General features: G+C 73.9%; 91 protein-coding genes and 8 pseudogenes (2 of these 99 only partly in view). 41 read left to right on the top strand and 58 right to left on the bottom strand.

Annotation, left to right across the window (positions count from 1 at the left end; all coding sequences use genetic code 11):
- From nirB to ACIRD3_RS03925, 5 genes are all read left to right on the top strand, one after another.
- Positions 1–2,490: the 3' portion of a nitrite reductase large subunit NirB gene (nirB, locus tag ACIRD3_RS03945; RefSeq protein ID WP_402211186.1), read on the top strand. 114 nt of this gene lie to the left of the window's left edge; only the last 2,490 of its 2,604 coding nucleotides appear in the window; the start codon falls outside the window, past its left edge; its stop codon occupies positions 2,488–2,490.
- Positions 2,487–2,849 (top strand): nitrite reductase small subunit NirD, encoded by a 363-nt coding sequence (gene nirD / locus ACIRD3_RS03940; RefSeq protein WP_402211183.1) that lies wholly within the window; start codon positions 2,487–2,489, stop codon positions 2,847–2,849. The genes nirB and nirD overlap by 4 nt, the downstream gene beginning before the upstream one ends.
- Positions 2,846–4,213, top strand: a complete 1,368-nt coding sequence (locus tag ACIRD3_RS03935; protein WP_402211180.1) for a nitrate/nitrite transporter — start codon at positions 2,846–2,848, stop codon at positions 4,211–4,213. The genes nirD and ACIRD3_RS03935 overlap by 4 nt, the downstream gene beginning before the upstream one ends.
- A gap of 99 nt (positions 4,214–4,312) precedes the next feature.
- On the top strand, positions 4,313–4,570 hold the full coding sequence (locus ACIRD3_RS03930) for a hypothetical protein (RefSeq protein WP_402211178.1): 258 nt from the start codon (positions 4,313–4,315) through the stop codon (positions 4,568–4,570).
- 278 nt (positions 4,571–4,848) lie between these two features.
- Complete coding sequence (locus tag ACIRD3_RS03925) at positions 4,849–5,586, top strand: L,D-transpeptidase family protein (protein ID WP_402211175.1); 738 nt, start codon at positions 4,849–4,851, stop codon at positions 5,584–5,586.
- A gap of 42 nt (positions 5,587–5,628) precedes the next feature.
- Here the strand turns inward: ACIRD3_RS03925 and ACIRD3_RS03920 are convergent.
- Positions 5,629–6,261 (bottom strand): annotated as a pseudogene (locus tag ACIRD3_RS03920) (alcohol dehydrogenase catalytic domain-containing protein); the annotation flags it as partial.
- Positions 6,262–6,441: 180 nt separating this feature from the next.
- On the opposite strand from ACIRD3_RS03920, the gene ACIRD3_RS03915 reads away from it, so the two are divergent.
- Positions 6,442–6,969 (top strand): hypothetical protein, encoded by a 528-nt coding sequence (locus ACIRD3_RS03915; protein ID WP_402211172.1) that lies wholly within the window; start codon positions 6,442–6,444, stop codon positions 6,967–6,969.
- Positions 6,970–7,060: 91 nt separating this feature from the next.
- Here ACIRD3_RS03915 and ACIRD3_RS03910 read toward each other — a convergent pair whose 3' ends face one another.
- Both ACIRD3_RS03910 and ACIRD3_RS03905 read right to left on the bottom strand, forming a co-directional pair.
- A complete protein-coding gene (locus ACIRD3_RS03910) occupies positions 7,061–8,764 on the bottom strand; it encodes a phospholipase (protein ID WP_402211169.1) in 1,704 nt (567 codons plus the stop codon).
- Between the two features lie 454 nt (positions 8,765–9,218).
- Positions 9,219–9,911, bottom strand: a pseudogene (locus ACIRD3_RS03905) (ABC transporter ATP-binding protein); the annotation flags it as partial.
- Positions 9,912–10,101: 190 nt separating this feature from the next.
- Here ACIRD3_RS03905 and ACIRD3_RS03900 point away from each other — a divergent pair.
- Entirely contained in the window at positions 10,102–11,202 is a 1,101-nt protein-coding gene (locus ACIRD3_RS03900) for a polyprenyl synthetase family protein (RefSeq protein WP_402211167.1), read from the top strand.
- A 158-nt stretch (positions 11,203–11,360) separates the two neighbouring features.
- Here ACIRD3_RS03900 and ACIRD3_RS03895 read toward each other — a convergent pair whose 3' ends face one another.
- Positions 11,361–11,834, bottom strand: coding sequence for a hypothetical protein (locus ACIRD3_RS03895; protein ID WP_402211164.1), 474 nt, complete (start codon positions 11,832–11,834; stop codon positions 11,361–11,363).
- 237 nt (positions 11,835–12,071) lie between these two features.
- On the opposite strand from ACIRD3_RS03895, the gene ACIRD3_RS03890 reads away from it, so the two are divergent.
- Complete coding sequence (locus tag ACIRD3_RS03890; RefSeq protein WP_402211161.1) at positions 12,072–13,055, top strand: PQQ-binding-like beta-propeller repeat protein; 984 nt, start codon at positions 12,072–12,074, stop codon at positions 13,053–13,055.
- Between the two features lie 92 nt (positions 13,056–13,147).
- Positions 13,148–14,008: a class I SAM-dependent methyltransferase gene (locus tag ACIRD3_RS03885; protein WP_402211158.1), complete on the top strand. Its 861-nt coding sequence runs from the start codon at positions 13,148–13,150 to the stop codon at positions 14,006–14,008.
- A 25-nt stretch (positions 14,009–14,033) separates the two neighbouring features.
- Here ACIRD3_RS03885 and ACIRD3_RS03880 read toward each other — a convergent pair whose 3' ends face one another.
- The 4 genes from ACIRD3_RS03880 to ACIRD3_RS03865 all read right to left on the bottom strand — a co-directional run bounded on the left by ACIRD3_RS03880 (position 14,034) and on the right by ACIRD3_RS03865 (position 17,048).
- Positions 14,034–14,612 (bottom strand): GerMN domain-containing protein, encoded by a 579-nt coding sequence (locus tag ACIRD3_RS03880; RefSeq protein ID WP_402211155.1) that lies wholly within the window; start codon positions 14,610–14,612, stop codon positions 14,034–14,036.
- The gene (locus ACIRD3_RS03875) at positions 14,609–16,081 is read right to left on the bottom strand and encodes a sensor histidine kinase (protein ID WP_402211152.1); all 1,473 of its coding nucleotides are present in this window, start codon (positions 16,079–16,081) and stop codon (positions 14,609–14,611) included. Before ACIRD3_RS03875 ends, ACIRD3_RS03880 begins: the two co-directional genes overlap by 4 nt.
- On the bottom strand, positions 16,078–16,206 hold the full coding sequence (locus ACIRD3_RS03870) for a hypothetical protein (RefSeq protein WP_402211149.1): 129 nt from the start codon (positions 16,204–16,206) through the stop codon (positions 16,078–16,080). Before ACIRD3_RS03870 ends, ACIRD3_RS03875 begins: the two co-directional genes overlap by 4 nt.
- A gap of 224 nt (positions 16,207–16,430) precedes the next feature.
- Positions 16,431–17,048, bottom strand: a complete 618-nt coding sequence (locus ACIRD3_RS03865; RefSeq protein WP_402211146.1) for a TetR/AcrR family transcriptional regulator — start codon at positions 17,046–17,048, stop codon at positions 16,431–16,433.
- A 93-nt stretch (positions 17,049–17,141) separates the two neighbouring features.
- Here ACIRD3_RS03865 and ACIRD3_RS03860 point away from each other — a divergent pair, with 93 nt between their 5' ends.
- Positions 17,142–17,975, top strand: a complete 834-nt coding sequence (locus tag ACIRD3_RS03860) for a class II aldolase/adducin family protein (RefSeq protein WP_402211143.1) — start codon at positions 17,142–17,144, stop codon at positions 17,973–17,975.
- Positions 17,976–18,040: 65 nt separating this feature from the next.
- A complete protein-coding gene (locus ACIRD3_RS03855) occupies positions 18,041–19,057 on the top strand; it encodes a 2-dehydropantoate 2-reductase (RefSeq protein WP_402211140.1) in 1,017 nt (338 codons plus the stop codon).
- Positions 19,058–19,143: 86 nt separating this feature from the next.
- Here the strand turns inward: ACIRD3_RS03855 and ACIRD3_RS03850 are convergent, their stop codons facing one another.
- From ACIRD3_RS03850 to ACIRD3_RS03830, 5 genes are all read right to left on the bottom strand, one after another.
- Positions 19,144–20,184: a helix-turn-helix domain-containing protein gene (locus ACIRD3_RS03850; RefSeq protein ID WP_402211138.1), complete on the bottom strand. Its 1,041-nt coding sequence runs from the start codon at positions 20,182–20,184 to the stop codon at positions 19,144–19,146.
- A 115-nt stretch (positions 20,185–20,299) separates the two neighbouring features.
- Positions 20,300–21,394 carry an alpha/beta hydrolase gene (locus ACIRD3_RS03845; protein WP_402211135.1) on the bottom strand — a complete coding sequence of 365 codons (1,095 nt, stop codon included), beginning with the start codon at positions 21,392–21,394 and terminating at the stop codon, positions 20,300–20,302.
- A 99-nt stretch (positions 21,395–21,493) separates the two neighbouring features.
- Positions 21,494–22,465 carry a helix-turn-helix domain-containing protein gene (locus ACIRD3_RS03840; protein WP_402211132.1) on the bottom strand — a complete coding sequence of 324 codons (972 nt, stop codon included), beginning with the start codon at positions 22,463–22,465 and terminating at the stop codon, positions 21,494–21,496.
- A 214-nt stretch (positions 22,466–22,679) separates the two neighbouring features.
- On the bottom strand, positions 22,680–25,406 hold the full coding sequence (locus tag ACIRD3_RS03835) for a BREX system ATP-binding domain-containing protein (protein WP_402211129.1): 2,727 nt from the start codon (positions 25,404–25,406) through the stop codon (positions 22,680–22,682).
- Positions 25,407–25,595: 189 nt separating this feature from the next.
- Complete coding sequence (locus ACIRD3_RS03830) at positions 25,596–26,807, bottom strand: TIGR03364 family FAD-dependent oxidoreductase (protein WP_402211126.1); 1,212 nt, start codon at positions 26,805–26,807, stop codon at positions 25,596–25,598.
- 162 nt (positions 26,808–26,969) lie between these two features.
- On the opposite strand from ACIRD3_RS03830, the gene ACIRD3_RS03825 reads away from it, so the two are divergent.
- Both ACIRD3_RS03825 and ACIRD3_RS03820 read left to right on the top strand, forming a co-directional pair.
- Positions 26,970–27,731, top strand: a complete 762-nt coding sequence (locus ACIRD3_RS03825) for a GntR family transcriptional regulator (RefSeq protein WP_402211123.1) — start codon at positions 26,970–26,972, stop codon at positions 27,729–27,731.
- Positions 27,732–27,735: 4 nt separating this feature from the next.
- Complete coding sequence (locus ACIRD3_RS03820; protein ID WP_402211120.1) at positions 27,736–28,425, top strand: phosphonatase-like hydrolase; 690 nt, start codon at positions 27,736–27,738, stop codon at positions 28,423–28,425.
- 91 nt (positions 28,426–28,516) lie between these two features.
- Here the strand turns inward: ACIRD3_RS03820 and ACIRD3_RS03815 are convergent, their stop codons facing one another.
- The 5 genes from ACIRD3_RS03815 to ACIRD3_RS03795 all read right to left on the bottom strand — a co-directional run bounded on the left by ACIRD3_RS03815 (position 28,517) and on the right by ACIRD3_RS03795 (position 34,348).
- Positions 28,517–29,284 carry a 3-oxoacyl-ACP reductase gene (locus ACIRD3_RS03815; RefSeq protein ID WP_402211117.1) on the bottom strand — a complete coding sequence of 256 codons (768 nt, stop codon included), beginning with the start codon at positions 29,282–29,284 and terminating at the stop codon, positions 28,517–28,519.
- Positions 29,285–29,289: 5 nt separating this feature from the next.
- Positions 29,290–30,663, bottom strand: coding sequence for an aldehyde dehydrogenase family protein (locus tag ACIRD3_RS03810; protein WP_402211114.1), 1,374 nt, complete (start codon positions 30,661–30,663; stop codon positions 29,290–29,292).
- A gap of 66 nt (positions 30,664–30,729) precedes the next feature.
- The gene (locus ACIRD3_RS03805) at positions 30,730–31,431 is read right to left on the bottom strand and encodes a gamma-glutamyl-gamma-aminobutyrate hydrolase family protein (protein ID WP_402211111.1); all 702 of its coding nucleotides are present in this window, start codon (positions 31,429–31,431) and stop codon (positions 30,730–30,732) included.
- Positions 31,428–32,786: a glutamine synthetase family protein gene (locus tag ACIRD3_RS03800; RefSeq protein WP_402211109.1), complete on the bottom strand. Its 1,359-nt coding sequence runs from the start codon at positions 32,784–32,786 to the stop codon at positions 31,428–31,430. The genes ACIRD3_RS03805 and ACIRD3_RS03800 overlap by 4 nt, the downstream gene beginning before the upstream one ends.
- Positions 32,783–34,348 carry an amino acid permease gene (locus ACIRD3_RS03795; protein WP_402211106.1) on the bottom strand — a complete coding sequence of 522 codons (1,566 nt, stop codon included), beginning with the start codon at positions 34,346–34,348 and terminating at the stop codon, positions 32,783–32,785. The genes ACIRD3_RS03800 and ACIRD3_RS03795 overlap by 4 nt, the downstream gene beginning before the upstream one ends.
- Before the next feature lie 222 nt (positions 34,349–34,570).
- Here ACIRD3_RS03795 and ACIRD3_RS03790 point away from each other — a divergent pair, with 222 nt between their 5' ends.
- Positions 34,571–35,320, top strand: a complete 750-nt coding sequence (locus ACIRD3_RS03790; RefSeq protein ID WP_402211103.1) for a FadR/GntR family transcriptional regulator — start codon at positions 34,571–34,573, stop codon at positions 35,318–35,320.
- 12 nt (positions 35,321–35,332) lie between these two features.
- Here the strand turns inward: ACIRD3_RS03790 and ACIRD3_RS03785 are convergent, their stop codons facing one another.
- Positions 35,333–35,692 (bottom strand): hypothetical protein, encoded by a 360-nt coding sequence (locus tag ACIRD3_RS03785; RefSeq protein ID WP_402211100.1) that lies wholly within the window; start codon positions 35,690–35,692, stop codon positions 35,333–35,335.
- Positions 35,693–35,878: 186 nt separating this feature from the next.
- On the opposite strand from ACIRD3_RS03785, the gene ACIRD3_RS03780 reads away from it, so the two are divergent.
- The gene (locus ACIRD3_RS03780) at positions 35,879–36,472 is read left to right on the top strand and encodes a hypothetical protein (RefSeq protein WP_402211097.1); all 594 of its coding nucleotides are present in this window, start codon (positions 35,879–35,881) and stop codon (positions 36,470–36,472) included.
- Positions 36,473–36,556: 84 nt separating this feature from the next.
- Here ACIRD3_RS03780 and ACIRD3_RS03775 read toward each other — a convergent pair whose 3' ends face one another.
- Both ACIRD3_RS03775 and ACIRD3_RS03770 read right to left on the bottom strand, forming a co-directional pair.
- Positions 36,557–37,636, bottom strand: a complete 1,080-nt coding sequence (locus tag ACIRD3_RS03775) for an inosamine-phosphate amidinotransferase 1 (RefSeq protein WP_402211094.1) — start codon at positions 37,634–37,636, stop codon at positions 36,557–36,559.
- Between the two features lie 427 nt (positions 37,637–38,063).
- The gene (locus ACIRD3_RS03770) at positions 38,064–39,902 is read right to left on the bottom strand and encodes a hypothetical protein (RefSeq protein WP_402211091.1); all 1,839 of its coding nucleotides are present in this window, start codon (positions 39,900–39,902) and stop codon (positions 38,064–38,066) included.
- A 316-nt stretch (positions 39,903–40,218) separates the two neighbouring features.
- Here ACIRD3_RS03770 and ACIRD3_RS03765 point away from each other — a divergent pair, with 316 nt between their 5' ends.
- From ACIRD3_RS03765 to ACIRD3_RS03755, 3 genes are read left to right on the top strand one after another with little or no spacing between them, the layout of a single operon-like run.
- The gene (locus ACIRD3_RS03765) at positions 40,219–41,229 is read left to right on the top strand and encodes an HpcH/HpaI aldolase/citrate lyase family protein (protein WP_402211088.1); all 1,011 of its coding nucleotides are present in this window, start codon (positions 40,219–40,221) and stop codon (positions 41,227–41,229) included.
- Between the two features lie 2 nt (positions 41,230–41,231).
- Positions 41,232–42,467, top strand: coding sequence for an aminotransferase class I/II-fold pyridoxal phosphate-dependent enzyme (locus ACIRD3_RS03760; RefSeq protein WP_402211085.1), 1,236 nt, complete (start codon positions 41,232–41,234; stop codon positions 42,465–42,467).
- 19 nt (positions 42,468–42,486) lie between these two features.
- Entirely contained in the window at positions 42,487–43,017 is a 531-nt protein-coding gene (locus ACIRD3_RS03755) for a MaoC family dehydratase (protein ID WP_402211082.1), read from the top strand.
- A gap of 72 nt (positions 43,018–43,089) precedes the next feature.
- Here the strand turns inward: ACIRD3_RS03755 and ACIRD3_RS03750 are convergent, their stop codons facing one another.
- A complete protein-coding gene (locus tag ACIRD3_RS03750; RefSeq protein ID WP_402211940.1) occupies positions 43,090–44,049 on the bottom strand; it encodes a zinc-binding alcohol dehydrogenase family protein in 960 nt (319 codons plus the stop codon).
- Between the two features lie 23 nt (positions 44,050–44,072).
- Positions 44,073–45,398 (bottom strand): peptide ligase PGM1-related protein, encoded by a 1,326-nt coding sequence (locus ACIRD3_RS03745; RefSeq protein ID WP_402211079.1) that lies wholly within the window; start codon positions 45,396–45,398, stop codon positions 44,073–44,075.
- Between the two features lie 413 nt (positions 45,399–45,811).
- Here ACIRD3_RS03745 and ACIRD3_RS03740 point away from each other — a divergent pair, with 413 nt between their 5' ends.
- From ACIRD3_RS03740 to ACIRD3_RS03715, 6 genes are all read left to right on the top strand, one after another.
- Positions 45,812–46,936 carry a cytochrome P450 gene (locus tag ACIRD3_RS03740; protein WP_402211077.1) on the top strand — a complete coding sequence of 375 codons (1,125 nt, stop codon included), beginning with the start codon at positions 45,812–45,814 and terminating at the stop codon, positions 46,934–46,936.
- Positions 46,937–47,224: 288 nt separating this feature from the next.
- On the top strand, positions 47,225–48,370 hold the full coding sequence (locus ACIRD3_RS03735; protein WP_402211074.1) for a glycine amidinotransferase: 1,146 nt from the start codon (positions 47,225–47,227) through the stop codon (positions 48,368–48,370).
- A gap of 21 nt (positions 48,371–48,391) precedes the next feature.
- Positions 48,392–49,717 carry a hypothetical protein gene (locus tag ACIRD3_RS03730; RefSeq protein ID WP_402211071.1) on the top strand — a complete coding sequence of 442 codons (1,326 nt, stop codon included), beginning with the start codon at positions 48,392–48,394 and terminating at the stop codon, positions 49,715–49,717.
- Positions 49,705–51,081, top strand: coding sequence for an MFS transporter (locus ACIRD3_RS03725; RefSeq protein ID WP_402211068.1), 1,377 nt, complete (start codon positions 49,705–49,707; stop codon positions 51,079–51,081). Before ACIRD3_RS03730 ends, ACIRD3_RS03725 begins: the two co-directional genes overlap by 13 nt.
- 26 nt (positions 51,082–51,107) lie before the next feature.
- A complete protein-coding gene (locus ACIRD3_RS03720; protein ID WP_402211065.1) occupies positions 51,108–52,481 on the top strand; it encodes a hypothetical protein in 1,374 nt (457 codons plus the stop codon).
- On the top strand, positions 52,478–53,476 hold the full coding sequence (locus ACIRD3_RS03715) for a phosphotransferase family protein (RefSeq protein ID WP_402211063.1): 999 nt from the start codon (positions 52,478–52,480) through the stop codon (positions 53,474–53,476). Before ACIRD3_RS03720 ends, ACIRD3_RS03715 begins: the two co-directional genes overlap by 4 nt.
- Positions 53,477–53,639: 163 nt before the next feature.
- Here the strand turns inward: ACIRD3_RS03715 and ACIRD3_RS03710 are convergent.
- Positions 53,640–54,350: pseudogene (locus ACIRD3_RS03710) on the bottom strand (VWA domain-containing protein); the annotation flags it as partial.
- A gap of 137 nt (positions 54,351–54,487) precedes the next feature.
- Between ACIRD3_RS03710 and ACIRD3_RS03705 the strand changes: the two are divergent.
- On the top strand, positions 54,488–54,643 hold the full coding sequence (locus ACIRD3_RS03705) for a hypothetical protein (RefSeq protein WP_402211061.1): 156 nt from the start codon (positions 54,488–54,490) through the stop codon (positions 54,641–54,643).
- 160 nt (positions 54,644–54,803) lie between these two features.
- On the top strand, positions 54,804–55,922 hold the full coding sequence (locus ACIRD3_RS03700) for a helix-turn-helix transcriptional regulator (protein ID WP_402211059.1): 1,119 nt from the start codon (positions 54,804–54,806) through the stop codon (positions 55,920–55,922).
- A gap of 32 nt (positions 55,923–55,954) precedes the next feature.
- On the opposite strand, the gene ACIRD3_RS03695 is transcribed toward ACIRD3_RS03700, so the two are convergent.
- Both ACIRD3_RS03695 and ACIRD3_RS03690 read right to left on the bottom strand, forming a co-directional pair.
- On the bottom strand, positions 55,955–56,872 hold the full coding sequence (locus ACIRD3_RS03695) for an SDR family oxidoreductase (protein WP_402211057.1): 918 nt from the start codon (positions 56,870–56,872) through the stop codon (positions 55,955–55,957).
- A 165-nt stretch (positions 56,873–57,037) separates the two neighbouring features.
- Complete coding sequence (locus tag ACIRD3_RS03690; protein WP_402211054.1) at positions 57,038–57,163, bottom strand: hypothetical protein; 126 nt, start codon at positions 57,161–57,163, stop codon at positions 57,038–57,040.
- A 20-nt stretch (positions 57,164–57,183) separates the two neighbouring features.
- Here ACIRD3_RS03690 and ACIRD3_RS03685 point away from each other — a divergent pair, with 20 nt between their 5' ends.
- The gene (locus ACIRD3_RS03685; protein WP_402211051.1) at positions 57,184–59,172 is read left to right on the top strand and encodes a WD40 repeat domain-containing serine/threonine protein kinase; all 1,989 of its coding nucleotides are present in this window, start codon (positions 57,184–57,186) and stop codon (positions 59,170–59,172) included.
- Positions 59,173–59,645: 473 nt separating this feature from the next.
- Here the strand turns inward: ACIRD3_RS03685 and ACIRD3_RS03680 are convergent.
- Together ACIRD3_RS03680 and ACIRD3_RS03675 are read right to left on the bottom strand one after the other, a co-directional pair.
- Positions 59,646–60,599 (bottom strand): annotated as a pseudogene (locus ACIRD3_RS03680) (chitinase); the annotation flags it as partial.
- A gap of 198 nt (positions 60,600–60,797) precedes the next feature.
- Positions 60,798–61,283, bottom strand: a pseudogene (locus ACIRD3_RS03675) (carbohydrate binding domain-containing protein); the annotation flags it as partial.
- Positions 61,284–61,779: 496 nt separating this feature from the next.
- Here ACIRD3_RS03675 and ACIRD3_RS03670 point away from each other — a divergent pair.
- Positions 61,780–64,188, top strand: coding sequence for a lamin tail domain-containing protein (locus ACIRD3_RS03670; RefSeq protein ID WP_402211048.1), 2,409 nt, complete (start codon positions 61,780–61,782; stop codon positions 64,186–64,188).
- Between the two features lie 121 nt (positions 64,189–64,309).
- Positions 64,310–64,777: a hypothetical protein gene (locus ACIRD3_RS03665; protein WP_402211046.1), complete on the top strand. Its 468-nt coding sequence runs from the start codon at positions 64,310–64,312 to the stop codon at positions 64,775–64,777.
- Here the strand turns inward: ACIRD3_RS03665 and ACIRD3_RS03660 are convergent.
- Positions 64,774–65,127 (bottom strand): annotated as a pseudogene (locus ACIRD3_RS03660) (integrase core domain-containing protein); the annotation flags it as partial. The gene ACIRD3_RS03665 and the pseudogene ACIRD3_RS03660 overlap by 4 nt on opposite strands.
- 600 nt (positions 65,128–65,727) lie before the next feature.
- On the opposite strand from ACIRD3_RS03660, the gene ACIRD3_RS03655 reads away from it, so the two are divergent.
- Positions 65,728–66,624, top strand: a complete 897-nt coding sequence (locus ACIRD3_RS03655) for an alpha/beta fold hydrolase (RefSeq protein ID WP_402211043.1) — start codon at positions 65,728–65,730, stop codon at positions 66,622–66,624.
- A gap of 105 nt (positions 66,625–66,729) precedes the next feature.
- On the opposite strand, the pseudogene ACIRD3_RS03650 reads toward ACIRD3_RS03655, so the two are convergent.
- Both ACIRD3_RS03650 and ACIRD3_RS03645 read right to left on the bottom strand, forming a co-directional pair.
- Positions 66,730–67,078 (bottom strand): annotated as a pseudogene (locus ACIRD3_RS03650) (Tn3 family transposase); the annotation flags it as partial.
- A 450-nt stretch (positions 67,079–67,528) separates the two neighbouring features.
- The gene (locus ACIRD3_RS03645) at positions 67,529–67,954 is read right to left on the bottom strand and encodes a MarR family winged helix-turn-helix transcriptional regulator (RefSeq protein WP_402211040.1); all 426 of its coding nucleotides are present in this window, start codon (positions 67,952–67,954) and stop codon (positions 67,529–67,531) included.
- 61 nt (positions 67,955–68,015) lie between these two features.
- On the opposite strand from ACIRD3_RS03645, the gene ACIRD3_RS03640 reads away from it, so the two are divergent.
- Positions 68,016–68,792 (top strand): alpha/beta fold hydrolase, encoded by a 777-nt coding sequence (locus tag ACIRD3_RS03640; RefSeq protein WP_402211037.1) that lies wholly within the window; start codon positions 68,016–68,018, stop codon positions 68,790–68,792.
- Between the two features lie 123 nt (positions 68,793–68,915).
- Here ACIRD3_RS03640 and ACIRD3_RS03635 read toward each other — a convergent pair whose 3' ends face one another.
- The 7 genes from ACIRD3_RS03635 to ACIRD3_RS03605 all read right to left on the bottom strand — a co-directional run bounded on the left by ACIRD3_RS03635 (position 68,916) and on the right by ACIRD3_RS03605 (position 75,089).
- Positions 68,916–69,518 carry a GNAT family N-acetyltransferase gene (locus ACIRD3_RS03635; protein WP_402211034.1) on the bottom strand — a complete coding sequence of 201 codons (603 nt, stop codon included), beginning with the start codon at positions 69,516–69,518 and terminating at the stop codon, positions 68,916–68,918.
- A 149-nt stretch (positions 69,519–69,667) separates the two neighbouring features.
- Positions 69,668–69,889 (bottom strand): helix-turn-helix domain-containing protein, encoded by a 222-nt coding sequence (locus tag ACIRD3_RS03630; RefSeq protein WP_402211031.1) that lies wholly within the window; start codon positions 69,887–69,889, stop codon positions 69,668–69,670.
- The gene (locus ACIRD3_RS03625; protein ID WP_402211028.1) at positions 69,889–70,380 is read right to left on the bottom strand and encodes a DUF2975 domain-containing protein; all 492 of its coding nucleotides are present in this window, start codon (positions 70,378–70,380) and stop codon (positions 69,889–69,891) included. Before ACIRD3_RS03625 ends, ACIRD3_RS03630 begins: the two co-directional genes overlap by 1 nt.
- A gap of 134 nt (positions 70,381–70,514) precedes the next feature.
- Positions 70,515–71,471, bottom strand: coding sequence for an MBL fold metallo-hydrolase (locus ACIRD3_RS03620; RefSeq protein ID WP_402211025.1), 957 nt, complete (start codon positions 71,469–71,471; stop codon positions 70,515–70,517).
- Positions 71,472–71,533: 62 nt separating this feature from the next.
- Positions 71,534–72,796 carry an MFS transporter gene (locus ACIRD3_RS03615; protein WP_402211022.1) on the bottom strand — a complete coding sequence of 421 codons (1,263 nt, stop codon included), beginning with the start codon at positions 72,794–72,796 and terminating at the stop codon, positions 71,534–71,536.
- Between the two features lie 83 nt (positions 72,797–72,879).
- A complete protein-coding gene (locus ACIRD3_RS03610) occupies positions 72,880–73,458 on the bottom strand; it encodes a TetR/AcrR family transcriptional regulator (RefSeq protein ID WP_402211019.1) in 579 nt (192 codons plus the stop codon).
- A gap of 101 nt (positions 73,459–73,559) precedes the next feature.
- On the bottom strand, positions 73,560–75,089 hold the full coding sequence (locus ACIRD3_RS03605) for an FMN-binding glutamate synthase family protein (RefSeq protein WP_402211016.1): 1,530 nt from the start codon (positions 75,087–75,089) through the stop codon (positions 73,560–73,562).
- Positions 75,090–75,331: 242 nt separating this feature from the next.
- Between ACIRD3_RS03605 and ACIRD3_RS03600 the strand changes: the two genes are divergently transcribed.
- The gene (locus tag ACIRD3_RS03600; protein ID WP_402211013.1) at positions 75,332–77,302 is read left to right on the top strand and encodes a lamin tail domain-containing protein; all 1,971 of its coding nucleotides are present in this window, start codon (positions 75,332–75,334) and stop codon (positions 77,300–77,302) included.
- A gap of 176 nt (positions 77,303–77,478) precedes the next feature.
- Here ACIRD3_RS03600 and ACIRD3_RS03595 read toward each other — a convergent pair whose 3' ends face one another.
- Positions 77,479–78,159 carry a GPP34 family phosphoprotein gene (locus ACIRD3_RS03595; RefSeq protein ID WP_402211011.1) on the bottom strand — a complete coding sequence of 227 codons (681 nt, stop codon included), beginning with the start codon at positions 78,157–78,159 and terminating at the stop codon, positions 77,479–77,481.
- Between the two features lie 286 nt (positions 78,160–78,445).
- Between ACIRD3_RS03595 and ACIRD3_RS03590 the strand changes: the two genes are divergently transcribed.
- Positions 78,446–80,119, top strand: coding sequence for a CocE/NonD family hydrolase (locus ACIRD3_RS03590; protein ID WP_402211008.1), 1,674 nt, complete (start codon positions 78,446–78,448; stop codon positions 80,117–80,119).
- An 82-nt stretch (positions 80,120–80,201) separates the two neighbouring features.
- Positions 80,202–81,416 carry a saccharopine dehydrogenase family protein gene (locus ACIRD3_RS03585; RefSeq protein WP_402211005.1) on the top strand — a complete coding sequence of 405 codons (1,215 nt, stop codon included), beginning with the start codon at positions 80,202–80,204 and terminating at the stop codon, positions 81,414–81,416.
- 103 nt (positions 81,417–81,519) lie between these two features.
- Here ACIRD3_RS03585 and ACIRD3_RS03580 read toward each other — a convergent pair whose 3' ends face one another.
- The 3 genes from ACIRD3_RS03580 to ACIRD3_RS03570 all read right to left on the bottom strand — a co-directional run bounded on the left by ACIRD3_RS03580 (position 81,520) and on the right by ACIRD3_RS03570 (position 85,446).
- Complete coding sequence (locus ACIRD3_RS03580) at positions 81,520–82,656, bottom strand: hypothetical protein (RefSeq protein ID WP_402211003.1); 1,137 nt, start codon at positions 82,654–82,656, stop codon at positions 81,520–81,522.
- A 171-nt stretch (positions 82,657–82,827) separates the two neighbouring features.
- A complete protein-coding gene (locus tag ACIRD3_RS03575; protein ID WP_402211000.1) occupies positions 82,828–83,943 on the bottom strand; it encodes a hypothetical protein in 1,116 nt (371 codons plus the stop codon).
- 102 nt (positions 83,944–84,045) lie between these two features.
- Positions 84,046–85,446, bottom strand: a complete 1,401-nt coding sequence (locus ACIRD3_RS03570) for a cytochrome P450 (protein ID WP_402210997.1) — start codon at positions 85,444–85,446, stop codon at positions 84,046–84,048.
- A 596-nt stretch (positions 85,447–86,042) separates the two neighbouring features.
- On the opposite strand from ACIRD3_RS03570, the gene ACIRD3_RS03565 reads away from it, so the two are divergent.
- The gene (locus ACIRD3_RS03565; RefSeq protein ID WP_402210995.1) at positions 86,043–87,299 is read left to right on the top strand and encodes a hypothetical protein; all 1,257 of its coding nucleotides are present in this window, start codon (positions 86,043–86,045) and stop codon (positions 87,297–87,299) included.
- Positions 87,283–88,053, top strand: coding sequence for an alpha-ketoglutarate-dependent dioxygenase AlkB (locus tag ACIRD3_RS03560; protein ID WP_402210993.1), 771 nt, complete (start codon positions 87,283–87,285; stop codon positions 88,051–88,053). Before ACIRD3_RS03565 ends, ACIRD3_RS03560 begins: the two co-directional genes overlap by 17 nt.
- A gap of 48 nt (positions 88,054–88,101) precedes the next feature.
- Here the strand turns inward: ACIRD3_RS03560 and ACIRD3_RS03555 are convergent, their stop codons facing one another.
- On the bottom strand, positions 88,102–88,941 hold the full coding sequence (locus tag ACIRD3_RS03555; RefSeq protein ID WP_402210990.1) for a siderophore-interacting protein: 840 nt from the start codon (positions 88,939–88,941) through the stop codon (positions 88,102–88,104).
- A gap of 99 nt (positions 88,942–89,040) precedes the next feature.
- Positions 89,041–90,468, bottom strand: coding sequence for an alpha/beta hydrolase family protein (locus tag ACIRD3_RS03550; protein WP_402211937.1), 1,428 nt, complete (start codon positions 90,466–90,468; stop codon positions 89,041–89,043).
- Positions 90,469–90,832: 364 nt separating this feature from the next.
- Between ACIRD3_RS03550 and ACIRD3_RS03545 the strand changes: the two genes are divergently transcribed.
- Together ACIRD3_RS03545 and ACIRD3_RS03540 are read left to right on the top strand one after the other, a co-directional pair.
- Positions 90,833–92,071 carry a sensor histidine kinase gene (locus ACIRD3_RS03545; protein WP_402210987.1) on the top strand — a complete coding sequence of 413 codons (1,239 nt, stop codon included), beginning with the start codon at positions 90,833–90,835 and terminating at the stop codon, positions 92,069–92,071.
- The gene (locus ACIRD3_RS03540) at positions 92,068–92,811 is read left to right on the top strand and encodes a response regulator (protein ID WP_402210984.1); all 744 of its coding nucleotides are present in this window, start codon (positions 92,068–92,070) and stop codon (positions 92,809–92,811) included. The genes ACIRD3_RS03545 and ACIRD3_RS03540 overlap by 4 nt, the downstream gene beginning before the upstream one ends.
- Here the strand turns inward: ACIRD3_RS03540 and ACIRD3_RS03535 are convergent.
- The 10 genes and pseudogenes from ACIRD3_RS03535 to ACIRD3_RS03490 form a co-directional block, all read right to left on the bottom strand.
- Positions 92,781–94,031 carry a glycosyltransferase gene (locus ACIRD3_RS03535; RefSeq protein ID WP_402210981.1) on the bottom strand — a complete coding sequence of 417 codons (1,251 nt, stop codon included), beginning with the start codon at positions 94,029–94,031 and terminating at the stop codon, positions 92,781–92,783. The two genes, ACIRD3_RS03540 and ACIRD3_RS03535, sit on opposite strands and share 31 nt — an antisense overlap.
- A 100-nt stretch (positions 94,032–94,131) precedes the next feature.
- A complete protein-coding gene (locus tag ACIRD3_RS03530) occupies positions 94,132–95,088 on the bottom strand; it encodes an alpha/beta fold hydrolase (RefSeq protein ID WP_402210978.1) in 957 nt (318 codons plus the stop codon).
- On the bottom strand, positions 95,085–95,318 hold the full coding sequence (locus ACIRD3_RS03525; protein ID WP_402210975.1) for an acyl carrier protein: 234 nt from the start codon (positions 95,316–95,318) through the stop codon (positions 95,085–95,087). Before ACIRD3_RS03525 ends, ACIRD3_RS03530 begins: the two co-directional genes overlap by 4 nt.
- 83 nt (positions 95,319–95,401) lie before the next feature.
- Positions 95,402–96,394: a beta-ketoacyl-ACP synthase 3 gene (locus ACIRD3_RS03520; RefSeq protein WP_402210973.1), complete on the bottom strand. Its 993-nt coding sequence runs from the start codon at positions 96,392–96,394 to the stop codon at positions 95,402–95,404.
- Between the two features lie 57 nt (positions 96,395–96,451).
- Positions 96,452–97,369: an alpha/beta fold hydrolase gene (locus ACIRD3_RS03515; RefSeq protein WP_402210971.1), complete on the bottom strand. Its 918-nt coding sequence runs from the start codon at positions 97,367–97,369 to the stop codon at positions 96,452–96,454.
- 47 nt (positions 97,370–97,416) lie between these two features.
- Positions 97,417–97,701 carry an acyl carrier protein gene (locus tag ACIRD3_RS03510; RefSeq protein ID WP_402210968.1) on the bottom strand — a complete coding sequence of 95 codons (285 nt, stop codon included), beginning with the start codon at positions 97,699–97,701 and terminating at the stop codon, positions 97,417–97,419.
- 186 nt (positions 97,702–97,887) lie between these two features.
- Complete coding sequence (locus tag ACIRD3_RS03505) at positions 97,888–98,841, bottom strand: beta-ketoacyl-ACP synthase 3 (RefSeq protein ID WP_402210966.1); 954 nt, start codon at positions 98,839–98,841, stop codon at positions 97,888–97,890.
- Between the two features lie 279 nt (positions 98,842–99,120).
- Positions 99,121–99,408, bottom strand: a complete 288-nt coding sequence (locus tag ACIRD3_RS03500; protein ID WP_402210964.1) for a hypothetical protein — start codon at positions 99,406–99,408, stop codon at positions 99,121–99,123.
- A gap of 210 nt (positions 99,409–99,618) precedes the next feature.
- Positions 99,619–101,280 carry a serine/threonine-protein kinase gene (locus ACIRD3_RS03495; RefSeq protein ID WP_402210961.1) on the bottom strand — a complete coding sequence of 554 codons (1,662 nt, stop codon included), beginning with the start codon at positions 101,278–101,280 and terminating at the stop codon, positions 99,619–99,621.
- 883 nt (positions 101,281–102,163) lie between these two features.
- Positions 102,164–102,649 (bottom strand): annotated as a pseudogene (locus ACIRD3_RS03490) (DNA-binding protein); the annotation flags it as partial.
- A 433-nt stretch (positions 102,650–103,082) separates the two neighbouring features.
- On the opposite strand from ACIRD3_RS03490, the gene dnaE reads away from it, so the two are divergent.
- Positions 103,083–106,637 carry a DNA polymerase III subunit alpha gene (gene dnaE / locus ACIRD3_RS03485; protein ID WP_402210958.1) on the top strand — a complete coding sequence of 1,185 codons (3,555 nt, stop codon included), beginning with the start codon at positions 103,083–103,085 and terminating at the stop codon, positions 106,635–106,637.
- A 36-nt stretch (positions 106,638–106,673) separates the two neighbouring features.
- Here dnaE and ACIRD3_RS03480 read toward each other — a convergent pair whose 3' ends face one another.
- Complete coding sequence (locus ACIRD3_RS03480; protein WP_402210955.1) at positions 106,674–107,132, bottom strand: nitroreductase family deazaflavin-dependent oxidoreductase; 459 nt, start codon at positions 107,130–107,132, stop codon at positions 106,674–106,676.
- 513 nt (positions 107,133–107,645) lie between these two features.
- Between ACIRD3_RS03480 and ACIRD3_RS03475 the strand changes: the two genes are divergently transcribed.
- Positions 107,646–108,635 (top strand): aldo/keto reductase, encoded by a 990-nt coding sequence (locus ACIRD3_RS03475; protein WP_402210952.1) that lies wholly within the window; start codon positions 107,646–107,648, stop codon positions 108,633–108,635.
- Positions 108,636–108,751: 116 nt separating this feature from the next.
- Here the strand turns inward: ACIRD3_RS03475 and ACIRD3_RS03470 are convergent, their stop codons facing one another.
- Both ACIRD3_RS03470 and ACIRD3_RS03465 read right to left on the bottom strand, forming a co-directional pair.
- Positions 108,752–109,195, bottom strand: a complete 444-nt coding sequence (locus tag ACIRD3_RS03470) for an SRPBCC family protein (RefSeq protein ID WP_402210951.1) — start codon at positions 109,193–109,195, stop codon at positions 108,752–108,754.
- A gap of 185 nt (positions 109,196–109,380) precedes the next feature.
- A complete protein-coding gene (locus ACIRD3_RS03465) occupies positions 109,381–111,000 on the bottom strand; it encodes a sulfatase-like hydrolase/transferase (RefSeq protein WP_402210948.1) in 1,620 nt (539 codons plus the stop codon).
- 423 nt (positions 111,001–111,423) lie between these two features.
- Between ACIRD3_RS03465 and ACIRD3_RS03460 the strand changes: the two genes are divergently transcribed.
- Positions 111,424–112,695, top strand: a complete 1,272-nt coding sequence (locus ACIRD3_RS03460; RefSeq protein ID WP_402210946.1) for a cation:proton antiporter — start codon at positions 111,424–111,426, stop codon at positions 112,693–112,695.
- A gap of 88 nt (positions 112,696–112,783) precedes the next feature.
- On the opposite strand, the gene ACIRD3_RS03455 is transcribed toward ACIRD3_RS03460, so the two are convergent.
- Positions 112,784–114,097, bottom strand: partial view of a DEAD/DEAH box helicase gene (locus tag ACIRD3_RS03455; protein ID WP_402210944.1) — the 3' portion only. 222 nt of this gene lie beyond the right edge of the window; 1,314 of the gene's 1,536 nt are visible here — the last part of the coding sequence; its start codon lies off the right edge, out of view; it ends in the stop codon at positions 112,784–112,786.

The following is a 114,097-nucleotide window of genomic DNA, read 5'->3' as shown; positions in this document are numbered from 1 at the left end:
ACCGTGCTCGCCGAGGAACCCCGGCCCGCGTACGACCGGGTGCACCTGAGCGCGCTGTTCGACGGCCGCACCGCCGAGGACCTCTCGCTGTGCCCGCCCGGCTTCCTTTCCGAGCACGGCATCGACCTGCGCCTCGGCGACCCGGTCACCGCGATCGACCGGGCCGGGCGGACCGTCACCACCCGGTCCGGTGCCGAACTCCGCTATGACGCGCTCGTGCTGGCCACCGGCTCGGTCCCGTTCGTCCCGCCGGTACCCGGCAAGGACGCCCCCGGCTGCCACGTCTACCGCACCATCGAGGACGTCGACGCGATCCGCGCAGGAGCGGAGGAAGCCCGCACCGGCGTCGTCGTCGGCGGCGGCCTGCTCGGCCTGGAGGCCGCCGGCGCGCTGCGGGCCGGCGGCCTCACCACCCACGTCGTCGAGTTCGCGCCCCGCCTGATGGCCGTGCAGGTCGACGACGGCGGCGGCGCCGTGCTCCGCCGCAAGATCGAGGACCTCGGCGTGACGGTGCACACCAGCGCCGGCGCGAGCGGCGTCGTCACCGGCGAGGACGGCCGGGTCACCGGGCTCGCTCTCTCGGACGGCCGAGAACTCGCCGCCGACCTCGTGGTGTTCTCGGCCGGCGTGCGCGCCCGCGACCAGCTCGCCCGGGACTGCGACCTGCCGGTCGGCGCCCGCGGCGGCATCGTCGTCGACGAGCACTGCCGCACCGTCGACCCGGCGGTCCTCGCCATCGGCGAGTGCGCCCAGGCCGTCGACGGTCGCGTCTACGGCCTCGTCGCCCCCGGCTACCAGATGGCCGAGACCGCCGCCCGTACCCTCGCGGAACTGCCCGCCGGGGGCTTCACCGGTGCCGACACCTCCACCAAGCTCAAGCTCCTCGGTGTCGACGTCGCCAGCTTCGGCGACCCGCACGGCACCGCCGAGGGCGCGTGCGACGTGCTCTACAGCGACAGCCGCGGCGGCGTCTACCGCAAGCTCGTCATCGGCCCGGACGGCGCCCTGCTCGGCGGCGTCCTGGTCGGCGACACCGACGCCTACGGCACGCTGCGCTCGCTCGCGGTGGCCGGCAAGCCGCTCACCGTCCCAGCCGAACAGCTCGTCCTGCCCGCCGGGTTCGCCGACACCGGGCCGGTCGCGCTGCCCGACGACGCGGTGCTCTGCTCCTGCCACAACGTGACGCAGGGCGCCGTCCGCGCCGCCGTCCGTGACCAGAACTGCGACAGCGTCGCCGCCGTCAAGAAGTGCACCCGGGCCGGCACCGGCTGCGGGAGCTGCGTCAAGATGCTCGGCACCGTCGTCACCGAGGAGCTGGAGGCGGCCGGCGTCAGCACCGACAAGGGCCTGTGCGAGCACTTCGCGCACACCCGCGCCGAGCTGTACGAGATCGTCCGCGTCACCGGCATCACCGCCTTCTCCGACCTGCTAGAGCGGCACGGCAGCGGCGAGGGCTGCGAGGTCTGCAAGCCCACCGTCGCCTCCATCCTGGCCAGCCTCGGCAACGGCCACATCCTCGACGGCGAGCAGGGCGCCCTCCAGGACTCCAACGACCACTTCCTCGCCAATCTCCAGCGCAACGGCTCCTACTCAGTCGTCCCGCGCGTGCCCGGCGGCGAGATCACCCCCGAGGGCCTCATCGCGATCGGCGAGATCGCCCGCGACCACGGCCTCTACACCAAGATCACCGGCGGCCAGCGGATCGACATGTTCGGCGCCACCGTCGACGAACTCCCGGTGATCTGGCGGAAGCTGGTCGACGCGGGGTTCGAGTCCGGGCACGCCTACGGCAAGTCGCTGCGCACCGTGAAGTCCTGCGTCGGCGATGCCTGGTGCCGCTACGGCGTCCAGGACTCCACCACGCTCGCCATCGAACTGGAGCTCCGCTACCGGGGGTTGCGCTCCCCGCACAAACTCAAGGCCGCCGTCTCCGGCTGCGCCCGCGAGTGCGCGGAGGCGCAGAGCAAGGACTTCGGCATCATCGCCACCTCGGCGGGTTGGAACCTCTACGTCGGCGGCAACGGCGGCATGACGCCCCGGCACGCCGACCTGCTCGCCGCCGACCTCGACCGCGAGACGCTCATCCGCACCATCGACCGCTACCTGATGTTCTACATCCGCACCGCCGACCGGCTGGAGCGCACCTCGGTCTGGCTGGAGCGCCTGGAGGGCGGCCTCGACCACCTGCGGGCCGTCGTCCTCGACGACTCGCTCGGCATCGCCGCCGAGCTCGACGACCTGATGGCCCGCCACATCGGCAACTACCGGGACGAATGGGCCGAGACCCTGGCCGACCCCGACCGGATGCGTCGCTTCTCCTCCTTCGTCAACGCCCCCGGAACGCCCGACCCGGCCGTGACCTTCGTCCCCGAACGCGGCCAGATCCGCCCCGCCCGCCCCGGCGAGGAGGGGCGGCCCCTCTCCACCCTCACCGGCCCCACCGCCCCGGTGCTCGTCGCCGGAGCCCGACTGGAGGTGCTCACCCCGTGACCGTTCAGATCCACGACGGCACCCGCTGGCACGCCGTCTGCACCCTCGCCGACCTGCAGCCCGGCCGCGGCGTCACCGCCCTGATCGGTGGGGCCGCCGACGGCCACCAGGTCGCCGTGTTCGTCGACCGCGCCGGGACGCTGTACGCCGTCGACAACCTCGACCCGTTCAGCGGCGCCCAGGTGCTCTCCCGCGGCCTGCTCGGCAGCCGCGGCGACCGGCCGACCCTCGCCTCGCCCATGTACAAGCACGTCTTCGACCTCACCGACGGCCGCTGCCTCGACGAGGACACCGCCCCCGACGGCAGCCCGGCCGTCCTGAAGGTGTGGCCGGTCCGGGTCGCGGGAGGTGCGCGGTGACGACCGCCGTCGGGACCAGACCGGCCGACCTGCGCGGCTGGGACCCGGAGGACGAGGAGTTCTGGCAGCGCTCCGGCGCCCGCATCGCCCGGCGCAACCTCGTCTTCTCCGTCCTGTCCGAGCACATCGGCTTCTCGGTGTGGAGCCTGTGGTCGGTGCTCGTGCTGTTCCTCGGGCCCGAGTACCACATCGACACCGCGGGCAAGTTCACGCTCACTGCGCTCCCCACCGCGCTCGGCGCGCTGCTGCGCCTGCCGTACACCTTCGCCGTCGCGCGGTTCGGCGGGCGGAACTGGACGGTGATCAGCGCTCTGCTGCTGCTCGTGCCGACCACGCTCGCGGCGCTCGCCCTGAAGCCCGGCGTCCCGTACGGGACGCTTCTCGCGGTCGCCTGCGTGGCCGGCGTCGGCGGCGGCAACTTCGCCTCCTCGATGGCCAACATCAACGCCTTCTACCCGCACCGGCTCAAGGGCTGGGCGCTCGGCATCAACGCGGGGGGCGGCAACCTCGGCGTACCGGCGGTGCAGCTGCTCGGGCTGCTCGTCCTCGGCACCGCGGGCGCGGCCCATCCGCGGCTACTGCCACTGATCTACCTGCCGCTGATCGTGCTCGCGGCGGCGGGGGCGTGGTGGAAGATGGACAACCTGGCGGTGCCGCTGTCCGGTTCGAAGGAGGGCCGGGCGCTGCGCGAGGTGGCCCGGGACCCGTACGGCTGGGCCGTGTCGGCGCTGTACATCGGCACCTTCGGCTCGTTCATCGGGTTCGGCTTCGCCTTCGGACAGGTGCTCCAGGTGCAGTTCCACGACCGGTTCGACACCCCGGTCAAGGCCGCCGCGCTCACCTTCCTCGGACCGCTGCTCGGCTCGCTGCTGCGGCCCGTCGGCGGGCGGCTCGCCGACCGCTGGGGCGGGGCGCGCGTCACGCTCGCGACGTTCGCGGCGATGGGCGCCGGGACGGCCGCCGTGCTCGCCGCATCCCGGGCGGGCTCGCTGCCCCTGTTCCTCGCCGGGTTCATCGCGCTGTTCGTGCTCAGCGGGATCGGCAACGGCTCGACGTACAAGATGATCCCCGCGCACTACCAGAGCCGGGCCCGCACCGCCGTCGCCGCGGGCGCCGACCCGGCGATGGCGGAGGCCGACGCCCGGCGGCGCTCCGCCGCGCTCATCGGGCTCGCGGGGGCGATCGGGGCGTTCGGCGGGGTGCTCGTCAACCTCGCCTTCCGACAGTCGTTCCAGGCCAGCCACAACGGGGACGCCGCGTACGTCGGCTTCCTGGCGGCGTACCTGGCGTGCTCGGCGCTCACCTGGCTCGTCTGGCTGCGGCCGGGCGCCGCGCGGGCGGGGCTGGTGCGGCAGTCGGCGTGAGGCCGGTCTCCCGTGCGCCGGGTGACGCACGCCGGGTGGCGTGAGCCAGGCTGACCGGGCCGGCCTTCCCGGCGTTCCCAGCCGCACGAGGAGGACCCGGTGGGGGCGAAGGAAGCCGCGCAGCAGGTCCTGAAGGTCCCGCTCGGCCAGGACCCCCGGCCCGACCCTTACCTGGAGCTGCTGCGCCTGGGCGCCGCGAGCGAGCACATCGAGGCTGAGGCGGTGGTCACCCTGATGACCGTGGTGGCCGAGCCTTCGCGCGACCGGCCGAAGCCCTCGCCGCCCACACCACCTCCGGCGGGCCGACGACGAGGATGCGCCACTGCGCTCGTCCCCGAGATCCGCCCGCCCGGCTGACGCCACAAGCACTGATGGCCGACGAGGCCGCGATCCTCGTCGGCCATCAGCGTTTGAGCTGTTCAGGCCCACGTCGGCGTCGGCCGGAAGCGGAGTGGCGGAAGTGCCGCCATGCTGGGTGTCCGGACACGATCCCGTTGCGGAGGGTGGTGTCACGGCTGCGGGGTGCTGTGCGTCGCCGGTCTGACGGCCTGTCGGTCCGGCGGATGCGGGGCATCGGCCGCCGCACGCGTGCCAACCCCCGTCCGACCCCTCGTCCACACCGGAAAGGACCCTCGATGACCGTCCCCCCGAGACTCCTCGCCACCCGCCCTGGCTCAGCGGCCGGCCGCTGCGCGGCGCTGGCCGTCGCGCTCGGCATCGCCGTCACGGTGGCCGGTGCGGGCCCCGCCCACGGCGCGCAGGCCGCCCGAGGCCCGTTCCCCGTGCCGGTGGCACTCGGCGCGGCCCGTCAGGTCATCACCGTCAAGGCCGAGGGCACCCGTGCCGCGGTGACCCTGTGGGACGGGCGGGACGGCGCCTGGCGGCCCGTCGAATCCACGGCCGAGGCACGGATCGGGTACGGCGGACTCCGCGACGGCCTCACCCGCGTCCAGGGCACCGGCACCACACCCACCGGCACCTACACCCTCACCCAGGCCTTCGGCCTCGCCCCCGACCCGGGCACGAGGATGCCCTACCACCGCGTCACCACGCACGACTGGTGGGTCCAGGACCCCTCCTCCGCCCACTACAACCGCATGCGCACCGACACCGAGGGCGGCTTCCACCTCACCGAAGAGGGTCCCCTGGGCAGCGAGCACCTCGTCGACCACCCGGTCCAGTACGACAACGTCCTGGTCGTCGACTTCAACACCGCCCCCGTCGTGAAGGGCCGCGGTGCCGGGATCTTCCTCCACGACCTCGGCACCCGGGCCGACGCCACCGGCGGCTGCGTCGCCGTCCCCGCCGCCTTCATGACCCGGACGATGCGCTGGATCGACCCCGCCGACCACCCGGTCATCGCCATCGGCTAGGACGACGGTGCGGTGCGGTGGGGGCGGGGAGGCGGGGGGTCAGCGGGCGGTGGCGACGGTGCGGAAGCCCATCGCCCGGGCGAACTGCACACCCAGGTGGCCCAGCCCGCCCAGGCCCAGGACGGCCACGGTGTCACCGGGCCCGGCGGCGGAGCGGCGCAGCGCGTTGAAGACGGTGATCCCGGCGCAGGCCAGCGGCGCGGCCTCGACGGCCGTCAGCTCGTCGGGGATCGCGGCCAGGGCCATCACCGGGACGACGACGCTGTCGGCGTAGCCGCCGGGGAAGGCCGCGCCGGGGACGGCGAGCTCGGGGCAGTGGATGGCGTCACCGGTGCGGCAGGCGTCGCAGCGTCCGCAGCTGCCGCCGTACCAGCCGACGGCCACCCGGTCGCCGGGCTTCCAGCCCTCCACGCCCTCGCCGAGGGCGTCGATCCGGCCGGCGATCTCGTGACCGGGGGTGACCGGGAAGGTGGTGCCGGGCAGGGCTCCGGCGGCGATCAGCAGGTCGGAGTGGCAGACGCCGCACGCCTCGACGGTGATGCGCACGGCACCGGGCCCCGGCTCGCGGAGCGGTATCTCGGCCAGCTCGGACGTGCCGCCCGGGGAGGCGATCAGGACGGCGCGTGACGTGCCGGAGGCCTGGGAGGCGGGGCGGGGGGTGTCGGTGGCAGCCATCGGGGAACCCTTCCGTCCGGGGCGGCGCGAGGGCTGGGCCCGCGCCTGCTGACCCCACCGGCTTGGTGCGGCTCCGGACGGTTCTCCACGCGAGCGGGACGGCTGCGGGCTGCCGCTCCGCCCCCGGGTCCGAAGGCCCTCGGCCTTCCCGATGTCACACCCGTGCTGGAGGATCCGGGTATGACGCAGCATCAGGATGACGAGACAGCCCCGGCCGACCCGGCGACCGCCTACCTGGCGGGGGTCCGAGAGCGCCTGACGGCGGACGGCACGCACCTCACCCGGGCCGGCTGGCAGGGCCACCGGGTGGTGGTCGGCAGCCGGTCGGACCGCAAGGCGCGGTGGCTGGGCACCAAGGTGGAACTGTTCGTGTTCGCCGCCGCCGTGCCCGGGGTCGACGGCGGTTCGCTGGCCGAGTTCACGGGATGGGCGCTGGAGTACGCGAAGGGGATCCGCAGCGGCGTGGCCGGGGCCCGGAACGCGGCGATGGTCCTGCCCGCGCTGATCAGCAGCGGCGTCCACCCGTCCGCGGCGCAGTGGGCCGCCGCGGACGGGCGGGTGCTCGGGACGACGCTGATAGCCCGGCCCGTCGTGGTGGAGCCGGCCGCTCGGGGTACGGCCCGGGTCACCCTGTACCGGGGGCGGGCCGCGTGGGGCGGGATGTTCACCTCGCACGTCCTGGAGAAGGCCGCGCTGTACTTCCCGTGAGCGTCCCGGATCCGGTCCAGGGTGACCCGGGCCGTACCCGCGAGCGCGATGTGTCCGGGGTGCCGGCCCCGGGCGGGGCCGGCGGTCGGTGTCAGCCCTGGCAGAGGCCGCGGGTGTAGTCGTAGGTCGCGGCGGTCTGCGAGTACTGCCACTGCGGGGCGAGCAGCCGCTCGTCGAGCTGCGCCGCGGCGGTGCGGTTCTCGACGACGTAGCCGAAGTCCTGCAGCCAGGCCGGGTAGAGGTTCTTGGAGCCGATGAAGAAGGCGGCTCCGTCGACCGAGACCAGCTTGTGGTGCAGGGCGTACGGGTGGCCGTCGGCCCAGGTCGCGGTGGGCGCGGCGCGGAACGGGGCGAGCTGGAGGTTCTGGCACATGGTCGCCTTGGCCCGGGCCGGGTCGCCCAGGCGGGTGGTGAGGCGGGCGGCGAGGGTGTCGCTGATCTCGTTCACGGACTTGATCTGCGAGTAGCCGCCGCTGCCGACCGTGCCCCGGTTGCCCGGGTCGCTGACCACGATGCGGACCTTCACGCCCTCGGCCATCTTGGCCGCGAGCAGGTCGAACAGGCGCGCGTCGTAGCGGGGCAGCGGCGGGCAGGTGCCGGTCACGTCCTGCTGGGAGATGTCGATGCGGCTGCCGGCGCCGGCGACCAGCGCGCGCAGGGCGTTCTCCTCCGGGTTGACGGTCTCGTAGTCCCGGTCGGCGTTGGTGTTGTCGTGCAGGCCGATCGGGCCGCACGTGAGGTCGTCGGCGGTGGGCACCGGCTCGGGGCGGTAGGCGGAGCTGCGGTCCTTGTCGCGGATGCCGACGCCGAGGCCGCCGACGGCGATGACCTGCTGTCCGCCGGTGGCGGGCACCCGGTCGGCCGTCGGGTTGGCGCGCTTCTCCAGGTCGGGGGTGCAGGCGGCGCCGTTGGTGGAGGCGAACCAGGCGGCCGAGAACACGCCGGTGTTGCGGCAGGTCCAGTCCCAGAGGGTGTCCAGGTAGGCGCCGGCGGAGGCGGCGGCCGGGCCGGTCAGCGCGAGGTCGACGTCGGTGACGGGGTGGGCGGTGTCGAGGTAGTCGTTCTTCCAGTTGTTGATCCCGCCGGTGATGACGCTCTGCCCGTCGACGACCAGCAGCTTGGAGTGGTTCCAGGAGAACGCGGTCTTGGCGGTGGTCATCGAGGCGACCTCGATGGTGACGCGGCCGGCGGCGGAGCCGAGCCTGGCCACCAGGTCGTCCCGGTACTTCGACGGGAGCGCGGTGATGTTGTACAGCGGCGCGGCCCCGGCGAGGACCCGTACGTGCGGGGTGTGCCCGGCGGCCACGGACGCCTTGAGGCCGTCCGCGATGGCGTCCTGGAACGCGCCCTCCGGGAAGGGGGCGAGGGTCGATATGTCCACGGTCCGGGTGGCCCGGGAGATGTTCTCGCGCATCTTGTCGAGCAGTCGGCGGGTGCCGGTGCGCTCGGTGCAGGAGGGGTCGCCCCAGCAGCCGGGGGTCTGCAGCAGCCAGCCGCCCGGGTCGCCGGCCGGCGCGTCGAGCCGGTTGCCCGCCGTGCGCTGCCACACCGTGCCCTCCAGGCCGGGCGACACCTGACGCAGGGTCCGCTCCACCGCGTCCAGGAACGGGGTGGCGTCGGCCTGCGCGGCCGGCGCGGCGGCGGCCGTGGCGCCGACCGCCCCGGTGGCCGGGGCGGGCGCGGGTGCCGGCTCGGCGAACGCGGGGGCGACGGGCAGCGCGCAGACGGCGGTGGCGAGGGCCAGCGCCGTACCGGCGAGTCGGCGGCCGGAACGGCGGGGCTGGTGACGGAGCACGTACGGGTCCTTCATGACAGGCCGGGGGTGTTCACCCGGGCGACACCAATGGATTACTCAAGGGTAACCTGATGTGATGTCAGGATCGCGCCAAGATTGGCTCCGCAGCTCCGGCCCGGGCGCCGTCCGCGGCATGAACGATCTTGTCCCGGAACGGAGTTGGTACCGGTGCGGGGCGTGATCTTGAATTTCCGACGGGACGCTGCCGCCGATCGGCCGGCGGTCAGCCCGCCGATCAGCCGTCGTTCTCCGCGGCGGGCAGGTACGCGCCGGGCACGTCCTTCGGCGCGTGGATCACCGACTCCCCCGGGGACGGAGTGGTCCAGTTGTGCGTCTGGCACCAGACCCAGGTGGTCCATCTGCGCCAGGCTCGCGCGGTCCGGCACCGCGGTCGGGCCGGTCAGCCGCTGCTGCGCCTTCCAGGCCTCCCACTCGGCCGCGACGGCCTGCCGTGCCGCGGGTCCAACTCCCGGCGCCCGTCCGCCAGTCCGCCCAGCGGGCCGGAGTAGCGGACCCGTTCGGTGGCGAGGATCGCCACCTCGTCGCACAGTGATTCGGGGTCGTCCATCCGGTGACCGGACAGCACCACCGTCACCCCGCCGGCCGCGAGCCGGCGCAGCGCGCCGTGCGCGTGCTGCTTGCCCGCCGGGTCCAGCCCGTTGGACGGCTCGTCGAGCACCAGCAGCCGCGGGCCCGTGAGCAGCGCCGCGGCCAGTCCGAGGCGCTGGCGCATGCCCGGCGAGAAGCCGCGCACCCGGTCGTCGGCGACCTCCGACAGCCCGACCTCGGCCAGCACCTCGTCGATCCGCCCGGCTCGCGAGCCCGGGCCGCGCAGTGCCGCCGGAGCGGCCAGGTTCCGGCGCGCGTTCGGCGACGGGTACAGCCCGGGGCCGTCCACGAACCCGGCCACCCCGTCCGGCGCCGACGCCCGCCCGACCGGCCGGCCCAGCACCTCCAGCTCGCCGCCGTCGGCGACGGCCAGTCCCAGCAGCAGCCCGAGCAGCGTCGCCTTCCCGGCGCCGTTCGGCCCGGCCGGCCCGTGGATCCGCCCGGGCGTGACCTCGAACCCGACGCCGTCGAGCGCCGCGACGTCACCGAAGCACTTCGTCAACCCGCGTGCGCGTACGGCCAGTTGCGTGTCGTCCATAGGCCCTTCCCGCCAGTCCCCGAGGGGGGTAGGGCGTTGACGGGGTGCCGTCCGGAGCACGCGGTGGAACGCGGTTGAACACCGGGGGAACCGCAGCCGCCCGGTGCCCGGGCCCCGGTCGGCGTCGGCGGGGACCGGCCACCCGCGTTTCGTCCACGCCGTTCTCCGCGCCCAACCCTATGGTTTGTGCATGGTTATGGCAGCACCCACCGGGATCGAGCACCAACTGGACCGGCTCTACCCGCCCGCCCCCGGCGGACTCGCCACCTGGCTCCCCGGCGGGCACGGCGACGGCCTGTCGGCCGGCACCGCGCAGGCCCTCGACCGCCGCCTGCACCATGCCCTCGCCGAACCCGTACGCCACATGGTGGACGCGGGCGGCAAACGGTGGCGCCCCCGGCTGCTCACCCAGATCGTCGAACTGCTCGGCGGCGACGCCGAGCAGTTCGGTGTCCTCGCGGCCGCCCTCGAACTCGCCCACACCGGCTCGCTGGTCGTCGACGACGTCCAGGACGGCTCGCCGATGCGCCGCGCCAGACCCGCCGCGCACGAGGTGTACGGCCTGCCCGTCGCCCTGACCGCGGGCACCTGCGCCTACTTCGCCTTCGACCGGGCCATCGACCTGTGCGCCCCCGACGACCCGGCGCTGCGGGGCCGGATGCGCGAAGCCCTGCTCGCCGCACTGCGGGCGGCCCACGCCGGCCAGGCCCTCGACATCCAGGGCCACCGTCGCGAGATGGACCACGCCCTCGCCACCGGCGACAACGGCCCGCTGCTGGAACTCGTCCTCGCCACCCACCGGCTGAAGTCCGGTGCCCTGGTGGGCGCGTGCTGCCAGATCGCCGCCCTCGCCGCCGGGGCCTCCCCCGCCCTCTGCCGGGCCCTGCTGGACTGGGGAACAGCGATCGGCACCGCCTACCAGATCAGCGACGACGTCGCCGACCTGCGCGGCGTCACCGACGAGGACGGCACCCTCACCAAGCACCCCGCCGAGGACCTCCGCAACGGCAAGGTCACCCTCCCCCTCGCCCACGCCGTCACCCTGCTCCCCGGCCCCACCGCCCAGGCCCTGTGGACCACCGTCCGCGACGGCGACGCCACCGACGCCGCCATCCACACGGCCCGCCGCACCCTCCTCACCTGCGGCGCCACCACGGCCGCCGAAGACGACGCCGACCACCTCTGCACCACCGCCTGGCAGTCCCTCGAACCCCTCCTCCCCTCGACCCCGGCCACCACCCGCCTCCGCGCCACCGGTCACCACGCGGCGGGCGCGGGCCGGGGCGCGTGAGAGCCGGACGGCGCCAGGGTCGTCGTCAATTCCCCGTCGTCCGCCCGAACAACCAGCGGGCCGGTACGGGGCACCTCCCGCCCGAGAGCTCGGGGAGCGCCGCCCCGCAGGTGGGGCTCGACGGCGGAAAGGCCAGGGCCCGTGGCGTCGGCCGGTGATCAGCGGATGGCGACCGAGTGACCCGTGACGGCGGGGTTGTTCACCGCGTTCGGCGACCCCTGACCGGGCGGCCGGGTGCTGACGTGCGCGTAGTACGTGACACCGTGCGTCAGCGGCATGTCGACGAGGTGGCGGAACTCCTGCGCGCTCGACGTGAAGGTGGCCGTGGGGAACCCGCGCGGGCCCCCGGCCGGGTAGGCGTACACGTCCCCCGCGGTCAGCCCGACGCCGCGCAGCACCTCGGCCGCCACCAGGGCCACCAGCGCGGTGCGGTCGGCGGCCCAGGCCAGCTGCCCGGCCAGCCTCAGGAAGCGGGGCATCTGGCGGGCGACCGTCCCGAAGGTCACCTTGGCGCCCGCGAACTCGTGCCGGGCCCAGCCGTAGTCGTAGCGCATCGGGCCGCCGAACAGCAGCTGTTCGCTCTCGGAGACCGGGGGGTGGTCCGTCGTCGGGCCGGTGCGGGGCGGGGTCATGGCACTCCTGCCGCGGGGGAGGACGGGTGGGGACGGGCAGTGGGTCCGGGCGGTTCTCGGCGAGGTGCCGGGATGCCCAGTGTCCGTGCTGTGGCCGACTGTTGGGCCGGGCGTCGGCCGGATCACCCGAGTGGGTGACGGGTGAGGACGGTCGGGGTGATCGCTCGTCAGGTGTATGCTGACCGGTTCGCCGCTCGGCGGGCGCCGACGAGGAGTCGGCGGGCGGGGAGGGCCGTGGTGGTCGCGGAGTTGTGGGAGCGGGTGCTGCACCAGCGGGGCGCGTACTCGACGGTGGCGGTCGCGGGCGAGCGGGTGCTGGTGCACGAGCGGCGCACCCGGCTGGTGTGCCTGGGCGCGGCGGACGGCGCACTGCGGTGGGACGCCCCGGTGGGCGCCTGGCCGCGGGCGTTGGTCGTGGTGGGGCAGCGGGTGCTGGTGCTGCCCCAGGATCGGCCGGTGCTGTCCTGCCTGAGCCTCGGCACCGGGGAGCTGCTCTGGCGGGCCGAGGTGGCGCATTGGACCGGCCAGGTCGCGGTCGCCGACGGCGTGGTGCTGGTGGGCGGCTGGCGCGGCTACACGCCGCTGCACGCGTTCGACCTGACGGACGGTCGGCCGCTGTGGCGGGCGGCGGCGCGCACGATGACGGAGCGGCCGGTCGCCTGGGCCGGCGGGCTGCTGCTGGGCGACGGCGGGCGGGCGTGGCTGGTCGATCCGCGGGACGGGCGGGAGCTGGAGTCCTGGTGGCTCCCCGCACCCCTGACGGGTGCCGACGGGAACGCGGTGTTCACCGTGGTGGACCCGGACCGCTGCGCGGTGGTCTGTGACGGCGGGACGGTGCTGGTGCTCCGAGCGGCGGGCGGACGGGCCGAGCGGCTGCCGGCCCACGAGGGCGCGCTGCTGGGCGAGGCGCCGCTACCGGTGGACGGACTGCTGTGGCTGCGCGAGGTGCGCTCCGGGGGCGGGTACGTCGCGGTCGATCCGCTGGACGGTGCGCGCCGACGGCGGATCGGCGTGGAAGGGCGCCCCCTGGCGCGCGGGGTGGTCGGTACGACGGGGGGCGCGGCGGTCGCCACCGAGGACGGCGCGCTGGTCCACCTGGACGGCGACGGCGGGGTGGCCGGGCGGGAGCGGCTGGGCGGCCGGATCACGGCCCTGCGGGACCTGGGCGCGGGCCGGCTGCTGGCCGTCACCCGGAACAGCCTGCGCGGATGGCGGCTCTGACGGGGCCGTTCGGGTCGGTTCGGCCGGGCGGGCGTTTGACGATCACCGCGGAGGGGACTGCTGTCGGTTCGCCGACGGCCAGAGGAGTCCCCGTGCCCGAACTTCCCACCGATCCCCCGACCCCGCCGTCCCGGACGCCGTCCGGCTCGGAGGACGGGCGTTACGGAACGGACCTCTTCGCCCCGGACGAGACGGGCGAGGGCGAGCGCATCGACTACGGCGCGTTGGCCTACGACGCGGTGAGCCGCGCCCGGCTGACCGCGCTGGGCGTCGGTCCGGGCTGGCGCTGCCTCGACGTGGGCGCGGGTACCGGGACGATCAGCCGCTGGCTGGCCGAGGAGGCCGGGGTGGACGAGGTCCTGGCGCTCGACCGCGACCCGCGTTTCGTGAACGCCCGCCCGACCGGTCGGCTCCGCACGATGGCCGCCGACCTCACCGACCCGTCGCTGGAGCCCGGCCGGTTCGACCTGGTCCACTGCCGGTTCGTCCTGATGCACCTCCCGCAGCACGCCGAGGTGCTGGCGCGGCTGGCCGACTGGGTGGCGCCCGGCGGCTGGCTGGTGGTCGGCGACGCCGTCGACCTGACCACGGCGGACTCGCCGGAGCCCGTCTACCGGCGGGCCATGGCGGCCATGTGGCAGGTCCTGCGCGAACGGATCGGCACGGACACCGGCTGGGTGACGCGCTACCCGCACCTCCTGCGGGAACTGGGGCTGCGGGAGGTCGGCGCGGAGTTGCACGTGCCGCCGCTGACCCCCGACGCGCCCGTCACCGCGTTCTGGCGCACCACCTGGCTCAGCATGCGCGAAGCCCTGGAGGCCGCCGCCGCACCGGACGGCGGGGCCGCCCTGGCGCCGGGCGGACTCGACCGGGCCCTGGAGTACCTGTCCTCGCCCGAGCTCGCCGAGCTCTCCCCCGGCATGGTCACCGCCTGGGGCCGCCGCCCGGCCTGACCCCGGCACCGCGGAGGGTGCCCGGTCAGCCTTCGCGGTGCAGGTCGCAGGGCTGCTGGATGGCGGACGGCGCGTCACTGCTGACGATGGCGACCTTCGGGATCGACCCGGTCTGCGCGGGGGCGTCCTCGGCGGTGCAGACCAGCTGCTGGATGGCGGGGGCGGACAGCGAGGCCGCGGGCCAGGACAGCCGCAGCGTGATGGTGCCGGGTGAGGCCGTCGCCTGGACCCGGCCGCCCGCGGGCAGCTCGCTGTACAGACCGGAGTGCGCCTCGGACCGGTCGGGCCCGGCGACCAGCGTGTCCAGGGTCTGCTGCAGGCCCTGGCGCTGGGCGCCCGGCCGGATGGTCAGCCGGATGCCGTGCTGGTCGAGGAAGTACAGCCGGGTGCCGGGCTTGACGCCGGTGGCCGGTCGCCCGCTCTTCACCGGGTCGGTGGTCGCGATCGAGCAGCCGGAGGCCGTCAGCAGCACCAGGGCGGCGGCGACGGGGAGCAGGCGGCACCGGGCGGCCGCCTCCGCGCGGGCCGCCTCGGCGCAGGCCACCTCCGCGCCGGCCGCCTCTCCGCCGGCCAGCGCTCCTCTGGCGACTTCTCCTGTGGTCACTTCTCCTCCGTGAGGATGCCGCGCGGGAGGACGAGGGTGAACACCGCGCCGCCGCGCGGGGAGTTGGCGGCCTCGATGAGTCCGCCGTGCAGCCGGGCGTTCTCCTGGGCGATGGCGAGCCCGAGCCCGCTGCCCTCGGAGCGCCGTCGCGCCCTGTCGGCCTTGTAGAACCGGTCGAACAGGTACGGCAGTTCGGCGGGCGGGATGCCCGCCCCGCGGTCGGTGACGGTCAGCAGCAGGTCGCCGTCCGCCGCCTCCCGCAGGGTCAGCCGGACGGGCGGGCGCCCGTGGCGCAGCGCGTTGCCGACGAGGTTGGCGACGATCACGTCGAAGCGGCGCGGGTCGAGCCGTACGGGCAGCGCCGCGGGCAGGTCGAGGTCGACCTGGTCGCTCCAGCCGCGCAGGTCGAGGGTCTCGCGGACGGCGACGGCGGCGTCGATGGACTCGGTGCGCAGCGGGGCGGCGCCGGCGTCGAGGCGGGAGATCTCGATGAGGTCGTTGACGAGGCGGGTGAGCCGGGTGGTCTCGGTGCTGATCATGCGCAGGGCGGTGGCGGTGTCCGGGGGGAGGTGCTCGGCGTCCTCGTCGAGGATGTCGGTGACGGCGAGCATGGCGGCGAGCGGGGTGCGCAGTTCGTGGGAGACGTCGGCGGCGAACTGCCGGCCCTGGGATTCGACGGCGCGCAGTTCCTCGATGGTGCCCTGGAGGGTGCGGGCGGTGTGGTTGAAGGTCTTGGAGAGCTGGGCGAGTTCGTCGTGTCCGGTGACGCTGAGGCGGGTGTCGAGCTCGCCCTGGGCGAGGGCGTGGGCGGCGTCGCCCAGGGCCCGGACCGGCCGCAGGACCTGGCGGGCGGCGAGCAGGGCGAGCCCGGCGGCGAGGACGGCGGCGAACGCCCCGGCCCCGGCGGCGCCGGCCAGGAGGGCGTCGGCGGCGCTCTGCTCGCGGTCGAGCGGGAGGACGGCGTAGACGGTGAGCCCCGAGGGGGCGCCGGGCGCGGCGGCGGAGGTGACGGGGACGCCGGCGGCGAGCCAGGGGTGGCCGCCGGCGCTGAAGCGCTGGAACGCGGCGTGGCCGCCGCGGACGGTGGCCTGCAGGGCGGACGGTACGGCGACGGGCTGGGTCCACTGGGAGTGCTCGGTGCCGTAGGCGGCCATGACGCGCCAGTCGCGGAACCCGCCGGTGCCGGACAACTCGCCTGCCAGGATGTCGAGTTCACCCTGGGTCGGCGGGAACGGCAGGGCCGGGGCGAGCACGTCGATGCGTCGGCGCAGCTCGTCCAGGGTGGTGTCCTGGGTCAGGTCGAGGGTGGAGTTGGTGGCGGCCCGGTAGGTGAGCGCGGCGGTGGCCAGTGCGCTCAGGGCGGCGACGGCGACGAAGGCGACCAGCAGCCGCGGCCGCAGGCCGGCTGCGGCGCGGCGCAGCCGGACCTTGCGCGGGAGGCGGCGCGGGGGCAGGGGTTCCGTGGTCACAGCGCTCCGAACCGGCCGCCGGAGCTGCACCGCCCGGACGGCCGGACGCCCTCCCGCCGGCGCGGGCCCGGTGCCCGCGCCGCGCGTGCGGAGTCGTCGTCCTCGATCAGCTGTACCCGTGCCATGCCAGTCAGTATCCCGCCCCCACCTGCGGAGATGCGCCCGGGGCACGGTTGCGGGCACGGGTCGTGGCGGAACGGCCGCGCGTCCGGCCGGGAGCCCGCCCGCTGGTCGCGAAACGCTCACACGGCGCTCACGGGCCCGCCACGCGGCGGCCGGCGGCGGTGCGGACACGGCCGATCCGCGCGGCCCAGGCGCGCATCCGGCACGGCGCCCGGGGCGGCCCGTCTCAGGGCGTCCGGGCGTCCGTGGTGAGGGCCGTCAGCAGGGGCTCCAGGAAGCGCTGTTCGAGTCGGCCCGGCGGCAGCTGTTCGGGTTCGACGTAGCTCTGGGCCAGGCCGCCCTCGCGGATCGCGATCAGCAGACGGGCGACGTCGTCGGGGTCGGCGGTGAGGGTGCGGCCGGCCCGGGCGAGGTGGTCGGTGAGGGCGCGGGCCAGTTCGGCGCGCAGCCGGGCGTCGTGCCGGGCGAGCACCCAGGCGGCCTGCGGGTCGCGGATGGCGTGCAGGGTGAACTCGGTGGTGACCAGGTACCAGTCGCGTTCGGCGGGTTCGACCTCGCAGAGGACCTCGACCAGGGACTGCACGGTGAGGTCCTCGGTGGCGATCGAGTCGACCAGCTCGGTCATCCGCCGGACGATCCGGTCGCTGTGCGCGTCGAACAGCGCCAGGAACAGCTCCTCCTTGCTGCTGAAGTTGGAGTAGAAGGCGCCCCGGGTGTAGCCGGCCCGCTCGCAGATCTGCTCGATGGCGGCGGCGCGGAAGCCGTGCTCGGCGAAGGTCTCCAGGGCGGCCTGGAGCAGGGCCGCGCGGGTGCGCGGGCGTCGTTTGGTCTCACCCTTGGGCATCGTGGCGTCCCGGTTCGGTCGGAATGTCGCCGGTCGTGAGAACGGCCGATCGGATCCATTGGCGTATCGGATACATCATTGTATCTTCTGGCCATGAGCACCCCACCGCCTTCCGGCGCGGGCACCGCGCTGCCCGCCGCGCTCGCCTCCGCCGTCGGTCCGCTGCCCGCCGGTGTCACCCTGCCGCTGCCGCCGAGCTTCGACTCGCCGGCCGCCGAACGCCGCTACCGCAAGGAACAACTCGCCGCCGGCTTCCGGCTGTTCGGCCGGTTCGGCTTCTCCGAGGGGGTGGCCGGGCACATCACCGTGCGCGACCCCGAGCACCCCGACCGCTTCTGGGTGAACCCCTTCGGGATGCCCTTCAGCATGATCAAGGCCTCGGACCTGGTCCTGGTCGACCACGAGGGCACCCTGCTGCACGGCAGCCGGCCGGTGAACCGGGCCGCGTTCGTGATCCACTCCCAGGTGCACGCGGCCCGCCCGGACGCGATCGCCGCCGCCCACGCGCACTCGCTGCACGGCAAGGCCTTCTCCAGCCTGGGCATCGGGCTCGACCCGCTCACCCAGGACGCCTGCGCCTTCTTCGAGGACCACGGGCTGTACAGCGACTACCGGGGCGTGGTCAACGAGGTCGACGAGGGGAAGCGGATCGCGGCGGCGCTCGGCACGTACAAGGCGGTGATCCTGCAGAACCACGGGCTGCTGACCGTCGGCGGGTCGGTCGCCGAGGCCGTGTGGTGGTTCGTCACGATGGAGCGCTCCTGCCAGGCCCAGCTGCTCGCGATGGCGGCCGGCACCCCCAAGCACATCGACCGGGAGACCGCGCTGATCACCCGCGGGCAGGTCGGCAGCGGGCTGGCCGGCTGGTTCCAGGCCCAGCCGCTGTTCGAGCAGATCGCCGCGAGCGATCCGGACCTGGTGAACTGACTCCCCCGCTCCCACCCGGCGGCCTGCCCGCCTGCCCCCTCGCCCCTCCACGAAGGACGCCACGAGTGCACAAGGAACCCCGGATCGCGGTCTTCGGCGCGGGCAGCATCGGCTGCCACCTCGGGGGCATGCTGGCCGGCCCGGCGGAGGTCACGCTGATCGGGCGGCCCGCGGCGATGGCCGCCGTCGAGCGGGACGGCCTGACGCTCACCGGGCCCGGCCCCGCCCGGCGGGAGGTGCGGGGGCTGGGCGTCGCCGCCGACGCGGCCGCCGCCGCGACGGCCGACTACGTGCTGGTGACCGTCAAGTCCGCCGACACCCGGGCTGCCGCCCGCGAGCTGGCCGGGCGGCTGGCGGCCCACGCGGTCGTGATCAGCTTCCAGAACGGCCTGCACAACCCCGAGGAGCTGCGGGCGGAGCTGCCGGGCCACCGGGTGCTCGCCGGCATGGTCCCGTACAACGTGCTGCGCACCGGGCCGGCCGCCGTCCACCAGGGCAGCGGCGGTGCGCTCATGGTCGAGGAGGACCCGGCCGCCCGCCCGTTCGCCGCGGCGGCCCGGGCCGGCGGGCTCCGGCTGGAGCTCCACCCGGACATGCCCGGGGTACAGGCCGCGAAGCTGCTGATGAACCTGAACAACGCGGTGAACGCCCTCTCCGGACTGCCGCTGCGCGAGCAGCTCGGCGCCCGGGCGTACCGCGCCTGCCTCGCCCGGTGCCAGCGGGAGGCGCTCGCCGTCTTCCGTGCGGCGGGCGTCGCGCCCGCCCGCCTCGGCCCGGTGCCGCCGCGCTGGATGCCGCCGGTCCTCGGACTGCCCGACGCGCTGTTCCGCCGGGTGGCCGCCGCCAGTCTGCGGATCGACGCCCGGGCCCGCTCCTCGATGTGGGAGGACCTGGAGCGCGGCCGGCCGACCGAGATCGACTCGCTCCAGGGCGAGGTGATCGCCCTCGCCGCCCGCCACGGACTGCCCGTACCGGCCAACACCCGGCTGGCCGCCCTGGTCCGCGAGGCCGAGCGGGCCGCCCCGGGCACCGCCCGCCGCTGGTCGGGCCCCGACCTCCTGGCGGCCCTCGGCTCCCCCTGAGCCAGCAGCGCCCTCACATGCTCGCCTGGACGTCACGGCCGGCACCCGCTCGCGCGAACGGCACGGCCGGCCACCCGACGCCGGGCTCAGACCGCGACGCCGTACCGGGACGGGGTGACCGCCAGCGCGGGACCGTCCTCCGGCGGCGCCGGCCGTACCGCGTCCGGGGTGAGGCCGGTGCCCGCCCAGGCCTGCCACTCGCGCGGGGAGACCCCGTAGGCGGCCCGGAACGCCCGGCTGAAGTGACTGGCGCTCACGAAGCCCCAGCGGCCCGCGACGGCGGCCACGGTCGGCCGGCCCGAGGTCGGGCGGGCGAGGTCCCGGCGGCACATGTCCAGCCGCTGGCGCTGGATCCAGCGGGTGACCGTCATCCCCTCGAAGCGGAAGAGCTTGTGCAGGTAGCGCACCGAGACGAAGTGGGCGGCCGCGATCCGCTCCGGTGACAGCTCCGGATCCCCCAGGTGCCGCAGGATGTGGTCCTTCACCCGGGCCAGCGTGGCCAGCGCCGCCTCGGGCGCCTCCGGGACGGACCGGCCGCGGCGCTCGTCGGCGAGCGCCGCGAGCAGGTCCAGCGCGGTGACGGCGAGCCAGGAGGCCAGCTGCGGCTCCATGGTGTCGGCGGAGCGGGACAGGCACTCCAGGTACGCGGCGACCAGCCGGGGGGTGGCCTCGCGGGTGTCGAAGGCCGTGGCGGTGAGCACCCGCAGGTCCTCCTCGGAGACGCCGACCGCCGAGCGCGGCCAGTGGAAGGCCGTGAAGGCGAAGGGATCCGGCAGCTCCTTGGCGAACGGCCGCCCGGCGTCGGAGATCGCGAAGGTGCCCGGCCGCAGCTCCACCCGGTGGCCGTCCTGGACCAGCCGGGCGGTGCCGCGGTGCTGGAGCGCGAGGGTGAGGTGGTCCTCCCCGCCGCGGGCGATCAGCCCGGCGCTGCGCTCGACCCGCTGCGGGCCGGCCTGCACCAGGGAGACCTGGAGGGAGCCCAGGCGGTGGTTGGTGATCGTCGCGGGGGCCGGCTCCGTTTCGAGCAGGGCCACGTCCAGCGGGATGAAGGTGTGGGCGACCGCCTCGTGCCAGTACTCGGCGCGGTCGGCGGACGGCACCCGGGCGGTGTCGAGAACGACGGACATCGGTACTCCTCCGTACTGCTCGGGCCCCGGAACCGGTCATGAGGACGGGGCACGGGAACGGCCACCGGGAACGGTCAGCGGGAACGGTCAGCGGGAACGGTTCAGCGGGAACGGGTCACCAGGCGCGGCTGTGCAGGGCGATGTGCACGGTGTCGACGGCCTGGACCAGCGCGGCGCGGGCGGTGCCGGTGGGGCGGCTCGTGCCGAGCAGCAGGAAGCCGTGCACGGCCCCCTGGTAGCGCATCGCCACCACCGGTACCCCGGCAGCCCGGAGCCTCGCCGCGTAGGCCTCGCCCTCGTCCCGCAGCACGTCGGCCTCGGCGGTGACCACCAGCGCCGGCGGCAGTCCGGCGAGCCGCTCCAGGGAGGCGCGCAGCGGCGCGGCGGTGGCCTCGGCCCGGCGCCGCCGGTCGGGCAGGTAGTCGTCCCAGAAGCGGCGCATGTGGTCGCGGTGCAGGAAGTACCCCGTCGCGAACCGGTGGTAGGACGGCGTGTCGAAGTCGGCGTCGGTCACCGGGCACAGCAGCACCTGGTGGAGCAGCGGCACGCCGCCGCGCTCCCGGGCCACCAGGGTCAGCGCCGCCACCAGGTTGGCCCCGGCGGAGTCGCCGACGGCGGCCATCCGCCGTCCCTCCAGGCCGATCTCGTGGCCGTGCGCGTGGATCCACCGGGCCGCCGCGTAGCACTGCTCGACGGCGACCGGGTAGCGGGCCTCGGGCGACCGGGCGTAGTCCACGTAGACCACGGCGGCGTCGGTACCCAGCGCGAACTCCCGGATCAGCCGGGCGTAGCAGGCGGCGTCGCCGAGCGACCAGCCGAGGCCGGGCAGGAACAGCACCACGGGGCTGGGCTCGACGGCGCCGACGGGTCTGGTCACCTGGACGTGCACCCGCCCGGTCGGTCCGCAGGGCAGGGCGAGCCATTCGCTGGTGGTGCCGTAGGGGTCGCCGTCGTCCGGGTCCGCGCCGAAGGTGTCGTCCGGCAGGCCGGTGGGTCCGTCGGACAGACCGTAGGAAGCGCCGTCGGAAAGGCCGTCCGAAAGGCCGTCGGAGCGCCCGCCAGGACGCCCGTCGGCCGGCTCGTCGGACGACGTGAGGAAGGAGAGGTCCGGCAGTTCCGTCGCGGACCGGCCGGCTCCGGCGTCCAGGAACTCCTGGAGCGCCCGGTCGAGGACCGGTCGCCGGTCGGGCTGGGGGGTGGGGTCGGACAACTCTTCGCTCCTGGCTTCGGTCGACGGGCACGGCGGTTCCGTGTGTGCCCCGGCCGTGGTGGCCTGTTCATGCCCTTCGGCGGGCGGGTCGGCGGCTCGTCAGCCGGCGTCGTCGTGCCGCAGGGCGCGCCACTCGCGCGGCGAGACGCCGTAGGCGGCCCGGAAGGTCCGGCTGAAGTGCGCCGGGTTGACGAAGCCCCACCGCTGGGCGACCACCGACACGGTGGGCACGGCGCGGCCGCGCCGGGCGAGTTCGCGGGCGCAGGCGTCCAGGCGGAGCTGCTGGACGAGGCGGCTCACCGTCACGCCCTCGCCCTCGAAGAGCCGGTGCAGGTAGCGCACCGAGATGTGGTGGGCCTGCGCGATCCGCTCGGGGGTCAGGCCCGGGTCGCCCAGGTGCCGGTCGATGTGCGCCCGGATCCGGCCCACCAGGTGGGCGTTCGGGCCGGCCGGCCGGTCCGCCGTCCGGGCCGAGGCCAGCTGGGCGATGAGCGCGCTGAACAGGTCGGCGACGCTGCCGGCCAGCCGGTCCCCGACCGGGGTGGGATAGGTGGGCGCGGAGGAGGCGAGGACGCCGAGGACGGAGAGCAGCACCGGTCCGCAGCCCTCCGCGGGCCCGACGGCGGTCGCGGAGGCGTGCCGCAGCTCGCTCTCCGGCACTCCCAGGAGGCGGCGCGGCACGTGGAAGAGGTGGGTGCGGAACCGCTCCGGGTAGTCCACGGCGTACGGCCGCGCCGTGTCGTACAGGACCAGCCCGCCCGGCGGCACCTCCGCGCGGCGCCCGTCCTGCTCCAGCACGGCGCGGCCGGAGACCTGGACGCCGACCCCGACCTGCGGCTCGCTCCGCGGCACCCGCGCGATCAGCGCGGCCGTACGGGTGAGCCGGGCGGCGTCCGCCTCCAGGGTGGAGATCCGCACGTACCCGAGCCGGTGCGACTCCAGGAGCCCGTCGAACGGGCGCCCGGTGTGCGGGCGCACCTCCAGGGGCACCAGCGTCCGCGACACCGCCCCGCTCCAGAACGCCGCCTTCTCGCCGTCCGCGACCGCCGCCGTCGTCACCCGCACGCCCATCTCACCCTCCTTCCGCCGGAACTACCGCGCAGTCTCAGCCTGGGGGGTGCGCGCGACGGGTCGGTAGGTCATCTGACTGTCGTGTTCGGGCGGCGGGCGGCGAGGCCCGGTGAGGCGGGCGGCACGGAGCGCCCGGCCGGGTGTTCCGGCAGGTCAGGAGGGTGCGGCGGCAGATGGACCGGCGGGTGGGCTGCCGGGTGCGCCGGAGGGTGGGTCAGCCGCCGTCGAGGGCGTGGGCGAGGGCCGCCCTCGTGGTGATGCCGAGCTTCGGGAAGATCTTGTACAGGTGGGCCCCGACGGTGCGCGGCGACAGCTGCAGCCGGAGGCCGATCTCCTTGTTGGTCAGACCGGTCGCGGCCAGCCGGGCGATCCGCAGTTCCTGGCCGGTCAGCTCGGCGGCCCCCTCGGCCGGTGCGTCCGGCGCCTGGGCCACCGAGTCGCCCGCGGCCCGCAGCTCCTCCTCGCACCACGCCGCCCAGGGGTCGGCCTGGAGGCGGCGGAACACGTGGTGGGCCGCGCGCAGCGCCTCGCGGGCGCCGGGCCGGTGGCGGCGGCGAAGCCAGGACCCGTGCGCCAACCGCACGCGGGCGAGGTCGAAGGCCCACTGCTCGGCGCCCGGCACCGCGCAGGCGGCGCGGTAGGCGGCGTCGGCCTGGTCGTCCTCGGCGGCCAGCGCGGTGGCGGCCGCGAACAGGAAGGCGTGACGGTCGGAGATCTCCGCGGAGCGGGCGGCGGCTCCGGCCGCCAGGTGGGCCCGGGCCTCCTCGCGCCGGCCGGTGTGCACGGCGGCCGTCACCAGGTCGAGGACCAGCGCGTGGTGCCAGGGCGGGCCGCCGATCACGCGGCCGGGCGGGGTGAGCTCGCAGAAGTGGGCGTACGCCTCCTCGTAGCGGCGGTGGGCGAGCGCGGCCAGGCCGCGCAGGTGGGTCAACCGGTCGAGGACGTACCGCATCCGGGCGCGGGTGGCGACCGGTCGGACGGTCCGCTCGACCTCCCGGAGCCCGGCCTCGTCCCCGCGCCCGGCCAGGAAGTGGGCGTAGTACTGGCGGAACATCAGGGCGTTGGTGTGGTAGCCGAGCTCGTCCGCGATCTCGGCCTCGCGCAGGCAGACGGCCGCGCGGTCCCAGTGCCCGAGCAGGTAGTCCTGGTGGCACTTGGCCTTGGCCACCGAGCCCTGGGTGGCGTAGCCGTGCAGCCCGGTGAAGCGCTGCCACAGGTCGCCCACCGGGCAGTCCAGCGCCGAGGCGGTCCACAGCAGCAGCCAGGCGGCGCCGGCCTCCTGTTCCTCCGTCATGCCCTCGGCCACCGTCCGCAGCGCGGCGGCCGCGTCCGGGCCCGGGTCGGTCCAGGCCCGCAGGCACAGCCGGCCCGCCTCCGAGACGTTCTCCCGGTGCCGTTCGAGGGCGCGCCAGGCCCACGGGTCGTCGGTGTAGGTGGCGGCCAGCAGGAGCTTGAAGTAGGCCTGCTCGACCAGCCCGCCGAAGGTGTCGGCGCCCGGCGCGGTCAGGGTGTCGAGGGCCGCGGGCAGCAGCGCGGCGGAGGACTCGAAGTCGACGTGGTGGCTCTGGTCGGCGTAGACCACCGCGTACGAGAACAGCGGGGCGATGTCCGACGGGACGGTGCTGCTCTTCAGCTCCTCCACCAGCGCGGCGGTGTGGCGCAGCTGGCCGCCGCGGGCGGACATGACCGCGGCCCAGGTGAGCCGGCGGACGCGGTCGCAGGAGCTGGGGCTGAGCGCGGCGGCGCGTTCGAGCAGCAGCGCGCCCTCGGCGTCGCCGCCGCGGTCGGCGAGGTCGCGGCCGGCCTCCTGGAGGCGGTGTGCGAGGTCTCCGTCGGGGAGCAGGGCGGCGGACGCCTCGTGGACCAGCCGTCGGGGGTCGTCCGGCGCCAGGGCGTCGGACAGCGCGCGGTGCGCCTCCCGGCGCTCGGTGTCGGAGGCGGCGGAGACGACGGCGGTCCGGACCAGGGGGTGACGGAACACCAGCTGGCCGGCCGGGTCGAGCCGGGCCAGACCGTCCGTCTCGATCCGCTCCAGGATCTCCCGGGCGTCGTCGTCGGCGAGGGCGCGCAGCCACTCGCCGCTGCCGGACTCGGGGCCGGCGGCCAGCGCGCCGAGCAGGAGCAGACGGCCGACCTCGGGCGTCACGGCCTCCAGCCGCTCGGCGAACATCCGCTCCAGCTTGCGCCCCAGCGGCAGCCGTTCGGGCAGCGGGGCGGCCCCCCGCTGCTGGGCGGCCGCCAGCTGGCGCGGCAGCTCGACCAGGGCCAGCGGGTTGCCGGCCGCCTCGGTCAGCACGCGCTCCCGGGCGGGCGGGGCGAGTTCGGGGTAGTTGGTGCCCAGCAGCAGCGCCGCGTCCGCCCGGGGCAGGGCCTGGAGGTCGACGGCCTCGGCCGACCAGGTCTGGGCGGCGGTGCCGTCCGGGCGGGTGGCGCCGACGATGACCACCGGCAGGTCGGCGCAGCGCCGGTGCAGGAAGGCGAAGACGGTCGCGCTCGACGAGTCGAACCAGTGCAGGTCGTCCAGGAGCAGCAGCACGGGTGCGGTCCGCGCCGCCTCCTCCAGCAGCACCAGGGCGGCGGCGCCGACGGCGAAACCGCTCGGCGTGCCGGAGCGGACGCCGAGCGCGCTCTCCAGGGCCTCCCGCTGGTGCGCGGAGAGGGCGCCGGACCGCTGGAGCGGGGACCAGAAGGCCTGGTGGAGGGCGCCGAACGCGAGGTCCGTCTCGGCCTCCGCGCCGACCGCGCGCAGCACGGTGAAGCCGCGCTCGCGCGCCGCGCGCTCCACCCAGCCCAGCAGCGTGCTCTTGCCGACGCCGGCCTCGCCGCGCAGCAGCACGGTGGAACCGCTCCCGCCGTCCACGGCCTGGACCAGCGCGGCGGTCAGCAGCTCCGTCTCGCGCTGCCGTCCGACCAGGCTCGGAAACCGCCTGTCCTGCGCCACTCCTCATCCCCCTCGGGTCCGGTCCGCCCGTTCCCCGGGCACCCAAGGTTACCGCCCGCCGGAGGTCCCCGGTGCCGTGCGTCCCGGCGGGAAGGGGGCTCTGGTCTGCGGTGATGCCCGTACGGTATCGACCTTCCGGGCCGGCTCGCGGCGCGGGCGGTCCCGGGACGGGGGATCGGGGCGGACGGGTCAGGCGGTCGGGGCGAGGGTGTCGTCGAAGGTGGCGGCCGCGAGGCCGAAGGACAGCGTCATGCCGATGCCCGAGGTGACCGAGAGGGCGCGGACGCCGGGTGCCAGGTCGCGCACCAGCAGGGGGCCGCGGGAGCTGCTCGCGTAGACGCCCTGCCAGCGTTCGAGGATCCGCAGGCGCTCCACGCCCAGGACCTTCGCGACCGCGCCGGTCAGCAGTTCGTGGGTGCGCTCGTCGATGAACGGCGGGGTGGTGGCGTCGTAGTGGTGCGAGTCGCCGACCAGCACGGTGCCGTCCGGGAGCCGGGTGAACATCACATTGGCGCCGATCTCCAGCAGTTCGGCGCTGTGCCCCAGGACCTCCTCGCGCAGCCGGGCGGCCGACGGGCGGGCGGTGAAGGCGTCGTAACGGAGCATCGAGGTGGCGGTCAGCACCGCGGAGTCGGTGCGGAAGCCGGCCGGGGCCTCGGCCCGGGCCATGGTGAGCCGGCAGCGCTGGATCCCGTGGTCCTCGGCGAGGTCGGGGAACAGGTAGTCCAGGTCGTGGCCGACGCAGATCAGGATCCGGTCGCCGTGCACCGGGCCGCGCGTGGTGTGGACCGTCCCGGACTCGACGCCGGTGACGGCGGTGCCCCACAGGACGCGGCCGCGCGGCTGCTCGGCCACCCAGCGGGCCAGGCCGGGCGCCGCCTCGCGCGGGTTCACCCGCAGGTCGGCGGGCAGCAGCGCGCCGCCCACCAGGTCGCCGGCCGCGCCGTCGGCCCGGCCGAGCAGTTCGGCGGTCTGCGCGGCGGTGCGCAGCTCGACGGCGTCGCCGCCGCGCTCGGCCCGCAGCTCTTCGAGGACGGCCGCCTCGGTCGCGGACCGGGCCACCACCAGGGTCCCGGCCTCGGCGGCCCAGATGCCGGCGGCCTCGGCGGCGCGCAGCCAGCCGGGGCGGGAACGCTGGGCGAGGGCGAGCAGGTCGCCGTCCTGGGCGCTGATGCAGCAGTGGCCGAAGTTGCGGACCGAGGCGCCGACGGGCTGCCGGTCGCGCTCGACGACGGTGACGGAGAGCCCACGGCTCAGCGCCTCGAAGGCGTGGGCCAGGCCGATGATGCCGGCGCCGACGATCACCACGTCGCTGCGGCCGGGGTCGCCGGCGGACGTACGGGGGGTGGCGGACGTACGGGGGGCGGCGGAGGCGGTCGTGGGTGCGGTGCTGCTGCTCATGGCACCGGATTCGATCACTGTCGACGTTGACGGTCAAGACGTGTCTATACAAGTCACCGTTCGTTCATCTCCCCGAAGACCGCCGGACAGAGCTGGTTGTCCTGGGAAAAGACCAGGTGGACCGGCTTGAGAAGTTCCGTCCGCTGGTGCCATAGTCCACTTGTGAAGACAAGTGAGGACCTCCCTCTCCACCAGCGGCTCGGCGCCGAGTTCCGGCGCCGCATCGAGACCGGCGAGTGGCCCGAGGGCGAGCCGGTACCCAGCGAGTCCCAGCTCTGCGCCGAGTTCGGCACCTCCCGCGGCCCGGTCCGCCAGGCCCTGGCCATGCTGCGCAACGAGGGCAGCCTGACCGGCGGCCGCGGCAAGCCGCCCGTCGCCCGCCGCGCGGCCCCCTCCCAGCCGTTCGGCACCTTCCTGTCCTTCACCCAGTGGGCCCGCACCATCGGCCGCGAGCCCGGGCAGACGACCGTCGAGGTGGCCCGCCGCCGGGCGACCCCGGAGGCGGCGGCCCGGCTCGGCCTCGACGAGGGCGAAGCGGTCGTCGAACTGGTCCGGCTGCGGTTGCTGGACGGCGTTCCGGCCATGCTGGAGCGCTCCACCTTCGTCCACGAGGTCGGGCGCTTCCTGTTCGACTTCGACCCGGACACCGGTTCCGTCTACCGGGAGCTGCTGCGCCGGGAGGTCGACCTGCACCACGCCCGGCACACCATCGACGCCGTCGCCGCCGGGCCGCAGGACGCCGAGCTGCTCCGGGTCGCCGCCGGGGACCCGCTGCTGCGCGTGCGCCGGCTCACCACGTCGAGCCGGGGCGTACCGCTGGAGGACGCCGACGACCGCTACCTGCCGGCCATGGCCACCTTCACCATCGAGAACACCATCGAAGGCCGTACCGTCGTCGGCCGCTACCGCACCGAAGAGGACTGACACCGTGATCGAGCTCGCCGCCCTGGACATGGCCGGTACCACCGTCGACGAGGCCGGTGCCGTCTACCGCGCGCTGCGCACCGCCGTCGAGCGGACCGGCGTCACCGTCGCCGAGACCGACCTGCAGACCTGGATGGGCACCGACAAGCGCGAGGCCATCGCCGCCCTGATCCGCCTCGGCGGCGGCACCCCGACCCCGGAGCTGGTCGAGGAGGGCTACGCGGCCTTCGCCGCGTACCTGCGCGAGGCCTACCGGACCTCTCCCCCGCAGGCCATCGCGGGCGTCGAGGCCGCCCTGGCCGAGCTGCGCCGGCGCGGCATCAAGGTGGCGCTGACCACCGGCTTCAGCGACGACGTGGCGTACCCGCTGCTGGAGTCGCTGGGCTGGTCGGTCGGCGAGGGCGGCAACCTGGACGCGGTCGTCACCTCGGACGAGGTGCCGCGCGGGCGCCCGGCGCCGCACATGATCCACCGGGCGATGGAGAAGACCGGTGTCATCGACACCCGCCGGGTCCTGGTCGCCGGTGACACCGTCGTCGACGCCGAGGCCGGCGCCAACGCCGGAGCCGGGGTCGTCGTCAGCGTGCTGACCGGCGAGCTCTCCCGCGCCGACTTCGAGGGCCACCCGCACACCTACGTGCTGGACAGTGTCGCCGACATCCCGGCGCTCGCCGAGGCCCGGCCCGCGGCCTGAGCCGTACCGACCGTCGAGCCGCCGGGGTGCGGATGTCACCCCGGCGGCTCGCGTCGTCCACCGCCCCCGGCGGCCCGGCCTCAGCCGGCCGTTACTGCGGCGTCACGTAGGCGCCGGAGATGCCGCCGTCCACCAGGAAGGTGTTGGCGGTCATGAAGGAGGAGTCGTCGGAGGCCAGGAAGGCCACCGCGGCGGCGATCTCCTCCGGCTCGGCGAAGCGGCCGAGCGGGATGTGGACCAGGCGGCGGGCGGCCCGCTCCGGGTCCTTGGCGAACAGCTCCTGCAGCAGCGGGGTGTTCACCGGGCCCGGGCACAGGGCGTTGACCCGGATGCCCTCGCGGGCGAACTGCACGCCCAGCTCGCGGGACATCGCCAGCACGCCGCCCTTGGAGGCGCTGTAGGAGATCTGCGAGGTGGCCGCGCCCATCACGGCGACGAAGGAGGCGGTGTTGATGATCGAGCCCTTGCCCTGGCGCTGCATGTGCGGGATGGCGTACTTGCAGCACAGGTAGACGCTGGTCAGGTTGACCTCCTGGACCCGCTTCCAGGCGTCCAGGCCGGTGGTCAGGATGGAGTCGTCGTCCGGCGGGGAGATGCCCGCGTTGTTGAAGGTGATGTCGAGCCGGCCGTACTCGTCGACGGCGCGCTGGAAGAGGTCGCGCACCGCCGTCTCGTCGGTGACGTCGGCCTGGATGAACAGGCCGTCGACCTCGTTGGCGGCCTTGGCGCCGGTCTCGGCGTCGAGGTCGACGCAGACCACCTTCGCCCCCTCGGCGGCGAACCGGCGGGCGGTCGCCAGGCCGATGCCGCTGCCCGCGCCGGTGATGACGGCCACCCGGCCGTCGAGTCGCTGGGTCATGCTGATCACTCCTCCGTGGAGATGAAGACGTTCTTGGTCTGGGTGAAGGCGTCCAGGGCGTCCGGGCCGAGCTCGCGGCCGAGCCCGGACTGCTTGAAGCCGCCGAAGGGCGTGGTGTAGCGCACCGAGGAGTGCGAGTTGACGGACAGGTTGCCGGCCTCGACCCCGCGGGAGACCCGCAGGGCGCGCCCGAGGTCCCTGGTCCAGATGGAGCCGGAGAGCCCGTACTCGGTCGCGTTGGCGATCCGCAGGGCGTCCTCCTCGTCGCGGAACGGGACGACCGCGACGACCGGGCCGAAGATCTCCTCGGTGAAGGCGCGGTCGTCGTGCGCCACCGGCGCGAGGACGGTCGGCGGGTACCAGAAGCCGGGCCCCTCGGGGGCACTGCCGCGGAAGGCGACGGCCGCGCCGTCCGGGACGTACGAGGCGACCCGGGCCCGGTGGGCGGCCGAGATCAGCGGGCCCATCTCGGTCTTCTCGTCGTTCGGGTCGCCGACCCGCACCCCGCGGACGGCCGGCTCCAGCAGCGCCAGGAAGTCCTCGAACACGGAGGCCTCGACCAGGATCCGGGAGCGGGCGCAGCAGTCCTGGCCGGCGTTGTCGAAGACGGCGTACGGCGCGGTGGCGGCGGCCTTGGCGAGGTCGGCGTCGGCGAAGACGATGTTGGCGCTCTTGCCGCCGAGTTCGAGGGTGACCGGCTTCACCTGGGCGGCGCAGCCCGCCATGATCTCCTTGCCGACCCGGGTCGAGCCGGTGAACACCACCTTGCGCACGTCGGGGTGGGTGACGAAGCGCTGTCCGACCACCGGGCCGCGGCCGGGCAGGACCTGCAGCACGCCCTCCGGGACCCCGGCCTGCAGGGCGAGTTCGCCCAGGCGCAGCGCGGTGAGCGGGGTGAGCTCGGCCGGCTTGACGATCACGGTGTTGCCGGCGGCCAGCGCCGGGGCCAGCGCCCAGGCGGCGATCGGCATCGGGAAGTTCCAGGGGACGATCACCCCGACCACGCCGATCGGTTCCTGGAAGGTGACGTCGATGCCGCCGGCCACGGGGATCTGCCGGCCGAACAGCCGCTCGGGGGCGGCCGCGTAGTACTCGATGACGTCGCGGGCGTTGCCGGCCTCCCAGCGGGCGTTGCCGATGGTGTGGCCGGCGTTGGCGACCTCCAGGGCGGCGAGGTGCTCGCGGTCGGCGTCGACGGCGGCGGCGAAGGCGCGCAGCAGCCGGGCCCGGTCCGCGGGCGCCACCCGGCGCCAGCTGTCGAAGGCGGCGCGGGCGCGGGCGACGGCGGCGTCGGTCTCGGCGGGGCCGGCCAGTTCGAGGGTGGTGATCACCTCCTCGGTGGCGGGGTTGACGACCTCGTAGAGGTCCGGTTCGGTCATGGGCGGTTCTCCCGGGGACTGGCGGTGGTCAGGGGGGTGGCGGTGGCTGTCGGGCCACGGTCGCGGTCAGGGCGTGGCGGAGGCGATCAGGGCGTGGAACAGGCGCAGGTCGTCGAGGTCGGTCTCGGGGTGCCACTGGACGCCCAGCGCGAAGCGGTGGCCGGCCAGTTCGAGGGCCTCGACGATGCCGTCGGCGCTGTGGGCGGTGGCCCGCAGCCCGGCGCCGAGCCGGTCGACGGCCTGGTGGTGGTAGCAGGAGACCTCGGTGTCCGGCCCGAGCAGGGCGGCCAGCCGACTGCCGCCCACCAGGTCGATCCGCTGCCGGACGAAGCGGGCCGGGACGACCTGGTGGCTGCCGTCGGGCAGGTGCTGGACGAGGGTGCCGCCGAGTTCGACGTTGAGCAGCTGCATGCCGCGGCAGATGCCGAGCACCGGGAGGTCCCGGGTCAGGGCGCAGTGCAGCAGCATGCTCTCCCAGTCGTCCCGGGCCCGGTGGGGCGGGCCGGTGCGCGGGTCGGCGGCCGCCGCGTAGCGTGCCGGGTCGATGTCCGATCCCCCGGCCAGGACGAGTCCGTCCAGGGCGTCGAGCAGGTGCTCGGCCCCGCCGGGCTGCGGGGGCAGCAGCACCGGGGTGCCGCCCGCGCGGACCACGGCGTCGACGTAGGTCTGCGGCACCAGGGAGGCCCGCTGCCTCCAGACGGACCAGGCGGCCTCGTCCTGGTAGCTGGTGATGCCGATCAGCGGTCGGCGGCGGTCGTCGCGGATCACAGCCGCTCGAATCCGCGGCGCCGCTCCCAGTCGGTCACCGCCCTTTCGTAGGCCGCGAGTTCGGTGCGTCCGGCGTGGGTGTAGTGCCGCACCACGTCCTTGCCGAAGGCCTCGGTGGCGACGGCGCTGCGCTCGAAGGCGTCGACCGCGTCGCGCAGGGTGGCGGGCACCCGGGGCGCGTCGGAGGCGTAGGCGTTGCCGGTGAACTCCGGTTCGAGCTCCAGCTGCTGCTCGACGCCGTGGAGTCCGGCCGCGATCAGCGCGGCCACCGCGAGGTACGGGTTGACGTCACCGCCGGGGACGCGGTTCTCGAAGCGCAGCGACGGGCCGTGGCCGACCACCCGCAGGGCGCAGGTGCGGTTGTCGCGGCCCCAGGCGATGGCGGTGGGCGCGAAGCTGCCGGGCACGTACCGCTTGTAGGAGTTGACGGTGGGGGCGAGCAGCAGGGCGAAGTCGGCCAGGCAGGCGAGCTGCCCGGCGAGGAAGTGCTCCATGGTGCGGGAGAAGCCGTGCGGCCGGTCCCCGGCGAACACCGGCGCGCCCTGCTCGTCGCGCAGGCTGAGGTGGATGTGGCAGGAGTTGCCCTCGCGCTCGTCGTACTTCGCCATGAAGGTGAGGCTGCAGCCCTCCTGGGCGGCGATCTCCTTGGCGCCGGTCTTGTAGACGGTGTGGTCGTCGCAGGTGGTGAGGGCGTCGGCGTACTTGAAGGCGATCTCGTGCTGGCCGAGGTTGCACTCGCCCTTGGCGGACTCGACGGTGAGCCCGGCGCCGGCCATGCCGTTGCGGATCCGGCGCAGCAGCGGCTCGATCCGGCCGGTGCCGAGGACGGAGTAGTCCACGTTGTACTGGTTGGCGGGGGTCAGCTTGGCGTAGTCCTTGTCCCAGGCCTGCTCGTAGCTGTCCCGGAAGACGATGAACTCCAGCTCGGTGGCGGCCTTGGCGTGCCAGCCGTAGCCGGCCAGGCGGTCCAGCTGGCGCTGCAGGACCTGCCGCGGGGAGACGGTGACCGGGGTGCCGTCGTGGTGGACGACGTCGCACTGGACCATGGCGGTGGCGGGGTGCCAGGGCACCGACCGCAGGGTGGCGAGGTCGGGGCGCAGCACGAGGTCGCCGTAGCCGTTCTCCCAGGACGAGACCTCGTACCCGTCGACGGTGTTCATGTCGACGTCGACGGCCAGCAGGTAGCCGCAGCCCTCGGCGGCACCGGGCACCACGTCGGAGAGGAAGTAGTCGGCGGCGAGGCGCTTGCCCTGCAGGCGGCCCTGCATGTCGGTCATGGCGAGCACGACGGTGTCGACGGACCCGTCGGCGACGCGGGCGCGCAGCTCGTCGAGGGTGAGCCGGGGGCTGGTCATCGGATCTCCAGTTCGGTGTCGCGGGCGTCGGGTGCGGCCGGCGGGCCCTGGACGTGCGGCCCGGTGAACCAGTGCCGGGCGGAGGCCAGCCACCACACGCCGGCGAAGCCGACCACCACGGCCACCGCGACGGGGGTGTAGTTGAAGTTCTCGGCGGTGATGGGGTTGGTGGTGGGCAGCATGAACAGGACGGTGATCACCGCCGTCCAGGCGACCGCGAGGACGCCGATCGGCCGGCTCCAGCGCCCGAGGTGCCAGGGGCCGCGGACGAAGTCCTCGCCCTGGCGCAGCCGCAGGTACACCGGGATGACGTAGGAGATGTACAGGCCGATGACGGAGATGGAGGTCACGGCGGTGTAGGCGGTGTTGTTCCAGAGCGCGGGCAGGCCGAGCAGCAGCGCGCCGCCGGTCGCCAGCCAGACCGCGTTCGTGGGGGTCTGGGTGCGGGGGTCGATCCGGTGCCACAGGCGGGAGCCGGGCAGCGCGCCGTCCCGGGAGAAGGCGTAGATCATGCGGGAGTTGGCGGTGACGGAGGCCATGCCGCAGAAGAACTGGGCGCCGATGACGATCAGCAGCAGGACCTGGGCGCCGCCGGAGCCGATCGCGTCGATGAAGATCTGCGCGGGCGGGACCTCGGTGTCGCTGTTGAGCGCGCCGTCGTAGTCGCGGATCGCGAAGGTGATGCCGAGCAGGAGTATCCAGCCCGCGGCGAGCGAGACGGTGATGGCGTTGACGATGCCGCGGGGGCCGGAGCGGGCGGCGTCGTGGGTCTCCTCGGTCATGTGCGCGGAGGCGTCGTAGCCGGTGAGGGTGTACTGGGCCATCAGCAGGCCGAGCATCGCGACGTAGAACTGGTTCTGGAAGCCCGTGCCGTTGACGAACTCGGTGAGGACGAAGGAGGCCGAGGCGTGCTGGTCGGGGAGCACGGCGAGCGCGCCGACGATGACCGCGACGCCCACCAGGTGCCACCACACGGACACGCTGTTGAGGACGGCGACCAGGCGCACCCCCCGGGTGTTGAGCAGGCCGTGCACCAGCAGGATGACGGCGAAGATCTCGATGGTGTGCACCGGGCTGGCCTCGACGCCGAAGCGCAGCGTGAGGAAGGCGTTGGCGAAGAACGCGGCGCCGAAGTCGACGCCGGCGGTCACCGCGACCTGGCCGAGGAAGTTGAACCAACCGGTGAACCAGCTCCACGCGGGGCCGCGGCTGCGGCTCAGCTTGGCGGCCCAGTAGTACAGGCCGCCGGCGGTCGGGTAGGCGGAACAGATCTCGGCCATGGCGAGGCCGACGAAGAGCGTGAACAGGCCGACCACCGGCCAGCCCCAGATGATCAGGGCCGGGCCGCCGGTCTTCATGCCCGTCCCGTAGAGGGTCAGGCAGCCGGAGAGGATCGAGACGATGGAGAAGGAGACGGCGAAGTTGGAGAAGCCCGACATCGAACGGGCCAGTTCCTGGGTGTAGCCCAGTTCGCGGAGCCGTTGTTCGTCGGCGGAAACGGCGGCGGTGTTCTCCGGAAACACGACGGGGGAAGGCTGGTCGGGCGAGCGTGCGTCGGTCATGGGCACCCCTGGGGGTTGAGGGTGTGCCGGAGCGGACACGGCCACGACGGCGTGGCGCGCTCTCCCCGGCGGGTTCGACGGTCGGACGGCTCTTCAATGGTCTGGAATCAGGCCATTGGGTGGGTGAGCAGCATCGTTCCGGCTGGGCCGGGGCCGCGTCAAGAGCGGAGGAGGAACGCGACGGAACGAGTCCGGGCTCCCGCTCGTAGGTACGATTCCGGCGTGGACCTGGACGAAGCACGAGAACGGGCGCGGCTCGACTGGCGGGCCGGCGCGATCTTCCGCCCGGTCCGGACCGGCAACGCCTTCGAGGAGACCGTCGAGCGGCTGCTCCAGGCGATCAAGCTCGGCGTCTTCGGCCACGGCGACCGCCTCCCCGCCGAACGCGAACTCGCCGCCCGGCTCGGCGTCAGCCGCGAGACCCTGCGCGAGGCGCTGCGCACCCTCCAGCAGGCCGGCTGCGTCGAACCCCGCCGCGGCCGCTACGGCGGCACCTTCGTCACGTACCGGATGCCCGCCCCCGACGTCGCCGACCTGCGCCGGGCCGCCCGCGACCTCGGCGGCGCGCTGGAGGACGCCCTGACCTACCGGCAGGTGCTGGAGGTCGGGGCCGCCGAGGCCGCCGCCCGCCGCGAGCTCACCGCCGACCAGCGCGCCCACCTGGAGAGCCGGCTCGCCGACCTGGAGGACGCCCCCTCGGAGCAGTACCGGCAGTTGGACTCCCGGTTCCACCTCGCCATCGGCGAACTCACCGGCTCCCCCACCCTGGCCGCGGCCATCGCCGAGGCCCGGATGCGGCTCAACGACCTGCTCAACGCCATCCCCATGCTCGACCGCAACATCGAGCACGCCGCCGAGCAGCACCGCGCGATGGCCCGGGCCATCCTCACCGGCGACGGCGACGCCGCCCGCCGCGCCACCGAGGAGCACCTCGCCGCGACGGCCGCCCTGCTCCGCGCCTTCCTGGCCTGAGGCCACCCGCGGCTACCCGGCGGACGCCGCCGCCCGGCGGCGGACCCGGTGCTTGGCCAGCGTGGTGAGCGCGAGCACAACCGCCGCCGCCACGCCGACCGCACCCCAGGCCGGCAGCAGCACGGACGCGGGCACCACGGCCCCGAGGACCAGCAGCAGGCTCGGCAGGTACCAGCCGAGGACACTGCCGGCCGGGTCGCCGTAGCGCAGCGAGATGGCGGCGTTGGCGGTGTAGAAGGCGAGCACGCCGGCGCACAGTGCCCGGCGGGCGCCCGGCGGGAGGTGGTGGCCGGGTTCGGCGACGGCCGTGCCGAGCCCGCCCGACAGAGCCCGCCCGGTGCTCCTCGCCGTCCGCCGGCGCCGTCTGCTCACTCACGGGCACACTCTGCCCGCGGCACCCGGCTACTCCCCGGTTTCCGACCGCCCGTGTCGCGCTCAACCGGGTCCCCAACCGGCCGCGACCGCACCACCCTAGAACCGTCGGCAGGCCGCAACCACCCGTGCCGCTAGGGAAGTTCGCGCGCCATGCCCCCTTCCGGCCACCACCTCGGGAGAACCATGCCGACCGCACGCACCCGCCCCGTCCGCCTGCTGCTCGCCGCCCTGGCCGCGCTCGCCCTGCTGCTCTCCGGCGCGGCCGCCGCGACGCCCGCGAGCGCCACCCCCAGCAGCCTCGACGGCGCCTGGGCCTGCACCGTCCCGTCCGGGTACGTCTACGACCAGGTGTCGATGAACCGCACCTGCAGCGGCGGCGGCAGCTGGACCTCGCCGCAGTTCCACCTGCGCACCCCCGTGGACGGCCTGACGGCCTGTCTCAGCGCGCCCGGCTTCGTCTACGACGCCATCACCTGGGGCAGCGCCTGCAGCCAGCAGCCCGGCGTCCCGTCCAACGCCTACCACCTGCGCACGCCCTTCGACGGCCTCACCGCCTGCGTGGGCACCCCGGCCTTCACCTACGACCTGATCACCTGGGGCAGTGCCTGCAGCCTCCAGCCGGGCGTCCCGTCCAACGCCTTCCACCTGCGCAAGCCGGTCAACGGCCTCTGGGCCTGCGAGGTCCCCAAGGGCTTCACGTACGGCATGACCACCCAGAACACGGACTGCAGCCTCTACCAGGGCGTCCCCTCCACCAAGTTCCTGCTGCTCGGCTGAGCCCGGCCCCCACCCGGGGAGCGGCAAGCCCGGCCCGGCCGGCTTCCCGCTCCCCCGCGCCGGAGCCCGACAGGAGGGCAGGGCTCAGGACAGGTAGTCCTCCAGGCCGCCGTCGCGGCGGATGTCCAGGGTGACGCAGTGGAAGCCGCCGCCGAGGACCCGGGAGTGCCGCAGGCGGTGCGGGAGGACGGTGATCCCGGCGTGCTCCAGCAGCTTGATCAGGCTGTCCTGGCCGGATTCGACGATCGCCGTGTCCGGGGAGACCATCAGCAGGTTCATGCTGATCCAGCTCTCGCTGAGCGCGTGCTCGGGGGTGTCGGCGGCGGGCTCGGCCGGCGGGCACCACAGGACGTCCCAGCCGCGCAGCGGCTCCGGGACGGTCTCCGGGCTGATCCGCTCCGGGTTGAGCAGCACCAGCCCCGGTCGCAGCAGGGCGATGGTGCTGTCGATGTGGGTGTAGCCGTAGATGTCGCGCAGCGGGTGCAGCCGCAGGCCGCCGTCGCCCAGCAGTCCGAGGGTGGACTCCAGCCACCGCAGGCCGAGTTCGTTGCCGCTGCGGGAGACCTGGTAGAACACGTCCCGGCCGAGCCGCAGCACGTTCGCGGCGTCGAAGACCGGCTCCGCCTCGCCCAGCAGCGGCAGCCCGTCCTCGTCGAACTCGAAGAGTTCGTCCGCCAGTTGCGGCCGGGGTGCGGCCAGCCAGCGGGCGCCGCGGCGCAGGTAGTCCTGGAAGAGCCCGCGCAGCCCGAAGACCTCGAAGTAGCGCTGCCGCATCGGGCTGGCCACCTCGATCACCGTCTCGCCGACGACCAGGGTGAGGTCGCGCGGGCAGTAGGAGTGGAAACCGCCGTCCGCCGTCCACAGCGGGGAGGCGAACGCGGCCGCGTGGTCGACCGGCCCGGGCTGGTGGACGGTGACGCCCAGGCCGCGCAGGGTGGCCACCAGCGCGTCCAGGTCCTCCTCGGTCTCCTCGACGACCTGCCGCGAGTACGGGCCGACCTCGATCGAGCCGAGGTCGGCGGCGCTGGTCTTCGGGAAGCAGGACAGCCAGGACGACGGCTCGGTCTGCTCGGGCAGCCGGGCACCGACCGCGGTGCCGACCACGACCTCCCGCAGAGTGGTGAACTCGTCCCAGCTGTGGACCGGACGGGCCGAATCGGACATGACTCCCCCTTGACACGGGTTTAGGGAAAAGCGGATACGCCGGCGAACGCGACGACGTCGAACTGCACAGCAATGGCGGCGGGGCCGGGTGAGCGCCGAACGACCGCGCACCGCCGAACGGGGGGCGGGGCGCCCCGACCCCGACCCTGCGGAACCGGCAAAGGAAATCGGTACGGACCATTCGCCGGACCGCCCCCGGGGCGACCACGGCGTACGGGAAATCACCGGCCGGGCAGCCGAATTCGCCTTTCGACGGGCCGGGATCGATCGTCAAGCTACCCGCCCGCCCGACGGCGGCGCAAGGACCGTGATCGGCACCGAATGCGCCGCCGTCGCGAACCGGCGGTCGATCGTCCCGTTGTTCAATTCCCGTGGTCCGGCGCCGATCAATTCCCTTGCCACGCAACCCGGAGAAGGAGACCGGTGCTCACCACCGCCAGGCCCGGCGGATCCGGCTGCCGCCCGCCAGGGCCAGCAGCGCCCCGCCCGCCGCGGCGACCCCGGCCACCGCCAGGTTCTGCCGCTGCGCCCGTCGCCGGTCGGCCGCCGCCGCCCGGGCCGAGGCCGCCAGGAACGCCCGCTCGACCCCGGCCGCGGCCAGCTCGCCGGCCGCCACCTGCCGCATGAGCTGCTCCAGGCGGACGCCCCGGTACAGCAGTTCCGGATCCCGGTCGGCCGCGGCCCAGCCCCGCGCGGCCGCGGTGAGCCGGCGCTGCTCCCCCAGCGTCCCGCGGCCCTCGGCCAGCCATCCGCGCAGCCTGGGCCAGGCCTGCGGGAGCGCGTGGTGGGACAGCTCGACGGTGTCCCGGTCCACCACCACGAGCCGCGCCCGGACCAGCCGTTCCATCACCTCCGCCACCCCGGGGCCGTCGAACTCGGCCCGCCGGACCGGCTTGCGGGCGCCCTCGTCGACCCCCGGCACCAGCTCGCCGCCCGCGACCGGATCGCCGTCGGCGGCCAGCCCGTCGCCCAGCGCCGGCACGCCGGCGGCGGCGCCCTCGCCCGCGCCGAACGGCTCCCCGCCGAGCAACTCCCCGCCGAGCCGCAGGAACACCGCCTGCGCCCGGGCCCGGTCGGCCGCCTCCAGCCCGTTGTACAGCGTCTCCGCCGTCCGGGCCAGCGCGCCCTCGAAGCCTCCGGTGGCCTGGAACCCGGCCAACGTCAGCGCGTTGCCGCTGCGCCGCCGCCAGGTCTCCAGCAGCGCCGCGGACAACAGCGGGAGCGCGCCCGGCTGCTGCGCGACGGTCGAGATGAGCTCGGCCAGCAGGGCGCCCTCGACGGTGCAGCCCGCCCGCAGCGCCGGTTCGGTGATCGCCCGCCGCAGTTCGTCCGGCGCCGGGCGCCCCACCGACAGCACCCCGTGCCGGCCGGCGTCGGCCAGCCCCGGGTGCTCGGCCAGCAGCGGTCCGCTCTGGTCCGAGCGGACCACCAGCACCACCCGGCACCGGGGCGGCGCCGCCACCGGCAACCCGGCCAGGGCTGGCCCGCCCGCAGCGCCCGCGGCCGTCGCCACCAGGGCGTCCAGGAAGCGCGCCCGCTCCGCGGCGTCCCGGCAGCGGGTGCGCAGCTGCTCCCCCTGGTCCACCACCAGCACCGGATCCCCGGCCGTCGGCCCGGACGCGCCGCGCGTCGCCTCCCCGGCTCGCTGCCCGAGCCGGGCGAGCGCGAGCGCGTACGCCTCCATCGGTCGTTCGCCGGGCGTCAGCAGCGCCACCGGCACGCCCGCACCGGCCGGGGCCCGCCCGCTGCCGCCCCTGTCGCCGCTGCGCCCCGTCGCCGTGCCGGCCGCCGTGCCGGTGATGCCGCCGACGCCCGGCCTGCCGGCCACCGCACCGACCGCGGGGACCCCGCCGAGCCGGGCCAGCAGACCGGCTCTGACCAGCGAGGACTTGCCCGCCCCGGACGGCCCGGAGAGGATCACGAGCCGCCGTTCGCCCAGCAGCGCGACCAGCCGGTCCAGCAGCGCCTCGCGGCCGAAGAACCGCTCGGCGTCGACCGCCTCGAAGGCCGCCGCACCCGGGTAGGGCGCCCGTCCGGCGTCCTGCATGCGCCGCCGGGCGGCGGCCTCGGCGGCCAGGTCGGCGGCGAGCAGCTGCCAGCGGTGCCGCCACTCCCGCACGTCCCCGCCGCAGGCCTGGACGTAGGCGAGGGTGACGGAGAGGCTGGGCAGCCGCCGGCCGCCCGCGGCCACCGACAGGCTGGCGGCCGAACAATGGGCCCGGAGCGCGAGTTGGCGGTACGGCGGACTTCCGGCGCGCTCCCGCAAGGCCCGTAAGTCGCCCGCGAACCGCAGCAGCGGTCCGTCCCCGGGTTCCAGCGGACTTTCCCGACGCGGCACAACGGCCCCCCTTCGTCGTTGAAGCGGTGTCCTGACACCCTTGCGTGCCCACGCGCCCCAAGGGTCGCGCGTGTCTCGTGGCCATCCCCCGGTGATTCATCATGCACAGCACAGTTGGCGTCAAACAATGGTGCGTACGGGTCGGTTGTTCCGAGTTGATGTTCAATGTCCAGCCGTACGGCGCCGAACAAAGCCGGTGGGATAGAACCGGGGCCCGCAGCCTTCGCTGACTTCGGAGTCGTCCATGAAGTTCACGCGGTACTGCCGTTCCCTGCTGTCCACACCCGCGATGGCGGTGGAGCGGTACGGCAAGAGCCATCAGTCCGGGGCCGACATCGCCATGGTCGACCTGGAGGATTCGGTCCCACCCGCCCGGAAGGAGGAGGCCCGCCGGCTCGCCGAGGAGTTCTTCACGCTCCCGTCCACCAAGCTCGCGCGCAGCGCGGTGCGCATCAACACCCTGTCCGGACCGGACGGTCTGCGCGACCTGATCGCCATCACCCGGTACCGCGTCAAGCCGGACCTCGTGCTGATCCCGATGGCGGAGTCCCCCCGGGACGTCGAGATCGCGGCCGGCGCGCTCGGCCCGGACTGCCCGGAGACGGAGTTCCTGGCCGTCGTGGAGACCCCGCTGGGCATCGAGCACGCGCCCGCCATCGCGGCCGCCGGGCACCGGCTGCGCGGGCTGGTCTTCGGCTCGGCCGACTACGCCTTCGCGGTCGGCGCCCGGCTCTCCTGGGAGGCCCTGGCCCACGCCCGCGGCCGGGTGGTCAACAGCGCCCGCGCCGCGGGGGTGGAGGCGATGGACGCGCCGTTCTTCGAGGTAGCCGACCTCGCCGGGCTGCGCCTCGAGGCCGGGCTCGCCCGGGACTTCGGGTTCAGCGGCAAGATCGCCGTCCACCCGCGCCAACTCGCGCTGATCAACGAGACCTTCAGCCCGGACGAGGAGCTGCTGGCGCGGGCCCGCCGGGTGGTCGCGGCGGGCCTGGAGAACGGCCGCTCGGTCACCGTGGTGGACGGCGTGATGGTCGGCATGCCGTTCTTCGAGGCCTCGCAGCGCCTGATCGAGCAGTTCGACCCGCCCCGCCCGGACGTCCCCGACGTCCCCGACGCCCCCGACGTCCGGCCCGGGCCGGACGTCCCGCGCCAACGGAACGCCTCACCCCGGCCGGACACCCCGCCCGGGCCGGAGGACCGACCCCACCCGCAGGGCCACGCGCCCGCCGAACCCCCGAACCACGCGACGGAGATGTGACGATGACCGAAGAACCCATCCTGGGCCCGCGCCGGTACCGCAACGCCGAGGCCATGCTGGCCACCGCCGACCCGGTCTGGCAGGCGGCCGCCGCCAACGGCCTGATCGGCATCACGGTGGACTCGGAGTCCAACAACCGGCTGATCGTCCGGGAGACCGGCCACGAGTTCGCCAACATGGTCTCCTGCGCGTACCTGGGCCTGAACAACCACCCCTCGGTCGCGGCCGGCGCGGTGGACGCGCTGGCCGAGTCCCGCAGCACCTGGCTGGTCACCTCCACCACCCGGATCCGGCACAACCTGCTGGTGCGCCTGGAGGAGGAGCTGGGCGAGCTGTTCGGCGCGCACGTCCTGCCCGGGGCGTCCTGCACCTCGCTCACGGCCGGCATCCTCCCGCTGATCGCCTCCGGCCACCTGGACGGCTCCTGCCGGGGCGGCGGCGGTCCCCGGGTGATGGTCTTCGACCGCTTCTGCCACTTCTGCATGGCGTACGTGAAGCCGATCTGCGCGGACGAGTCGCTGGTGCTGACCTGCCCGCACAACGACCTGAACTACCTGGAGGACGTCTGCCGCAGGTACCCGCGGGTCGCCTACGTGGCCGACGGCGCGTACTCGATGGGCGGCGCGGCGGCCCTCGACGGCCTGCTCGAACTCCAGGACCGATACGGGCTGTTCCTCTACATCGACGACTCCCACTCGCTGTCCATCATGGGCGAGCGCGGCGAGGGATTCGTCCGCTCCCGGCTGGAGATGAACCCGCTGACGGTCATCGTCTCCAGCCTCGGCAAGGGCTTCGGCACCGGCGGCGGCGTCGCGATGCTCGGCAACCGCGAGCAGTTCGAGTTCCTGCACCGGCACGCCGGCCCGGTCGGCTGGTCGCAGAACGTCGCGCTGCCGCTGGTGGGCGCCTCGCTGGGCGCCGCCGCCATCCACCGCTCGCCCGAACTAGCCGATCTGCAGGCGAAGTTGAACCGCAACATCGACCTCTTCGACGAACTGCTGCCGACCACCTTCGCGGGCAACGGCCTGCCGGTGCGCCGGGTCGACGTCGGCGACGCCGAGCGGGCGGTCAAGCTCTCCGCCCAGCTCTTCGAGCGCGGCTTCTACAGCTCGGCGGTGTTCTTCCCGATCGTGCCCAAGGGCGAGGCCGGGCTGCGGCTGATGATGCGCGCCGACATGGACGAGCGGCTGATCCGCGAGTTCGCCGGCCACGTCAAGGAACTCACCGCCGGACTCTAGGACGTGGGGGTACGCACCGATGGACGGAACCGAGCCGAACGGCTACCGGCGGATCGGCGAGCGCCGCTACCGCGAGGTGGTCGGGCGCTACTACGAGGAGTTCGAGGTCGGCGAGGTGGTCGAGCACCGCCCGGGGCGGACCGTCACCGAGCTCGACAACGTCCTGATGAGCATGCTGAGCATGAACGACGCCCCGCTGCACATCGACGCCGCCTACAGCGAGCACACGCCCTGGGGGCGGCCGATCGTCTCCAGCCTGGTCACGCTCAGCATCGTCGGCGGGATGACCGCCCGCTCGACGAGCGGGCGCACCATCGCCAACCTGGGCTGGGAGAACATCCGGATGACCCACCCGGTGTTCACCGGCGACACCCTCTACGCGGAGACCGAGACGCTCGCCAAGCGGCTGTCCAAGAGCCGCGAGGGGCAGGGCATCGTGAGCTGCCGCACCACCGGGACGAAGTCCACCGGCGAGGTCGTGGTGGTGTTCGAGCGCAGCTTCCTGGTCCCGCTGCGCGGCCACGGCCTGGACGAGGTCGCCGGGTACTGACACGACTGACGCACCGTCGGGCGCGGCCCCGGGCACCACGGCGGACACCGTCGGGCCCGGGGCGCGCGCCGCTCACGCCTCGCGGCCGACGTCCACCAGCACCTTGCCCATGGTCTCCCGCGCCGCCAGCGCCCGGTGCGCGCCGGCCACCCCGGACAGCGGTACGGTCCGGTCGATCCGCGCCACCAGCTTTCCCGCGGAGGCGAGTGCGAACAGCCGCTCGGCGGTCCCGGCGAACAGCGCCCGGTCCGCCAGGACGTGCTGCAGCCAGAACCCCAGCAGACCCGCCGAGCGGTCCGCCAGCTCGTCCACCGAGAAGCGCTCCTCCGGTCCGCCCCGGGCCCCGACCGACAGCAGCCGCCCGAACGGCGCCAGTGCGGCCAGCCCGGCACGCAGCACCCGCCCGCCGACCAGGTCGACGAACAGGTCCGCCCCGTCCACCCCGCCCGAGCGCGCGAGCCGCCCGGCCAGGTCCGGGTCCTCCGGGTCGAGCGCCGCGTCGGCCCCCAGCGAGCGGGCGAACTCCCGCTTCGCCGGGGTGGAGGCCAGGGCGATCACCCGGCCCGCGCCCAACTCCCGGGCCAGCTGCACCGCCAGGTGACCGACCCCGCCGGCGGCGGAGGTCACCACCACCGTCTCGCCCGGCCGCAGCCGCCCGGCCAGGGTCAGTGCCCCGTAGGCCGTCGCCCCCTGCTCCAGCAGCGCGAGCGCCTGCTCGTCGCCCACGCCGTCCGGCACCTCCACGGTGTGCGCCGCCTCGGCACACGCCACCCGGGCGTACCCGCCGCCGGCGCGCAGCAGCGCCGCGACCCGCCGCCCGTCCCCGCGCCGCCGCCCGACCACGTCGGCGCCGAGCACCGCGGGCAGCGGGTAGCGCGCGTACGCGCCGGTGCGGCAGTGCAGGTCCGCGTAGTTCAGCCCGGCCAGGGTGACGTCGATCAGCACCCGGCCCGGGCCGGCCGCGGGCTCCGGCACCGTCTCGGTGCGGAACTCCTCCGGCCCGCCGTAGCGGTGGATCACCGCCGCCCGCATCCCGCTCACGGCCGCCTCCGGTCTCATCCGGCGAAGAGCGCGAGCAGCCGGGCCTGGAGGGCGCGGGCGGCCTCCGGGGTCTCGGCGACCACGCAGTACATCACCGACCCGTCGGCGGGCGCGAAGTCGCAGCTGTACAGCACACCGGTACCGGTCCGCGGGTCGAAGGCCAGCCCGGCCTCGTGGAGCGCGGCCACGCCCCGCGCGAAGGAGGGCACCTTGAGGCCGGCGAGCTCCAGGACGTACCGCGCGTCGCGGTGCTCCTCGCGCAGCAGACGGCCGAAGTAGGCGTCGTGCAGGTGGCTGGAGCCGGTGAGGCGGCCGTTGGTCTCGTGGAACCGGATCTCGCCCTTCGGGGTCAGCACGGCGTCCGCGCTGACCGTGCCCCGGTAGCCGATCACCCGCAGCGACTCGCACAACCGGGCTCCCAGCGCGACGAGTTCGGCCCGCACCTCGGCGTCCGGGGTGACCGGCGGGGTGATCTCGCCGATCACCACCGGGTCCATCACCATCTCGCCGCAGCCGGAGAGCACCACGGCCGCGTCGTCGATCAGGAACTGCGCGTACAGCGGTGCCGAGCCGGCGAAGTACTGCTCCACCACGACCCGTTGGCCGCGCCCGCCGGTCAGCCAGTCCCACCGCTCGGCCACGTAGCCGGCCACCGCCGCCCGGTCCGGCAGGGTGACGACCCGCTCGGCGCCGGCCGCGTCCACCCGCTCGTCCCGGGCCAGGATCTCGTTGCCGAAGCCACCCGCCTGGTACTCGACCTTCACCATCACGCTCCGGCCCTGCCCCAGCAGGTCCTCGACGGCGGCCTCCACCTCCGCGGGCGAGCCGGCCACCCGCCCGGGCGGGATCGGCACCCCGGCGCCGGCGGCCAGCGCCCGGAACCCGGCCTTGCTGTTGACGAGCGCGTTGCCGCCCTGCGCGGCGAAGGCGTGGCCGGGCATGGCGTGCGCCAGACCGAGCGCGGCGGCCAGGTCGGCCACCGCCCCGTTCGGCGATATCGCCAGCACCTCGTCGACCGTGCGCCCGTCCAGGACGCGGCGCAGCTCCGTACGGAAGGCCGGGTCGAGCAGGCGGTCGGTGGTGAGCACCTGGTCGCCCTGGTCCCCCGGCGGCGGCACCACGAAGGTCAGGCTGTCGGCCCGTACGCCGGTGAGCCCGGTGACGTACGCCAGGTACTCCGGGTCGGGGCCCCAGGGCAGCACCAGGACGTCGCCGTCCTCGGCCCACCAGAGCATCCGCTGCGCCCCGCACCCGGCGAACCGCAGCTCCAGCGGTGTCATCCCGGTGAGGTCACCGACCATCTCCTCGGTGCGGTTGTTCGCGATGCAGAGCGTCGTCATCCGGTGAACTCTCCCGCCGTTCGGCACTGTTGCGGCCCTCGCGCACGGCACGGGTGTGGCGTGCGCTACTGGTGTAGCGCACCGGGGTTGTTCTGGTTCGGCTCTCGGTCATTGAACAAAACGCCGAACAACCGGGCGGCGCGCGACCACCGCCCGTCCCGACCCCGGAAGCGACTCGGACATGTACGGACATACCGACTGTCATCTGGTCAGATCAAAGGAGTTTCCGGAGGACTCTTGCCAGGGCCATGCCGCATTGATAAATTCGCCCACAGCGCAAAAACTGGTCCGGCGGCAGCGCCCATTTCCTGTCGCATCCCATTAGCCGACCAAGTCATCACCAACTCCTTGCAAACAGGCAACCGTTGGGGAATTGTGCTGTGACGCCGAATTACGATCCGCTGGATCCGGCCATGCTCCGGGATCCCTACGCGCATTACGCCCATCTACGCGAGAACCACCCCGTCTTCTGGCACGACGGAATGAAGTCCTGGGTGCTGACGCGCTACGAGGACTGCCGGAACGTCCTGCGCAACCACGAGGTGTTCGCCCGTGACCGGCGCCGGACGGGCGAGGAGATCCCGGAGTTCCGGCAGAGCCTGCAGACCCTCGACCCGCCGGCCCAGGCACCGCTGCGCTCGCTCATCATGAACGCCTTCCACGCGCAGGACCTCGAACAGGTCGGATCGCGCGCCCGGCACCGCGTCGGGGAAATCCTCCGGGAACTCGCCGAACGGGATTCCTTCGACTGGATGCGGGAAGTCGCCGCACCGCTCGCGCTTTCCATCACGGCCGACCTGCTGGGCGTGCCGGAACCGGATCCCGAAGATTACGTTCGGATATCCGAGGCCATCGCCGAACGCATGGACGCCGGCCTCAAACCCGGGAACATCGCCCGTGGGGACGAGGCCCGCACCCGGCTGAACGCGCTGGCCGAGGAGTGGTTCGCCGCGGCGGACGACCGACCCGGCGTGCTGCGGGACATCAAGCAGCGGGCGGCCAAGGCCGAGATGCCCCCGCACTACGTCTCCAACAGCACCGGCATGATGTTCAACGCCAGCTACGGCACGGTCTACGCCACCGCCGGCAACGTGATGCTGACGCTGCTGCAGCACCCCGACGCGCTGGAGCGGCTGCGCGACGAGCGGCTGCTGACCTCCGGCGTCAACGAGCTGATCCGCTACGACGGTCCCGCCCAGGGCACCAGCCGGGTGGCCACCCGGGCCGTGCGGATCCACGACACCACCGTGGAGCCCGGGCAGATCGTGCTGACCCTGATGGCGGCCGCCAACCGCGACCCGCGTGAATTCCCCGACCCCGACCGGCTCGTGCTCGACCGCACCCCCAACCGGCACCTGGGGTTCGGCTGGGGGACGCACGCCTGCGTCGGGGCCCTGTTCGGCCAGGTGGCGATACGGGAGCTGATCGTCTGTCTGCTCACCGCGCCCGGGCGGCTGCGGCCGGCGGGCACGCCGACGCGTCGGCCGACGGCGACCGTACGCAGCCTGGACGTGCTCCCGGTCGCCTTCGACCGCTGAGCAGTTTCGGGAAGGTCCGTGATCCGGCCCGGAAGGAGGGTGTGCCATGAGCTACGACCACTGAACCGTCCGGAACAGCAGCTGAGTCGACGTGGGGCCGGCGGTCGTCCGGCACGACCGCCGGCCCCACCCGCCAGGCCGCCGCCGCGACCTGCCATCTCCGGGACCCGCCACCGCCGCGACCCGCCGACGGCAGCGCCCGACCGACGGCAACGGCCGGCCGACGGCAGCGATCAGCCAACGGCCTCCCTCGACGTCAGTGATCAGTCCCTCGCGAAAGAGTGGTCCATGCAGCTGAACAGCCATGACGAGTGGTCACCGCTGAAGGAGATCATCGTCGGATCCGCCGCCAACTACACCTCGCACGACCGGGAGCTCTCCTTCGACCTGTTCTTCCACGAGAACCTGTTCCGCTCCGACTGGGCCTACCCGCGCCTGCAGCAGGCCGAGCGCGCCACCGTCGGCGACCGGTCGTGGCGGATCAAGCAGCAGTACGTCGAGGAGCTCCACGAGGACGTGGAGGGCCTGGCGGACACCCTCGCCGGACTCGGCGTCACCGTGCACCGGCCGGTACCGCTGCCGCCCGACGCCAAGCCGATCGCCGGCTTCGGCTGGAGCGCCGCCCCGGTGCCGCCGCTCAACCTCCGCGACAACACCCTGATCCTCGGCGACGAGATCATCGAGACCCCGCCCGCGATCCGCTCCCGGTACCTGGAGACACGGCTGCTCGCCCCCGTCTTCACCGACTACTTCCGGCGCGGGGCGCGCTGGACCACCATGCCGCGGCCGATCCTCACCGACGCCTCCTTCGACCTGTCCTACGCCCGCGACACCGAGACCACCCTCGGCGGACCGACCGAGCCGATCGAGGACCCGCAACCCTCCCCGTACGACGTCGGGTTCGAGATGATGCTCGACGGCGCGCAGTGCCTGCGCCTCGGCCGCGACCTCATCGTCAACATCGCGAACGCCAACCACGCCGCGGCCTGCGACTGGCTGGAACGGCACCTGCGCGGGACGCACCGGATCCACCGGGTGCACCGGATGAGCGACAACCACATCGACAGCATGCTGCTGGCGCTGCGGCCCGGCGTCTTCCTGGCCCGGCACGAGGGCATCCGCGACCTGCTGCCGGAGCCGTTCCGCCGCTGGAAGCTGATCGTGCCGCCCCAACCGAGCGAGGACCACTTCCCCGCGTACGACGACGGCGACCTCCTCCTCACCACGCCCTACATCGACCTCAACGTGCTGTCGGTCGGGCCCGACCAGGTGCTGGTGAACGAGGCCTGCGTGGAGCTGGTCAAGGTCCTCGAACACGAGGGCTTCACGGTCGTCCCGGTCCGCCACCGGCACCGGCGGCTGTTCGGCGGCGGGTTCCACTGCTTCACCCTGGACACCGTCCGCACCGGCGGGCTCGACGACCACACGGCCTGAGCCGACGGAACGGGGAGAGACGTGCGCCTGCTGATCGCCAACGAGGTCGACCCGATGCTGTCCTGGGTCGACTTCCGGTCCTACTCGCAGCGGCTGCTGTGGTTCGCCGAGGACGGCGACGTCCTGGTGCTGCCCGGCCCGCCCGGTGCCGACTTCCTACGGCACGTGGCCTCGCTCACCGGGGTGGACCCGCGGTCCCTGACCTTCCTCGTCCCACCGCCCGGCCGCTACCAGGGCAAGGTGATCGACCCCTACGCCCTGCTCGACCAGGACTTCCTGGCCGCCGCGGCGAAGGCGGTCGCGGCCGCGCCCACGCCGGCCACCGGTCTGCTGTCGTGCTGGCCGAGCCCGGTGGTGCCGCGCTTCGCCGCGGCGCTGGGGCTGGGCGGGCTCGTCCCCGGCGCCGCGTTCATCGACCAGGGCGGCGGTGAACTCGCCAACAGCAAGGCCGAGTTCCGTGCCCTCGCGGCCGCCGCCGGAGTGCCGATCGCGCCCGGCGCGGTCTGCCGCAGCGGCTACGAGGCCGAACAGGAGATCCCCCGGCTGCTGGCCGGCACCGGAGCCGTCCTGGTCAAGCAGGCGCACAACGGCGCCGGGGCCGGCAACCAGCTGGTGGTGCTCGGCCACGGCCACCGGACGGACCACGTCGGCGCCAAGTTCCTGCACCACCTGGAGCCGGGCCCCGGGGCCGTCGCCGCCTACGTCGCCGAGCAGTGGGCGTGGGCCTCCCGGGACGGCCGCTACCCGGTGGTGGTCGAGGAGTTCCAGCCCGCCTCGCGGACCGTGTACGCCGAGTTCCTGGCCGAGGACGACGGCGTCCGGTTCACCGCGACCGGCGAACTCGACTACCGGGAAAGGCGGCTGGTCCGCGAGTCGACCCCCGCCCGGGGCCTGACGGCCGAGGTGGAGGGCCGCCTGACGGCCGGCGCCGCCCGGCTCGCCGAGGCGTACCGCTCCCTCGGCTACCGGGGCTACCTCAGCGCGGACGCCATCGTCGACGACTCCGGCCGGCTGGTCTTCACCGAGCTCAACGCCCGCGTCACCGGCTCGCTCCACCTGTACGGCCCGATCGGCGGCCGGGTCGTCGACACCGCCCGCCACCCCCGCCGCAGCGTCACGCAGCACCGGACCCCCGCGCACTGGCCGGCCCTGGAGCTGGACGAGTTCCTCGAAATCGCCGCGACCGCCGGACTCGGCTACGACCCGGTGGAGCGGCGCGGCGTGCTGGTCTCCATCCCGCCCGTGCCGGGCGTCCGCGGCGGGTTCGACTACTGCGTGGTCCACGACGGCGCCGACGAGGAGGAGGACCTCCTGCGGCGGCTGGACGGAGCGGTGTGCCCGACCTGACCACGCGCCCGGGGACGGCCACCCGACTGCGGACGGCCTCCCGGCTGTTGCTGAGCACCGGGGTGCGGCCCTCGCGGCTGCTGCTGGACGTCACCCCGCTGCGCGACTCGCCCGCGTTCCGCCGGCTGTGGCTGGGCCAGGGGCTGTCCCAGATCGGCGGGCAGATGACGGTGTTCGCCGTGGCGCTGCAGGTCTACCAGCTGACCGGGAGCTCCGCCGCGGTGGGCCTGCTCGGCCTGGCGGTGGCCGGACCGGTCGTCCTGTTCGCCGCCGTCGGCGGCAGCCTCGGCGACACCCTCGACCGCCGCCGCCTGGTCCTGGTGACCAGCAGTCTGCAGACCGGCGTCTCCGTGCTGTTCGCCGTCCAGGCCTTCGCCGGCCTGCGCTCCCCCGGCGTGCTGTACCTGCTGGTCGCGCTGCAGTCGCTGGTCGGCAGCGTCAACGCCCCGGCCCGGCGGGCCTTCACGCCGCGGCTGCTGCCGCGCGACCGGCTCGCCGCCGCGGCGGCGCTGAACGCCCTGACCATGCAGGTCGGCGCCGTGGCCGGGCCGGCCTGCGCCGGGCTGGTCGCCGCCGCCTGGGGCCTCAAGGCCTGCTACCTGCTCGACGCGCTCAGCTTCGGCGCGGCGCTGTACGGCGTCGCCCGGCTCCCCGCCATGCCGCCCCAGGGGGGCGCGGCTGCCCGGAAGCTCGCCGGCGTCGGCGAGGCGGTGGCCCTGGTCCGCAGCCGGGGCGAGCTCGCCGGGGCGTTCCTCGCGGACCTGTGCATCGCCCTGGTCGCCTCGCCCGCGGCCCTGCTGCCCGCGATCTGCGCGGAGCGCTTCGGCGGGCGCCCGCAGGAGCTCGGGCTGCTGGTCGCCGCCGGCGCGGTCGGCGGGGTCCTCGCCTCCGCCTGCTCCGGCCCCGCCGGGCGGGTCGGTCGTCCCGGCCGGGCGGCGCTGATCTGCTGCGCGGCGTACGGTGTGGCGGTCGCGGCCTTCGCCCTCACCGACGGCCTCACCGCCGCGCTGCTGTGCCTCGCCGTGGCCGGGGCCGCCGACACCCTGGCGGTCGTCTTCCACTCCACCGTCGTCCAGCTCAGCACCCCGGACCGGCTGCGCGGCCGGATCGGCGCGGTCGAGTTCGTGGTCGGCATCGGCGGCACCCAACTGGGCCGGCTGCGCGGCGGAACGCTCGGCGCCCTGCTCGGGACGAGCACCGCCGTCCTCGGTGGCGGCCTGGCCGCGGTGGCCGCCACCGCACTGGTCGCGGCCGCGGCACCGGCGTTCACCCGGTACCGGGCCGAGCCGGCCGAGCGGGCTGACACGGCTGAGACCACTCAGACCGCTCAGACCGCTGGGCCAACGAGGGCGGCCGGGACATGAACCGTGCAGCGACCAGGAGGGATGCCATGCACGTGGTGTTGATCGGGGCCCGGTCGGAGGCGATCGAGGCCCTGCTCGCCGACGGCCACACGATCACCCTGCTCTACGAGGGCGGCGAGCACCGCCGGGTCGAGGCCCATCGGGCGCGGCTCGCCCGCTGGTGCGCCGTCGACTCCTACCTGGTGGTGGAGTCGCTGTGGTCGGCCCTGCACCACGTCGGCGCGCTCGCGCCCGACGGGCCCTCGGGCGGCGTGGTGGACGCGGTGGTCTCCGTCCAGGAGCACGGCATGGTGCCGGCCGCCCTGCTCGGCCGTCTGCTCGGCGCCCGGGCGATCGACCCGGAGGTGGCGCTGCGCTGCCGCGACAAGGCGCTGCAGAAGGAAGCCTGGCGGGCGGCCGGGCTGACCACGGCGGACTGGCTGGTGGTCCCCGACGCGGGCGACGGATCCGTGGCGCGGGCCGCCGCCGCGGCGGGCGTGGCCGCCCCGTACGTGGTGAAGCCCACCGCGGGCGCGGCCACCATCGGTGTCGCGGCCGCCGACACGGCCGCCGAACTGGACGCGTTGGCAGTGGAGTCGGTGAGCGACTCGGACACGCGGCGGCGGCTGCTGGTGGAGCACCGGGTGCCCGGCGAGGAGTGGCACGTCGACGGCGTGGTCCGGGCCGGCGAGCCGGAGGCGCTGCTGGTCTCCCGCTACCTCACCCCGCTGATCGAGACCAAGCGCGGCCGCCCGGCCGCCACCGTCTCCCTCCCGCCGCGCGACCACCCGGAGCTCTACCGCGAGGCGACCGAGCTGACCGGCCGGGCGCTGGCCGCGCTCGGGCACCGCGACGGGGTTTTCCACTTCGAACTCTTCGGCGGGCCGGGTGGGTTCACCGCCGGTGAGCTCGCCGCGCGCCCGGGCGGGCACATGATCGGCGCGCTGGCGGAGCGCGTCCTCGGCGTGGACATCTGGGCCGCCGCGGTGCGCGCGGTGACGGGCGACCGGCCGCCGGTCCGAACCGGCCGAGGTGGCGCGGGGGGCCGTGTGGTCGGCTTCACCGACATCCCGACCGTCGCGGGAGCGGTGAACCGGCTGAGCCGGGCGGACGTCGAGAGGATCCCCGGCGTGGTCGACGTCGAGATCAAGATCGAGCCCGGCGAGGTGATGCCCGACATGGACGCCAACTCCGGCATCCGGATCGGCACGGCGCTGGTCGAGGCCGCCACCGAGCGGGAATGCCGACGGGCCCTGCGCCGCATCGCGGACCTGGCCGTCACGCTCAACTCCGCCCCGGAGCAACCGCTCCCGCAGCAGGCCACACCGCTGGACCCTCGCGAAGACCACCGCGAAGACCACCGCGAAGCCGACCGAGAAGCCGACCGAGAAGCCGACCGAGAAAGCGAAACCATCTCATGAAGTACGAGTCCATCGACCGTCACCCGCAGGCCTTCCAGCAGGCGGTGCCGCCGGAGCTGATCGAGGAGATGTGCCGGCGCGCCTTCGGCCCGCGCACCGAGGTGCGGGCCGCGGTGGAACTCGGCGACGGGATGTACAACTCCACCTACCGGCTGGAGCTCGGCGGCGGCGACCAGGTCGTGCTGCGGGTGGCGCCCGAGCCCGCCCGGCAGTTCCGCAGCGAGCGGCGGCTGATGCGCAACGAGTACGCGGCGCTGCCGTACCTGGCGCCGGTGGCGCACCTGGTGCCGCGGGTCCTGGCGGTCGACTTCACCCACCAGCTGGTGGGCCGCGACTACCTGTTCCAGACGCTCCTCGGCGGGCTGCCCGCCCCGCAGGGCCTGCCGCGGCACCCGCGCCCCGCGTGGCGCGGCTTCTACGCCCAACTGGGTTCCATCGCGCGGGAGATCAACGAGGTCCGCGGCCCCTGGTTCGGTCCGGTGGCGGGGCCGGGGCACCGCACCTGGGGCGAGTCGGTCGTCGCGGGCCTGACCGACCTCGCCGCCGACCTCGCGGAGGCCGGGGTGGAGACCGGTGACGTCGAGGACCTGATCCGCCTCGCCGACCGCCACCGCGCCGTGCTCGACCGCGTCACCGAGCCCCGGCTGCTCCACGGCGACCTGTGGAACGTCAACCTGATGGTGGCCGCCGACACCCCCGACCCGGTGATCACCGGTGTGCTGGACTGCGACCGGGCCGGCTGGGGCGATCCGGAGGCGGACTGGACGGTCTTCATGGCCTGCCGCCGCCCGGGCACCGAACGCGACGCCTTCTGGGACACCTGGGGCCCGCTCGCCACCGACCCCGGGTCCCGCTGGCGGCGCCTGCTCTACACCGCCCGGCACACCGCCGCGATCCGCCTGGAGGCCGTCCGCCTCCGGGACGCCGAACAGGCCGCCGCCACCGTCGAGGACCTCGGCGCCCTGCTGGAGCGGCTGGACGAGGGCGTGGACTGACCGGCCGGCGAGGGCACCGACTCACGCGCCGGACTCACGCGCCGCCTCCGCCTCCGCCGCCGCCGGCACCGAACAGACCCCTGAGCCGCTCGACGAGACGCGGCCAGAACCCCCGGGCGCTCTCGGGGCGCCGGAGCGCGCCGAGGGCGACCGGGGGCTCGGGGAGGATGCCCTGCGCGTGGGCGGCGGCCAGCCAGGCCGGGAAGCCGGTGAGCATCAGGTCGTAGAGCTTGGCGTCGGAGATCCGCCGGGGGTCCTGCCCCAGGTGGAAGAAGCCCGAGTTGTCGACGGGCCGCTTCTCCGGGACGGCGAGCCGGTCGAGCTTCCGCAGGAAGTCGAACTGCCTGCTGTCCGGGTCGCCGAAGCCGATGAACTGCCAGAAGATCGGCAGCTTCGCCGCCTCGCACAGCCGCTGCTCCGCCGCGCCCTTGTTGACGGGGCCGCCGTCGGTCTGGAACAGGACCAGCGCCGGGACGGTGGTGCCGCTCTCCCGGTAGTGGCGGACGACGGCGTCCATCGCCAGGTGGTAACTGGTCTTGCCCATGTGGCCGAGGCCCGCGACGATCCGCTCGATCCGCCCCTGGTGGTCGTGCAGGGCGATCTCGGTCTGTACGTCGACCTCGGTGGAGAAGAAGACGACCGGCACCGTCCCGTCGTCGTCCAGATGGGCCGACAGCCCCAGCACCCGGTCGGCGAGCGCCTGGACGCTACCGTCCCTGTAGTAGGGCCTCATCGAGCCGGAGTAGTCGACCACCAGGTAGACGGCGACGGACTGACCGCCCAGCCCGCGCTTCCCCACCGCCTCCCCGGCCGTCTTGTACAGGCTCACCAGCGCGGGCGCGCTCTGCTCGACCTTGCTCAGACTCACGGCCATCCGCCGCTCCCCTCTCCCCGGACCGGCGCCGGGCCGGTCACCCGCGCATCCTCCCCGTTCGCCGACGGCGCGACAACCCGCGCCCCGGGCGCGGTGCGGGGGCGCGGGTTGTCGCGGCGAGGTTCCCGCGGCCGCTGGTGGTCCTGGTCGGCGCGTCGGCCGCCGGGGTCTGCTCGGCGGTGGCGGAGCTGCGGCCGGCCGCCGAGGAGAACCCGGCCGTCACCGAGCTGCCGGCCGCCGTCCCGGCCGGCGCCGCCCGGATCGGGCCACCGCCCCGTCCTCGTCGGGGGTGACCACCCCGTGCCCGCGGTCCGCGTGGTAGGACTGCACGGTGCCGGTGGCCGTCGGGGTCTCCTCACGTCCGTCGTCGGCCCGTGGGTCCGCGGCGCCCCCCGGTACTCATGAGGTGCTGGACCGGCCGGGCGTGCTCCGGCCCGGACGGGAGGACGGCCGATGCGCACGGCCCGGGCGATCTCACTGCTGCTGCTCCTCCAGGCCCGCCGCACCATGACCGGCGCCGAGCTGGCCGCCGAACTGGAGGTCTCCGAGCGCACCGTGCAACGCGACGTGCTGGCCCTCGCCGAGGCCGGCGTCCCCGTCTACGCCGACCGCGGACGCGCCGGCGGCTACCGGCTCCTCGACGGCTACCGCACCCGGCTGACCGGGCTCGACCGGGCCGAGGCCGAGGTCCTGCTGCTCGCCGGACTGCCCGGGCCGCTCGCCGACATGGGCCTCGCCGACCCCGCGCTGGCCGCCCGGCTCAAGGTGACCGGCGAACTCGGCGGGGCGCCGTCCGCCGGGGCCCGGCGGTTCCATCTGGACGCGCCCGGCTGGTTCCGCGACGCCCCCGTGCCGCCGCTGCTCGGCGAGGTCTCCCGGGCGGTGTGGGGCGGACACCTGCTGCGCGCCCGCTACCGGCGCCGCCCGGACACGGAACCGGTCGAGCGGCTGCTGCGACCGTACGGGCTGGTGCTGAAGGCGGGCACCTGGTACCTGGTCGCCCGGCCCCACCGGGAGGCGCGCCCCGAGGACGTGGCCAGGACCGGCGACGTGGCCCGGACCGGCGAGCAGGCCCGGACCGGCGCGGAAGCCGGGACCGGCGACGTGGCCCGGACCGACGCGGAAGCCGCCGCGCACCGGGTGTACCGGGTGGACCGGCTGGTCGCGGCCGAGTGCTCGCAGCGGCGGTTCGCCCGCGAGGCGGACGGTGCGGCCGGCGAGGCCTTCGACCTGGCCGCGTTCTGGGAGGCGCGGTCGGCGGAGTTCGCCCGCTCGCTGCTCCGGGAGACCGTGACCGTCCGGCTCAGCCCGCTCGGCCTGCAGCGGGTGCCGCACCTGCTCGACCCGATCGCCGCGCGGGAGGCCCTGGCGAGCGCCGGGGAACCGGACGACCACGGCCGGGTGACCGTCCGGCTCCCCGTCGAGTCGCTCGACGTCGGCTACGAGGACGTGCTGCGGCTCGGCCCCGAGGCCGAGGTCCTGGAGCCGCCCGCCCTGCGGGAGCGGCTCGCCCGGGCGGCGGCGCGCACCGCCGCCCTGTACGGCCCGCCGCCCGGCACCGACCCGACGTAAGAGGCCGGCCCGGCGCCCGACGTCGACCCGGCTCAGCGGTAGCCGGCCGGGTCCACCGGGCCGTTCGCGGCCTCGACGTCCACCAGGTAGCGCCAGGCGTCCGGGCGGCTGCCGTCCACGTCGGTGAAGCCGTACTCCAGGGCCAGCCCGCCGCTGGACAGCGAGGTGCCGTTGAACCGCGCCCGCTCCGGGTCGGCGGCCAGTGCGGCCACCGCGCGGCCGACGTACGCCGGGGACTCCGAGATGCCGAACGACGGCTCCGCCGCCGTCGCCTCCCGCCAGGTCGCCTCGGTCACCCCGAAGTGCTCCAGCATCATCTCCGAGCGCATCCACCCGGGGGTCAGCGCCACCGCCGTCGCCCCGCGCGCCCCCAGCTCGTGCCCCAGCGCGAAGGCCATCCGCAGCACGGCGGCCTTGGCGACGTCGTAGAAGAAGGAGTTCCGGTAGCGGGTCGCGTTGTACCCGGCGGTGCCGTCCGTCATCTCCACCACCAGCCCGCCGGGGCGGCGCAGCAGCAGCGGCAGCACGTGGTGGCTGGTGATCGCGTGCGTCTCGACGGCCAGCCGCAGCAGCCGCAGCCCCTTGTCCAGGTCGTGCTCCCAGACCGGGACGTCCCAGCCGAACAGCTGCTCCCCGCCCCAGATGTCGTTCACGAGGATGTCCAGCCCACCCTGCTCGGCCTCGATCCGCGCGGCGACCCGCGCCACCTCGGTCGGCACCAGGTGGTCCGCGCGCACCGCGATCCCTCGCCCGCCGGCCGCCGTCACCAGCTCCGCCGTCTCCTCCAGGGTCTCCGGCCGCCCGTACTCCCCCCGGTGCCCCTCGGCGCTACGGCCCGTCCCGTACACCGTCGCCCCGGCGGCGCCCAGCGCCACCGCGATCCCCCGCCCGGCCCCCCGGGTGGCCCCCGCCACCAGCGCGACCTTGCCCTTCAGCGGCTGCTCCGTCATGTCTCGCCCTTCCTCACGCATCACGGTGTCTCCACCCGTCCCCACCGATGCTCCCCGGAAATGCCGACATCTCCTGTCGTGATTCCCGGCGTTGCCGCCGAAGACCGTGGGACGATGCTCCAGCGGCCGGACGCGGCCTGACGTCGCGCCCCGCCGCCGGGGTGCTCACTCTTCCGGGCCCGCGTCCTCGCGGACCTCGGCCCGGGCCCGGCCGGCGAGTTCGATACCGCGAACGCCGCGCAGCCACCGGGTCAGCCCGACCTCCATCGCCCCGAGGCCGGCCCCCGACAACAGCCACTAGGGTGCTTGACATGACTGGCGCAGTCGGAGAACTTGTGGGCGGGCGTTACCGACTCGTGGAGACGGTCGGGCGCGGGGGGATGGGGCGCGTGTGGCGCGGCCACGACGAAAGGCTCGACCGTGTGGTGGCGGTCAAGGAGGTACTGCTGCCGCCGGGAGCGGAACCGGAGCTGCGTGCCGAGCTGCTCGCCCGGACCGAGCGGGAGGCTCGGGCCGCCGCGCGGTTGCGGCACCCGGGAATCGTGACCGTCCACGATGTCGTGCACCACCGTGAAGTCCCCTGGATCGTCATGGAGTTCATCGCCGGCCCCTCGCTCGCGCGGCTCATACGCGGCGAAGGGCGACTCGGCTGGGAGCGGGTCGCCGTGCTCGGCGCCGGGATCGCGGAGGCCCTCGCCCACGCGCACGCCGCCGGGGTGGTGCACCGCGACCTCAAACCCGACAACGTGCTGCTGGCCGGGGACCGGCCGGTCATCACCGATTTCGGCATCGCCCGGCTCCTCGACGCCACCCAGCAGCTGACCGGTACCCATACCGTCATCGGCACACCGCAGTTCATGCCCCCGGAGCAGTTGGAAGCTGGGCGGGTCGAGGCGCCGGCGGATCTGTGGGCGCTCGGCGCGACCCTGTACACGGCCGTCGAGGGACGCCCGCCGTTCGACGGTCCGACGCTGACCGCCGTCATCGCAGCGGTCCTGACCCAGCCCGTCCCACCGGCCGTGCACGCCGGTCCGCTGGCGACGCTGCTCGACGAACTGCTCTCCAAGGACGCGGCGCGACGCCCCGACGCCCAGGTCGTGGCCGAGCGGTTGCGGGCCGCCGTCCAGTCCCGGACCGCCGCGCGCACCCCGACGCTGCGCGCGGATCTCGTCGACGCGCCGGTCACCGACGTCCATGCCGCGCCCACGGTTGCCACCGGGCCGGCGGCGACCGCGGCGCAGACGCCCGGCACCGTCCCGACACGTGTCGACCGGCCGCGGCGGCCGAGTCGGCGCGGCGTCCTCATCGGCGGCCTGGCGGCGCTCGCCACGGCGGCCGGCGGGGCCGTCGCGGCGGTGCGCGGGCTCGGAGACGACAAGGCGAACGGCGCCGGCTCGTGGACCGCGCTCCGCGGCGCGGACAGCCAGGTGACCTCCCTCGCCTACAGCCCCGACGGGAAGCTCCTGGCGGGGGGCTGCAAGGACGGCACCGTCAGGATCTGGGACACCGGCACCGGAAAGGTCACCGCGACCCTCGACCCGAAGTCCCCCGTGCCCGCCCAGGTGGGAAAGCTCGGGTTCGCCCCGGACGGGAAGAGCCTCGTCGCCGGCACCACCTCGGGGCTGCCCGTCACCCGGATCTGGGACCTGGCCACCGCCGCCATCACCTGGCAGACCGCCGTGGGGACCTTGCTGGCGGTCAGTCCGGACGCCAGGACGATCGCGGCCTTCTTCGACAACGAACTCATCCTGTGGGACACCGCGACCGACACCCGCACGGCCGCTGTCTCCGGCGCCCGGGGCTGGGCGGTCTGTGCCGCGTTCAGCCCCGACGGCAAGACCCTCGCCATCGGCGGACCCGACAAGACGTTCCGGCTGTGGAACCCGGGCTCCGGCGCGCCGCCGGTCGCGGCGACCGGGGAAGGGGACGTCGTATCGGTGGCCTTCACCCCGAACGGGAAGTCCGTCCTCACGGCGTGCACCGGGAAGGGCGGGCTCCTGATGAGGGCCGCGAACGGGACCGCCCCCGTCACCGTGGTCCTCGGCGGGGGGCCCGCGAGCCTCGTGGTGCCGAGCCCGGACGGCAACACGGTCGCCACCGTCGCTTCCGTCGACAACGCCGCCACCAAGCTCCAGTTGTGGTCCCTCGGAAGCCGCGCCGTCACCGCCACGCTGGATCCCTTCGACCGGGACGTCTTCACGATGACGCCCCCGCCCGTCGCGATCAGCCCCGACAGTCGGACGGTCGCCGCCGGTGACGACGCCAACCTCGTCCGGCTGTGGCGACTGCACTCGTCATAGCCCGTTGCCTCCGTCCGCCTACCGGCTCAAGAGTCGGTTGTGGGCGTGTTGATGCCGAGGGTGGCCTTGTGGTCGGCCCGGTTCACGACCAGGCGGGCGCGGTGACCGTGTTCCACTTCGGCCGGGCCCGACAACCCGGCAACCCGACCACCTGACGACCTGACCACCTGACGACGAAGCCGGCGGAGGCACGCACTGTGCCTCCGCCGGCTTCGTCGTGCGGTCAGCCCGCTTGCTGCTCAGCCTCGGCCCCGGCGGCCGTGCGCGGGGGCGTTGCCCGCCGCGGTGTGGCGGCGCCTTCGGCGGTGGCTCGGGCCTGGAAGTCGCGCACCAGGGACACGGCGAAGCCCCGGAGCGCCGCGTCGCAGGTCACCGATCCGGTCCTTGCCGCCGTGGTCTTCGAGGCCGACCACCGCCGGTGGGTCGGTGGTCCGGCGGACACCCGCTGCCTCCTGAAGCACCTGCACGGGGTGTCAGCGCCCCTGGAGGCGTTTGGCGTTGTCGCCGAAGGTCCAGCCCTTCGAACCGTCCCAGTTGACCGACCACGTCATGAGCCCCTTCAGCGACCCGCCGAAGGCGTTCCACGCCTGGCCGACCAGCCCCGGGTCCATGTAGCCGCCGCCCGCGCCGGGCTGGGCCGGCAGGCCGGGCACCTGCTTGTCGTAGGGCACCTTGACGGTGGTGCCCTGGATGGTCAGTCCGTTGTTCAGGCAGGTGGTCTGGGTGGTGAAGCCCTGGACGGTGCCGGCCTGGTACGAGTCGCCGGAGCAGCCGTACATGCTCCCGTTGTAGTACTGCATGTTCAGCCACCACAGCCGGCCGTTGTCGACGTACTTCTTGATGATCGGCAGGTAGGCGCCCCAGATCGACCCGTAGGTGACGCTCCCGCCGGTGACGTACGCCGTCTCGGGAGCCATCGTCAGGCCGAAGCCCGCGGGCATCTGGGCCAGCACGCCGTCGATGATGCGGATCAGGTTGGCCTGGGAGGCGGACAGCGTGCCGATGCTGCCGCTCCCGGACAGGCCGGTCTCGATGTCGATGTCGATCCCGTCGAAGTTGTACTTCTTGAGGATCGGGACGACGGTCGCCACGAAGCGGTCGGCGACGGTGCTGGAGCTCAGGTCGATGCCCGCGGCGGCGCCGCCGATCGACATCAGGATGGTCGCGCCGGCGGCCTTGGCCTGGCACATCTCGGCCGGGGTCGAGACCTTGACGCCGGCGTCCATGCCGTCCTGCCACTGGACGGTGCCGTCGGAGAGGATCACCGGGAAGGCGGCGTTGATCACGTTGTAGCCGTGCGCGGCGATCCGGCTGTCGGTGATGGGCACCCAGCCCATGCCCGGGTGCACGCCGTTCGCGGCGCCGTCCCAGTTCTCCCAGTAGCCCTGCAGCACCTTGCCGGACGGCCTGGGCTTGGTGGGGCAGCTGTCGCCGCCCGGCGGAGTGGTCGGGGGCGTCGTCGGCGGCGTGGTGGGCGGAGTGGTCGGGGGCGTCGTCGGCGGCATGGTGGGCGGAGTGGTCGGGGGCGTCGTCGGCGGCGTGGTGGGCGGGGTGGTGCTGCCTCCGGGGCCGATCAGCGACACGTCGTCCGCGTAGTACGCGGGCTGCCCGTACCAGCCGTGCAGGTAGACGGTGACCGAGGTGGTGCTCGGTCCGGTGCTGAAGCCGACGCTGAGCTGGCTGTACGACGCGGCGTCGGGCGTCCAGGTGGACTGGGCGCCGGACAGGCCGGTGCCGGTGGCGCCCAGGTAGACGTAGGCGCCCTGGACGTAGGCGCTCAGCGTGTACTGGGAGTTGGGCTGCACGCTGATCGTCTGGGTGCACTGGGCGTTGTCCTGGCCGGACGGCGTGGCCTTGAGCGCGGAAGCGCCGGAGTGGACCGGGCTGCCGACGGCCGCGCCGGAGCCGCCGGTGCAGCTCCAGTCGGAGAGTCCGTTCTCGAAGCCGGAGTTGGCCACCAGGTTGGTGGTGGCGGCGCCGGCCGTGACACCGCCGGCGACGGCGAGGCCGGCTGCGATGACGGCCGCGGCGCTCGCCCCGGCGAGGGTACGGCTCAGGACCCTCGGGCGCGGGGTGTGCGGGCGTGGAGTGTGGGGACTCCGATGGATCATGCGGTGCTCCCTTCCCGCCGGGCGGCATGGGCATGAACATGACCAGCGCGTGGGGGCGTGACGCCCGGCTCCGGGTGAGGTGGGGGATCTGGGGGGCCGTGCCGGACCGGATCGTAGGAGGGTCGACTGGCCTCGTCAATAGGTCTGGACCACTGAGGTCTGGACCAATCTCTCCGACCCGCCCCTCCAGCCCTCTCCCTCCAGCCCCCCGACCCGCCCCTCCAGCCCTCTCCCTCCAGCCCCCCGACCCGCCCCTCCAGCCCTCCCCCTCCGGCCCACCCCTTGACACCCCGTCCGGCCGTCCGGCCGTCCGGACATCCGGAGGGCGACCTCCCAGTTGTCGCGCGTAGAAACGTTCTTCCGCCGTACGTCTGGCCGTCGCCCGGCGCGGACGGTAGGCATCTGATGGCGCTGCTACAAACCTCAGCGCGCGACGTTCCCGTCCACGGTCACACCGCCGGTCCACGAGCCCGGACGGTGGTCAGGAGGAAGCCCCATGCGGAGCACCCCGAACCCCCGGATCAGCCGAACCGCCTTGAGAGCGCCGCGCGTTCGGCGCCGGAGCCTGGCGGCGGCCTCCGCCGCGGCCGTCGTGGCGGCGCTGGTGGCGCTGCCCGGCGGCGCGGCCCAGGCGGCCTCGCCCGACATCGTGATCAGCCAGGTGTACGGCGGTGGCGGCAACTCCGGCGCCCCGTACGCCAACGACTTCGTCGAGCTGTACAACCGAGGCACCGCCCCCGTGTCCGTCACCGGCTGGACGGTCCAGTACGCCTCGGCCGGCGGCTCGACCTGGTCGCGGACCACCCTCTCCGGGACGATCGCGCCCGGCCACTACTTCCTGGTCCAGGAGGCAGCCGGGGCCGGTACGGGCTCCGCGCTGCCGACGCCGGACGCCACCGGCACGATCGCGCTGTCCGCGACCTCCGGCAAGGTCGCCCTGGTCACCAACGGCACGGCGCTGAGCTGCGGTTCGGGCTGCGCCGGCCTGCCCGGGGTGAAGGACCTGGTCGGCTACGGCAGCAGCGCGAGCTCCGCCGAGGGCTCGCCGACCGGCAGTCTGTCGAACACCGCCGCCGCCCTGCGCGCCGGCGGCGGCGCCACCGACACCGACAACAACGCGGCGGACTTCGCCGTCGCCGCGCCCACCCCTCGCAACTCCTCCTCCACCGGCGGGGGCGGCGGCACCGGCGGCACCCGCATCCACGACATCCAGGGCGCCGCCCGCACCTCCCCGCTGGCCGGCAGCGCGGTCAGCGCCGTGCCGGGCGTGGTGACGGCCGTCGGCCCCAACGGCTTCTGGTACCAGGACCCGCAGCCCGACAACGACCCCGGCACCAGCGAGGGCGTCTACGTCTACACCGCCGGCGCGCCCTCGGTCGCGGTCGGCGACTCCGTCACGGTGAGCGCCACCGTCAGCCAGTACCGCCCGGGGGGCACCGGCGGCACCGCCAACCTGTCGATCACCGAACTGACCGCGCCCACCGTCACGGTGGTCGCCCACAACGCGCCGCTGCCCGCCGCCACCCTGGTCGGCCCCGGCGGCCGGATACCCCCGTCCGCGGTCATCTCCAGCGTCACCTCCGGCGACGTCGAGACCGCGGGCACCTACCGGCCCACCACCGACGGCCTGGACTTCTGGGAGTCGCTGGAGGGCATGCGGGTCGAGATCGACAACGCGGCCGTGGTCGGCCCGACCAACAAGTACGGCGAGCTCCCCGTCGTCCCGCAGGGCAGCACCACCCGCACCAACCGGGGCGGCATCCTGCTGCAGGCCGCCGACGGCAACCCGGAGCGCGTCGTGCTCGGCAAGGCCCTCGCGCCCACCCCGACCGCCGACGTCGGCGACACCCTGACCGGCGCCACCGTCGGCGTGCTCGACTACGCCTTCGGCAACTTCACCCTCCAGGTCACCGCGACCCCGGCGGTCACCCCCGGCGGCACCGCCCCCGAGGTCACCACCGCGCCGACGGCCGGCCAGCTCGCCGTGGCCACCTTCAACGTGGAGAACCTCGCCCCGTCCGACCCGCAGAGCAAGTACGACGGCCTCGCGGCGGGCATCGTCACCAACCTGCGCGCGCCCGACCTGGTCGCCCTGGAGGAGATCCAGGACAACAGCGGTGCCACCGACGACGGCACGGTGAGCGCCACCCAGACCCTGGCCAAGCTCACCGCGGCCATCACCGCCGCGGGCGGCCCCTCCTACTCCTACCGCGAGATCGACCCCGTGGACGGCCAGGACGGCGGCCAGCCCGGCGGCAACATCCGCCAGGTGTTCCTGTTCCGCACCGACCGCGGCCTCTCCTTCACCGACCGGCCCGGCGCCGGGTCCACCACCGCCGACTCCGTGGTGAACGCCAGCGGCACCCCGCAACTCGCCTACTCCCCCGGGCGGATCGACCCGGCCAACACGGCGTGGAACTCCAGCCGCAAGCCGCTGGCCGGGGAGTTCCGCTGGAACGGCAAGCCGGTCTTCGTGATCGCCAACCACTTCAACTCCAAGGGCGGCGACCAGCCCCTCTTCGGCCGCTACCAGCAGCCCGCCCACCCCTCCGAGACCCAGCGGCACGCCCAGGCCACGGCGGTGAAGGCCTTCACCGACCAGCTCCTCGCCGTCGACCCGAACGCCTCCGTCATCGTGCTCGGCGACCTCAACGACTTCGAGTTCTCCCAGACCACCGACATCCTCACCGCCGGCGGCTCCCTCACCGACCTCCCGCGCACCCTGCCGCTGCCCGAGCGCTACACCTACGTGTACGAGGGCAACTCCCAGGTGCTGGACCACATCCTGATCTCCGGCGCCCTCGCGGCCACCTCGTACAGCTACGACATCGTGCACATCAACAGCGAGTTCAGCGCCCAGCTCAGCGACCACGACCCCCAGGTCGTGCGCATCCCCCTGCCGTAGCACCCCCGCCCCCGGTGCCGGTCTCCCCGTGGGCGGGGAGACCGGCACCGGCCGTGCCACGGACCGGTCGGCCCGGAAAACCGCAGGTGAGCGGCGTACGGGTGGCGCTAGGGTTCGGTGCATGACCACGCACGTCCCGCTCCACTTCACCCGCACCACCGGCCTCGGCGTCCACGACGACCTCCTGCTGAGGCTCGGCGCCTGGTGGCACGCGTGCGATTCGTACTACCTCGGTCTCGACGACTCGCCCACGATGGGCGCCGACATCGGCTCGGGGCTCGTCCGGCTCCTCGACCAGTGGCTGGAGCAGCTCGACCGACTGCCCGCCGCCGAGGGCCCGGCGTTCCTGCCGTTCGACTTCTCCGACCAGTGCACCGGCTGGCTGCGGGTGTCGAGCGTGAGCGCGGAGCGGGTCGTGGTGGAGGCCGGCTGGAGCGCGGTCGAGGGATGGAGCTTCTACCCCTCGGACATCGCCGAGACGGCGGCCGGCCTCGCGGACTTCGAGCCGATCGAGAACACCGCCATCGCGTGCGAGCTCGACGCCCTCCTGCTGACCGTGGCCGGGATCCGCGCCGGATTCGCGGCCTAGACGTATTGGCCCGCAGGGTTGTTGACTCGACTGATGGGTGGCTGACCACCGAGCGCGGTGTGGCCACGGTGGTGGTTGTAGGTGTGGATGAATTCCGCCAAGGCGTCGGCACGTTCGCCGTTGCTGGAGTACGGGCGTACGGAGGCCCATTCATCGAGCAGGGTGCGGTTCAGGCGCTCCACCGTGCCGTTCGTTCGCGGGCGGTAGGGGCGGGTGCGCTTGTGGGTGATGCCGGCGTCGCTCCAGATCTGCGCGAACAGCCTGGACCTGTAGCAGGAGCCGGTGTCGGTGAGGACTCGCTCGACGTTGATGCCGTACCCGGAGAAGAAGGCGTTGGCGCGCCGCCGGAAAGTCACCTGACCCGGCTTCGGGCGGGCCGGAATCATGAGGTCGCAAACAAGGCTGGCAGAGCTGGGACGTTCGCGTCGTTGCAGTGGCGGCGGTGCATCCGGTCCTGCGGCCCCGCGGGCCGCTCGGGCGGCCGGCGGGGGACCTGGGTTCAGTTCATGCTGGAGACCGACGAGACCTGAGGCGTCGTGGAGTAGTGATCCGTGGTTTTGGTAGGGTCCTCGGCATGTCCTACATGTTCGTTCGCCTCCGTAGCGCCTAAGACGTCTGCCGCCGCAGTCGCTCGGCGACCGGCGCCAGCCGAGGAACCCGCAGAAGACCGTCGTGTCTCACGGCACTGCTCTGCGGGTGCCGCTCGGCGTTGACCGTCGACGCGCGCGCACTCTTGCCGGTGAGCCCATCCACGTCGTGTGCTGCCCCTGACCAGGCGGCTGACGCCGGTTGACCGCTGCCGACGGCCTGCGTGCGCCCGGCCACTGAACCGTGCTGCGCCTGGCGACAGGCGTGCCCGTTTCTCTCTTCGACTTCAGGCGGCGCACCGCGTCGGCATCAGCCCTTCAGGCATGCCTGCTGCGCCACCACCGGACATAGGACTGACCCGAATGGCATCTGTCTCCAGTAACTCTCCCCGTCCGCGCCAGGCCCGCGAGGCCAGTGCGACGTTCGTGCTCGTGCACGGCGTGTGCACCAGCTCGTTCATGTGGGCTCCCATCCAGCGCGAGCTGGCGCTGCGCGGGCACCGCAGCTTCGCCGTGGACCTGCCGGGGCACGGCTTCGACGCCCAGTACTCCGCCGCCTACCAGGCCCCGCAGGACCTTGACGCGTGGGCGGCCGAACCGTCCGAACTGGCCGGGGTCACCCTTCAGGACAACGTCGACATGGTCGTCGACGTCGTCCGGCGGGTGGCCGAACACGGTCCGGTGGTCCTGGTGGGTGCCAGCCTCGGCGGAACCACCATCACCGGGGTGGGCAACACAATTCCCGACCTGGTGGACCGGCTCGTCTACATCTCCGGCTGGTCGTGCGTGGAACGCTCCAACCCCATCGAGTACATGCAGGAGCCCGAGTTCGCCGACAACCTGATGGCCCCGCTGGCCGCGCTGAACGTCGGCGATCCCGCCGAACTCGGCGTCGGCCGGGCGAACTACCGCACCGCCGACCCGGTCATGCTGGCCGGGCTCAAAGCGGCGATGATGGCGGACAGCACCGAGGACCAGTTCCGGGCCTTCCTCAACATCCTGCAGCCCGACGAGTCCCTGGCGGTGATGATGTCCGACGCTCGCGGCCACGCGGACACCTGGGGCACCATCGCCCGCTCCTACATCCGTCTCACCGAAGACCGGTCCCTTCCCGTGGCCATGCAGGATCGCCTGATCGCCGAAGCCGACGCACTGACGCCCGGCAACGTGTACGACGTGCACACCCTGGCCACCAGTCACGTCGGGTTCCTGCTCAAGCCGGCGGAGGTGGCCGACATCCTCGACGGACTGACCGTCTGACCCCACAGGCACACATCACTGCCCAGCGCATTGGAGGGAGGCAGCCCGCGGCTGCCTCCCTCCAATGAACGCGGCAGACAAGCCCTACCACTCGCCAACGGATCAGGAGTAGGTGAACCCGGCCAGGGTGAGCAGGCCGAACACGATGTCGGAGTACCAGGCGGCGTCGGTGACGATCATCTCCGGGCGGCGGCCGCCGTCGCGGTCGTAGAGGACGTCCATCACGTACAGCGAGTCGCGCGGGGTGCCCGCCACGACCTTGCCGCCGAGACCGGCGGCCTGGTCGTTGATCAGGTCGAGCCACGTCGCCCCGGCCCGCTGTCCGTTCCCGCCGGTGGAGGCGCCGAAGTACTTCGGTTCGGCCTGGCGTACACCGAGGCACCGGCACGACGAACCGCATGCCGTCGACCGAGGCGACCAGGCCTCCGCCCCAGGCCTGCGCGAGCGGGATCGACATGACAAGGGCCTTGCCGATCTCGTCGCGGAGCTGTCCACCCGCAGTCAGGAGTTCCGCACCCGCTGGGCCGGCCGCGGCATCCTCCAGTTCCACACGCCCTGCGCATCCTGGCCAGCCGTACTGCCGAACCCGACCTCGCCCCCCGGGTCGGCCGAGCCCTCCCCCGAGTGAGGGCGAGTAGCGGTCGGCAGACAGGCGTTCAGAGAGACGTTCACTCACGAGGCCGACATCTCCTTCGACAGGGAGAGCGCCCGCTCCCATCCGGGGTCAAGGACCTACGTCGGGTCCATCACCACGACGGACGGCGCCACCTGGCTCCCGAGCTCGGCGCACCTGTTCCCTGCGGGCGGCAGCCAGGCACCCCGTCGGCTTCGGCACGCCGACGCGTCAACCCAGCACGCCCAGTCGGATCGAGATTGCTGTCAACAACGCTCGTGGTCATGACACCTAGACGTCGTCCTCCGGTTCCGCGGTCAGGCGCCGCAGCAGGCCGAGCAGGGTCGCGCGGTCCGGGGCGGGCAGGGGGGCGAAGCAGTCGGCGAGCACCTCGTCGGCGACCGTGTGACCGGCCGCCAGGGTCTGCTCGCCGGCGGCGGTGAGGTGGTGCTCGATGCGGCGGCCGTGTCCCGGTCGGCGCTCCACCAGGCCCTGGGCGGCCAGGCGGCCGACGAGGGCGCCGAAGGCCTGCTCGCTCTGGAAGGTCGCGACGGCCAGCGCCCGGGCGGTGGCCCCCGGTGAACGGCTGATCGCCCGCAGGGCGTCCCACTGCGCCAGCGTGGTGCCGACGGCCGCGAGCGCGGTGTCCAGCGCCCGGTGCTGCCGGTACTGGGCCTGCTTGACCGCCCTGCCGAGTTCTTGCAGCTCACCATGCATGGGCCGATTCTATGTCACGACCAAGCTAGCTTAATTAAAGATCCTTAGTTACTCTGGAGGCATGAACCCCGACCTTTCCCTCCCCGTGTCCGAGGCCGGAACCGGCCGTCCCGTCCTCCTCCTCCACGGCGGCGGAGGCCCCGCGACCGTGGCCGGCCTCGCCGAGCGCCTCTCCACCGGCGCCCACACCCTCACCCCCGTCCACCCCGGCTGGGACGGCGTCGAACGCCCGGCCGGCCTCACCCGCATCGCCGACCTCGCCCTCGCCTACCTGGACCTCCTGCGCGACCGCCGACTGGAGGACGTCCTGATCGTCGGCTCCTCCCTCGGCGGCTGGATCGCCGCCGAGATGGCCGCCCGCGACACCGCGGGAGCCGTCACCGGCCTGGTCCTGATCGACGCCGTCGGCATCCACGTCGAGGACGAGCCGATCACCGACGTCTTCGCCCTCGACGCCCGTGGCCTCGCCGAGCACTCCTGGCACGACCCGGACCGCTTCCACGTCGACCCGGCCGACCTCCCACCCGCCGAACTCGCCCGCCGCCAGGACAACATGGCCACCATGCGCGCCCTCGCCGGCGACCCCTACATGCACGACCCCGAGCTGCCGCACCGGCTCGGCCGCGTCCGGGTGCCCACCCTGCTGGTCTGGGGCGAGAGCGACCGCGTCGTCACCCCCGCCTACGGCGCGGCCTACGCGGCCGCCATCCCCGACGCCCGGCTCCACCTCGTCCCCCGCGCCGGCCACCTCCCGCAGCTCGAACAGCCCGAGACCACCCACACCCTGATCGAAGCCCACCTGCGCCGCACCACCACCCGCCCCGCCACCGCCGGCTGACCCGCCCCCAGCCGACGGCTCGCTCGAGGCCGCAGCGCGGTGCAGTGCGGTGCGGTGCGGTGCGGTGCGGTGCGGCGTGGCGTGGTGATCGCGTGCGTCAACGGGCGCGCCGAGCCGCTCGGCTCACCGCGCGGGCCCCGGGGCGGGCGGGACGGGCATGGCGCGCCAGGTGTCCGCGAGGACCTCCATGGTCACCAGGCGCATGGTGGTGCCGGCTTCGGGGAAGTACCGCTCGGTCTCGCCGGTGGGGGTGAAGCCGAAGCGGGTGATCGCCCGGACCGCGTCGGTGTTCTCGACGGAGGTCATGCTCCACACCCGGGCGAGGCCGAGTTCGGCGAAGGCGAGCTTCAGCATGAGCCAGCCGATGTCGGGGGCGCACCCCGAGCCGCGGAGGTGCCGGGCCATGGTGAAGACGCCGGAGTATCCGGTGGTGTCGTCCTCGACGTCGAGGCGGATGCCGCCCACGGGGCGATCACCGTCCCGGAGGCAGGCGGCCAGTTGGTAGTGACGGCGCGGCACCTCGGCGGCGGTCGCCATCGCGTCGTCGAGCCTGCGCCGGATCCGGTCGTCGTCCATGACGCCGGTCGAGAGGTGGCGCATGCCGGCCGGATCACCCCAGACCAGGCGCATGGCGTCGAGGTCGTCGGCGCGGTGGTCCCGCAGCCGGACGCGGCGGGTCTCCAGGACCGGCAGCGTCGAGGACGGACGGACGGGCGTGCGATTCATGAGCGAACCCTCACGAGCTGGTGTGGGAGGGCGGTGCGTCGAGCCCGCCCCATCGGCACTCGTAGCAGACCAGCCCCGGGTAGACGTCCGGTCAACGCCGTCATGACGCGAGGCGGTGAGCCGGGACCCGGCCGACCCGGTGGGCCGGTTCATGCGCCCGCGCTGTCCTCGCTCTCCCAACGCAGCAGGTCGCCGGGCTGGCAGTCCAGCACCTCGCAGAGCGCGGCGAGCGTCGTGAAGCGAACCGCCTTGGCGCGGCCGTTCTTGAGCACCGCGAGGTTGGCGGGTGTGATCCCCACCCGGTCGGCGAGTTCGCCCACCGACATCTTCCGCCGGGCCAGCATCACGTCGATGTCGACGGTGATCGGCATCAGATCACCTCGTCCAGCTCGGCCTGCATCCGGGTCGCCTCGCCGTCGCGGGCGACGGCCTGGGCGAGCAGGGTGCGCAGCACCAGCACGATGAGCGCGACACCCAGGATGGCCAGGCCGATCCCGGCCATGATGCCGGTGACGCCCGGGTCGTCGCGCTGGCCGGGCGCGTTCACGGCGGTGACCGCGAACCAGGCGAGCGCGGCCGCGACGATGGCGCCGATGATGCCGTCCACGTAGCGGAAGGCGGCGTGGGAGAACACGGTGCCGCGTCGCACCATCGTCACCAGTCGCCAGACGCAGCCGATGGCCACCTGGGCGGTGCCGATGCCCAGGATCGTGATCACGCGCAGCGCGGTCAGCGGGAGCGTGCCGCCCTCCTGGTCCTTCCCGCCGGCCAGCGCCCACACCATCAAGCCCTGGACGAGCACGCTGCCGGTGAGCACCACCACGAGCACGGCGCGCAGTGCGCGCACTGTCAGCTTTCCCAAGACCCATCCTCCCATCGAGTTGCGATGGGAATCTATCGAATGTCGATAGGTTGAGCAAGGGGCGAGGGACCCCCGGGGGGGGGTTCGTCGGCCTCCCGACGGTTCGCCGACGTCGTACCGGACGCCCGGGCCCGTCAGGCCACGCCGCCGGAGAGCTCCCCGGCGGGCTCGGCCAGCAGCCGGTAGCGGTCGCCCTCCCGGCGGACGGTGCCGGCCGTGGGGCGCGGGAAGTGGGTGCCGAGGAGCAGGGTGTCGGTGTCCGCCAGGGTGTCGAGCATCCGGGCGCGGGTGCGGACGGCCTGGGCGGAGTCGATGTCGACGCAGCTGTGCACGTGGGGGTGGGACAGCTGGACGGGGTGGTGGATGCTGTCCCCGGTGATCAGCGCCCGCCGGTCGCCGCCGCGCAGCTCCACGGCGACCTGACCGGGCGTGTGGCCCGGCGCCGGGACCAGGAAGACGCCCGGCGCCACCTCGCGCCCCCGCTCGGGCACGTCCACGACGTCGTACTGTCCGGCGTCGCGCACGGGGGTGACGGAGTCCCGGAACATCTGCCGACGGGCCTCGTCCAGCTCGACGGAGTCCCAGTGGACGCTCTCGGCGCGGCTGGTGAGGTAACGGGCGCGGGGGAAGGTGGGCGCCCAGTCCTCGCCGACGAGGCGGGTGTTCCAGCCGACGTGGTCGGTGTGCAGGTGCGTGGTGATCACCAGGTCCACGGACTCGGACGGGAAGCCCGCCGCCGCCAGCCGCGCCAGGAAGTCGGTGTCGAGCCCGTTCCAGGCCGGGTTGGCGCGCTGCTTGCCGTTGCCGATGCCGGTGTCGACGACGATCCGCAGCCCGCCGGCCTCCACCGCGAAGCTGTGGCTCGCCAGTCGGGGGACCTCGGCGTCGGCGAAGTCGGGCCGCAGCCAGGAGGCCTCGTCCAGCACTTCCTTGGTGGCGTCCGGCAGCAGCCAGGGGCCGGTCTGCCGCGGCAGTTCGATCTCGTCGATCCGGTGGACGGCGATGCCGCCGAGGCTCCAGCCGGTGCCGGTGCCGGTGGAGGGGGTGGAGGAGGTGGAGGGGACGGTCGGACGGGGCGTGCTGGTGCTCATCTCACGGTCCTTGCGGGGTGGGCGGATCGGGTCGGGGCGAGGCGGGGCCGGGGGAGGCCGGCTCAGGCGGTGCGCGGCTTCCGTACGGCGCGGACGAGGCCGAACAGGGCCAGCAGGACGACCGTCAGGGCGTAGAGCGAGACGGCGGTCCCCAGGCCGTACAGATTGGTCAGCAGTCCGGCGAGGACGGCCGGGACGCTCATGGCCAGGTAGCTGAGCACGTAGTAGGCGGCCAGTGTGCCGGCGCGTTCGCCCGGGGCGGCCGGGGGCAGCAGCAGGCGCAGCGCGCCCTGGGAGACGGCGCCGAAGCCCGCGCCCGCCAGGGCGGTGCCGGCGAACAGCGCGGTCAGGCTGTGCAGGTGGGGGCCGCTCAGGGTCAGCAGGGCGCCCGGGATCAGCAGCGCGGTGCCGGCCAGGCTCGCGGTGCGGGCGGGCAGGGCCCGGGCGGCGTGACCGGCGAGGCCGGCCGCGGCCGTGAGGGTGAAGAAGACCAGCCCGCCGGTGGCGGGGGTGGCGTGCGGGGCGATGAGCCGGGCGAGCGAGGGGCCGAGGGAGGAGGAGAAGCCGCCCAGCGCCCAGGCCGCGACGACGCCGGGCGCGACGAGCGCCATGGCCGGCCGGGAGGCGCGGGCGACGGCGACCGAGGGGCGCAGCGTGCGCCGGTCGAGCGGGCGGGTGCGGACGGTCTCGGGGGTCCGCAGGACGGCGGCGGCCTGCGCGGCGAAGAGCAGGAGCAGCAGGAGGTGGACGGTACGGGTGGGGGCGGGGGCGTACCGGACGAGGGCGGTGGCGGCCAGCACGCCGACCGCCATGCCGGCCACGGGGGTGATGCCGTTGGCGGCGGTGGCCCGGCCGGGCCGCTCCGGGTCCTCGAAGTCCAGCAGGGCGGCTCCGGCGGCGCTGGTGGCCACGCCGGTGGCCAGGCCCTGCAGGATCCGGGCGGCGATCAGTGCCGGCACTCCCTGGGCGGTGGCGAAGACGGCCATCGCGAGGCCCTCCGTCAGCAGCGCCCCGGCGAGGACCGGGCGCCGGCCCAGCTGGTCCGAGAGCGTGCCCGCGGTGAGCAGCGCCGCCAGCAGGGCGAGCGCGTAGGCGCTGAACACGACGGTCAGCGTCATCGCCGAGAAGTGCCAGGACTCCTGGTACAGCGCGTAGAGCGGGGTCGGTGCGCTGGAGGCCGCCAGCAGGCCGACCAGCACGGAGGCGTGCAGCCGGAAGGCACCGCGGCGGCCCAGCACGGGCGGTCGGCGGGGGCGCAGGCGGTGGCGCGGATGGGGGCGCCGGTGGGGGTGGGACTCGGACGGTAAGGCCGTGACGCTGGTCATGGAACACCTCGAAGCCTTTAAGGCGAATGCTTTGCGTTAAGCACCCTAGGCCCGAGTCCACCAGAAACGCAAATATTTAGCTTTTAGCTGCCGAAGGAAGGTCCGACCCGGCCGAGCACCGCCGCCACCAGCCGTCCGGCGTACGCCTCGGACAGCTCCGACGGCCGGAACAGGATCCGGTACATCAGCGGCGCGACGACCACGTCCAGCAGCGTCTCCACGTCCGGCACGGCCTCCCCGCGCCCCGCCGCCCGCACCCCGATGGCCTTCAACTGCTCGGCCGCGTAGTCGGAGCACCGCGTCGCGTTGCCCTGCTCGGGATCGCCCAGGAGGGCGTCACGGATGTACGTGCGACCCGCCGTCGAGTCCATCTCCTCGGCGAACTGCACCGTCCACGCCTCCAGGTCCGCCCGCAGGCTCCCGTGGTCGGCCGGCGGCGCGTCGGGCCGCAGCCGCTCCACCGCCACGTCGGACAGCAGCTCCCGCAGGTCCCCCCACCGCCGGTACACGGTGGACGGCGTCACGCCCGCCCGGGCCGCGATCAGCGGCACCGTGAGCGCGTCCCGCCCCACCTCCGCCTCCAGGTCGCGGACCGCCTGGTGCACGGACTGCTGAACACGGGCACTACGCCCGCCGGGTCGTGTGGTCGCTCGGGCACTCATGACCCCAGCTTAACGCGAAGGAGTTGCGTCTGGCCCGCGACCAGGCCCGGCCGAGCCCCCGCGTGCCTGCCGCTTCCCGGCACGCGGGGGCGCCGGTGCCGTTACGCGACCGCCCGCCCCGCGGCGAGGAAGGCCGTGAGGTCGGCGGCGAGCCGCGGGCCGAGCTCGCCCCAGCCCTCCTTGTAGCCGTAGACGCCGCCCAGCGTGCGCGCCTCGTAGTCGCCGTTCATGATCTCGATGTCGTCGGCCGTGATGAGCGCCGGGTGGGCGACGCCGACGGCTGCCGAGACCTTGAGGAGCTCCTTGCGCAGGGTGCGCAGGTACATGGCCGCGCGCTCGGCCTTGGAGGCCGGGTCGACGCCCCGGGCCAGCCACGGGTTCTGGGTGGCGATGCCGGTGGGGCACTTGTCGGTGTGGCACTTCTGCGCCTGGATGCAGCCGATCGACAGCATCGCCTCGCGGGCCACGTTGATCATGTCGACGCCCAGGGCGAAGGCGACGGCGGCGTTCTCGGGCAGACCGAGCTTGCCGGAGCCGATGAAGGTCAGCTCGTCGGTCAGCCCGAGCTCGGCGAAGGTGCCGTAGACCCGGGAGAAGCCCATCCGGAAGGGCAGCGACACCGAGTCGGCGAAGATCCGCGGCGCCGCGCCGGTGCCGCCCTCGCCGCCGTCGACCGTCACGAAGTCGACGCCGCGGTCGCCGCGCGCCATCAGGGTGGCCAGCTCCCGCCAGAAGCCCAGCTCGCCGACCGCGCTCTTGATACCGACCGGCACCCCGGTCTCCGCGGCCAGCAGTTCGACGAAGTCGAGCATCGAGTCGACGTCGCCGAACGCGGTGTGCCGCGAGGGGGAGGCGCAGTCCTGGCCGACCGGGATGCCGCGGATCCCGGCGATCTCCGCGGTCACCTTGGCGCCCGGCAGCATCCCGCCCAGCCCGGGCTTGGCGCCCTGGGAGAGCTTGATCTCTATCGCCTTGACCGGGGCACCGGCCACCACGTCCTTGAGCTTGTCGAGGTTGAAGCTGCCGTCCTCGTTGCGGCAGCCGAAGTAGGACGTGCCGAGCTGCAGGACGAGGTCGCCGCCGTTGCGGTGGTACGGGGAGAGGCCGCCCTCGCCGGTGTTGTGCATCGCGCCGGCCAGCGCCGCGCCCTTGTTGAGCGCCGTGATCGCCGCGCCGGAGAGCGAGCCGAAGCTCATCGCCGAGATGTTGACCAGGCTCGCCGGCCGGAAGGCCTTGGCGCGCCCCCGCGGCCCGCCGAGCACCTTGGCCGAGGGCAGCGGGGCCTGCGGGTCGTGCACGTCGGGCACGTCGGCGGCGAAGGTGCGCTGCTTGACGTAGGCGTGGCCCTGCACGTGCTCGACGTCCACCTCGGTGCCGAAGCCGAAGTAGTTGTTCTCCTGCTTCGCCGAGGCGTAGATCCAGCTGCGCTGGTCCCGGCTGAACGGGCGCTCCTCCTCGTTGGAGGTCACGATGTACTGCCGCAGCTCCGGTCCGATCGTCTCCAGCAGGTACCGGGCGTGCCCGAGCACCGGGAAGTTCCGCAGCAGCGCGTGCTTCTTCTGGATCAGGTCACGGGCTGCCAGGAGCGCTACCGCCGTTGCCGCGGCCGCGCCGATCTTCCGGGCTTGCATGGACGTTCCTCCTGGGTGCAGGGATGGACGCACGGGGATGCGAAGGGATGCGCACCGCACGCGCCTCGCATGCTAGGGGGCCGTTCGCACCGGCCTGCGGCCAGGGGCCTCGTCCGCTGTCCGGCCCCGGGCCGCCCGGGCGTCCCGGCATCCGGACACGCGCCTGGCGTTCGGTCGGCCAGCAGCCGGTGTTCAGCCGTCGTACACGCGGTTTCCACGTCGCGTCACCAGAGTTCGGCCTCGTGCCTACCTCACACTCGCGCTCCGGCGTCGCCTCCCTGTGCGCCGCGGCTTTGACGCTTTCAGGACTGGCCTTCACCGGCGTCGTCGCGGCGCAGCCCGCGGCCGCCGCGTCCCCGGCCGGCTACCAGAACGTTCGGATCAACGAGGTCACCTCGTCGAACAGCGACACGGTGGAGCTGTACAACGCCGGCTCGACCGCCGTCAGCCTCAGCGGCTGGAAGATGTCGGACGACGGCTTCTCCCCGCAGTCGTTCAGCCCGTCCTCCACCACGATCGCGGCGGGCGGCTTCGTCACCTTCGACTCGCCCAAGGGGCTGGGTGACTCGGACAAGCTGGTGATCTACACCTCCGACGGCACGGTGGTCGACCGGGTCGAGTGGGCCACCGGTGCGGCCAAGCCGGCGATGGCGCGCTGCGGCGGTGACGGCACCGGCGGGTGGGTGACCGCCACCGCCGCCACCTTCGGCGCCGCGAACGCCCCGGGCTGCCCGTCGTCGACGCCGGCGGCGAGCCGGGTGCGGATCAACGAGGTCACCTCCGACGGCGCGGACACCGTGGAGCTGTACAACGGCGGGACGAGTGCCGTCAGCATCGGGTCGTGGAAGTACGTCGACAGCGACACCGCCCACTCCCCCGTCTCGATCTCCGCCTCCGCACCGAGCGCGACCACCGTCCCCGCCGGCGGCTACGTCACGTTCGACTCCGCCCTCGGCCTGGGCGACAACGACTCGCTCTTCCTCCTCGACGCCAACGGGACCACCCTCGACTCGGTGACCTGGGCGACCGGCGGCGCCAAGCCCTCGGACGAGCGCTGCGCCAACGGCACCGGCCGGTTCCGGACCGCCACGACCGCGACGCTCGGCGTCGCCAACTCCTGCTCGGGCAGCGGCGGTGGGGGCGGCGGCCAGACCGGCCGCCTGCTGGGCGGCGGCGGCGCGCTCACCAGCGGCTGCACCCCCGAGGCACCCGGCGGCACCGGCTCCACCCCGGCGGGCACCCTGGCCTGGCCCGGCGGACTGGACGTCACGATCGCCGACAACGTCTGCGCCTTCACCACCTCCACCGGTCCCGAGGGCCGTGACCTGAGCGGCCTCGCCTTCGACCCGGCGAACCCCTCGGTGCTGTGGGCCGCCAAGAACAAGAACTGGCTGTACAAGCTGGTGAAGAGCAACGGCACGTGGATCCCGGACCCGTCCTGGAGCGCGACCGGCAAGCAGATCCGCTTCGCCGGCGGCGCCGGCCAGCCGGACTCCGAGGGCCTGACGGTCGGCGGCAACGGCCACCTCTACGTGACCTCCGAGCGCGACAACACCGACAACACCGTCCCCAAGGACACCATCCTGGAGTACGACCCGGCCGCGCCCGGCTCGACCCTCACCCCGCTCCACCAGTGGGACATGACCTCGCAGTTCCCGCAGCTGAACACCGGCAGCAAGGACGACGCCAACCTCGGCTTCGAGGGCGTCGGCTACGTACCCGACAGCTGGCTGACCGCCAACGGCTGGGTCGACCCGCGCACCGGCGCCGCCTACAACCCGGCGAACTACCCGCTGCACGGGGGCGGCCTGTACGTCGCCGGCCTGGAGTGGGACGGCACCCTGCACGTCTACGGCCTGAACTCCGACGGCACGTTCACCACCTTCGGCACCGTCGCGACCGGCAAGGTCTCCGTGATGGACGTGACCTTCGACGCCGGCACCCAGCGCATCGTCGCGACCTGCGACAACACCTGCGGCGAGACCCACACCTTCCTGAAGGTCGACGCCGCCGGGGCCATCGTCCCGGACGTGACCTACGGCAACCCGGCCGTCATGCCGGTCGACAACCTGGAGGGCTTCGCCCTGGCGCCGACCTCGACCTGCGTCAACGGCTTCCGCGAGGCGGTCTGGAGCGACGACGGCGTCTACGGCTTCGGCTCCGGGAGCTCCTCCTACGGCCACGCCCTCTACAGCGGCACCTTCCCCTGCTGATCCCCGCCCGTAGCCGACAGACGGCCCGGGCCCGCACTGCTGCGGGCCCGGGCCGTCTCCTGCGTCTGCGCCCCTCCGTCACCCTCGGACCGTCAGCCTCGGACCGTCAGCCTCGGACTGTCAGCCGAGGACCGTCAGCCTCGGACCGTCAGCCTCGGACCGTCAGCCTCGGACCGTCAGCTGACCGCCGCCGTGGCGGCCGTGGCGGCGGTCACCGCGGCGATGGCCGCGATGGCGACGCGCATGTTCCGGATCGCCTGACCGACGGAATCGCCCGCCCAGTCGCCCGCCGCGATCTCCGCGAAGCGCAGCTCGACCCGCGCCCGCGGGAGGTCGGGGAAGGCCAGCGCGTGCAGCCGGGCGCCGTGCAGGAGGGCTATCAGCGTCGCGGTGCGGACGTCGGGCGCCTCGTGATGCCGGATCACGGCCGTCAGCCGCGCCCGCAGTTCACGCTCGACGGAGCCGTCCGCCTCCGGGTAGCGCCGGACCGGGAAGAGGCCGAGGACCCGGCGGCTCTCCTCGACGACCAGGCCGCGCTCGCACAGCCGCTGCACGGTGGACCGGACGGCTGTGGCGTGGTCCCTGGTCAGCCACTCCGCCGCCTTCGCCTTGCCGGGGGCCTTGCGCCCGACCCACTCGGTGAGCCGCTCCAGGCGCTCGTCGAGCAGCGGGTCGCCGGTCGGCGTGCGGTCGGTGACGGTGATCCGGCCTTCGTCGAGCGCGACCCGCCCGGCCAGCGCGAGGTCGGCGAGCAGCCCGCCCGCCACCGCCCACCCGGCGCTCGAACTGTCCTTCGCCACACCGGACTCGTCGTCCAGCGAGAGCAGCATCAGCTCCTCGGCGAGGGTGACGTGCATGTGCCATTCCTTTCCCTGTTCGGACCGGCCACCCCGCGGCTGCCTGCCGGCCGCCACAGCTGGGTGTCCTCAGCCAGCAACGCCCACCCGCACGTTCCGGTTCCCGGCCGATCCTCGCCCGCGGGAGCACGGTTTCGGCGGCCGCACGACCGGAACATTACCGGCCAGTAATTTGGCTGATCACCATCTCCTCTGAAAGGCCGTCAGATCGCTACGCTCCCCCGGACGAATGATCACAGCGCCGCATGATCCGAGGTCAGCGCGGTGCGGAGGCCGGGGAGCAGCGATGGAACGATCCAGGCGGAACAGCGCACAGCGGACGGCGAGCGTGGTGCTCGCCGCGGTGGTCGTCCTCGGCACCGGCGCGGCCGCCCGGCCCGCGGCGGCTGCCCCTCAGTCCGCCGGACCGGTCCGAGCGGCGCCGGGCCCGGGCTCGTTCCGCCTGGCCGACATCCCCGCGAAGGACGGCGTCGTCCTCAAGGCCGACGTCTTCACCCCGCCCCCCGGCACCCCGGGCGCCGACCCCCAGGGGCGCTACCCGCTGGTGGTGCAGCCGGCCAGCTGGGGCCAGAACGACCTGGAGTACGTCGCCCAGGGCCACGCCCTCGCCGGCGCCGGGTACGTCGTCGTCACCTACACCGTGCGCGGCTTCTGGGCCTCCGGCGGCGAGGTCGACGTCGCCGGGCCCAAGGACGTGGGCGACATCTCCACGGTGATCGACTGGGCGCTCGCCCGGACCCCCGCCGACCCGCAGCGGATCGGCATGGTCGGCCTCTCCCTGGGCGGCGGCCTCACCCTGCTCGGCGCCGCCTTCGACCCGCGGATCAAGGCCGTCGCCTCGCTCAGCGGCTGGGCCGACCTCACCGACTCGCTGTACAGCGGGCAGACCCGGCACCTCCAGGCGGCCGCGGTGCTCGCCGGGATCCAGGCCCCGACCGGCCGCAAGAGCCCCGAGTTCGCCCGGGTGCTCGACGACCTCTTCGCCGACCGCGACCTGCCCGACGTCATCCGCTGGGCGGACACCCGCTCCCCGGCGCGCTACCTGGACCGGATCAACGCCAACGGCACCGCCGTCCTGCTGGCCAACGCCTGGGGCGACAGCTTCTTCAACCCCGGTCAGATCACCGACTTCTACCAGCGGCTGACGGTGCCCAAGCGCCTCGAACTGCGCCCCGGCGACCACGCCAGCCAGGAGTTCACCGGCCTGCTCGGCCTCTCCAACGCGGCCTGGAGCAGCGCCCGGTCCTGGCTCGACCAGTACCTCAAGGGCGCCGGGGCCGACGCCGGGGCCGGAAGCGAGGCCGGGTCCGGCGTCCCGGCCGACCGGCGCCTGCCGGTGGACCTGGAGGTCCGCCCCACCGGCCGCCACGAGAGCCACCCCGACTGGCAGTCGGTGGCCACCCGCACCGACCACCTGGCCGTCGGCGCCGACACCCTCGGCGACCCGGCCGCCGGGCCGTGGCACCGGACCGTCCTCGGCGACCTGCCCTCCGGCGCGCACGCCGGAGTCGCCCTGCTCTCCGGCATGGTCGAGCAGGCGCTGCACCAGCCGCCCACGGCCGTCATCCCGCTGCTCGCCCGCCCGGCCGCCGCCGTCTGGCAGTCCCAGCCGTACCCGCAGGGGCTCTCCGTCCGGGGTGCGGCCCGCCTGCACACCTCCGTCAGCTCCACCAGCCCGGACGGCACGGCGGTGGCCTACCTCTACGACGTGGACGCCCTCGGCATCGGCCGGCTGGTCTCCCACGGCCCGCAGAGCTGGAGCGGACGCACCCCCGGCCGGCCCTTCCCGCTCGACGTCACCCTCTTCGCCACCGCGTACGACGTCCCGCCCGGCCACCGCCTCGCCCTGGTCCTCGGCACCCGCGACGCCCTCTACGGCGGCACCACCCCGCTCGGCAGCACGGTGACCCTCGCCTCCACCCCGGACGACCCCACCGAGCTCGCCCTGCCCGTCCGCTGAGGGGCACGGCCCCGAACCGTTGACAGTGCCACGCCGGGCTCCTAGCGTGGCGCAGTCGATTACCCGCGAGTAGGGACTGTTGATGGCCGAGGCCCGCCCGTACGACCTGGTCCTGTTCGGTGCCACCGGGTTCACCGGCGGGCTCACCGCCGAGTACCTGGCCCGCACCGCGCCCGAGGGCTGCCGCTGGGCGCTCGCCGGACGCGACGAGGGCAGGCTCGCCGCCGTCCGGGCGCGGCTGGCGGAGATCGACCCGCGCTGCGCGGACCTCCCGCTGCTGGTCGCGGACGCCGCCGACCGCGAGGCGCTGCGCGCCGTGGCCGCCTCCACCCGGGTGGTGGTGTCCACCGTCGGCCCGTACCTGCGGCACGGCGAGCCGCTGGTGGCGGCGTGCGCGGACAGCGGCACCGACTACGTGGACCTCACCGGCGAGCCGGAGTTCGTCGACCGGATGTACCTCCGCCACCACGAGCGCGCCGTGGCCACCGGCGCGCGACTGGTGCACGCGTGCGGCTTCGACTCGGTGCCGCACGACCTCGGCGTGCTGTTCACCGTCGAGGAGTTGCTGCGCCGCGGCGGCCCCGCCACCCGGGTCTCGGTCGAGGGCTTCGTCCGCGCCGGCGGCACCATCTCCGGCGGCACCTTCGCCTCCGCGATGACGGCCTTCTCCCGGCCGCGCGCGATGGCCCGGGCCGCCCGGGCCCGCCGCGCGGCCGAACCCCGCCCCAGGGGACGGCTGGTCCGCACCCCCACCGGCCGCCCGCACCACTCGCGCACGGCCCGGGCCTGGGCGGTGCCGATGCCCACGATCGACCCGCAGGTGGTGTCCCGCTCGGCCGCCGCGCTGGACGCGTACGGCCCGGACTTCGGCTACACCCACTACGCGGCCGTCCGACGGCTGCCGATCGCCCTCGGCGGCATCGCCACCGTGGCGGCGGTCGCCGTCGCCGCCCAACTCCCCGTGCTGCGCCGCGCCCTGGGCCGTCTGCGCAAGCCCGGCGACGGCCCGAGCGCCGAGCAGCGGGCCCGCTCCTGGTTCGCCGTCCGCTTCGTGGCCCGGGCCCAGGGCGGGCCGACCGTGCTCACCGAGGTCTCCGGAGGCGACCCGGGCTACCAGGAGACCGCCATGATGCTGGCCGAGTCGGCGCTCTGCCTGGCCTACGACGACCTGCCGCCGGTGGCCGGGCAGCTGACCACGGCGGTGGCGATGGGCCGGCCGCTGATCGACCGCCTGATCGCGGCCGGCCTCTCCTTCCGGGTCCTGGACGCCCGGCCGAGGACCGCCCCCGGCCGGTAGGGCCCGCCGCGGGGACCGGCTCAGGGCCACCCGCCTCGGGGACCGGCTCAGGGCCACCCGCCTCGGGGACCGACTCAGGGCCACCCGCCGTGGGAACGGCCTCTCACCTGGTCCCGGCCCGGACGCCGCCGCCGCGCGTGCCCGTGCTGCGCCTCCTGCGCAGCCTGAGCGAGCCCAGGACACCGCGCAGCCCGCGCGCCCGGCCCGGGGCGGCGGGCGCGGCTGCGGGCGCGGACGCGTACCGGGAGCTGGTGCCCGTCCAGGAGGTGAGGGCCACCCGGAACGCGTCGAGGAGTAACGCGAAGCGACCGGTGTCCAGGACCACGCCTCCCGAGGGTCCGGTGACGGTGCCGACGCCCGAGCCCGAACCCGAGGCCGAGACCGAGCCCGGGACGGCGGGGAAACCGCTGCTGACCGCCGAGTACAGCCACCGGAAGCGCCGTTCCTCCGCCTCCAGCCGCCCGCTGACGTCCCGCCGGGCCTGCGCCGGAGAGAGCCGGCCGTCGGCCATCCGGGCGGCCACCGCGTTGAAGGTCTCGCCGTCGTCACCGTCCCCGCCGTCACCGTCACCGTCGCCGTGGCCGGCGCCCGCGAGGTCGTTGGCGAGGATCCCGCAGGTCGAGAAGGAGTCCAGGAGGTCGCGCACCAGGGGGTCGCTCCAGTCCGGCGTGACGCACTGCTCGGCGAGTTCGCACCACATGGCGGCCAGCAGCATGCCGCCGTCGGCCGGCCGGATCGTCAGGTACTCGCGCAGCGTGGGCGTCCGGCCCGGCTGGACGTAGTGCACCAGCTTGTCGCGCGCCGCGACGATCCACGCGTCCAGGTGCTCGCGGTAGCGCTGCCACCAGAAGTCGGGCATGGTCGCGCGGGTCTGCCGCACCAGCTCCGCCAGCGCGTGGACGGCGGGATGGTCCCCGGGGGCGGGCCCGGCGCTCTCGGCGCCGACGCGCAGCAAGGACCGGGTGAACCGCTCGATCGCCTCCGGCGGGGCGGTACGGAGGTCCCCGTCCAGCAGGTCGTCGGTGGTCCAGGTCCACAGGGCCCAGCGCGTGGCCAGGCTCAGCGGGGCGCTGCGGGCGGTCGGCCAGGCCCTGAGGCACAGGTCCACGTACCCGTGCGCGAGGTACGCCTCGGGGGCGGGGTGGAGGCCGTGCCGCCTCAGGAAGTCGAGCGCGTCAAGGCTCAGGTCGGCGCGTACGGCTTCCCGCTGCTGCGGGACGCGGCGGTGGAGGTCAGTCACCGGTCGGCTCCTCGTACAAAGGACCCGCGCCGGCCGAAGCATGATCCTCGACCGGCGCGCGGCGTGAGTGGTCTCACGCAATGACAGACCAACGACCGTCGAGCCCAGCCGATGCGCCCCGCACACCAATCCGCGATGCCACCCGCCCGTTGGCCCCCGCCCTCCCCGGGGTCAGGCCCGGGCCCGCCCGCCGAGCAGATCCGGGTTGCGGCTGAGGCGGAGGGTGTCGACCTCCACGTAGCGGCGGGAGGTGGCCCCCCAGTCCAGGTTGCCGCGCATCCAGGCCTTCATGCCGTCGGTGAAGGTGCCGACGGCGGCCCGGTCGGCCTCCCGCAGGCCGTACCAGCTGCCGCAGAGGGTGTCGAGGGACTCCTCGGCGCGCAGGAAGACGTCGATGTCGCGGGCGACCTTGCGGTACACGTGGTCGATGGCGTCCTGGAGGCCGCAGCCGAGCTCCCGGCTCACCGCGAGCACGCCGTTGGTCACCTCCCCGACGACGAGCTCCTTCCGCAGGGAGAGCACGTCGTTGACCCAGACGACCACGTCGGAGGCCTTGTTGACCATCGTGCGCAGCTGCTCGGACTCGTGGAGCAGGGCGGGCACCTCCAGGCCGGCCGCGTACTCCAGCAGGTCCAGCGAGGGCGTGATGCCGCCCGAGGCCCGGCGCAGCTGGGTGTAGCCGCTGAGCGCCGGGACGTGCCGGTGCTCGCGGTTGACCGCCTCGTAGCGGAAGGCGTCCAGGAACTGCCCCATGTGGGTGATGAAGCGCAGCTGCCACCGGGTGCTCTGCCGGTCGGCGAGTCGCCGCCAGACCTCGGCGAGCTCGTCCGCGAGCGGCGGCGAATCCCCGGCCGGCGGTGCGTCATCGGCTCGCGGCGCGTCCCCGGCCGGCGGTGCGTCATCGGCCGGCGCCGGCCCGGCGGGCCGGAGCGAGAGGGCGGCGAGCATCCGGAGAGTGGTGCGGGTGTGGCCGGCGGCCTCCGCCGAGGCGTAGCCGTCGTAGAGGTCGTCGATGACGAAGGCCCAGGTGAACCAGCCCGCGAGCGGCGCGAGCCGCTCCGCCCGCAGGTGCGGGTAGCAGCGGGCGATGAGCTCGCCCAGGTGGGTGTCGGCGAGCCGCTGGCGGGCGCGCGGCCCGTCCACCAGGCGGTAGCGGTCGGCCCACTCCAGGATGAGCCGCTCCAACTCCTCGCGGTGCGGGGACATCCGGGCGGGGAGCCGGTACAGGGCGTGGTCGGGGTCGGGCAGCAGGCGCAGGTCGAGGGGGACGGTGCGGGGGGTCGTCATGCGGGTGTCAGCCTCCTTCGGGACGGTCCGTGCCGTGCCGTTCCGTGCCGTGCCGTTCCGTGCCGTGCCGGTCCGGTGCGGTCCGGTGCGGTCCGGTGCGGTTCAGGGGCGGCTGTGCAGCCGCAGGCGCAGCGGGGCCGGGTGGATCACCGTCCACGGGCGGGGCTCGACCAGGTGCGCGGGCAGCGGACCCGGCGGCGGTTCCAGCCGCCACCGGGAGGTGATGACCGCGACGGCGAGGGTGAGTTCGGTCAGGGAGTAGACGTCCCCGATGCACTGGCGGGAGCCGGTGCCGAAGGGGACGTAGGCCTGACGCGGGTGTTCGGCCTGACGGGCGGGCGACCAGCGGTCGACGTCGAAGCGTTCGGGGTCGGGGTAGTGGTCGGGGCGGTGGTGGAGGAGGTAGGGCGAGAGCAGGACGGCGGTGCCGGGGCGCAGCTGCACGCCGGCCAGCGCCACGGTCGCGGTCACGGTGCGGCTGTAGAACCAGGCGGAGGGGTAGAAGCGGAGCGTCTCCGCCACCACGCGGCGGGCGAGGTCCAGCCGCTTGACGTCGGCCAGGGTGACCTCGGCGGGCGTGCCGTCCGGGCGCTGCCGGGCGGGGAGGACGGCGCGCGCCTCCCGGGCGACGGCGTCGGCCAACTCCTCGTCCCGGGAGAGGAAGTGCAGCGCCCAGCCGAGCGCCGAGGCCGAGGTGCCGATGCCGCCGGTGAGCATGGTGACGACCTGGTCGCGCATCTCCCGGTCGGTCAGCCCCTCCCCGATCATCAGCGCGAGCAGGTCCTGAACGCCGCCGTCCCCGGTGCGTCCGCCGCCGCGCCGCTCCTCGATCGCACCGGCGACCTCCGCGCTCACGGTGCGGCAGGCGTGCCGGAACCGGCGGTTGGCCCGCGTCGGGACCCGGTCGAGCCAGCGGAACGGGGAGCGCATCTGCCGGCCGATTCCCTGGTGGAAGTCCGGGTAGACGGCGGCGATCCGGGCCACCGCGGCCGAGGGGCCGTCCGCGGAGAACATCGTCCTGGTGATGATCCTGGCGATCAGCTGGTAGGCGTACTCCTCGACCTCGATCACCCGGCCGTCCCGCCAGCCGCCCGCGGTGGCGTGGATCTCCTCCAGCATCACCGGCAGGTAGCGGTCGAAGGCCTCCGGCCGGAACGCGGGCTGGAGCTGCCGCCGCTGCCGCCGGTGCACGTCGCGGGACGTGGAGCCGAGCCCGTCGCCCAGGAACCAGCGCAGCTTGTCGAAGAGCGGCCCGCCCTTGTCGAAGTGCCGGGTGTCGGTCAGCACATGGTGGAACAGCTCGGGGGTGCAGACCATCACCGCCCGCTGCGGCCCGAGCCGGAGCTCCACCAGCTCCCCCTGCTCGGCCAACGAGCGCAGGAACGGCAGCGGATTGCGGAACAGCGCCGGGACGTGCCCGAGCAGCGGAACGGCGCCCGCCGCCCGGGCGAAGCGGTGGGCGGCGGTACTGGTCGTGGTGGTGTTCGCGGTGGGTGCCGTCATGTCTCCCCGTTCGACGCAGGGCGGAAATCCGGAGCCGACGGGCAGTCCCGCCGTCCGGGGGGCAGTCAATCTGGCACCCGACATCAGGAGTTGAGAAGGCCGAACCCGATCCGAAAATATGTCTCGGGACCGTTTCCAGCCGCCATGACGCACGCTGCCACAATCCACCGATCCAGCACGGCCCGGGAAGCGAAAACCCCGCCGCCGCTGCCAGCGGAGGCGGGGAGGTGAGTCAACCTTCCGGGAGGGCGAGAGCGAGCACCCGGTCCGGCAGTACGGCGGCCGACGCCTGTGGGAGGACTTCGAGCAGGCCCTCGCCTGGTGGCACGAGGCGGGCGAGCCCGGCATCCAGCGCCTCGGACTGACCGTCACCCCGGACGGCTGGCACGCCTGGCTCGACGAACCGGCCCAGGCGGTCTGACCGGCCGGCCCGCGCGGCAAAGGCCGTTGCCCGCCGTCGGGCCCCGTGAGAGCATCGGGCCTCAGCGGTCCGTCCCTTCTGGTTCGCGTGTCCACGCGGACGACGGGAGACGGACCGTTGCCATGTCCAAGGTTCCGAGCAAGCGCCGGGATCCGCGAACGACGGGTACGGTTTGATGCACACCACAGCGCCGACGGAGGCCCGCATCGAGGATGCGGGCAACGTCCTGGTCGCGCCTTCGACGGTGCACGATCACGATGTCGCCAGGGAGTTCTTCGGGTCCGTCGTCACGCCGGAGGAGCTTGCCTCCGGCTCGCCGGACCTCGCGGGGAGGACCGTCTACCTCTGGGGCGATGCGTCCGGGGCCGACGGGCGCCGACTGCGGTCGGCTGACCGGGTGTTCGTCGTCCGGGAGCTGTCGCCCGGTCACCACGAGGACACCGAGGACATCGAGGGCATCGAGGACAGCCAGGGCATCGGGGACGTCGTCGGCCTCGGCCGGGTGCCGCTCCGGGTGCACGGCGTCGGCGTGTTCTACCCCCGCTTCTTCGGGCTCGACGCCGACCACTTCGGGCGGATCCGCGCCGAGCACGCGTTCCAGGACCTGACGGAGTCCACCAAGCCCGGAAAGGCCCATCGGACCGGGATCTACCTGACGCCCGTCACCCAGGACGGGGACGAACTGCACTTCCGTCTGCTCCGGTGCTCCACGAACCTCTCGGGGCCGACCGAGGGCTTCCGCCCGACCGACCGCGACATCGTGGACGCCCTGAACCGCGAGGCCGCCGCCGTCTTCCGGAACCACGCGCCACTGAACCACGTCCTCGCGCAGACCTACCACAACACCCTTGCCACGGCTGAGCGCAAGCAGTCCAAGGCCAAGATCTCGTCGCACGCCGACAAGACCAAGGACATGCCCGCCAACGGCGTCATGGCCTTCTGCACCTTCTACGACGGGCTCGACAAGCTGCAGCCGCTGGCCGGGGACTCCTTCGACTACGGGGTGGGGAAGGCCAGCGGGCTGACCAGGCTCCACTTCCGTCTCAAGGATCCGACCGGAGAGCTCGACGGAGCCGCTCTCCCCGCGCAGTTCACCGTGACCCTCTATCCCGGCTCCGTCCTCTTCATGCCGCTGTCCACCAACCGCCTGTACACGCATGAGATCCGGCCCGGTGCGCTGGACGCCGGGCTGCTGCCGACCCGCCTGGGGTACGTGGTGCGCTGTTCGAGCGCCGAAGCCGTCCACAAGGACGGCCGGACCTTCCTCAAGGCGGGCGGGGAGCTGGTGCGGCTGGGGCCGCCCACACCGGAGGGCATGGACGAGCTGCGCAGGCTGTACGCCGAGGAGAACCTGACCTCGTCCTTCATCGACTACGGCGAGGGGTTCCTCTTCAGCATGAACTCGGGAGACTACCTTGCCCCCCGCGTCTAGGATTTCGGACCGGGTCCTCTCCTGCGCCCTGCCGCGCGAGGGTGACCTCTTCGCGGAGCTCACCGCGGCGACCCGCTGGGAGGACGTGGGGAAGGGCCGACGGGGCGCCGTGCTCACCAGGGTCGACGAGGCGGGCGACGCGCCCCTCGTCCGGACGACCACCCGGTACGGCACCCCGGCGCAGCGGTTCCGGGCGGTGCACGAGCGGCTGGCGCAGCGGGTCCGGGAGCGCGCGGCGCTTCCGGTCGGCTTCAACAACGCCCTCATCGAGACCTACACGGACGCCTACCGGACCATGGGCAGCCATTCCGACCAGGCCCTCGACCTGGCCGACGGGTCGTTCATCGCCGTCTTCTCCTGCTACCGGCATCCCGACGCGGGCCCGCCGAGGAAGCTGGTCTTCGAATCGAAGGAGGACGACGGCGAGACCTTCGAGGTCCCCCTCCACGACCACGGCGTCGTGGCGTTCTCCGTCGGCTCCAACCGGCGGCTCCGGCACAAGATCGTGCTGGACGCGCCCGCCCCCGCGGCGGACAACGCGTGGCTGGGCGTGACCTTCCGGACGTCGAAGACCTTGGTTCGCTTCCGCGACGGACATCCGCACCTCCCCGACGGCGCCCGCCTCGTGCCCGCCGACGAGGAGCAGCGGCAGGAGTTCTACCGGCTGCGGCGCCGCGAGAACCGGGAGACGGACTTCGGCTACCCCCCGCTGACGTACACCATCAGCGAGAGCGATCTGCTGCCGCCCGTCTGACCCCGGCAGCCGACCGCCGGGGTCCGGATCCGCGCGCCTGGTCCGAGGTCAGGCCGGCTCCTGCTCGGCCTCCACCTGGGCGTTCCACTCGCGCTTGGCCGCCCGCCAGGCTTCGTCGTTCTGGCCGAAGCGCCAGTAGCCCGAGGCGGACAGCCGCTCACGCGGAACGCCGTGCTCCAGGCGCAGTTGGCGCCGCAGCTCCTTCACGAAGCCCGCCTCCCCGTGGACGAAGGCCGACACCGTCCCGGCGGGGAACTCCAGCGCGCGGACGGCTTCGACGAGGGCCTCGCCGACCGGGCGATCGCCGCGGTGCAGCCAGGTGAGCTCGACGGCGGCGGGCGAGACGATCTTCTGTTCCTCCGCGGCGTCGGCGACCTCGATGAAGGCGTGCACCACGGCACCGGCCGGCATCCGCTCCAGGGACGCCGCGATCGCGGGCAGCGCGCTCTCGTCGCCGGCGAGCAGGTGCCAGTCGGCGTCCGCTTCCGGGGCGTAGCCGCCGCCGGGGCCCAGGATGCGCACCGTCTCCCCCGGCTGCGCCCGGGCGGCCCAGGGCCCGGCCAGGCCCTCGTCGCCGTGCACGACGAAGTCGACGGTCAGTTCGCGCAGCGTCGGGTCCCAGGCCCGCACGGTGTAGGTGCGGGTGACCGGCCACTGCTCGCGCGGGTACTCCTCGCGGATCCGCGCCAGGTCGAACGGCTCCGGGTAGGTCGTGTTCGCGGGTGCGAAGAGCACCTTGACGTAGTGGTCGGTGAATTCGGTGGCGTCGAAGTCGTCCAGCCCTTCGCCGCCGAGGACCAGGCGCACCATGTGCGGCGTGATCCGTTCGGTGCGCAGCACCCGCGTCTCGCGGGCGCGCGGCGTCCTGCGGGTCGGCTGATCGGTCATGGGGTCCCCCGGTCATGTCGTCAGATCGATCAAACGGTTAGGCTTGCCTAAGTTAGCAGGTCCGGCCTGCGGACGGATCCCACCCCGGGGCGACGTCGATCAGCGGCCGCCGGCCGGGTGGTGGACGCTGAGGTCGCCGTGCGCCCGCAGGGCGCCGGCCAGGTCGCCGGGCCCGTCCCGCAGCACGGCGTCCAGGAAGGCCAGGGTGGCCGCGGCGACGACCCGGGGACTCCCGGTGCGGCCCAGGGAGCCGACGATCGAGGGCACGGGCGGCAGGTAGAGCGGGCCGTCCATGAAGGTGAGGTGCGCGGCGCCGGGGATGGTGAGCCGGTAGCTCGTCGCGCTGCCGGCCTGCAGGGCCTCGGTGAGGCGGGACAGGTAGCGCGGGTCGGTTCCGGGGGTGACGGCCTGGGTGAGCGCGAGCGTCGGCTGGACGAGGGCGGGCGAGGCGGGGCCGTGCGGGTAGCCGTCCAGGTCGATGACGGCGCGGAACCGGCGGTCCTGCCGGGCCGCTTGGAGGGCGGCGGCGCCGCCCATGGAGTGGCCGGTCACCGCGACCCGGCCGGTGTCCAGGCATCCGGTCAGCGGGTCGGATCCCTCGCCCCGGTCCAGGCGTTCCAACTGGCCGAGGACGAAGCCGAGGTCGGCGGCCCGGACGGCCGTCCAGCCGGCCGCCAGCTCCTCGTCCTTGTCCGGGTCGCCGCTGGAGGAGGTCTCGGTGGTGATCGTCCGGCCGTCGGTGAGCAGGACGGCGGCGGAGTCGTACGGGTGGTCGAGGGCGGCCACCAGGTAGCCGTGGCTGGCCAGTTCCTCCGCCCAGGCGGTGTTCTGGGTGCGCACCCCACCCGACCCGGGTGAGAACAGCACGACGGGGAACCGGCCCCCGCCGCCGTCCACCGGCGCGTCGAACACCGCGTGGGAGTGGGCCCGCGGCACACCGTCGACCAGGAAGCCCGGCAGGCCCACCCCCCGGGCGAGGGCCTCGGAGACGGTGCGCGCCTCCTCCTCCGTACGGCCGAGGTACTGGGCCCGCGGCGTGTCCGCGGGGCTCTTCCGCGCGGGGTACCAGAGCTGGACCACGACCGTGCGCCGGTCGTCCGGGTCGGCGGTGAAGGTCTCCGGGCGGCCCTGGTCGGTCCACTGCACCACCCTGGTGCCGACCGCGAACTCGCCGGTCGGCTCGGGGAACCGGGGCACGGGAAAGGCCCAGGCGGCCACCGGGGCCGTGGCGATCAAGCCGACGCAGGCGAGCGATCCCGGCAGCGCAAGCCACCAGCGGGCCCGCCACGACGGCCGGCCGGTACGGCGTCGCAGCAGCGGGGCGACGGCGAACGGCGATGCCAGGGCGGCGCCGGCCGGCACGGGCAGCAGCTGCCAGCGGATCCCCGTGACGGCCAGCACCAGCACGGACAACAGCAGCACCGCCCCCGCCGCGATCGTGACGCGCGGGCGGGCGGCCGGTGGAAGCCAGCGTGCCACCACCAGGGCGAGGGCGGCCGACAGGGCGAGGATTTCCGGAGGGGACATGAACAGTCCCGCGATGTTCTCGGTCACCCGGCCATGCTCGGCGCCGGGCACGCACCGTCACATCGGCCACGGGTCGCCCTCGCCGCGCCCCAGGCTGCGACCGGGGTCGGCCTCGCCTCGCCCCAGGCTGCGACCGGGGTCGTCATCCGTTGCGGCCTCCGTACGACCTGGGCAGCAGTCGAGCACACCGGACCACCGGCCGCTCTGCGACCACGGGAGGTAGCGGGGCTCCTCCTGCGGTCGTACCCCGGCCCGGGGCCATCCGCCGCTGGGCGCATGTGCGGAGACGACCCCACCGCCTACCGTGACAGGGCCGCGCCCCGGGTAGCGCGAGGCATGACACCGAATCGACGAGGACCACGTGATGACCGAGGCCGCCACGGCACCCGGCGCCCCCCAGCACCTCCGGGACCGGGCACGGTGGGCCACGACGGCCGCCGGCCGCTGGAGCTCCCGACTGCCCTCCACGGCCTGGGACTCGCTCCTGTCGGCCCTCCTCCTCGTCAACGTCGTGACCACGCGCCCGGCGCAGGAGCTGCCGCTGCCCCTGGCCCTCACCGCCGCCCTCACCCTGCCGCTGCTGTGGCGGCGCCGGGCCCCGCTCACGGTGTTCGGCACCGTGGCGGCCACGGCCTTCGCCCAGTGGCTGCTCGGCATCCAACTCCCGGCGGACGTAGCCCTGTTGGTGGCCCTGTACGCGGTGGCCGCGCACGCGGGTCACGGGCGCCGCCGGTACGACACGCTGATCGCCGCCGCCGTCGTCGAGGCGGGGGTCCTGCTGGCCTGCCTGCGCTGGACGACGGACGGCGCGTTCCTGACCCCCTTCGTCGCGGTCACCGCGACGACCGTCGCCGCCGCCGTCCTCGGGGTCAACGTGCGGACCACGCGCGCCTACCTCGCGGCCGTCGAGGATCGGGCCGTACGGCTGGAGCAGGAACGGGAGCGGCAGGCACGACTGGCCGTCGCCGAGGAGCGGACCCGCATCGCCCGCGAGATGCACGACATCGTCACCCACAACCTGTCCGTGATGGTCGCGCTCACCGACGCCGCCGTCTACGCCCAGCACCGGTCGCCCGACCGGGCCACCACCGCGATGCTCCGGATCTCCGAGACGGGCCGGCAGGCCCTGACCGACATGCGGCGCTCCCTGGGCGTCCTGCGCACCGACGAACCGGACGCGGCGCGCCACCCCCTGCCCGGCATCGCCCAACTGGCCGCCCTCGCCGACCAGATGGGGGCCGCCGGGCTGCCGACCCGGCTCGCCGTCCACGGCCCGCACGCCCACGTACCCGCCACCGCCCAACTCACCGTCTACCGCCTGGTCCAGGAAGCCTTGACCAACACCCTCAAGCACACGCCCGCCGGCACCCACGCGAAGGTCCTGGTCCGGTGCACCACCGGGACCGTCGCCGTCGAGGTCACCGACGACGGCCCCCGCGCGCCGCGTCCCGCCGCCGTCCCACCGTCCGGCCACGGCATCCCCGGCATGCGCGAGCGCGCGGCCGCCTACGGCGGAACGCTCGCGGCAGGCCCGCTCCCGGGCGGCGGCTGGGGAGTCCGCACCCGTCTCCTCCTCGACAGCGGCGGAGCGGCGTCCGCATGACCATCCGCATCCTGATCGCCGACGACGAGGCGCTGCTCCGCATGGCCTTCAGCACCGTCCTGGACGCCCAGCCCGACATGGCACCGGTCGGCGAGGCCGCGGACGGCGCCCAAGCCGTCCGCCTCGCCCGGGAGTTGCGCCCCGACGTGGTCCTGATGGACGTCCGGATGCGCCCCCAGCCTGGCGGCCGGGAGGTGCCCCCAGGGACGGACGGGATCGAGGCGACCCGCCAGGTCATCGAGGTGTCCCCGCGGAGCAGGGTGCTCATCCTCACCACCTTCGACCTGGACGAGTACGCCTTCGCCGGGCTCAAGGCCGGAGCCTCCGGCTTCCTGCTGAAGAACACCAGGCCCGAGGAGCTCCTCACCGCGATCCGCAACCTCGCCGCCGGCGACGCGGTGCTCTCCCCCCGGATCACCCGCCGCCTGCTGGAGGACCTCCGCCCGCACATCCCCGGCGGCCCGGACGCCCCCGGCGCCCGCGGCCGCGCCCGCGCCCGCGGCGAACGCGAGCAGCAGGACGAACGCGACGAGCGGCTCGCCCGGCTCAGCGCCCGCGAACGCGAGGTGCTGGTCCAGGTGGGCCGCGGCCTGTCCAACACCGAGATCGCCGCCGCCCTGTACCTCGCGGAGGCGACCGTGAAGTCCCATCTGGGGCGGATCCTGCACAAGCTCGAACTCCGCGACCGCATCCAGGCCGTGGTCTTCGCCTACGAGAACCGTCTCGTCGAGCCGTCCTGACGCCCCAGCGCCCGAAGACGCGTCACCACGCCGTGGATCCCGTCCTGACCTCGGATCCCGGTGGCGAGCCGGTCGGTCGCGAGGCGGTACTCGGAGCGGTGCAGGGACTGCTGCAGGAGGCGGGTGAGGCGGTCGGCGGTGAGACGGCGCAGCGGAAGGGCGGCGGGTGCCGCACCGAGGGCGGTCAGCCGGGACGCCCAGTAGGGCTGGTCCACCCTGACGGGGACGGGCAGGGTGAGGGTGGCCGCGCCGAGGGAGGCGTGGGTGGTTCCGGGGCCGGCGTGGTGCACGGCGGCCCGCACCCGGGGGAAGAGCCAGTCGTGCGGGCATTCGCCGATGGTGAGCACGTCGTCCGCGTCCTCCCCGTGGAGGCCGGCCCAGCCGGACTGGACGACGGCGCGCACCCGCAGCCTCCGGGCGGCGCTGACGATGGCGCGGCTGAGGTGTTCGCCGTCGATCCGGTTCATGCTGCCGAAGCCGAAGGAGACCGGGGCCGGTCCGCTGTCGAGGAAGTCCCGGAGCCGGGCGTCCGGCTGCCAGCCGGGTGGGCGGGCCGCCGGCCAGTACCCGGTGGTCACGTGCCCCGCGGGCAGGCGGAAGCCGGGCGGCAGGAGGGCGTCGCTGATCCCGTAGAGGACCGGCCGCTCCCGCAGGGTGCGCAGCACGCGGGTCGCCTGACGCACCGGCGTCCCGAGGCTGCCGGCCAGCCGGGTGAGCGCGGGTGCGTACATCGGGTGGAGCAGCGCCTTCGCGGCGGTGTCGGCGGCGAGGTGCTGCCTCCAGGGCAGGGCCGACATCAGCCGTGGGAGGACCATGGCGTGCGAGACGGTGTACACCCCGAGGCAGGGCAGGCCCAGCCCGTCGCCGATGACCGCGCAGAGGGGGTGCAGCAGCGGGTGCGCCAGGAGGACGTCCGCCCCGTCGTCGGCTGCTTCCAGCAGGGTGCGTGCCGCCGTGCCGGCGATGTCCTGGCCGTTGCGCAGCCGCTCGCGCCAGGGCTTGTGCCGGGCCATCAGCTCTTCCTGGTGGTCCAGCGGCATGCTGCGCACGGGCAGGCCGTGCTCGGCGAAGCGCGGCGCGTGGCGGCGGGAGGTGGCGACGGTGACGTGGTGGCCGGCGTCCCTGAGCCCGAGGGCCAGGCCGGTGTAGGGGGCGATGTCGCCGGTGGTGCCCCAGGTGGCGAGGAGGACGCGCAGCGCGTCGTCCGGTGGCGGGTTCACGGTGGCTCGGTGCTCCCGGGTGGCAGGGGTGTCGGGCGTGAGTGTCGGGGGCGGATCGTTGCGGCGGCGGATCGTTGCGGGGGCGGATCGTTGCGCGGGCTCAGGGCCGCAGGACTGTGGTGCCCGGCGTGGTCAGCGGCTGCCCGTGCAGGAAGCGGCTGATCAGGTCGGCGAAGTCGCGGTCGCGTTCCATGTGGAGCAGGTGGTCGGCGTCGTCCATGACCGCGAAGGTCACGTCGGTGATGGTGTCGGCCACGGCGCGGTTGTCGTCGACACCGGTGATGGTGTCGTGTTCGCCGACCCCGACGAGCGCGGGTGTGTGCCGGATTCCGCCGGGCGGCAGCAGGCCGTCGAGTAGGAGGTGTCCGCGCTCGCGGACGTAACGGACGAGCGGGTCGTGCGGAGAGGACGTCAGCTGGTTCAGCAGGACCCGGGCGGCGGCCCGGATCTCCAGGACCTGCCGACCGGCCCGGGGGTTCGTCAGCAGGCCGACCAGCCGCTCGGCGGCTTCCCGGTGGGAGCCGAGGGGGGTCCCGAGGCGGTCCGCCCGCGCGGCGTGCGCTCCTTCCCGGGCCTCGTGGCCGCGGAGGGCGGCTTCCCGGCGCAGCCCCTCGTGGATCAGGGCCGTCAGGCGGGCTCCGGCGCGCGGCGCGGCGCCGAAGATCATCAGGTGGCTGACCCGGGACGGGTGGCGCTGGGCGAGTCGGTAGGCGACCGGGTAGCCGGAGGAGACGCCGAGGGCGGCGAACCGCTCGATCCCGAGGTGGTCCGCGGCCCGGAGCGCGGCACCGGTCAGGTCGTCCCAGCCGAGATCGGCGTGCCCCCGCCCGGGCGTACGGGCGGGCGGCAGGTCGGGGATGAGCAGCGGGTGCCGGTCGGCGAGGTGGCGCTCCAGCCGCGCCCAGGAACGGCGGTCCTGCAGGCCGCCGCCGAGCACCAGCAACGGAGCCGCGTACGGTCCGGTGCCGGGGGTGACGAGCCGGCAGGGGTAGGTCGTGCCCCGCCAGGGGACGAGGTGGTCCTCCGCGGTGGTGGCGGTGCGGGGCGGGGCCGTCATGCGGTGGCCCGCCGGTGGCCCTCGATGAACTCGGCCAGCTCGGCGATCGTCGAGGTGGCGGACAGTTCGGATTCCCTGATGACCAGGCCGTGGTCCTCCTCCAGGATCATGGCGAGGATGGCCACGGCCATGGAGTCGACGCCCGCTTCGGCGAGGGTCGCCCCGGGGGTGACCGGACCAGCCGGCAGCGCGGCCTTGTGGGTGAGGACGTGGATGACGGTGGTGAGCATGTCCGGCATGGGACCGGGCCCTCCCGAGTGGCGTGTCAGGGACGAAGAGTGAGGTTGTGTCTTGGGCGAAGGGTGAGGTGGGATCAGGGGCGCAGGGCGAGGTGCTGCGGCCAGGTGACGGTGGTCGCGGCCCAGGACAGGCCGCTGCCGAAGGACACCAGGACGGTGCGCTGACCGGGGGCCAGGGAGCCCTGCGCGGCCGCGTGGGCCAGCAGCAGGGGCACCGACGCCGCGGCGGTGTTGCCGACGGTCTCGATGTTGGTGGGCATCCGCTCCACGGGGAAGTCCAGGTCGGCGGCGACCGCGCGCATGATGGTCGCGTTCGCCTGGTGGGCGACGAGGACGTCGACCTCGTCCAGGGTCCAGTCGGCGGCCGCGACCGCCGCCCGTACGGCGTCGCTCATGCGGCGCACGGCCTGCTTCAGCACGTCGCTCCCGCTCATCCGCAGGAAGAGCTCGCCGCGCTTGTCGACGGGCAGACGCTGCCGGGCGCCGCCCGCCGGAATGGCGATGATGTCCGCCATGGTGCCGTCGCTGCCCCACACCGTCGGGCCGAAGGTCGGCGCCTCGCCCGGTCGGGCGGCCCGCAGCACGGCGGCTCCGGCGCCGTCGCCGAACAGCGGCGCGGTGGTGAGGTCGTCCGGGTCGACCATGGCCGAGGCGCTCTCCGCGCCGATGACCAGCACGCTGCGCGCGCTCGCGGAGCTGATCAGCCCGCGGGCGAGTTCACAGGCGTACAGGAAGCCGGAGCAACCGGCGTTGAGGTCGAACGCGGGGATGCCGGTCAGGCCGAGCAGGGACGCCACCTCGGGGGCACCGGCGGGGCAGAGCCGGTCGGGCGTGGTGGTCGCGAGGATGAGCGCGTCGGCCTCGCCCGCCCCGGCCGAGTCGAGGGCCCGGCGGCCGGCCTCCGCGGCGAGATGGACGGTCGCGGTGCCCGGGGTGACCCGGCGCCGCTGGGCGATGCCGATGCGGCGGTGCACGAAGGCGGCCGTCTGCGGTGTCATGACCTGGCTGTTGTCCACCACCGTCGGCGGGAGCCAGCTGCCGAGTCCACACAGCACGGTGTGCGTCAAGTCCCCTCCTGGAGAGCCTTCCTGGGCGGCCGGGGGGCCGCGGTGATCGGGAACCGTTCAGTCGGCCGTCGCGGTCACGGCCGCGTGCGCGCGCGGGACGGGCGGTGGCGGCGCCGGGTCGGCGAGCAGATAGGGCAGCGCGGCGGTGGGCCGGCCGGTGAAGTGACGCATCACCAAGTCGGCCGCCTCCCACTGCCGTTCCATGAAGACCCAGTGGTCGGCTTCCGGGATGACGGCGAAGCGGCTGTCGCCGACGGTGGTGGCGAACTCGCGCTGCTCGGCCGCGGAACTGATGGTGTCGTGCTCCCCGCAGAAGACCAGGGTGGGCACCCCGTCCAGCCGGCCCACCGGGTCCAGGTTCTCGATCACCGACCGCTCCATCGTGGCGAATCCGTGGGCGGTGCCGCTCACGGCCCGCAGCGTCAGCCGCCGCACCAGCCGGTGGACGACGTCCCGGTTGCGGACGGGCGCCCTCCCCTGCGGGCACAGGAACATCTCCATGAGTACGTCCACGAGGCCCTCGGCGTCCCCGGCGGCCATCCGCTCCGCGCCGCGCCACCACAGCGCCGTCAGCCGGTCGCCGATCCGCACCGGCATGCCGCCCAGCGCGAGCCGGGCGATGCGCTCGGGGCGGCGCTGTGCGCAGCGGTGGGCGACCGCGGCGCCGAAGGAGTAGCCGAGCAGGTTGACGCGGTCGGCCCCGAGGTCGTCGAGCAGGGCCTCCACGACCTCGCACATCGTCTCCATCCCCTGGTCCGGGCGCAGCGGCGTCGACTCGCCCGCGCCCGGCAGGTCCACGGACACCAGGTCCCCGAAGGGCAGGACGTGCTGCTGGAGGACGGACCAGCCGTTCATGCCCTGCAGCACTCCCCCGATCGCGAGGACCGGCGGGATCGACGGGGCGTCGGCCCGGACCACCTGGTACGAGAACGACAACCCGTCGTGGGTGAGCCTGCGGACGGTCACTCCGCTCATGGTCTTCCTCCAACCGATCACGGGCACGACGGCCCTGCCCGAGCCGATCAGCCGCGCGCGGCCACGCGCTCCGGGGCGGCGCCCGAGCCGGCCAGCGCGGCCTCGACCAGATCCGCGGTCTCCCGCAGCGTCAGCCGGCCGGTCGCGTCCGAGTCGTCCAGCTGGACGCCGTAGTGGTCGGAGAGCGTGACGAACAGCTCCACCTGGGCGATGGAGTCCAGCGCGAGGTCGGAGAAGCACGCCTCCGGGGTCAGCTCCTGCAGCGGCACGTCGAAGGCCTGCGCCAGGTAGCCGGTGATGAAGTCCAGCGGTCGCCGGTCGAACATGTCCATGGGTCTGCTTCCTTCCGTTCCTTCTCGGTCAGTGCCTTCTGGATCGCGGGCCCGGATCTCCCGGGTCCGGGACCTGCCGAATCAGGGTCCGCCGAACCTGTGTCCGCCGAACCTGGGTCCGCCAGAGCGGGGACCGCCGGATCGGGGACCGCCGAACCTGGGACCGCCGGGTCAGCGTTCGCCGGATCAGGACACCGGCGGGATGTCCGGCCAGGTCATCGCCACCGCACCCCACACCGCGCCGCCCCCGAAGGCGGTCAGCAGCGCGCGGGCCCCCGCGCCGACGGACTTCTGCCGCACCACGTCGTCCATGACCAGCGGGATCGAGGCGGACGAGGTGTTCCCGACCTCGCGGATGTTCCCCAGCCGAGCGGACGGGCGGACCCCGACGAGGTCGGCCACCTTGTCGAGGATGCGCTGGTTCGCCTGGTGCCCGACGAACGCCTCGACGTCCTCCGCCTCCCAGCCGACCGCCGCCAGCGAGGACCGGGACACCTCCGTCATGCGCCGCACCGCGTGCGCGAACATCTGCGGCCCCTGCATCCGCAGACACCGCGCCCCGTGCCCCGCCGCCAGTCGGGTGTCCGGCCACCGGGCCCCGCCGGCCGCGATCACCGCCAGGTCCTTCTGCGTGCCGTCGCTCCCCAACTGGGCGGCCAGCACGGCGCCTGCCTCGTCGGCGGTCCCACGACGCAGCACGACGGCCCCGGCGCCGTCGGCGAAGACGACCGCCGTCCCCCGGTCCGCCATGTCCGTGATCGTCGACAGGGTCTCCGCACCGATCAGCAGCACGGTCTCCGCGGCGCCCGCCCTGATCCACGCGTCACCGGCCGCGACCGCGTACACGAAGCCCGAGCAGGCCGCCGCGATGTCGAAGGCCGGCACCGTACCGAGGCCCAGCTGCGCCGCGACCCACGGCGCCGTCGCCGGGGAGTGGTGGTCGGGGGTCGTCGTGGACACCACCACCAGGTCCACCTTCGCCACCCCCGCGCTGCGCAGCGCCCGCTGACCGGCCCGCACCGCGAGGTCCCCGGTGCTCTCCCCCGGCCCGACCCAGCGGCGTGCCTCGATCCCGGTCCTCGACCGGATCCACTCGTCGTCGGTCTCCAGCAGGGCCAAGGGCTCGTCGGTGTTGCGCACCACCCGTGACGGCAGGTGCGACCCCGTCCCGATGACCACTGCGGCCGGGCAAGCTGACAACACGTCCCCCTGGAAAAGGTCGTTGCGGGTCGAAACCCCCAGGAGTCTCCCGTCACCCGGCTCGACGAAGCCCCCTGTCGGACGGACTCGCCCCGCCACTCACACCACCGGGGGGTGCCCGCTACGCCGTCCGGCCGCATCCGGGTTTACGGCCCGCGCGGCCAGGGGGTCACGACCGGGACGAAACCGGCCTGACCCGCGAGGGCGTGCGCCGCGGAGCTACTCCCAGAGCCCGGAGCAGCTGTATCCGGTGGTCGACCTCTCCGGCCCGGTCCTGATGTGGAAGCTGGTGATGTGCCCGTGGCAGATGCTGCCGTCGGGAGCGACCTCCAGCAGCGACGCATCGACGAGGAGCCGGTTGACCTCCCGTCCCTCGGCCTCGGTGATGCGCCGGAGGAACGCGCGCGGGCCCTTGTGGAACTCGTCCCAGTCCTCCTCGGTGAACTCGACCTCCCAGAACTCGATCTGGTGGTCCTCCCCCTGGTACCTGGGCACGAACGCGGCCATGGTCGATCACCCCGCGATCGTCGTGAACGGTCCCGCAGTTCCAGGCTTCCGCTCGCCGACTCTCCCTGCAACCGCGGTCACACGGGGTCACCGATGAGCGCCGCCGCTCCGGGACCGGCCGCCTGACGACCGCACCGACCTGCGACCGACAGCCACCACCAGCGCAGACCCGCCGCCTCGTCACGACGTGCGGCTGGCCTGACCAGGGCCCTAGAGCGCCAGGGTCTGCCAGCCCCGGGTGATCCGGTCGTGGAGCGCGGCCGGGTCCGGGGCGCCCTGCGGGGCTTCCGCCAGGGCGGCCAGCAGGGCGGCGCCGTCGGCGGGGCGCTGCGCCGGGTCGAGGGCCAGCGCGCGGGTGACGACGGCGGCGAGCGCCGGGTCCAGGGCCGACACGGCCGCCATCGCCGCCGGTTCGGGGCCGGTCTCCACGATCCGGCGGATCACCGCGCCGGTGCTGGTCGCCGCGAACGGGCTGGCGCCGTGCGCCGCGCACACCACGCAGCACGCCCAGGCCCAGACGTCCGCCGCCGTACCGACCCGCTCGTCACCGAACTGCTCCGGCGCCATGTACGTCAGGGTGCCGGGGCCGCCGCCGGTCATGGTGAGCCGGGTGCCGTCCACGATCGCCGCGATGCCGAAGTCGAGCAGGCGCGGGCCCGCCGTGGTCAGCATGACGTTGGCCGGCTTGAGGTCCCGGTGCACCAGCCCGAGCCGGTGCACGCCGGACAACGCCACCGCGAGCGCCAGGGCCAGGGAGCGCAGCGCCTCCGCCGAGCGGATCGGCCCCTGCTCGCGCAGGTGGGCGTCGAGCGGCCGGCCGTCCAGCAACTCCATGGCCAGGTAGGGCCGTCCGGCGTCGACCCCCGCGTCGAGCACCCGCGCGGTGTAGGCGCCCGGCACCATCGCGAGCACCTCGGACTCACGCTGGAAGCGCCGCAACAGCTCGGTGTCGCCGAGGAGTTCGAGGTTGATGGTCTTCAGCGCGACCTGCGTCGCCGAGCCCTGCCGCTGGGCCAGGTAGACGGTGCCCATGCCGCCGGAGCCGATCCGGCCGAGCAGCTGGTAGCCGCCGATGGTACGCGGCTCGTGCGGGCTGAGCGGCTGCCCGACGGGCGGCACGAACGGCTGGACGGGCGGCTGCGCGGGCGGCTGCACCGGCGGGCCGGCCGGGACGTGCTGCGTCGGAACGTACGGCGCGGGGACGTACGGCGCCGGGACGTACGCCGGCGGCGGGGTGGCCGGTGCCGCCGCGGCCACCGGGGCGGCCGGGGCGGCCGGTACGCCGGCACCCGACACGGGGACGACCGGCTCGTGCCGCCTGCTGGTGACGGTCGCACCGATCTGGAACAGCAGCACGGCGAAGACCAGCCAGTACGGCAGTGCGAACACCCCGAGCAGCGCGCGCAGGGCGAGCATGCCGTAGATCCGGCGCCAGATGGCAGGCGCCGAGCGGACCTCCGTCGGCATCCGGACCGTCATCAGGTTGCGCTGGGTCAGGAACCAGAACAGCAGCCAGAGCACCAGGGCCGAGATCACCGGGACGAGGTACCAGAGCCTCGCCGTGTGCAGGGCCATGTGCGAGTCCATGCCCAGGTAGCGCGCGTTGTCGGTGTCGATCGGCTCCCGCATGATCCGCAGGGTGTGGGAGTCACCGAGGAACAACAGGGCTTCCACCCCGGCCGCGAAGGCCAGCCCCACCGCCGGCGCCGCGATGAACGGCGCCCGGCTGACCGCCGCGCCCGCCCCCACGGCCGCCGCCGCCCGCTGCCGCGTCGCCCGCTGCACCCACAGCAGCACCGGAAGCGTCACCACCCGCACCACCAGCAGCACCAGCAGGAGGACCACCGGTCCCACCATGGCGACTATCTGCATGTCTCCCCCTCGGCCGAACGCGCACACGGAGTATAGGGGCGCCGACGAGCACCCGTCCGCCGCCTGAATCCCCCGGGTCCAACCCTGCCCAGCGCCCCAGGTCAGCCGCCTCGAACACCGCCCGGCGCTGGGCCATCCGGTTGTTCTTCGTCCGACCCGACGGGCTGGTACGCGGCCGCTCGCCCGACCACCCGGGCACGATGCAGGCTGCACACGCCCGATCGGACCGAGGAGACCAGTTGTTGCCGCGTGGGAATGGACGGCCCGGATCGACGCACCCCAGGAGACCACGGCGACGCCTCGGGCCGACAGGAGTCCACGCCTGGACGACACTTCCCGCGCTGCCGACCCCGCGGAACGGTCTTGCGGCGGCGACCACCACCTGCCCGCCCGGCGAGACCGGCACCTGCGTCTACGCCTTCGGCGGCTTGGCCGCCGGCAACGTCGTGGGAACGCTGGAGGCGCTCGACCCGCCCGAGGGCGATCCGTCCCCCTGACCCGCCGAGGCCGGGAACCTTCACGCCTCCGCGAAGTGATCAGCCCGGTGCCACGGTCTCCGCACAAGCCCATGCCGGTGCCGTGCCCGCCCCGAGGGACCCCGGGGCGGGCACGGCACCCCGTGTGGACACTGTGCCGGAGGAACCGCCATGGCCCGGAGTTCGGCAAACGGTCCGCCGCCAGGCCCCACGCCCGGGCGGCGAACCGTTTCCTCGCAGCTCACGCTAGGTGCGGCCGAACGCCCGTCCGCCCGCGTTGACGCGTCCTTGACGCGGCCGGGGGCCGTCTTGACGAGGCGTTCACGCGGGCGTCCGTCCGGGCGGACCGGCCGGCACGGTGCGTCAGGGACCGCGAGCTCTCCGGGTGGGACCGTCGGTCCGGCCGGTCAGAGCTTCTCCGGCTCCGGGACGCCGTTCCTGGGGGTGGGCTCGCCGCGCCGGACAGCGCCGGGCGCCCGCCGGGCGGGGTGGTCGGCCCGGGGAGCCGACGAGAGCTGCCAGGGCACGCTGATCACCATGACGCCCGGGGTGAACAGCAGCCGGCTCTTCAGCCACAGCGCCGACTGGTTGTGCAGGAAGTGCTCCCACCAGTGCCCGACCACGTACTCCGGGATGAACACCGCGACCGCCTCGCGCGGGTTGTTCCGGCGGCACTCCCGCACGTACTGGACGACCGGCTTGGTGATCTCCCGGTACAGCGAGTCCAGCACCTTCAGCGGGACGGCGACGTCGAACTCCTCCCACCGCGCGGCCAGCTCCCGGGTGTCGTCCTTCTCCACCGCGACCGTCACGGCCTCCAGCGAGTCCGGCCGGAACGCCTGCGCGTAGCCGAGCGCCCGCAGCGTGGCCTCGTGCAGCTTTGCCACCAGGACGCCCGGACCAGGCTCGGGCCCCGGGTCATCCCCGGCTCGGGTCCGGCTCAGGCGGTCCGGCCGACGAGCTGGTCGGCGAGCCTGGCGAGGCGGCTCGGGTGCCGTGACGGCGGCGTTGTCGACCGGCAGGTCCAGCGGAGGGTAGTGCCTCACCACCGTGCCGGAGCAGCCCGGCGGCCTCGGCGAGGCGGGTGAAGTCGGCGGCCGGTTCGACGAGTCGGTCCCGCCGGGCGCCGACCGCGACCAGTCGCTCGACGGCGTCCCCGGCCTCGGCGGGGCGTTCGAGCGACGGGGCGGTCGCCTACCAGGGATCCGCCGGCACCGCAGGCGGATCACGTCGAATCGACGGACTCCGCCGCCCCCGTGGCGAGTCACCCGCGCCGAGCCGCTACCGTGGGTGGCTTCCCTCCCCCGCCACCAGGAGTGCCTCCCCGTGTCCGACAGCTTCGCCCACCTGCACGTCCACACCGAGTACTCGATGCTGGACGGGGCCGCCAAGAACGGCAAGCTGTTCGCCGAGGCCGAGCGGCAGGGCATGCCCGCGATCGCGATGAGCGACCACGGCAACATGTTCGGCGCCTACGAGTTCTTCCACGCCGCCGCCAAGACCGGCGTGAAGCCGATCATCGGCATCGAGGCCTACGTCGCCCCGGGCTCGCGCTTCCTGAAGAAGCAGGTGTTCTGGTCCCCCGGCGGCCAGCGTCCGACCGGCGCCGACGGCGAGGGCGGCAAGGACGTCTCCGGCGGCGGCCGCTACACCCACATGACCATGTGGGCGCAGAACGCGACCGGCCTGCGGAACCTCTTCAAGCTCTCCTCGCTCGCGTCGATGGAGGGCTACTACATGAAGCCCCGCATGGACCGCGAGCTGATCGCCGCCAACGCCGGCGGCATCATCGCCACCACCGGCTGCCCCTCCGGCGAGGTGCAGACCCGGCTGCGGCTCGGCCAGTACGACGAGGCGGTCAAGGCCGCCGGCGCCTACCAGGACATCTTCGGCAAGGAGAACTACTTCCTGGAGCTGATGGACCACGGCCTCTCCATCGAGCAGGACGTCCGCGAGGACCTGCTGCGCCTCGCCAAGCAGCTGAACATCCCGCTGCTCGCCACGAACGACTCGCACTACGTGACCGCCGACCAGGCGGACGCCCACGACAGCCTGCTCTGCGTCGGCGTGGGCAAGAACAAGGACGACCCGAACCGGTTCAAGTTCCAGGGCACCGGCTACTACGTGAAGACCGCCGCCGAGATGCGCGAGCTCTTCCGCGAGCTGCCGGAGGCCTGCGACAACACGCTGGCGATCGCCGAGCGCGTGGAGTCGTACGAGGAGGTCTTCACCTACGTCGACCGGATGCCGCAGTTCGACGTGCCCGAGGGCGAGACCCAGGCGTCGTACCTGCGCCAGAAGATCGCCGCCGGCCTGCAGCACCGCTACGGCGACAACCCCAGCCAGGAGGTGCTGGACCGGATCGAGCTGGAGATGGGCGTGATCACCCCGATGGGGTTCGACGCCTACTTCCTCGTGGTCGCCGACATCTGCCAGTACGGCCGGGACAACGGCATCCCGGTCGGCCCCGGCCGAGGTTCGGCGGCCGGCTCGATGGTCGCCTACCTGACCGGGATCACCCAGCTGGACCCGCTCGAGCACGACCTGCTGTTCGAGCGGTTCCTCAACCCCGAGCGCATCAACCCCCCGGACGTCGACATCGACTTCGACGACCGCCAGCGCGACCAGATGGTCCGCTACGTCACCGAGAAGTACGGCGCCGCGTACACGGCGCAGGTCAACACCTTCGGCACGATCAAGGCCAAGGCGGCCGTGAAGGACGCCAACCGGATCCTCGGCTACCCCTTCTCGATGGGGGACCGGATCACCAAGGCCATGCCGCCGGACGTCATGGGCAAGGGCGTCCCGCTGGCCGACCTCTTCAACGAGAAGCACCCCCGCTACAACGAGGGCACCGAGATCCGCGGGCTGTACGAGAACGAGCCCGACGTCAAGAAGATCATCGACACCGGCCGGGGCATCGAGGGCCTGATCCGCGGCACCGGCGTGCACGCCGCCGCCGTCATCCTCTCCTCCACCCCGCTGCTCGACCTGATCCCGCTGCACATGCGGGACAAGGACGGCGTGATCATCACCGGCTTCGACTACCCGTCGTGCGAAGCCATGGGCCTGATCAAGATGGACTTCCTGGGTCTGCGGAACCTGGGCATCATCGACCACTGCATCAAGATCGTGAAGGCCAACCGCGGCGTCGACGTCGACATCGAGAAGATCCCGATCGACGACCCCACCACCTACCAGCTGCTCGCCCGCGGCGACACCCTCGGCGTGTTCCAGCTCGACGGCGGTCCGATGCGCGCCCTGCTCAAGCTGATGAAGCCCACCGAGTTCGCCGACATCTCCGCCGTCTCGGCGCTGTACCGGCCGGGCCCGATGGGCATGAACTCGCACACCAACTACGCGCTGCGCAAGAACGCCCAGCAGGAGATCGTCCCGATCCACCCCGAGCTGGAGGAGCCGCTCAAGGAGGTCCTCGGCCCCACCTACGGGCTGATCGTCTACCAGGAGCAGGTCCAGCGAGCCGCCCAGGTGCTGGCCGGCTACTCGCTCGGCCAGGCCGACCTGCTCCGCCGCGCGATGGGCAAGAAGAAGAAGGAGGTGCTGGAGAAGGAGTTCGTCCCCTTCCACGCGGGCTGCAAGGAGCGCGGCTACTCCGACGAGGCCATCCAGGCCGTGTGGGACGTCCTCGTCCCGTTCGCCGGCTACGCCTTCAACAAGTCGCACTCCGCCGCGTACGGCCTGGTCTCGTACCAGACCGCCTACCTGAAGGCGAACTACCCCGCCGAGTACATGGCCGCCCTGCTGACGTCCGTCGCCGACGACAAGGACAAGATGGCGGTCTACCTGGCCGAGTGCCGGCAGATGGGCATCCGCATCCTCTCCCCCGACGTCAACGAGTCGGTGGTCGACTTCACCGCCGTCGGCAGCGACGTCCGGTTCGGGCTCAAGGCCGTGCGCAACGTCGGCGTGCCGGTGATCGAGTCGCTGGTGAAGACCCGGAAGGAGAAGGGCAAGTACACCTCCTTCGCGGACTTCCTGGACAAGGTCGAACTGGTGGTCTGCAACAAGCGCACCGTCGACTCCCTGGTCAAGGCCGGCGCCTTCGACTCGCTCGGCCACACCCGCCTGTCGCTGAGCAGCGTGCACGAGAGCGCGATCGACGCCGTCACCGGGCTGAAGAAGCAACAGGCCATCGGCCAGGACGACCTGTTCGGCGCCCTCACCGGCGGCGACGACGCCCCCGCGATCGGGCTCGACTTCCAGCTCACCGACAACGAGTGGCCGCGCCGCCAACTCCTCTCCCTGGAACGGGAGATGCTCGGCCTCTACGTCTCCAGCCACCCGCTCGACGGCGCCGAGCACATCCTCTCCCAGAACCGCGACACCTCGATCGCCGAACTCCTCGGCTCCGGCCGCTCCGAGGGCGAGGTCCGGCTCTCCGGCCTGATCACCGGCGTCGACCGGCGCATCAACAAGGCCGGCAACGCCTGGGCGATCATCACCCTCGCCGACCGCGACGGCTCGGTCGAGGTGCTGTTCTTCCCCGCGACCTACAACCTGATGGCCGATCAGATGGTCGAGGACAACGTGATCTCGGTCCGCGGCCGCCTCAACGAACGCGACGGCTCACTGAGCATCTTCGGCCAGGAGATCACCACCCTCGACGTCTCCTCCGCCGAACTCGGCACCAAGCCGCCCGTCCAGATCACCGTCCCCCTCGGCAAGATCACCCCCAACACCGTCGCCGAACTCAAGCTCGCCCTGCAGGCCCACCCGGGCGACGTCCCGGTCCGACTGCTGACCACCAACTGGGACAAGGACACCCTCTACGAGCTCGGCTACCAGGTGAACCCCGACAACGGCCTCGCCTCGGACATCAAGACCCTCCTCGGCAACCGTTCCTGGGCGGGCACCGCGTAACGACGGGGCACGGCGTAGCCGCGCGTCGGCGCGCGGCTACGCCGGCCCGGCCGGATGCTCGGGTTCGAGGACGAAGACCGGGATGACGCGCTCGGTCTTCTCCTGGTACTCGGCGTACGGCGGATACGCGGCGACGGCCCGTCGCCACCACCGCAACCTCTCGTCCCCGGTGAGCTCACGGGCCGTCATGCCCCGCCGCTCGGGCCCGTCCTGGAGCTCCACCCGCGGGTCGGCCTTGAGGTTGTGGTACCAGACCGGGTGCCGCGGGGAGCCCCCGTTGGAGGCCACCGCCGCGTACCGCCCCTCGTGTTCCACCCGCATCAACGGAATCTTGCGGATCCTCCCGCTCGTGGCGCCGCGCATCGTGACGATGACGACCGGCAGTCCGGTGTCCCAGAGCGTCGTGCCCCGGGTACCGCCCGAACTCTCGTACAGCTCGACCTGCTCGCGCACCCACTGCACCGGATGCGGCGCGTACTCGCCCTCAAGCGGCATCGCGTTCAACCCCGTTGTCCCGTACGGATGATGTCGGGACAGTCCAGCACAGAGCGCGCGCAAACGGGAGGACGGCGCACCGCCCCGACCACGCCGGCTGCGGCGCCCGCCACGACAGCGGAAGACGAGGCACCGCGGCTCGCTCGAACGAGTGACGCGCGGCCCTCCGCCCGGGACCCGACTCAGGCTGCCCGTCATCACGACGCCCGCGCCACGCCCGCGACCGACGTACCGGGCCGGTCCGGTGCCCGGCCGGCCGGAACTGGAGGACTTCGCCGCCGCGTTCGCCGCCGACGGCACCGGAGAGGAACGCAAGACCTTCCTCTCCTGCCGACGGCGGTGACCGCGGTGGTGGCGGCAGCCGCGCGGGGCACGTCCGTGCCGGTCCGCCGCCGGAAGGCTCCGGCACCGTAGGGTCCTCTCCGACGGGACGCGGCCGGCCGGTCTACCGGACCGGGGCGTCGGAAGGACGTCGGGCCGCGGGAAGTACGAGACGAGGGGCTGGCACGCCACATGCAACAGCGCAGTCTGCGGGACCTCCAGGTGTCGGCCATCGGCCTCGGCTGCATGGGGATGTCCGCCTTCTACGGCACGGCCGACCAGGACGAGGGCGTCGCGACCATCCGGCGCGCCCTGGAGCTCGGCATCACCTTCCTCGACACCGCACAGGTCTACGGGCCGCTCACCAACGAGTCCCTGGTCGGCGAGGCCGTCCGGGGGCACCGTGACGAGTACGTGATCGCCACCAAGTTCAACTACCGCATGGACGCAGCCGTTCCGGGCGACATGTCGACCGTGGGCCGCCAGGACGGCTCGGCCGAGCACGTCCGCGGCTCCGTCCACGGCTCGCTCACGAGGCTCGGCACCGACCACATCGATCTGTACTACCAGCACCGGGTGGACCCGAACGTGCCCATCGAGGAGACCGTCGGCGCGCTCGGCGAACTGGTCGCCGAGGGCAAGGTGCGGCACATCGGGCTGAGCGAGGCGAGCGGCGAGACCATCCGGCGCGCCAACGCCGTCCACCCGGTCACCGCCGTCCAGAGCGAGTACTCGCTCTGGACCCGGGACGTGGAGGCCGAGGTGCTCCCCACCTGCCGGGAGCTCGGCATCGGCTTCGTGCCGTACTCCCCGCTCGGCCGCGGCTTCCTCGCGGGCCGCTTCAGCTCCCCGGACGAGCTCGACAAGGACGACTTCCGCCGCACCAACCCGCGCTTCACCGACGCCAATCTGGCGGCCAACCTCCGGCTCGCCGAGAAGGTCAAGGAGATCGCCGCCGAGAAGGAGGTCACCCCGGCCCAGCTGGCGATCGCCTGGGTCCTGGCCCGCGGCGAGGACCTCGTGCCGATCCCGGGCACCAAGCGCCGCACCTACCTGGAGCAGAACGCCGGCGCGGTCGACGTCGTGCTGACCGCCGAGGACCTGGCCCGCATCGACGCCGAGCTGCCCGCGGTGGCGGGCGAGCGCTACGACGAGGACGGGATGCGGTCGGTGAACCGCTGAACGACCGCCCCTGCCCGGACGAACCCCGGACGGAGGGCGGCGGGTCCGCCTCGTAGGAGGGGGACCCGCCGCCGCGGGTCGTCAGGCACCCGGCCCCCGTGCCCGGGTACGCGCGGTCAGGACCGCTCGACGGCGGCCTTGATCCGTCGGCCGAAGTCGGGAGCGTCCTTGCGGGCCGCGCGGAGCGCCGGGCCGAGCAGGACCTTGCCGAGGCCGTGGCCTTCGAGCACGTTGAAGATCCGCACCCGGGTACGGCCGTCCGGCAGCGGTTCGAGGTCGTATCCGCCCTCGGCGGTGATCAGGTTCTTGCTCTGCTCGCTCCACCGGAGGGTGCGCGGCGCCTCCACACCGGTGATCCGGAACTCGCGCGAGGTCTTCAGCCCGGCGTCCTTCACGGTGCTGCGGAAGACCGTCCCGACGGCGGTCGGGCCGTCCGGGGTCTTCGTGATCGCCAGGACCCGGGGGCTGAACTCCGGGTCGTTGCGGCCGTCGGCGAGGTAGGCGAAGACCTCCTCCACCGGGCGGTCGACCTCGACCTCGGCCTCGAACAGTCCCGACATGTCGGCTCCTTACTGTGGCCCCGCAGACCGTTCACACCCGCCCAGGATTCCAGACGGTCCCGGCCCACGCCTCCCGACCGCAAGGGCTCACGACGCCCAGCGTCCCGGGACGCGGAAACGGCCCCGCCGGGGCGCCGGCAGCGCGGGGTCGGTGGCGGGTTGGGGGGCGGTCACCTGGACGGGGGTCAGCGTCCCTGGGCGGTGAGCGTCTCGGGGCGGTGGTCGTCGCCGTGCCAGGTGGGCCAGCCGAGCAGGCGGGGGCGTTCGGTGACCCAGGCGCGGGTGTCGGGGCCGATCTCGGTGTCGATGAGGTTCTCCAGCAGGCCGCGGTAGCGCTCGACGAGGTCGCGGTGGGCGGGGTCGGGGGCCAGGTTGTGCATCTCCGCGGGGTCCTGCTCGCGGTCGTAGAGGACGACGTCGTTGTCGGCCAGCAGCGCGTCGGTGTCGGCGGGGCGGTTGGGGTTCAGCGGGGAGAAGTAGCGGCCGAAGGTATAGCGCTCGTCGCTGTAGGCGCGCAGGAAGCCGCGCTTGCTCCAATCGGGGCGCAGGTCGCCGGAGGCGACGCGCTCGGGCGCGTCGGGGTCGGCGAACTCGAACCAGAACGAGGCGTCCAGGGTGGTGATGGACTCCACCGCGTTGAGGATGCCCTGGCGGACCGGGCGGCCGTGGACGACGGGCATCAGGGACTGGCCCTTCAGGGCCGGATGGCGGGTGGCCGTCTCGGCGGTGTCCAGTCCGGCGATCTCCAGCAGGGTGGGCGCGATGTCGACGGAGGAGGCGAGGGCCTCGGTGCGGCCGCCGCCGGCCACGTCGGGGTGGGCGAGGATGAACGGGACGTGGAAGTTCTCGTCGTAGACGAGGTTGCCCTTCTGGCGCAGTCCGTGGGAACCGGCCATCTCGCCGTGGTCGGAGGTGAAGACCACCACCGTACGGTCCGCCTGCCCGGAGGCTTCCAGTGCGTCCAGGACCAGCTCGGCGCTGCGGTCCACGTCGCGGATGGCGTTGAGGTAGAAGTTCAGGCCGTCGTACCAGTGCCGGTCGTCGGCGACCGGTCCGAAGACGGTGTCGATCATCCGGGCGTACTCGGCGATCGCGGGGGCCGCGCCGGTCAGGTCGTCGTGCAGGCTGGCCGGCAGGTCGAAGTCCCAGCGGCGCCGGTAGAGAGGGATGTTCGCGGCCGCGCGGGTGACGACGGCATGGGCGAGGCCGAAGGGGAGTCGGACCTGGGGACGGCCGCCGTAGTCGAAGCTCATGATGTCGTGCGGGTTGACGAAGTTGACGGCCATGAACCACGGCTGGTCCTCGGAGACGACCGGCGCACGGTTGCGCAGCCACTTCACGGCCTGGCCGGCGATGACCGGGTCGAGCTTGAGGCCGGCCCAGGCGCCGCCGTCGATGTCGCCCCAGTCGTTGAACTCGCTGAAGCCGTAGGGCTCCAGCGCGTCGGTGGTCGGTCCCGGCTTCTCCGCGGTGACGTAGCAGTTCGACAGGTGCCACTTGCCTTGGTAGGTGGTGTAGTAGCCGGCCTGGCGCAGCATGGTGCCGAGCGTGCCCAGCTGCGGGTCGAGCGGGCGGATGTAGGGCATGTTGTCGTTGTCGTAGATCTCGGTGAGCGGCAGGTGCTGGCCGGTATAGATGACCGAACGGGCGGAGCTGCACTGCGCGGAGGCGGTGTAGTACCGCTCGAAGGTGGTGCCGCGGGCTGCGATCCGCTCCCGTGCGGGCAGCGAGAATCCCTGCGGCCGGGGCAAGCGGACGCGTTCTTCGTCGGTGACGATCAGCAGGATGTTGGGGCGCTCGGTCATGCCCTGCCCTTCGCTCGTCTCGCGTCGGTCAGGCGGTGGGTGACCGCCTCCCGCGCGAACCGGTACGGATTCCGTCGAATCTAGGGCCGCGGACTCGTCGGGCGCCGCCACGACGCGACCGGCGGGGCCGGACGGGTGGGCCACGGCCCCGTCCGCGGGAAGCGTGGCACCCCGCGCGGCGGGCGGCGCGCGACGCCGGTGGACACCCGACCGGGACCTGAGGTGACCACCGGATCGTCCCCGTGTCGCTGACACCGAGCGTGACCGGGGTGCCGCACAGTGGGCGGACGAAACCACCGCTCGGAAGCGACGGGAATCGATGACCGTGACCACCGGGAGCCGGCCGCCCCGACCGGCGCCGCCGGGCACACCCGCCCACCGCGAGGGCCGGCCGTGAGCGGCAGCGGCTGGACCGTCACGGCGGTGGCAGGCATCGCCGCCGGCTACGCGCTCGTCTCCCGGCGGCTGGCCGGCTCCCCGGTGTCCGCCGCCATGGTCTTCGTCGGCGCCGGCATCGCCCTCGGCCCCATCGGCCTGGACCTGATCAGCCTGCGCCAGGACACCGCGCCCCTGCGCACCCTGGTGGAAGCGGCCCTGACCCTGGTGCTGTTCACCGACGCCACCACCGTCCGCCCGGCGGATCTGCGCCGCGGCGGCGCGCTGCCCGGGCGGCTGCTGTCGATCGGACTGCTCCTGACCATCGGCGCCGGATGGCTCCTGGCCTGGCCGCTCCTCCCCGGCCTGACCGGGTGGGAACTCGCGCTGGTCGCCGCGATCCTCGCCCCCACCGACGCCGCCCTGGGCAAGAGCGCCATCTCCGACCCCCGCGTCCCCGCCCTGGTCCGCCAGACCCTCAACGTGGAGAGCGGCCTGAACGACGGCCTGGTCCTGCCCTTCTTCGTGCTCTTCCTCGCGGCCATCCCCGGTACCTCGTACGCACACCAGGGCGTGGCCGACACGTTCTGGCGCGCCCTGCTGCTCAGCCCCGCCCTCGGCCTCGCCGTCGGCGGCCTCGGCGGCCTGCTCCTGCACCTGTCGCTCCGCCGCGGCTGGGTCGCGCGGGACTGGCGCCCCGTCTACGTCCTCGCCGCCGCGGCCGCCGCCTACGCCCTGGCCGCGGTCACCCGCGGAAGCGGCTTCATCGGAGCCTGGGTGGCCGGCTTCGCCTTCGCCTACGCCCTGCGCCGGGGCGAGCACCCCCGAGGCGAGGTGGCCGACACCACCGAACTGGCCGAAGACCTCGGCGGCCTGCTGGCCATGCTGAGCCTGCTGTTCTTCGGTGCCGTCCTGCTCGGCCCCGCGCTGGAACACCTCAGCTGGCGGATCGTCGGATACGCCGTCCTGAGCCTGACCCTGACCCGCATGGTCCCCGTCGCGCTCGCCCTCGCCGCCAGCGGACTGAAAGCCCCGACCGTGGCCTACGTCGGCTGGTTCGGCCCACGCGGCCTTGCCTCCGTCGTCTTCGGACTCCTGGTCGCCGAGGAACACCTCCACGGCGTGGACCTGATCAGCCACGTCGTCGCCATCACCGTCGCACTCAGCGTGCTGCTCCACGGAGCATCGGCCGCGGTCCTCGCCGCCCGCTACGGACACTGGTACGAGCGGGCCGCCGCCACCACGCCCGACCTGCGCGAAAGCACCGCCACGCCCGTCACCCCGCTGCGCCGCGGGCTGCACCCGGTCGAAACCGACTGATCCGCCGTCCGCCGCGCCGGATCACCGGGAACACCCGGGCCATCCCGGCCGGCCGCCGGCGAGGACCGCCCCGGCGGCCCCGGCGGCGCTACGCGACGCGGGCGGTGCGCCCGGGCGTCCGGCGGCGGCCCGCGGAGCCCTGGTCGTCGCGACCGGAGGCGGACCGGGTCTCCCCGGAGCTCCGGGCGGGCCGACCGTACCGGCCGCGCCCGGTGGACGGGCGGCGGCGCGGCCGCTCGACGACGGGGTCGGCGACGACGACGGGCACGCCGGTGGGCACCCGGGCACCGGTGATACGGGCCAGGTCCTCGTCGCCGGCGCTGACCCTGGTGGTGACGGGGGTGATGCCGGCGGTGGTCATCATGCGGACGAACCCGCGGCGCTGGTTGGGCAGCACCAGCGTGACGACGGTGCCGGACTCCCCGGCCCGGGCCGTGCGCCCACCGCGGTGCAGGTAGTCCTTGTGGTCGCCCGGCGGGTCGAGGTTGACGACCAGGTCGAGCCCGTCGACGTGGATGCCCCGGGCGGCGACGTTGGTCGCGATCAGCGCGGTCACCTCTCCGGTGCGGAACTGCTCCAGGGTGCGGGTGCGCTGCGGCTGGGCCTTGCCGCCGTGCAGGGCGGCGGCCTTCACGCCGTTCGCGAGCAGGTCCTCCACCAGGCGGTCGGCGCCGTGCTTGGTTTCGGTGAACATGATCACCCTGCCGTCGCGGGAGGCGATGTGGGCGATCGTGGCGTTCTTGTCGGAGTCCCGCACGTGCAGCACGTGGTGCTCCATGGTGCTGACCGCTCCCGCGGACGGGTCCACCGAGTGGGTGACCGGATCCTTGAGGAAGCGCCGTACCAGGCGGTCGACGTTGCGGTCGAGGGTGGCGGAGAACAGCATCGTCTGGCCGCCTTCGGCGACCTGCTCGAGGAGCTCGGTGACCTGCGGCAGGAAGCCCATGTCGGTCATCTGGTCGGCCTCGTCGAGCACCGAGACGCCGACCCGGTCCAGCCGGCAGTCGCCGCGCTGGACCAGGTCCTTGAGCCGGCCCGGGGTGGCCACCACCACCTCCGCCCCGCGGTTGAGCGTCCACGCCTGGCGGCTCATCGACGTCCCGCCCACCACGGTCGCCATCCGCAGCCGAACGGCACGGGCGTAGGGGGCGAGGGCCTCGGTGACCTGCTGGGCGAGCTCGCGGGTGGGGACCAGTACCAGGGCCAGCGGACAGCGCGGCTCGGCCCGCTGCCCGGCGGTGCGGGACAGCACGGCGAGGCCGAACGCGAGGGTCTTGCCGGAGCCGGTCCGACCCCGTCCGAGCAGGTCCCGGCCGGCCAGCGAGTTCGGCAGCGTCGCGGCCTGGATCGGGAACGGCGCGGTGACGCCCTGGCGGCTCAGGACCGAGAGCAGCGCCTTCGG

It is taken from the genome of Kitasatospora sp. NPDC093550 (assembly GCF_044764985.1).
Classification (GTDB): domain Bacteria; phylum Actinomycetota; class Actinomycetes; order Streptomycetales; family Streptomycetaceae; genus Kitasatospora.
Note: the sequence above shows the minus strand (reverse complement) of the source record. Positions and strands in the feature narration are given on the sequence as shown.

Coding starts and splice junctions, on each gene's coding strand:
- ACIRD3_RS03925 (WP_402211175.1), top strand. CDS start 4,849: ATGACCGTCCCCCCGAGACTCCTCGCCACCCGCCCTGGCTCAGCGGCC.
- ACIRD3_RS03915 (WP_402211172.1), top strand. CDS start 6,442: ATGACGCAGCATCAGGATGACGAGACAGCCCCGGCCGACCCGGCGACC.
- ACIRD3_RS03900 (WP_402211167.1), top strand. CDS start 10,102: ATGGTTATGGCAGCACCCACCGGGATCGAGCACCAACTGGACCGGCTC.
- ACIRD3_RS03895 (WP_402211164.1), bottom strand. CDS start 11,834: ATGACCCCGCCCCGCACCGGCCCGACGACGGACCACCCCCCGGTCTCC.
- ACIRD3_RS03870 (WP_402211149.1), bottom strand. CDS start 16,206: ATGGCACGGGTACAGCTGATCGAGGACGACGACTCCGCACGCGCGGCG.
- ACIRD3_RS03865 (WP_402211146.1), bottom strand. CDS start 17,048: ATGCCCAAGGGTGAGACCAAACGACGCCCGCGCACCCGCGCGGCCCTG.
- ACIRD3_RS03860 (WP_402211143.1), top strand. CDS start 17,142: ATGAGCACCCCACCGCCTTCCGGCGCGGGCACCGCGCTGCCCGCCGCG.
- ACIRD3_RS03850 (WP_402211138.1), bottom strand. CDS start 20,184: ATGTCCGTCGTTCTCGACACCGCCCGGGTGCCGTCCGCCGACCGCGCC.
- ACIRD3_RS03840 (WP_402211132.1), bottom strand. CDS start 22,465: ATGGGCGTGCGGGTGACGACGGCGGCGGTCGCGGACGGCGAGAAGGCG.
- ACIRD3_RS03830 (WP_402211126.1), bottom strand. CDS start 26,807: ATGAGCAGCAGCACCGCACCCACGACCGCCTCCGCCGCCCCCCGTACG.
- ACIRD3_RS03815 (WP_402211117.1), bottom strand. CDS start 29,284: ATGACCCAGCGACTCGACGGCCGGGTGGCCGTCATCACCGGCGCGGGC.
- ACIRD3_RS03810 (WP_402211114.1), bottom strand. CDS start 30,663: ATGACCGAACCGGACCTCTACGAGGTCGTCAACCCCGCCACCGAGGAG.
- ACIRD3_RS03800 (WP_402211109.1), bottom strand. CDS start 32,786: ATGACCAGCCCCCGGCTCACCCTCGACGAGCTGCGCGCCCGCGTCGCC.
- ACIRD3_RS03795 (WP_402211106.1), bottom strand. CDS start 34,348: ATGACCGACGCACGCTCGCCCGACCAGCCTTCCCCCGTCGTGTTTCCG.
- ACIRD3_RS03780 (WP_402211097.1), top strand. CDS start 35,879: ATGCCGACCGCACGCACCCGCCCCGTCCGCCTGCTGCTCGCCGCCCTG.
- ACIRD3_RS03775 (WP_402211094.1), bottom strand. CDS start 37,636: ATGTCCGATTCGGCCCGTCCGGTCCACAGCTGGGACGAGTTCACCACT.
- ACIRD3_RS03765 (WP_402211088.1), top strand. CDS start 40,219: ATGAAGTTCACGCGGTACTGCCGTTCCCTGCTGTCCACACCCGCGATG.
- ACIRD3_RS03760 (WP_402211085.1), top strand. CDS start 41,232: ATGACCGAAGAACCCATCCTGGGCCCGCGCCGGTACCGCAACGCCGAG.
- ACIRD3_RS03755 (WP_402211082.1), top strand. CDS start 42,487: ATGGACGGAACCGAGCCGAACGGCTACCGGCGGATCGGCGAGCGCCGC.
- ACIRD3_RS03750 (WP_402211940.1), bottom strand. CDS start 44,049: ATGCGGGCGGCGGTGATCCACCGCTACGGCGGGCCGGAGGAGTTCCGC.
- ACIRD3_RS03745 (WP_402211079.1), bottom strand. CDS start 45,398: ATGACGACGCTCTGCATCGCGAACAACCGCACCGAGGAGATGGTCGGT.
- ACIRD3_RS03740 (WP_402211077.1), top strand. CDS start 45,812: ATGCTCCGGGATCCCTACGCGCATTACGCCCATCTACGCGAGAACCAC.
- ACIRD3_RS03735 (WP_402211074.1), top strand. CDS start 47,225: ATGCAGCTGAACAGCCATGACGAGTGGTCACCGCTGAAGGAGATCATC.
- ACIRD3_RS03720 (WP_402211065.1), top strand. CDS start 51,108: ATGCACGTGGTGTTGATCGGGGCCCGGTCGGAGGCGATCGAGGCCCTG.
- ACIRD3_RS03715 (WP_402211063.1), top strand. CDS start 52,478: ATGAAGTACGAGTCCATCGACCGTCACCCGCAGGCCTTCCAGCAGGCG.
- ACIRD3_RS03700 (WP_402211059.1), top strand. CDS start 54,804: ATGCGCACGGCCCGGGCGATCTCACTGCTGCTGCTCCTCCAGGCCCGC.
- ACIRD3_RS03695 (WP_402211057.1), bottom strand. CDS start 56,872: ATGACGGAGCAGCCGCTGAAGGGCAAGGTCGCGCTGGTGGCGGGGGCC.
- ACIRD3_RS03685 (WP_402211051.1), top strand. CDS start 57,184: ATGACTGGCGCAGTCGGAGAACTTGTGGGCGGGCGTTACCGACTCGTG.
- ACIRD3_RS03670 (WP_402211048.1), top strand. CDS start 61,780: ATGCGGAGCACCCCGAACCCCCGGATCAGCCGAACCGCCTTGAGAGCG.
- ACIRD3_RS03665 (WP_402211046.1), top strand. CDS start 64,310: ATGACCACGCACGTCCCGCTCCACTTCACCCGCACCACCGGCCTCGGC.
- ACIRD3_RS03655 (WP_402211043.1), top strand. CDS start 65,728: ATGGCATCTGTCTCCAGTAACTCTCCCCGTCCGCGCCAGGCCCGCGAG.
- ACIRD3_RS03645 (WP_402211040.1), bottom strand. CDS start 67,954: ATGCATGGTGAGCTGCAAGAACTCGGCAGGGCGGTCAAGCAGGCCCAG.
- ACIRD3_RS03640 (WP_402211037.1), top strand. CDS start 68,016: ATGAACCCCGACCTTTCCCTCCCCGTGTCCGAGGCCGGAACCGGCCGT.
- ACIRD3_RS03635 (WP_402211034.1), bottom strand. CDS start 69,518: ATGAATCGCACGCCCGTCCGTCCGTCCTCGACGCTGCCGGTCCTGGAG.
- ACIRD3_RS03630 (WP_402211031.1), bottom strand. CDS start 69,889: ATGCCGATCACCGTCGACATCGACGTGATGCTGGCCCGGCGGAAGATG.
- ACIRD3_RS03620 (WP_402211025.1), bottom strand. CDS start 71,471: ATGAGCACCAGCACGCCCCGTCCGACCGTCCCCTCCACCTCCTCCACC.
- ACIRD3_RS03615 (WP_402211022.1), bottom strand. CDS start 72,796: ATGACCAGCGTCACGGCCTTACCGTCCGAGTCCCACCCCCACCGGCGC.
- ACIRD3_RS03610 (WP_402211019.1), bottom strand. CDS start 73,458: ATGAGTGCCCGAGCGACCACACGACCCGGCGGGCGTAGTGCCCGTGTT.
- ACIRD3_RS03605 (WP_402211016.1), bottom strand. CDS start 75,089: ATGCAAGCCCGGAAGATCGGCGCGGCCGCGGCAACGGCGGTAGCGCTC.
- ACIRD3_RS03595 (WP_402211011.1), bottom strand. CDS start 78,159: ATGCACGTCACCCTCGCCGAGGAGCTGATGCTGCTCTCGCTGGACGAC.
- ACIRD3_RS03590 (WP_402211008.1), top strand. CDS start 78,446: ATGGAACGATCCAGGCGGAACAGCGCACAGCGGACGGCGAGCGTGGTG.
- ACIRD3_RS03585 (WP_402211005.1), top strand. CDS start 80,202: ATGGCCGAGGCCCGCCCGTACGACCTGGTCCTGTTCGGTGCCACCGGG.
- ACIRD3_RS03575 (WP_402211000.1), bottom strand. CDS start 83,943: ATGACGACCCCCCGCACCGTCCCCCTCGACCTGCGCCTGCTGCCCGAC.
- ACIRD3_RS03570 (WP_402210997.1), bottom strand. CDS start 85,446: ATGACGGCACCCACCGCGAACACCACCACGACCAGTACCGCCGCCCAC.
- ACIRD3_RS03565 (WP_402210995.1), top strand. CDS start 86,043: ATGCACACCACAGCGCCGACGGAGGCCCGCATCGAGGATGCGGGCAAC.
- ACIRD3_RS03555 (WP_402210990.1), bottom strand. CDS start 88,941: ATGACCGATCAGCCGACCCGCAGGACGCCGCGCGCCCGCGAGACGCGG.
- ACIRD3_RS03550 (WP_402211937.1), bottom strand. CDS start 90,468: ATGTCCCCTCCGGAAATCCTCGCCCTGTCGGCCGCCCTCGCCCTGGTG.
- ACIRD3_RS03545 (WP_402210987.1), top strand. CDS start 90,833: ATGACCGAGGCCGCCACGGCACCCGGCGCCCCCCAGCACCTCCGGGAC.
- ACIRD3_RS03540 (WP_402210984.1), top strand. CDS start 92,068: ATGACCATCCGCATCCTGATCGCCGACGACGAGGCGCTGCTCCGCATG.
- ACIRD3_RS03530 (WP_402210978.1), bottom strand. CDS start 95,088: ATGACGGCCCCGCCCCGCACCGCCACCACCGCGGAGGACCACCTCGTC.
- ACIRD3_RS03525 (WP_402210975.1), bottom strand. CDS start 95,318: ATGCTCACCACCGTCATCCACGTCCTCACCCACAAGGCCGCGCTGCCG.
- ACIRD3_RS03515 (WP_402210971.1), bottom strand. CDS start 97,369: ATGAGCGGAGTGACCGTCCGCAGGCTCACCCACGACGGGTTGTCGTTC.
- ACIRD3_RS03510 (WP_402210968.1), bottom strand. CDS start 97,701: ATGGACATGTTCGACCGGCGACCGCTGGACTTCATCACCGGCTACCTG.
- ACIRD3_RS03500 (WP_402210964.1), bottom strand. CDS start 99,408: ATGGCCGCGTTCGTGCCCAGGTACCAGGGGGAGGACCACCAGATCGAG.
- ACIRD3_RS03495 (WP_402210961.1), bottom strand. CDS start 101,280: ATGCAGATAGTCGCCATGGTGGGACCGGTGGTCCTCCTGCTGGTGCTG.
- ACIRD3_RS03480 (WP_402210955.1), bottom strand. CDS start 107,132: ATGCCGCTTGAGGGCGAGTACGCGCCGCATCCGGTGCAGTGGGTGCGC.
- ACIRD3_RS03475 (WP_402210952.1), top strand. CDS start 107,646: ATGCAACAGCGCAGTCTGCGGGACCTCCAGGTGTCGGCCATCGGCCTC.
- ACIRD3_RS03470 (WP_402210951.1), bottom strand. CDS start 109,195: ATGTCGGGACTGTTCGAGGCCGAGGTCGAGGTCGACCGCCCGGTGGAG.
- ACIRD3_RS03465 (WP_402210948.1), bottom strand. CDS start 111,000: ATGACCGAGCGCCCCAACATCCTGCTGATCGTCACCGACGAAGAACGC.